General features: G+C 68.4%; 93 protein-coding genes and 1 tRNA gene (1 of these 94 running past the window's edge). 67 read left to right on the top strand and 27 right to left on the bottom strand.

The features are described 5' to 3' along the window. Positions 1–181 precede the first annotated feature (181 nt). The 9 genes from yrfG (at position 182) to rsd (ending at position 10,256) form a co-directional block, all read left to right on the top strand. Positions 182–871: a GMP/IMP nucleotidase gene (gene yrfG, locus CR157_RS03725; RefSeq protein WP_110282174.1), complete on the top strand. Its 690-nt coding sequence runs from the start codon at positions 182–184 to the stop codon at positions 869–871. After that, positions 864–1,253 (top strand): ribosome-associated heat shock protein Hsp15, encoded by a 390-nt coding sequence (hslR, locus tag CR157_RS03720; protein ID WP_110282173.1) that lies wholly within the window; start codon positions 864–866, stop codon positions 1,251–1,253. Before yrfG ends, hslR begins: the two co-directional genes overlap by 8 nt. A 12-nt stretch (positions 1,254–1,265) precedes the next feature. Continuing rightward, positions 1,266–2,141 carry an Hsp33 family molecular chaperone HslO gene (hslO, locus tag CR157_RS03715; protein ID WP_110282172.1) on the top strand — a complete coding sequence of 292 codons (876 nt, stop codon included), beginning with the start codon at positions 1,266–1,268 and terminating at the stop codon, positions 2,139–2,141. A gap of 286 nt (positions 2,142–2,427) precedes the next feature. Then, the gene (locus CR157_RS03710) at positions 2,428–4,017 is read left to right on the top strand and encodes a phosphoenolpyruvate carboxykinase (protein WP_110282171.1); all 1,590 of its coding nucleotides are present in this window, start codon (positions 2,428–2,430) and stop codon (positions 4,015–4,017) included. A 155-nt stretch (positions 4,018–4,172) separates the two neighbouring features. After that, entirely contained in the window at positions 4,173–4,670 is a 498-nt protein-coding gene (gene msrB, locus CR157_RS03705; RefSeq protein WP_110282170.1) for a peptide-methionine (R)-S-oxide reductase MsrB, read from the top strand. Positions 4,671–4,769: 99 nt separating this feature from the next. Further along, on the top strand, positions 4,770–7,118 hold the full coding sequence (locus tag CR157_RS03700; RefSeq protein WP_110282169.1) for a Tex family protein: 2,349 nt from the start codon (positions 4,770–4,772) through the stop codon (positions 7,116–7,118). A gap of 232 nt (positions 7,119–7,350) precedes the next feature. After that, positions 7,351–8,976 carry a glutamate--cysteine ligase gene (gshA, locus tag CR157_RS03695; RefSeq protein ID WP_110282812.1) on the top strand — a complete coding sequence of 542 codons (1,626 nt, stop codon included), beginning with the start codon at positions 7,351–7,353 and terminating at the stop codon, positions 8,974–8,976. After that, complete coding sequence (locus tag CR157_RS03690) at positions 8,973–9,518, top strand: disulfide bond formation protein B (protein ID WP_258364054.1); 546 nt, start codon at positions 8,973–8,975, stop codon at positions 9,516–9,518. Before gshA ends, CR157_RS03690 begins: the two co-directional genes overlap by 4 nt. A 231-nt stretch (positions 9,519–9,749) precedes the next feature. Continuing rightward, the gene (rsd, locus tag CR157_RS03685; RefSeq protein WP_110282168.1) at positions 9,750–10,256 is read left to right on the top strand and encodes a sigma D regulator; all 507 of its coding nucleotides are present in this window, start codon (positions 9,750–9,752) and stop codon (positions 10,254–10,256) included. A 205-nt stretch (positions 10,257–10,461) separates the two neighbouring features. On the opposite strand, the gene CR157_RS03680 is transcribed toward rsd, so the two are convergent. Both CR157_RS03680 and CR157_RS03675 read right to left on the bottom strand, forming a co-directional pair. Then, entirely contained in the window at positions 10,462–13,527 is a 3,066-nt protein-coding gene (locus tag CR157_RS03680) for an efflux RND transporter permease subunit (RefSeq protein WP_110282167.1), read from the bottom strand. A 1-nt stretch (position 13,528) separates the two neighbouring features. After that, positions 13,529–14,647 (bottom strand): efflux RND transporter periplasmic adaptor subunit, encoded by a 1,119-nt coding sequence (locus CR157_RS03675; RefSeq protein WP_110282166.1) that lies wholly within the window; start codon positions 14,645–14,647, stop codon positions 13,529–13,531. A gap of 252 nt (positions 14,648–14,899) precedes the next feature. Here CR157_RS03675 and CR157_RS03670 point away from each other — a divergent pair, with 252 nt between their 5' ends. Further along, on the top strand, positions 14,900–15,874 hold the full coding sequence (locus CR157_RS03670) for a malate dehydrogenase (RefSeq protein WP_110282165.1): 975 nt from the start codon (positions 14,900–14,902) through the stop codon (positions 15,872–15,874). A 164-nt stretch (positions 15,875–16,038) separates the two neighbouring features. On the opposite strand, the gene CR157_RS03665 is transcribed toward CR157_RS03670, so the two are convergent. Beyond that, a complete protein-coding gene (locus tag CR157_RS03665) occupies positions 16,039–16,695 on the bottom strand; it encodes an HAD family hydrolase (protein WP_110282164.1) in 657 nt (218 codons plus the stop codon). Positions 16,696–16,869: 174 nt separating this feature from the next. On the opposite strand from CR157_RS03665, the gene CR157_RS03660 reads away from it, so the two are divergent. After that, positions 16,870–17,361 carry an RNA pyrophosphohydrolase gene (locus CR157_RS03660; RefSeq protein ID WP_110282810.1) on the top strand — a complete coding sequence of 164 codons (492 nt, stop codon included), beginning with the start codon at positions 16,870–16,872 and terminating at the stop codon, positions 17,359–17,361. An 86-nt stretch (positions 17,362–17,447) separates the two neighbouring features. Continuing rightward, positions 17,448–19,706, top strand: coding sequence for a phosphoenolpyruvate--protein phosphotransferase (gene ptsP, locus CR157_RS03655; RefSeq protein ID WP_110282163.1), 2,259 nt, complete (start codon positions 17,448–17,450; stop codon positions 19,704–19,706). A gap of 146 nt (positions 19,707–19,852) precedes the next feature. Here the strand turns inward: ptsP and CR157_RS03650 are convergent, their stop codons facing one another. Further along, positions 19,853–20,632, bottom strand: a complete 780-nt coding sequence (locus tag CR157_RS03650) for an NRDE family protein (protein ID WP_110282162.1) — start codon at positions 20,630–20,632, stop codon at positions 19,853–19,855. A gap of 123 nt (positions 20,633–20,755) precedes the next feature. On the opposite strand from CR157_RS03650, the gene CR157_RS03645 reads away from it, so the two are divergent. The 7 genes from CR157_RS03645 to CR157_RS03615 all read left to right on the top strand — a co-directional run bounded on the left by CR157_RS03645 (position 20,756) and on the right by CR157_RS03615 (position 29,638). After that, complete coding sequence (locus CR157_RS03645; RefSeq protein ID WP_110282161.1) at positions 20,756–22,141, top strand: response regulator; 1,386 nt, start codon at positions 20,756–20,758, stop codon at positions 22,139–22,141. 249 nt (positions 22,142–22,390) lie between these two features. Next, a complete protein-coding gene (gene lgt, locus CR157_RS03640; RefSeq protein WP_110282160.1) occupies positions 22,391–23,170 on the top strand; it encodes a prolipoprotein diacylglyceryl transferase in 780 nt (259 codons plus the stop codon). A 149-nt stretch (positions 23,171–23,319) separates the two neighbouring features. After that, positions 23,320–24,150 (top strand): thymidylate synthase, encoded by an 831-nt coding sequence (locus CR157_RS03635; RefSeq protein WP_110282159.1) that lies wholly within the window; start codon positions 23,320–23,322, stop codon positions 24,148–24,150. Then, positions 24,147–24,665, top strand: a complete 519-nt coding sequence (locus CR157_RS03630) for a dihydrofolate reductase (RefSeq protein ID WP_110282158.1) — start codon at positions 24,147–24,149, stop codon at positions 24,663–24,665. Before CR157_RS03635 ends, CR157_RS03630 begins: the two co-directional genes overlap by 4 nt. 133 nt (positions 24,666–24,798) lie before the next feature. After that, positions 24,799–25,845 (top strand): ProQ/FINO family protein, encoded by a 1,047-nt coding sequence (locus CR157_RS22935; RefSeq protein ID WP_258364053.1) that lies wholly within the window; start codon positions 24,799–24,801, stop codon positions 25,843–25,845. A gap of 514 nt (positions 25,846–26,359) precedes the next feature. Continuing rightward, positions 26,360–27,424: a porin gene (locus CR157_RS03620; RefSeq protein ID WP_110282157.1), complete on the top strand. Its 1,065-nt coding sequence runs from the start codon at positions 26,360–26,362 to the stop codon at positions 27,422–27,424. A 276-nt stretch (positions 27,425–27,700) separates the two neighbouring features. Next, a complete protein-coding gene (locus CR157_RS03615) occupies positions 27,701–29,638 on the top strand; it encodes a sensor domain-containing diguanylate cyclase (protein ID WP_110282156.1) in 1,938 nt (645 codons plus the stop codon). A 50-nt stretch (positions 29,639–29,688) separates the two neighbouring features. On the opposite strand, the gene CR157_RS03610 is transcribed toward CR157_RS03615, so the two are convergent. Next, on the bottom strand, positions 29,689–30,783 hold the full coding sequence (locus CR157_RS03610; RefSeq protein ID WP_110282155.1) for a hypothetical protein: 1,095 nt from the start codon (positions 30,781–30,783) through the stop codon (positions 29,689–29,691). Positions 30,784–30,967: 184 nt separating this feature from the next. Beyond that, positions 30,968–31,044, bottom strand: a tRNA-Arg gene (locus CR157_RS03605). 106 nt (positions 31,045–31,150) lie between these two features. On the opposite strand from CR157_RS03605, the gene CR157_RS03600 reads away from it, so the two are divergent. Genes CR157_RS03600 through CR157_RS03590 form a run of 3 tightly spaced genes read left to right on the top strand, consistent with a single transcriptional unit; the run spans position 31,151 to position 34,520 of the window. After that, complete coding sequence (locus tag CR157_RS03600) at positions 31,151–32,677, top strand: amidase (RefSeq protein ID WP_110282154.1); 1,527 nt, start codon at positions 31,151–31,153, stop codon at positions 32,675–32,677. A 32-nt stretch (positions 32,678–32,709) separates the two neighbouring features. Continuing rightward, entirely contained in the window at positions 32,710–33,519 is an 810-nt protein-coding gene (locus tag CR157_RS03595) for a methyltransferase domain-containing protein (protein WP_110282153.1), read from the top strand. Beyond that, a complete protein-coding gene (locus CR157_RS03590) occupies positions 33,516–34,520 on the top strand; it encodes a class I SAM-dependent methyltransferase (RefSeq protein ID WP_110282152.1) in 1,005 nt (334 codons plus the stop codon). Before CR157_RS03595 ends, CR157_RS03590 begins: the two co-directional genes overlap by 4 nt. Before the next feature lie 133 nt (positions 34,521–34,653). Here CR157_RS03590 and CR157_RS03585 read toward each other — a convergent pair whose 3' ends face one another. Both CR157_RS03585 and greB read right to left on the bottom strand, forming a co-directional pair. After that, entirely contained in the window at positions 34,654–34,878 is a 225-nt protein-coding gene (locus CR157_RS03585; protein WP_110282151.1) for a calmodulin, read from the bottom strand. A gap of 264 nt (positions 34,879–35,142) precedes the next feature. Next, positions 35,143–35,685: a transcription elongation factor GreB gene (gene greB, locus CR157_RS03580; protein ID WP_110282150.1), complete on the bottom strand. Its 543-nt coding sequence runs from the start codon at positions 35,683–35,685 to the stop codon at positions 35,143–35,145. A gap of 138 nt (positions 35,686–35,823) precedes the next feature. On the opposite strand from greB, the gene CR157_RS03575 reads away from it, so the two are divergent. The 6 genes from CR157_RS03575 (at position 35,824) to CR157_RS03550 (ending at position 41,200) form a co-directional block, all read left to right on the top strand. Next, positions 35,824–36,471: an NUDIX domain-containing protein gene (locus tag CR157_RS03575; RefSeq protein WP_110282149.1), complete on the top strand. Its 648-nt coding sequence runs from the start codon at positions 35,824–35,826 to the stop codon at positions 36,469–36,471. Between the two features lies 1 nt (position 36,472). Continuing rightward, the gene (locus CR157_RS03570; protein ID WP_110282148.1) at positions 36,473–36,919 is read left to right on the top strand and encodes a DUF1249 domain-containing protein; all 447 of its coding nucleotides are present in this window, start codon (positions 36,473–36,475) and stop codon (positions 36,917–36,919) included. A gap of 32 nt (positions 36,920–36,951) precedes the next feature. Further along, positions 36,952–37,686: a phosphodiesterase gene (locus CR157_RS03565; protein ID WP_110282147.1), complete on the top strand. Its 735-nt coding sequence runs from the start codon at positions 36,952–36,954 to the stop codon at positions 37,684–37,686. 119 nt (positions 37,687–37,805) lie between these two features. Next, complete coding sequence (gene cysD / locus CR157_RS03560; RefSeq protein ID WP_110282146.1) at positions 37,806–38,798, top strand: sulfate adenylyltransferase subunit CysD; 993 nt, start codon at positions 37,806–37,808, stop codon at positions 38,796–38,798. Continuing rightward, positions 38,798–40,222, top strand: a complete 1,425-nt coding sequence (gene cysN, locus CR157_RS03555) for a sulfate adenylyltransferase subunit CysN (RefSeq protein WP_110282145.1) — start codon at positions 38,798–38,800, stop codon at positions 40,220–40,222. Before cysD ends, cysN begins: the two co-directional genes overlap by 1 nt. Before the next feature lie 303 nt (positions 40,223–40,525). Next, positions 40,526–41,200 (top strand): zinc metallopeptidase, encoded by a 675-nt coding sequence (locus CR157_RS03550; RefSeq protein ID WP_110282144.1) that lies wholly within the window; start codon positions 40,526–40,528, stop codon positions 41,198–41,200. Between the two features lie 193 nt (positions 41,201–41,393). On the opposite strand, the gene cmoB is transcribed toward CR157_RS03550, so the two are convergent. Next, complete coding sequence (cmoB, locus tag CR157_RS03545; RefSeq protein ID WP_110282143.1) at positions 41,394–42,389, bottom strand: tRNA 5-methoxyuridine(34)/uridine 5-oxyacetic acid(34) synthase CmoB; 996 nt, start codon at positions 42,387–42,389, stop codon at positions 41,394–41,396. Between the two features lies 1 nt (position 42,390). Beyond that, positions 42,391–43,149, bottom strand: a complete 759-nt coding sequence (gene cmoA, locus CR157_RS03540; protein WP_110282142.1) for a carboxy-S-adenosyl-L-methionine synthase CmoA — start codon at positions 43,147–43,149, stop codon at positions 42,391–42,393. Positions 43,150–43,235: 86 nt separating this feature from the next. Between cmoA and pgi the strand changes: the two genes are divergently transcribed. The 7 genes from pgi to leuA all read left to right on the top strand — a co-directional run bounded on the left by pgi (position 43,236) and on the right by leuA (position 54,481). After that, complete coding sequence (gene pgi / locus CR157_RS03535; RefSeq protein WP_110282141.1) at positions 43,236–44,921, top strand: glucose-6-phosphate isomerase; 1,686 nt, start codon at positions 43,236–43,238, stop codon at positions 44,919–44,921. Positions 44,922–44,949: 28 nt separating this feature from the next. Continuing rightward, positions 44,950–45,588 (top strand): YqiA/YcfP family alpha/beta fold hydrolase, encoded by a 639-nt coding sequence (locus tag CR157_RS03530; RefSeq protein WP_110282140.1) that lies wholly within the window; start codon positions 44,950–44,952, stop codon positions 45,586–45,588. After that, a complete protein-coding gene (gene parE, locus CR157_RS03525) occupies positions 45,585–47,465 on the top strand; it encodes a DNA topoisomerase IV subunit B (protein WP_110282139.1) in 1,881 nt (626 codons plus the stop codon). Before CR157_RS03530 ends, parE begins: the two co-directional genes overlap by 4 nt. Positions 47,466–47,747: 282 nt before the next feature. Beyond that, complete coding sequence (parC, locus tag CR157_RS03520) at positions 47,748–50,009, top strand: DNA topoisomerase IV subunit A (RefSeq protein ID WP_110282138.1); 2,262 nt, start codon at positions 47,748–47,750, stop codon at positions 50,007–50,009. A 172-nt stretch (positions 50,010–50,181) separates the two neighbouring features. Continuing rightward, positions 50,182–51,402: a phosphoserine phosphatase SerB gene (gene serB / locus CR157_RS03515; protein WP_110282137.1), complete on the top strand. Its 1,221-nt coding sequence runs from the start codon at positions 50,182–50,184 to the stop codon at positions 51,400–51,402. Positions 51,403–51,406: 4 nt separating this feature from the next. Then, positions 51,407–52,240 (top strand): ion transporter, encoded by an 834-nt coding sequence (locus CR157_RS03510; protein ID WP_110282136.1) that lies wholly within the window; start codon positions 51,407–51,409, stop codon positions 52,238–52,240. A gap of 534 nt (positions 52,241–52,774) precedes the next feature. Next, entirely contained in the window at positions 52,775–54,481 is a 1,707-nt protein-coding gene (gene leuA / locus CR157_RS03500; RefSeq protein ID WP_110282134.1) for a 2-isopropylmalate synthase, read from the top strand. A 110-nt stretch (positions 54,482–54,591) separates the two neighbouring features. On the opposite strand, the gene epmB is transcribed toward leuA, so the two are convergent. Beyond that, complete coding sequence (epmB, locus tag CR157_RS03495) at positions 54,592–55,629, bottom strand: EF-P beta-lysylation protein EpmB (protein WP_110282133.1); 1,038 nt, start codon at positions 55,627–55,629, stop codon at positions 54,592–54,594. Positions 55,630–55,737: 108 nt separating this feature from the next. Here epmB and efp point away from each other — a divergent pair, with 108 nt between their 5' ends. Both efp and epmA read left to right on the top strand, forming a co-directional pair. Next, positions 55,738–56,304 carry an elongation factor P gene (gene efp, locus CR157_RS03490; protein ID WP_110282132.1) on the top strand — a complete coding sequence of 189 codons (567 nt, stop codon included), beginning with the start codon at positions 55,738–55,740 and terminating at the stop codon, positions 56,302–56,304. 194 nt (positions 56,305–56,498) lie between these two features. Next, positions 56,499–57,473, top strand: a complete 975-nt coding sequence (gene epmA / locus CR157_RS03485) for an EF-P lysine aminoacylase EpmA (RefSeq protein ID WP_110282131.1) — start codon at positions 56,499–56,501, stop codon at positions 57,471–57,473. On the opposite strand, the gene asd is transcribed toward epmA, so the two are convergent. The 3 genes from asd to rsgA form a co-directional block, all read right to left on the bottom strand. Continuing rightward, positions 57,470–58,315, bottom strand: a complete 846-nt coding sequence (gene asd / locus CR157_RS03480; RefSeq protein WP_110282130.1) for an archaetidylserine decarboxylase — start codon at positions 58,313–58,315, stop codon at positions 57,470–57,472. The genes epmA and asd overlap by 4 nt on opposite strands. 206 nt (positions 58,316–58,521) lie before the next feature. Beyond that, positions 58,522–59,352, bottom strand: coding sequence for a sulfurtransferase (locus CR157_RS03475; RefSeq protein ID WP_110282129.1), 831 nt, complete (start codon positions 59,350–59,352; stop codon positions 58,522–58,524). Between the two features lie 57 nt (positions 59,353–59,409). Then, positions 59,410–60,429 (bottom strand): small ribosomal subunit biogenesis GTPase RsgA, encoded by a 1,020-nt coding sequence (gene rsgA, locus CR157_RS03470; RefSeq protein ID WP_110282128.1) that lies wholly within the window; start codon positions 60,427–60,429, stop codon positions 59,410–59,412. 98 nt (positions 60,430–60,527) lie between these two features. Here rsgA and orn point away from each other — a divergent pair, with 98 nt between their 5' ends. Continuing rightward, positions 60,528–61,121, top strand: a complete 594-nt coding sequence (gene orn / locus CR157_RS03465) for an oligoribonuclease (protein ID WP_110282127.1) — start codon at positions 60,528–60,530, stop codon at positions 61,119–61,121. Between the two features lie 190 nt (positions 61,122–61,311). On the opposite strand, the gene queG is transcribed toward orn, so the two are convergent. Beyond that, positions 61,312–62,418: a tRNA epoxyqueuosine(34) reductase QueG gene (gene queG, locus CR157_RS03460; protein WP_110282808.1), complete on the bottom strand. Its 1,107-nt coding sequence runs from the start codon at positions 62,416–62,418 to the stop codon at positions 61,312–61,314. A 135-nt stretch (positions 62,419–62,553) separates the two neighbouring features. Between queG and CR157_RS03455 the strand changes: the two genes are divergently transcribed. The 11 genes from CR157_RS03455 to CR157_RS03405 all read left to right on the top strand — a co-directional run bounded on the left by CR157_RS03455 (position 62,554) and on the right by CR157_RS03405 (position 76,106). Next, positions 62,554–64,092, top strand: coding sequence for an NAD(P)H-hydrate dehydratase (locus CR157_RS03455; RefSeq protein ID WP_110282126.1), 1,539 nt, complete (start codon positions 62,554–62,556; stop codon positions 64,090–64,092). After that, the gene (gene tsaE, locus CR157_RS03450; RefSeq protein WP_110282807.1) at positions 64,073–64,582 is read left to right on the top strand and encodes a tRNA (adenosine(37)-N6)-threonylcarbamoyltransferase complex ATPase subunit type 1 TsaE; all 510 of its coding nucleotides are present in this window, start codon (positions 64,073–64,075) and stop codon (positions 64,580–64,582) included. Before CR157_RS03455 ends, tsaE begins: the two co-directional genes overlap by 20 nt. Next, positions 64,579–66,030 (top strand): N-acetylmuramoyl-L-alanine amidase, encoded by a 1,452-nt coding sequence (locus tag CR157_RS03445; RefSeq protein ID WP_110282125.1) that lies wholly within the window; start codon positions 64,579–64,581, stop codon positions 66,028–66,030. The genes tsaE and CR157_RS03445 overlap by 4 nt, the downstream gene beginning before the upstream one ends. Before the next feature lie 85 nt (positions 66,031–66,115). Further along, positions 66,116–68,095, top strand: a complete 1,980-nt coding sequence (mutL, locus tag CR157_RS03440; RefSeq protein ID WP_110282124.1) for a DNA mismatch repair endonuclease MutL — start codon at positions 66,116–66,118, stop codon at positions 68,093–68,095. 261 nt (positions 68,096–68,356) lie between these two features. Next, positions 68,357–69,295: a tRNA (adenosine(37)-N6)-dimethylallyltransferase MiaA gene (gene miaA / locus CR157_RS03435; RefSeq protein ID WP_110282123.1), complete on the top strand. Its 939-nt coding sequence runs from the start codon at positions 68,357–68,359 to the stop codon at positions 69,293–69,295. A 124-nt stretch (positions 69,296–69,419) separates the two neighbouring features. Continuing rightward, positions 69,420–69,671 (top strand): RNA chaperone Hfq, encoded by a 252-nt coding sequence (gene hfq / locus CR157_RS03430; protein ID WP_102627626.1) that lies wholly within the window; start codon positions 69,420–69,422, stop codon positions 69,669–69,671. An 8-nt stretch (positions 69,672–69,679) separates the two neighbouring features. After that, complete coding sequence (hflX, locus tag CR157_RS03425) at positions 69,680–70,996, top strand: ribosome rescue GTPase HflX (protein WP_110282122.1); 1,317 nt, start codon at positions 69,680–69,682, stop codon at positions 70,994–70,996. Positions 70,997–71,156: 160 nt separating this feature from the next. After that, on the top strand, positions 71,157–72,383 hold the full coding sequence (gene hflK / locus CR157_RS03420; RefSeq protein ID WP_110282121.1) for an FtsH protease activity modulator HflK: 1,227 nt from the start codon (positions 71,157–71,159) through the stop codon (positions 72,381–72,383). Further along, complete coding sequence (gene hflC, locus CR157_RS03415; protein WP_110282120.1) at positions 72,384–73,295, top strand: protease modulator HflC; 912 nt, start codon at positions 72,384–72,386, stop codon at positions 73,293–73,295. Positions 73,296–73,526: 231 nt separating this feature from the next. Beyond that, a complete protein-coding gene (locus tag CR157_RS03410; protein WP_110282119.1) occupies positions 73,527–74,702 on the top strand; it encodes an ATP phosphoribosyltransferase regulatory subunit in 1,176 nt (391 codons plus the stop codon). Between the two features lie 108 nt (positions 74,703–74,810). Then, positions 74,811–76,106: an adenylosuccinate synthase gene (locus tag CR157_RS03405; RefSeq protein WP_110282118.1), complete on the top strand. Its 1,296-nt coding sequence runs from the start codon at positions 74,811–74,813 to the stop codon at positions 76,104–76,106. A gap of 105 nt (positions 76,107–76,211) precedes the next feature. Here the strand turns inward: CR157_RS03405 and CR157_RS03400 are convergent, their stop codons facing one another. From CR157_RS03400 to CR157_RS03370, 7 genes are all read right to left on the bottom strand, one after another. Further along, a complete protein-coding gene (locus CR157_RS03400; protein WP_110282117.1) occupies positions 76,212–78,896 on the bottom strand; it encodes a tetratricopeptide repeat protein in 2,685 nt (894 codons plus the stop codon). 38 nt (positions 78,897–78,934) lie between these two features. Next, positions 78,935–80,197 carry an alginate lyase family protein gene (locus CR157_RS03395; RefSeq protein ID WP_110282116.1) on the bottom strand — a complete coding sequence of 421 codons (1,263 nt, stop codon included), beginning with the start codon at positions 80,195–80,197 and terminating at the stop codon, positions 78,935–78,937. Between the two features lie 80 nt (positions 80,198–80,277). Beyond that, positions 80,278–81,159 (bottom strand): polysaccharide lyase, encoded by an 882-nt coding sequence (locus CR157_RS03390; RefSeq protein WP_110282115.1) that lies wholly within the window; start codon positions 81,157–81,159, stop codon positions 80,278–80,280. Between the two features lie 69 nt (positions 81,160–81,228). Continuing rightward, entirely contained in the window at positions 81,229–82,779 is a 1,551-nt protein-coding gene (locus CR157_RS03385) for a PilZ domain-containing protein (protein WP_110282114.1), read from the bottom strand. 18 nt (positions 82,780–82,797) lie between these two features. After that, positions 82,798–84,738, bottom strand: a complete 1,941-nt coding sequence (locus CR157_RS03380) for a glycosyltransferase (RefSeq protein WP_110282113.1) — start codon at positions 84,736–84,738, stop codon at positions 82,798–82,800. A gap of 9 nt (positions 84,739–84,747) precedes the next feature. Continuing rightward, complete coding sequence (locus CR157_RS03375; protein WP_110282112.1) at positions 84,748–86,094, bottom strand: UDP-glucose dehydrogenase family protein; 1,347 nt, start codon at positions 86,092–86,094, stop codon at positions 84,748–84,750. Positions 86,095–86,484: 390 nt separating this feature from the next. Then, positions 86,485–87,981, bottom strand: coding sequence for a RimK family protein (locus CR157_RS03370; protein WP_110282111.1), 1,497 nt, complete (start codon positions 87,979–87,981; stop codon positions 86,485–86,487). Positions 87,982–88,157: 176 nt separating this feature from the next. Between CR157_RS03370 and CR157_RS03365 the strand changes: the two genes are divergently transcribed. From CR157_RS03365 to pepN, 5 genes are all read left to right on the top strand, one after another. Further along, positions 88,158–88,655 (top strand): GNAT family N-acetyltransferase, encoded by a 498-nt coding sequence (locus CR157_RS03365; RefSeq protein ID WP_110282806.1) that lies wholly within the window; start codon positions 88,158–88,160, stop codon positions 88,653–88,655. A 42-nt stretch (positions 88,656–88,697) separates the two neighbouring features. After that, positions 88,698–89,183, top strand: coding sequence for a YajQ family cyclic di-GMP-binding protein (locus CR157_RS03360; protein ID WP_110282110.1), 486 nt, complete (start codon positions 88,698–88,700; stop codon positions 89,181–89,183). A gap of 173 nt (positions 89,184–89,356) precedes the next feature. Next, a complete protein-coding gene (locus CR157_RS03355) occupies positions 89,357–89,887 on the top strand; it encodes an Hsp20/alpha crystallin family protein (RefSeq protein WP_110282109.1) in 531 nt (176 codons plus the stop codon). A gap of 177 nt (positions 89,888–90,064) precedes the next feature. Further along, the gene (locus CR157_RS03350) at positions 90,065–90,442 is read left to right on the top strand and encodes a YbaN family protein (protein WP_110282108.1); all 378 of its coding nucleotides are present in this window, start codon (positions 90,065–90,067) and stop codon (positions 90,440–90,442) included. Positions 90,443–90,549: 107 nt separating this feature from the next. Beyond that, positions 90,550–93,183: an aminopeptidase N gene (gene pepN, locus CR157_RS03345; RefSeq protein ID WP_110282107.1), complete on the top strand. Its 2,634-nt coding sequence runs from the start codon at positions 90,550–90,552 to the stop codon at positions 93,181–93,183. A gap of 96 nt (positions 93,184–93,279) precedes the next feature. Here the strand turns inward: pepN and CR157_RS03340 are convergent, their stop codons facing one another. Then, positions 93,280–93,567, bottom strand: coding sequence for a hypothetical protein (locus CR157_RS03340; RefSeq protein WP_110282106.1), 288 nt, complete (start codon positions 93,565–93,567; stop codon positions 93,280–93,282). A 130-nt stretch (positions 93,568–93,697) separates the two neighbouring features. Further along, on the bottom strand, positions 93,698–95,296 hold the full coding sequence (locus tag CR157_RS03335; RefSeq protein WP_181421944.1) for a cation:proton antiporter family protein: 1,599 nt from the start codon (positions 95,294–95,296) through the stop codon (positions 93,698–93,700). Positions 95,297–95,418: 122 nt separating this feature from the next. On the opposite strand from CR157_RS03335, the gene CR157_RS03330 reads away from it, so the two are divergent. From CR157_RS03330 to CR157_RS03320, 3 genes are all read left to right on the top strand, one after another. Continuing rightward, positions 95,419–96,024 (top strand): LemA family protein, encoded by a 606-nt coding sequence (locus CR157_RS03330; protein ID WP_110282105.1) that lies wholly within the window; start codon positions 95,419–95,421, stop codon positions 96,022–96,024. A 115-nt stretch (positions 96,025–96,139) separates the two neighbouring features. Continuing rightward, positions 96,140–96,568, top strand: coding sequence for a VOC family protein (locus tag CR157_RS03325; protein WP_110282104.1), 429 nt, complete (start codon positions 96,140–96,142; stop codon positions 96,566–96,568). Positions 96,569–96,638: 70 nt separating this feature from the next. Continuing rightward, positions 96,639–97,313, top strand: a complete 675-nt coding sequence (locus CR157_RS03320) for a hypothetical protein (RefSeq protein ID WP_110282103.1) — start codon at positions 96,639–96,641, stop codon at positions 97,311–97,313. Positions 97,314–97,446: 133 nt separating this feature from the next. On the opposite strand, the gene CR157_RS03315 is transcribed toward CR157_RS03320, so the two are convergent. Continuing rightward, positions 97,447–97,653: a cold-shock protein gene (locus tag CR157_RS03315; protein WP_010627343.1), complete on the bottom strand. Its 207-nt coding sequence runs from the start codon at positions 97,651–97,653 to the stop codon at positions 97,447–97,449. 304 nt (positions 97,654–97,957) lie between these two features. Here CR157_RS03315 and CR157_RS03310 point away from each other — a divergent pair, with 304 nt between their 5' ends. After that, positions 97,958–98,602, top strand: a complete 645-nt coding sequence (locus tag CR157_RS03310; RefSeq protein WP_110282102.1) for a LysE family translocator — start codon at positions 97,958–97,960, stop codon at positions 98,600–98,602. 112 nt (positions 98,603–98,714) lie between these two features. Here CR157_RS03310 and CR157_RS03305 read toward each other — a convergent pair whose 3' ends face one another. After that, positions 98,715–100,655, bottom strand: coding sequence for a transglycosylase SLT domain-containing protein (locus CR157_RS03305; protein WP_110282101.1), 1,941 nt, complete (start codon positions 100,653–100,655; stop codon positions 98,715–98,717). Between the two features lie 161 nt (positions 100,656–100,816). Between CR157_RS03305 and CR157_RS03300 the strand changes: the two genes are divergently transcribed. The 6 genes from CR157_RS03300 (at position 100,817) to sixA (ending at position 108,183) form a co-directional block, all read left to right on the top strand. After that, the gene (locus tag CR157_RS03300) at positions 100,817–101,185 is read left to right on the top strand and encodes a YkvA family protein (protein WP_110282100.1); all 369 of its coding nucleotides are present in this window, start codon (positions 100,817–100,819) and stop codon (positions 101,183–101,185) included. 160 nt (positions 101,186–101,345) lie between these two features. Next, entirely contained in the window at positions 101,346–103,250 is a 1,905-nt protein-coding gene (gene htpG, locus CR157_RS03295) for a molecular chaperone HtpG (protein WP_110282099.1), read from the top strand. A 251-nt stretch (positions 103,251–103,501) separates the two neighbouring features. Beyond that, the gene (locus CR157_RS03290) at positions 103,502–105,073 is read left to right on the top strand and encodes a Re/Si-specific NAD(P)(+) transhydrogenase subunit alpha (protein WP_110282098.1); all 1,572 of its coding nucleotides are present in this window, start codon (positions 103,502–103,504) and stop codon (positions 105,071–105,073) included. 16 nt (positions 105,074–105,089) lie between these two features. Beyond that, positions 105,090–106,532 (top strand): NAD(P)(+) transhydrogenase (Re/Si-specific) subunit beta, encoded by a 1,443-nt coding sequence (locus tag CR157_RS03285; protein ID WP_110282097.1) that lies wholly within the window; start codon positions 105,090–105,092, stop codon positions 106,530–106,532. Positions 106,533–106,646: 114 nt separating this feature from the next. Continuing rightward, a complete protein-coding gene (locus tag CR157_RS03280) occupies positions 106,647–107,714 on the top strand; it encodes an NAD(P)H-dependent glycerol-3-phosphate dehydrogenase (protein WP_110282096.1) in 1,068 nt (355 codons plus the stop codon). Beyond that, the gene (gene sixA, locus CR157_RS03275) at positions 107,707–108,183 is read left to right on the top strand and encodes a phosphohistidine phosphatase SixA (protein WP_110282095.1); all 477 of its coding nucleotides are present in this window, start codon (positions 107,707–107,709) and stop codon (positions 108,181–108,183) included. The genes CR157_RS03280 and sixA overlap by 8 nt, the downstream gene beginning before the upstream one ends. Here the strand turns inward: sixA and CR157_RS03270 are convergent. After that, the gene (locus CR157_RS03270) at positions 108,180–109,127 is read right to left on the bottom strand and encodes an AEC family transporter (RefSeq protein WP_110282094.1); all 948 of its coding nucleotides are present in this window, start codon (positions 109,125–109,127) and stop codon (positions 108,180–108,182) included. The two genes, sixA and CR157_RS03270, sit on opposite strands and share 4 nt — an antisense overlap. Before the next feature lie 225 nt (positions 109,128–109,352). Here CR157_RS03270 and kdgD point away from each other — a divergent pair, with 225 nt between their 5' ends. The 3 genes in view from kdgD to CR157_RS03255 are tightly spaced (at most 54 nt apart) and all read left to right on the top strand, a layout consistent with a single transcriptional unit that may run on beyond the window. Continuing rightward, positions 109,353–110,270 carry a 5-dehydro-4-deoxyglucarate dehydratase gene (gene kdgD / locus CR157_RS03265; protein WP_110282093.1) on the top strand — a complete coding sequence of 306 codons (918 nt, stop codon included), beginning with the start codon at positions 109,353–109,355 and terminating at the stop codon, positions 110,268–110,270. Between the two features lie 40 nt (positions 110,271–110,310). Next, entirely contained in the window at positions 110,311–111,579 is a 1,269-nt protein-coding gene (locus tag CR157_RS03260; RefSeq protein WP_110282092.1) for a glucarate dehydratase family protein, read from the top strand. Positions 111,580–111,633: 54 nt separating this feature from the next. Further along, positions 111,634–112,226 carry the 5' portion of a TRAP transporter substrate-binding protein gene (locus CR157_RS03255; protein WP_110282091.1) on the top strand. Its footprint extends 490 nt past the window's final position, so the window shows 593 of its 1,083 coding nt (coding positions 1–593); its start codon is at positions 111,634–111,636; its stop codon lies beyond the right edge, outside the window.

Below are 112,226 nucleotides of genomic sequence, written 5' to 3'. Positions count from 1 at the left end.
GGATGTTCTTCTGATTCCGCCTCACCCCTGGAATCGGACCCCCTCTTCGACCTGTCCCCGGCGCCTCTCGCTTTGGGTAACGGCGATTGCCCTGGGTCGTCGAGTGGGTGGAATGCGCCGTCGGCATCGATTGGGTACAATATCATGCCTTTCGCCACCACCGACGCCATCCGGAGCCGCGATGATCGACTGGCGCGCCATCGACACCGTCCTGCTGGACATGGACGGCACACTGCTGGACCTGCACTTCGACAGTCACTTCTGGCTGGAGCACCTGCCTCGGCGCTATGTGGAACTGCACCGCCTGGACGAGGCCACCCAGGAGGAAGTGCGCTCGCGGGTCCTCCACGAGAAGGGCACCCTGAACTGGTACAGCCTGGCCTACTGGAGCCGCGAGCTCGATGTCGACATCGTCGCCCTCAAGCGCGAGATACAGCACTTGATCGGTCTGCGCGGCGATGCCCTGGACTTCCTCAAGTGGCTCAGGCGGGCCCACCCCCGGGTGGTGCTGGCCACCAATGCCGACCGCGAGAGCCTCGAGCTCAAGCTGCCGCTCACCGGACTCGAGGCCTATCTCGACGCCATCGTCTCCTCGGCCGACCTCGGCGTGCCCAAGGAGGAGCAGGGGTTCTGGTTCGCGCTGCAGGAGGTCGAGCCCTTCGATCCGAGCCGCACCCTGTTCATCGACGACAACCCCTCGGTGCTGGAGAGCGCCCGCGAGTTCGGCATTCGCTACCTGCTGGGCATCAAGCGGCCCGACAGCACCCGCCCCGAGAAGGACCTCGAGGAGTTCATCGCCCTGGACCGCTTCGCCGCCATCCTGCCCGGCAACCTCCCGCCGACGGCAGAAGAGGGGAGTGGCCATGGATAGCGTGCGGCTCGACAAGTGGCTGTGGGCGGCCCGCTTCTTCAAGACCCGGGCGCTCGCCAAGAAGGCCATCGAGGGCGGCAAGGTGCACTACAACGGCACCCGCGCCAAGACCAGCAAGAGCGTCGAGATCGGCGCCCTGGTCCGCGTGCCCCAGGGCTGGGACATCCTGGAGGTCGAAGTGGTGGCGCTCTCCGACCAGCGCCGCGGCGCACCCGAGGCCCGCGAGCTCTACCGCGAGACGCCGGAGAGCGTCGCGCGCCGCGAACGCGAGGCCGAGGCCCGCCGCCTGACCAACCAGGCCATGCAGCATCCCCTCAAGCGCCCCGACAAGAAGCAGCGCCGCGAGATCCAGCGCTTCCAGCGTCGGCAGGACGACGACTAGACAGAGAGATTCATGACCGACCAGATCCAGCGTTTCCTCTTCGACAACACCAATGTGCGCGGCGAGATCGTCACCCTCGAGCGGGCCTACGCCGAGGTGCTCGAGCGCCACGACTATCCCCCGGTGGTCAACCGCCTGCTCGGCGAGCTGCTGGCCGCCGTGGCCCTGCTCACCGATATGGTCAAGCTCGACGGCACCCTGAGCATCGAGGTGCGCGGCCAGGGGACCCTCGCGCTGCTGATGGCCGAGTCCAACCCCGGCGGCGAGCTGCGCGCCATCGCCCGCCTGGCCGAGGACCGGCCGATCCCCGGTGACGACACCGGCTTTCGCGAGCTGCTCGGCCAGGGGCAGATCATGATCACCATCGATCCGACGGAAGGGCACCGCTATCAGGGCGTGGTGGCGCTCGACCGGGACAGCCTGGCCAGCTGCCTGGAGGACTACTTCACCCAGTCGGAGCAGTTGCCGACCCGGCTGTGGCTCACCGCCGACGGGGCCCGTGCCGGTGGCCTGCTGCTGCAACGCCTGCCCGACGAGTCGATGAACCGGGACGCCGATGCCTGGGAGCGCACCCAGCAGCTCGCCGCGACCCTGAAAAGCGACGAACTGCTGGGGCTCGAGCCGCTCGAGGTGCTGCGCCGCCTCTATCACGAGGAGACCGTGCGGGTCTTCGACCCCAGGGCGCTGCACTTCGGCTGCACCTGTTCCCGCGAACGCATCGCCTCCACGCTGCTGACCCTGGGCGAGCAGGAGCTGCGCGAGGTGTTGGCCGAGCAGGGCAGCATCGACACCCAGTGCCACTTCTGCCATACCCGCTACCACTTCCCGGCCGCCGAGATCGAGGCGCTGCTCGCCTCGCCGGATGGCTCGCCGCCCACCCTGCATTGACGTGGCGGTTGTCGGCGGCGGTGAGAGCCGGCAGGGCAATGCTGCATGGCACAATCGATTTTGTAGCGAACGGCTTCGATGTAGTAGTAAAACTACATTAAGTTCGGCCAAGAGCGGCGTTTCCCGCCGGCCCTCTTTTTGCCATAATGGCGCCGCTTTTCATCGGCACGATCGCCGCCACAACGAGACGGGAATACCCGCACCCGGCGATCGGTGGCACGACACCCGATGCGTCATCGACGCCCGGCAAACGAGAGAGAACCGGCCGCAAGGCCCAGGAATCGACATGACCACGACCCAAGCCGCTTCCCAGGCTGCCAGTGTGCAGCAGGCCGCCACCGCCCAGGCCCACGTCAACCTCAGCAGCGCCGAGCTGATCGAGCGTGCCGTGACCCGTGGCGAAGGCCGCCTGGCTGCCAACGGTGCCCTGGTGGTGAACACCGGTGTGCGCACCGGCCGCTCGCCCAAGGACCGCTTCATCGTCGACGAGCCGTCCACCAGTGCGCAGATCGACTGGGGCAGCGTCAACCGTCCCTTCGACAGCGGCAAGTTCGACGCCCTCTGGGCGCGCGTCGAGACGCACCTGAACGGCGGCGAGCGTTTCGTTTCCGAACTGCACGTGGGCAGCGACCCGGTTCACTACCTCCCGGTGCGGGTGACCACCGAGACGGCCTGGCACAACCTCTTCGGTCGCACCATGTTCGTGCGCCCCGAGGCGTTCAACCCCTCCGCCAAGGAGGCGTGGACCATCCTCAACGCTCCCTTCTTCGAGTGCGACCCGGCCCGTGACGGCACCAACAGCGACGGCTGCGTGATCCTCAATTTCGCCCAGAAGAAGGTGCTGATCGCCGGCATGCGCTACGCCGGCGAGATGAAGAAGGCGATGTTCTCGGTACAGAACTTCCTGCTGCCGGCCTCCGACGTCCTGCCCATGCACTGCTCCGCCAACGTCGGCGAGGACGGCGAGACCACCCTGTTCTTCGGCCTCTCCGGCACCGGCAAGACCACCCTTTCCGCCGACCCGGCGCGCTTTTTGATCGGCGACGACGAGCACGCCTGGGGGCCGGGCACCGTCTTCAACATCGAGGGCGGCTGCTACGCCAAGTGCATCGACCTCTCCGAGAAGAACGAGCCGGTGATCTGGAAGGCGATCAGGTTCGGTGCCGTGCTCGAGAACGTGGTCCTCGATGATCGCCGCGAGCCCGACTACACCGACGACAGCCTGACCCAGAACTCGCGTGCCGCCTATCCGCTGGAGCACGTCGACAAGCGCGTGCCCGAGAACCGCGCCGGCGAGCCCAACGCCATCATCTTCCTGACCTGCGACATGTCCGGCGTGCTGCCGCCGGTCTCGGTGCTCTCCAAGGAAGCCGCGGCCTACCACTTCCTCTCCGGCTACACCGCCAAGGTCGGCTCCACCGAGATGGGCTCCTCCGCCGGTCTCGAGGCGACCTTCTCCACCTGCTTCGGGGCGCCCTTCTTCCCGCGCCCGGCGCGCGAATACGCCGATCTGCTGGTCAAGCGCGTGGCGGCCAGGGACGCCCAGGTCTACCTGGTCAACACCGGCTGGACCGGCGGTGCCTACGGTGAGGGGGGCGCGCGCTTCTCGATCCCGACCACCCGCGCCATCATCAGCGCCATCCAGTCCGGCGTGTTGCGCGACATCGAGACCCGGCACATCGACGGCCTGAACCTCGAGGTGCCGGTGTCCGTGCCGGGCGTCGACTCCCGCCTGCTCGACCCGCGCGAGACCTGGGCAGACAAGGCCGCCTACGACCGCCAGCTGAACGAGCTGGCCGCCAAGTTCGTCGACAACTTCAAGAAGTTCGACGGCGTCAACGAGGCCATCGTCAAGGCCGGGCCCAGCCTGATCTGAGGTGATGTTCGACAGCGAACCGCCGGTGTCGCCGGCGGTCTGAACGGGGGAAGGGCACGCGCCCTTCCCCCGTTTTCTTCATGCATCCGGATTGCCTTGCCTGTCGAGGCGTAGGGATAGGGAGAAACGGCGATACCCAACGCGGGAGGCTTGTCATGCAACGACGCCATTTCCTGGGAATGCTGGGGGCGGGCGGTCTGGCCGGGCTGGTGCCGGGTCTGGCCGGCGCGCGTCCCAAGCTGGAGCTCAGCGCCGCCCCCGGCGTCGAGCCGCTGGAGCTCAGCGACGCCGAGTGGCGTGAGCGGCTGACCCCCGAACAGTACGAGATCCTGCGAGAGGAGGGCACCGAGCCACCCTTCTCCAGCCCGCTGGACAAGGAGTGGGGGGACGGGGAGTACCGCTGCGCCGGCTGCGACCTGCTGCTGTTCACCAGTGCCATGAAATACGACTCCGGCACCGGCTGGCCGAGCTTCTTCGAGCACGTCGAGGGGCACCTGCTCACCAGCGTCGACTACTTTCTGGTCTTCCCGCGCACCGAGTACCACTGTGCCCGCTGCGGCGGCCATCAGGGCCACGTGTTCGAAGATGGCCCCGAGCCCACCGGCCTGCGCTGGTGCAACAACGGCCTGGCCTTGCGTTTCAGCCCGGCATAGCCGGGCTGAAGCCTTAAGCTTCCAGCTTACGGCTCCCGGCGCAGCCGGGCTTGTGGTACCTTGTCGCGATTCGTTCTCGTGCATCAGCGAAGGGGTTACATGGACGCCACCAACCGCATCATCACGCGCCTCGCCGAGGAGCTCGCCGTTCGCCCGCAGCAGGTCACGGCCACCGTGGAACTGCTCGACGGCGGGGCCACCGTGCCCTTCATCGCCCGCTACCGCAAGGAAGTCACCGGGAGCCTCGACGACACCCAGTTGCGCACCCTCCACGAGCGCCTGGGCTACCTGCGCGAGCTGGAGGAGCGCCGGGTCGCCGTGCTCGCCGCCATCGACGAGCAGGGCAAGCTCACCGACGAGCTCGCCGGCCTGATCCGGGCCGCTGACACCAAGCAGCGCCTCGAAGACCTCTACCTGCCCTACAAGAAGAAGCGGCGCACCAAGGCGCAGATCGCCCGCGAGGCAGGCCTCGAGCCGCTGGCCGATGCCTTGCTGGCCGACCCGACCCTCGACCCCGGGACCGAGGCCGCGAACTACCTGCGCCCGGCGGAGGGCGACACCCCGGCCGTCGAGGACGCCAAGGCGGCACTCGACGGCGCCCGCCAGATCTTGATGGAGCGCTTCGCCGAGGACGCCGAGCTGGTGGGCCGGCTGCGCGAGCGGCTGTGGGACGAGGGCGAGCTCAGCGCTCGGGTCATCGGTGGCAAGGAGCGCGAGGGCGCTAAGTTCTCCGACTACTTCGAGCACGACGAGAAGCTCGCCAAGGCCCCGTCGCACCGGGCGCTGGCGATGTTCCGCGGCCGCAACGAGGGCGTGCTGACCCTGGCCATCCGCCTGCCCGGCGAGGAGGAGGCCCCGATCCATCCGGCCCAGGTGGCCATCGCCAGGCACTTCGATATCCGCGACCAGGGCCGCGCCGCCGACAAGTGGCTCGCCGACGTGGTGCGCTGGACCTGGCGGGTCAAGCTCTACACGCACCTCGAGACCGAGCTGCTGGGTCGGTTGCGCGAGCGCGCCGAGCAGGAGGCGATCGGGGTCTTCGCCGCCAACCTCAAGGACCTGCTGCTGGCCGCCCCGGCCGGGCCCCGGGCGACCCTGGCCATCGACCCCGGCCTGCGCACCGGCTGCAAGGTGGCGGTGGTCGATGCCACCGGCCAGTTCCTCGAGCATGCCACCATCTATCCCCATGCACCCCGCAACGCCTGGGACGCCTCCCTGGCCGAGCTGGCCAGGCTGGTGGAACGGCACGACGTGGCGCTGATCGCAGTGGGCAACGGCACCGCCAGCCGCGAGACCGACCGGCTCGCCGGCGACCTGGTCAAGGCCTTCGCCGGCCGGCGCGCGCTCTCGAAAGTGATGGTCAGCGAGGCCGGCGCCTCGGTCTACTCCGCCTCGGAGTACGCCTCCCGGGAGCTGCCCGACCTCGACGTCACCATCCGTGGAGCGGTCTCCATCGCCCGCCGCCTGCAGGATCCGCTGGCCGAACTGGTCAAGATCGAGCCCAAGTCGATCGGCGTGGGCCAGTACCAGCACGATGTCTCCCAGCTGCAGTTGTCGCGCAGCCTGGAGGCGGTGATCGAGGACTGCGTCAACGCCGTGGGGGTGGATCTCAACATGGCCTCGAGCGCGCTGCTCTCGCGGGTCGCCGGCCTCAACCCGGGCCTGGCCGAGAACATCGTCGCCCGGCGCAACGCCGAGGGCGCCTTCACCAGCCGCAAGCAGCTGCTCGAGGTGAGCCGGCTGGGGCCCCGGACCTTCGAGCAGTGCGCGGGTTTTCTGCGCATCATGAACGGCGACAATCCGCTGGATGCCAGCGCCGTGCACCCCGAGGCCTACCCGCTGGTGGAGCGCATCGCCAAGCACAACGGCCGGGAGCTCGCCGGCCTGATCGGCGACAGCGCCGCCCTCAAGGCGGTCAAGCCCGCCGATTTCGCCGACGAGCGCTTCGGCGTGCCCACCGTCAGCGATATCCTCGCCGAGCTCGACAAGCCGGGCCGCGACCCGCGCCCCGAGTTCAAGGCCGCCGAGTTCCGCGAGGGCGTCGAGACGCTCAAGGACCTCGAGCCGGGCATGATGCTCGAGGGCAGTGTCACCAACGTCACCCACTTCGGCGCCTTCGTCGACATCGGCGTCCACCAGGATGGCCTGGTGCATATCTCGGCGCTCTCCGAGAGGTTCGTCGAGGACCCCCGCTCGGTGGTCAAGGCCGGTGACATCGTCAAGGTCAAGGTGATGAGCGTGGACCTGGAGCGTGCACGCATCGGGCTCTCCATGCGCCTCGACGACCAGCCCGGCGAGCTGGATGGTGGCAAGCCGCGCCGCGGCGATGGCGACGAGCGCCGTCGCGGCCAGGGCAAGGCGTCGCGCAAGGGAGGGCAGCCGGCGGAGCCGGCCGGTCAGGTGGGCGCCCTGGGGGCGGCGCTGCTCAAGGCCAAGCGCAAGCGCTAGCGTGACGAGCCACGAGCCACGAGCCACGAGCCACGAGCAACACTGCTGCCCGATGCCCGAAGCCGCTCTCGATAGTTCGCCGAAGCCCGAAGCCCGAGATTCGAAGCAGGCTAACCTTGAATCGCCGCCTGTCGGCACCATAATCTGACGTTTCATGGGTGCCCGGCAGGCCGTCGGGCACCCGCAACGATTGCGAACCGTGAAGCGCGCCCCTCCGGCCGGCTTCCACGACATGGGGTGTATTCTCTTGTCCGACACACTCGCTACCCTCATCGAGCGTCTCAAGGAACCCGCCCGACGGGGGCTGATCGGTCGCCTGCGCCGCGGCATCGAAAAGGAGGGGTTGCGCGTCGACGAGGCGGGGCGCATCGCGTCCACGCCACACCCGGCCGCCCTGGGGTCCAAGCTCACCCATCCGCACATCACCACCGACTATTCCGAGGCGCTGCTGGAGTACATCACCCCGGTCTTTAGCCGCCCTGGCGACGCCATGGCGTTTCTCGCCGACCTGCATCGTTTCAGCTATCGTCACCTGGGCAGCGAACTGATCTGGCCGGCCAGCATGCCGGCCAGGCTCGACGGCAACGACAGCGTGACCATCGCCGACTATGGCGACTCCAACGTGGGCACCATGAAGCACGTCTACCGCAAGGGACTCGACGTGCGCTATGGACGGATCATGCAGGCGATCGCCGGGGTGCACTACAATGTCTCGCTGCCCGACGACCTCTGGCAGCAGCTGCGCGAGCTCGATGGCGCCGGTGGCACGCCGATGAACGACTACCGCTCGGCGCGCTACTTCGGGCTGATCCGCAACTTCCGTCGCCACAGCTGGCTGCTGCTCTACCTGTTCGGTGCCTCGCCGGCCCTGGACCGCAGCTTCCTGGCCGGCGGCGAGGTGCCCGACAGGTTCGAGGCCCAGGGTGACGAGACCCTGGTCTCGCCTCATGCCACCAGCCTGCGCATGTCCGACCTGGGTTACCAGAACAAGGTCCAGGCCCAGCTGAAGATCTGTTTCAACTCGCTCGCCAACTATGTCAATACCCTGCGCCATGCGATCTCCACCCCCTGGCCGGCCTACCAGGCCCTGGGCGTGCACGAGAACGGCGAGTGGCGCCAGCTCAATGCCAACATCCTGCAGATCGAGAACGAGTACTACAGCGACATCCGCCCCAAGCGGGTGGCACGCCATGACGAGACCCCCAGCCAGGCCCTGGAGGCCCGCGGGGTGGAGTACATCGAGGTGCGCTGCCTCGACCTCAATCCGCTGCTGACCCTGGGCATCGACGAGGCACAGATCCACTTCCTCGATGCCTTCCTGATGTGGTGCCTGCTCTCCGAGAGCCCCTGGATCCCCGACGAGGAGTGCGACCGCCTCGACGATAACCGTCGGCTGGTCGTCGAGCGCGGCCGCGACCCCGAGCTGCGCCTGACCCACCATGGCCGGCAGCGCTCGATCGCCGACTGGGGGGACGAGATCCTCGGCGAGGTCGGCCAGGTCGCCGACCTGCTCGACCTGCTGGAGGAGGGCCGCCCCCATCGCGAGGCGGTGGCCGCCATGCGGCCGCGACTCGACGACCCGTCGCTGACCCCGTCCGGCATGCTGCTCGACCGCCTGCGCGAGCGCGGCGAGGAGTTCAGCGACGCCATGCTGGCGATCGCCCGGGGGCAGGGCGAGCGGCTGCGCGAGGAGCCCCTGGACCCCGCCCGCCAGGCGCTGTTCGATCAGCTGGTCGAGACCTCTCACCAGCAGCAGAGCGATATCGAGGCCGCCGACGTCGAGGGCTTCGACGACTTCCTGGCCCACTACTTCACCCGTGCCCGTAAGTCCCGGCTGAGCAACGAGGACGCCTCGTGACCCAAGTACTCTCTCATCTCTCCGTTCGCCAGTGGAGCCTGGCGGGGCTCGCCTTCTGTGTGCTGATGATGGCCGTGGCCCTGGGGCTGGAGCACCTCGGCGGGCTCGAGCCCTGCCCCCTGTGCATCTTCCAGCGGGTGGCGGTGTTGTCCGCCGCCACGGTGTTCGGCGTCGCCGCCATCCACAACCCCGGGGGCCGGCTCGGCGCCGGCCTCTACGGGGGGCTGTCGCTGGCCGCGGTGGCCGGCGGCATCACCGTGGCCTGGCGCCATCTCTGGCTGCAGTCGCTGCCCGCCGACGAGGTGCCCAGCTGCGGTCCCGGGCTCGACTACATGATGGATATCCTGCCGCTGCGCGACGTGGTGTCCATGGTGCTCTCGGGCTCCGGCGAGTGTGCCGAGATCGACTTCCTGCTGCTCGGCATCTCGCTGCCCGGCTGGACCCTGATCGGTTTCCTGGTGCTGGCGCTGGCCTCGCTGGGGCTGCTGCTCACCGCCTTTCGGGAACGGCAGCGGGCGGATGCGCCGGTCGAGTCGCCATGACAAGGTTGCTATGACAACGGCATCGGATCGATAAATTCGACTCGAAATCCGTATTTCTCGCGACGATCGGGCATGAGTGACACCCGAACGTGAGCCCTGCGTTAGAGAGAACCGGCCGGCAGGCGGATCTCCTCGAGCAACGGGATTGACAGCGGCCCCGGCAGGGGTGAGTCTGTGGACTCGACGGCCGGGCGGATGACGTCATCGGCATCATCGAGCAAGGGAGGCCCCATGCTGGAAGACTGCAAGACCGCGCTTGAGCGCTGGGGTGGCGTGCACGACCTGATCGACCGCTGGCTCGACGAGCGTCGCGAACTGCTGGTCAACTTCCTCGAACTCAAGGAAGCCTGCGATGCCGAGCTGGAAGCGGTGAGCAAGTCGCGCATCGACGCCTTCAGCGAGCTATTGATGGACTACATCAGTGCCGGCCATTTCGAGATCTACCCCCAGTTGCGTGAAGAGGCCAGGGCCTTCGACGACGACGAGGCACTGGGAATCGCCGACCGGCTGCTGGAGCGCCTGGAGATGTCCACCGAGCTGGTTCTCGCCTTCGATGCCGACTACGAGAGCCCGATGCGCTGCCAGCAGAACCTGGCGCGACTCCCGGCCTGGATCGATCGCCTGGTCAAGGGGCTCACCGAGCGCTTCATGCTGGAGGATCAACTGATCGCCCGCCTGCATGCGGCCCATGCCCCCGATGCCGCCCGTGAAGAGGCCAGGGCGCAGACCCGGGTCTGAAAGTGCGGTGCCCACCGACACCGACCCTGCTGCTGGCGCCCGCCTGACAGATGACCGCCAGCGCCGCAGAGCGTGGCTTCCCACAGGGTGATCGATGCCTGCCCTGTAAGAACTCCTCCAGGGCGAGCAGATGCCTGCCATGCAGGAACTTGGCTCTGCCGATCGGCGCCGGCAGGCGCCCCCGCAGTGGCCGCCATAGCCTCTCCTACACGCTTTCCTTCCTGTGCTTCGCCCCCAGCACCAGCATGCAGGGGGTGAGCAGCAGCGTCAGCCCGGTGGCGAAGGTCAGGCCGCCGGCGATGGCGCTGGAGAGCTGGGTCCACCACTGGGTCGAGGGGGCGCCCAGCCCCAGGCTCGGGGCGAAGAGGTTGACGTTGACCTCGAGCACCATGGGCATCAGCCCCAGCACCGTGGTGACGGCGGTGAGCAGCACCGGGCGCAGGCGCAGCCCCCCGGCCTCCAGCGCCGCTTCTGCGGGAGCGAGCCCCTCGCCACGCAGCTGGTTGTAGGTGTCGATCAGTATGATGTTGTTGTTCACCACGATGCCGGCCAGGGCGATGATGCCCATGCCCACCATGACGATGCCGAAGGGCTGGGCGTTGACCAGCAGGCCCAGCAGCACCCCGGCGGTGGAGAAGACGATGGCCGAGAGCACCAGCGCCGCCTGGTAGAAGCTGTTGAACTGAGTGACCAGGATCAGCGCCATCAGCGCCACGGCCACCAGGAAGGCGGTGATCAGGAAGCGGCTCGCCTCCTCCTGCTCCTCCCGCTCGCCGGCCACGTTGACGATCACTCCCTCGCGGGCCGGGCCGGCGGCCTCGAGCAGGGCATGCAGCCGCTCGTCGGGTCGGTAGCCCTCCTCCACGTCGGCCTCCAGGGTGATCGCCCGGCGCCCGTCGATGCGGTGCAGGGTGCCCACCTTGGGCGCCGGCTCCAGGGTCACGAAGTGGGAGATCGGCACCTGCCCCCGGACGGTGTTCAGGGTCAGCCGCCCGAGCTGGTCCAGCGAACGGTGGCCCTCGGGCAGGCGCACCCGGATGTCCACCTCGTCGTTGATCCCGGCGGGACGATAGCTGGCCACCTGCAGACCGGTGGTGATCAGCTGCACGGCGCTGCCCACCGTGGCCACGTCGGTGCCGAAGCGCGCCGCGGCCTTGCGGTCCACCATCACCCGCCATTCCACCCCGGGCAGGCTACGGTTGTCCTCGATGTCGCGGAAGCCGCCCAGCTCGATCATCCGCCGGCGCAGCTCGTCCACGGTGCGGTCGATCAGGGCATCGTCGTGGCTACTCACCTCCAGCACGATGGGCTTGCCCGCCCCGGGGCCCGCCTCCTGCTCGCGGAACTCCAGCCGGATGCCCGGCAGGTCGGCGGTGCGCCCGGCCATGTCGGCCAGTATCGCGCTGGCCGGGCGACGCTGCTGCCAGTCGATCAGTTGGAACTGCAGCACGCCGATGACGTCGCTGCCGATCTGCTCGTCGGGGGTCGCGAAGGAGCGGGCGTAGATCGCCTCGACCTCGCTCATGCCGGCCAGTCGAGCCTCCACACGGCGCACCACCGCATCCTTCTCGATTGCCGAGAAGTCGCCGCGGGAGCGCACCAGCACCTGGGCGCTGTCGGGCTCGACGCTGGGGAAGAACTCGACACCGTGATTGAAGCGGGCATAGGCGGTGTAGATCAGTCCCATCAGCAGCAGGGCGCCGAGCAGGGTCCAACCGGGCCTGGTCAGCAGCCGGGCCAGCAGGCCGCGGTAGAGGCGCCCGCCCAGGGTGACCATCTCCTCGGCGCTTACCGTCCGCGAGGCGCGGGCGCCGAAGACGCCGCCCAGGGTGGGCAGGAACACCAGGGCCATGGCCAGCGAGGCGAGCAGGGAGAGGATCACCGTGGTCGGCAGGTACTTCATGAACTCGCCCACCACGCCGGGCCAGAACAGCAGCGGCACGAAGACCGCCAGAGTGGTGGCGGTGGAGGCGATCACCGGCCAGCTCATGCGCGCGGCGGCGTTGACCCAGGCCTCGCGCGGTACCTGGCCCTGGCGCAGGTGGCGGTCGGCCAGCTCGCTGACCACGATGGCACCGTCCACCAGCATGCCCGCCACCAGGATCAGCGCGAACAGCACCACGATGTTGAGGGTGTAGCCAATGGCCCAGATAAGCAGGATGCCGGTGAGGAAGGCGCCGGGGATGGTCAGGCCCACCATCAGCGCGTTGCGCACGCCGATGGCGGCCAGGATCACGATCAGTACCAGGACCACCGCGGTCAGCACGTTGTTGAGCAGCTCATCGAGCAACTGCTCGACCAGCGTGGACTGGTCCATGATGGTGGTGATCTCCAGTGCCTCGGGGAGCAGGTCCGGGCCCTGCTCGAGCCGCTCGCGCACCCGGGCGATGGTGGCGATGAGATTGGCCCCGGTGCGCTTGGTAATTTCCAGCACCAGTGCCGGCTGATCGTCGATGCGCGCGAAGCCCTCGGGATCCTTGAAGGTGGGGTGGATCCAGGCCACGTCGCCGAAGGTCACCACCCGGTCGCCGTCGACCTTCACCGGCATGGCCATCACGTCCTCGAGGCGCTCGATCACCCCGGGCACCTTGAGCGCCACGCGGCCGGCACCGGTGTCCAGGCTGCCCGCCGCCACCAGGCGGTTATTGCGGCTGACCTGGTTGAACAGGGTGTCGAAGTCGACGCCGTAGCTGTCGAGCACCAGGGGGGCGACGACGATCTCCAGCAGGTCCTCGCGTTCGCCGCCGATGTCGACCTCGAGCACCTCGGCGATGCCCTCGAGCTCCTCCTCGAGCCGGCGGGCCAGGGCCAGTTGCCGAGTCTGCTCCAGGGGGCCGGAGAGGCCGATCGAGAGCACCGGGAAGAGCGCCACGTTGATCTCCCTCACCCGCGGCTCGTCGGCCTCGCTTGGCAGCTCGCTCCTGGCGATATCGACCTGCTCGCGCACATCGGTGAGGGCCTGGTCGGGGTCGAAGCCGGCATCGAACTCCAGCATCACCGAGGCGTGGCCCTCGCTGGACTGGGAGGTCACCTTGCGTACCCCCTCGATGCCGCGCAGCTCCTGCTCCATGGGCCGTATCAGCAGGCGCTCGCCGTCTTCCGGGCTCACTCCCTCCAGGGTCATGGAGACGTAGATCAGCGGGATGGGGACGTCGGGGTTGGCCTCCTTGGGCACCGCCTGCCAGGCCGCCAGGCCGGCGAGCAGCAGCGCGACCAGCAGCAGCAGGGTGGTGCGCCAGCGATCCAGCGCCGCCTCGATCAGGGAGCGCATGTCAGGGCGGCTCCGGTCCCGAGAGGGCGTTCGCCGGCTCCGGCATGGTCTCGGCGGGAACCGCCGTGACCCGGTCGCCGGGAGCGACGAAGCCGCCGCCCAGGGTGATCAAGCGCACCCGCTCGGGCAGGCCGGCCACCCGGGCCTCACCGGCGTCGGCGTCGATCAGCTCGACACGGTCGCGCCGCACGCGGTCGTCGTCGTCCAGGTGCTTGACCGCTAGCCGGCCCGCCTCGTCGAGCTCGAGCAGGGCCAGCGAGAGGCGGTGGACCCGGCGCACCGGCAGGGTGACGATCAGGCTGGCGCTGGCGCCGGCCAGGCGGCGCCGTGCGGGATTGTCCGCAGCCACCTCGATGCGGAAGCTGCGGGTGCTCTCGTCGGCGCGGCTGGCCACATGGGTCAGTTCCCCGGTGAGTCGCGAGCCGTCGAGCGGGCGCAGCTCGGCGTCCAGGCCCGGCGTGAGGCCCTGGGCCTCACGCTGCGGGACCCGGCCGCTGGCGACCAGGCGACTGTCGTCCACCAGGCGGCCCCAGCTTTCGCCGACCTGCAGCAGGTCGCCGGGCTCCACGTCGAGGCGGTCGAGAACGCCGTCGAAAGGGGCGGCGGGGCGAGTCTCGTCGAGCTGGCGGCGCAGCGCGGCCAGCTCGGCCACGGCTCGGGCGGCGCCGCTGTGCAGGCGCAGGTAGTCGATGTTGGAGATCAGGTCGCGTCGGCGCAGCTCATCGGCCCCGGCCAGCTCCGCCCTGGCCAGGGCGAGCTCCGCCTCGGCCTGCTCGAGCCGCTCGGGCAGCTCGTCCCTGGCGATCTCGAGCAGCACCTCGCCACGCGCCACCCGGCTGCCCAGGGCCACGGGCAGGGTCGACACCCGCCCGGCCTGGCGCGCGCGCAGCTCCAGCTCGCGATGGGCCTCGAGCTGGCCCTGCACCACGAGTCGCGGCGCATGGTCCTCGGCCAGGCGCTCCACCACTTCGACGCGCGGCGGTTCGGAGACCTCGGCCTCGCCGGCGAGGGGCGCGGTGTCGCGGAACCGCTCGAAGTCGCCCAGGGCGAGCCACAGCAGCAGCACCAGCACCAGGCCGATGGCCAGCAGCACGGAAAGCGGGGGGCGAGGGCGAGACATTCGGACCTTCCCTGGTTCGGCACGATGTTCGGGGGCGAGGGCGCGGGCAATCGACACAGGATAGCGCAGTGGCGGCGAGGGTGTCTCGAGTCGGGGACACGCCTTGGCGCAGGGGCCTCCTAGTCGCAGGTCGAATTGAGTTTTAGGTACTGCAGGCATACCATCTTGGCGGTTCGAATCCCGGGCGGGCACCGCTCCGCCCGGCTCATTCGCATGGCGACAACCCGCGCGTTGACAACCCAAGGAGCCACCATGAAAGACCCCGTCCGTATTGCCATCACCGGTGCCGCAGGCAACATCAGCTACTCGCTGGCCTTCCGCATCGCCTCCGGCGACATGCTGGGCAAGGACCAGCCGGTCATCCTGCAACTGCTCGAGATCACCCCGGCACTGGAGGCCCTCAACGGCGTGGTGATGGAGCTCAACGACTGCGCCTTCCCGCTGGTGCAGGACATCGTCGCCACCGACGACGCCAACGTCGCCTTCAAGGATGCCGACTACGCCCTGCTGGTCGGTGCCCGTCCGCGCGGCCCGGGCATGGAGCGCAAGGACCTGCTGGAAGCCAATGCGGCGATCTTCTCCGTCCAGGGCAAGGCGCTCAACGACAACGCCAGCCGCGACGTCAAGGTCCTGGTGGTGGGCAACCCGGCCAACACCAACGCCCTGATCGCCTCCTGCAACGCGCCGGACCTGGACCCGGGCCAGTTCACCGCCATGACCCGCCTGGACCACAATCGCGCCCTGACCCAGCTGGCCCAGAAGACCGGCAAGCACGTCACCGACGTGGAAGGCATGATCATCTGGGGCAACCACAGCGCCACCCAGTATCCCGACATCGCCCACTGCAAGGTGGCCGGTACCCCCGCCGCCGAACTGGTCGAGCGCGACTGGTACGAGAACACCTTCATCCCCGACGTGCAGCAGCGCGGCGCCGCCATCATCAAGGCGCGCGGGGCCTCCTCTGCCGCTTCCGCCGCCTCCTCGGCGATCGACCACATGCGTGACTGGGCGCTGGGCAGCAACGGCATCGTCAGCATGGCGATCCCGGCCGACGGCAGTTACGGCATCGAGCCGGGCATCATCTACTCCTACCCGGTGGTGTGCCAGAACGGTGCCTACGAGATCGTCCAGGGCCTCGAGCTCGACGACTTCAGCAAGCAGAAGATGAAGGCCACCGAAGACGAGCTGCGCCAGGAGCGTGCCGCCGTCGAGCACCTGCTTGGGTAAGCTTTAAGCCTTAAGCTTGAAGCTGGAAGAAAGAAACCCCGCCAGGATTCACCTGAGCGGGGTTTCTTTATGCGTCTTGGTTTATGTTCTGACTTCCAGCTTCCAGCTTCCAGCTTCCAGCTTCCAGCTTCCAGCTTCCAGCTCTGATCCGGGCGAAGCCCGGATCAATCCCGCAGGCTGATGATCTTCCAGCCCTTCCGCTCGGCCACCTCGCGCAGGGTGGGGTCCGGATCCACCGCCACCGGGTGCTCCACCAGCTCGAGTAGCGCCAGGTCGTTGTGGGAGTCGCTGTAGAACCAGGCGTCGTCCAGGGTCAGCTCCTTGTCGGCCAGCCAGGCCTCCAGGCGCTCGACCTTGCCTTCCCGATAGCTGGGGGTGCCGCTCACCTTGCCGGTGTAGCGGCCGTCGACGATCTCCGGCTCCACGGCGATAAGGTTGTCCACTCCCAGGCGTTCGGCGATGGGGCCGGTGATGAAGCGATTGGTGGCGGTGATGATCAACAGGATGTCGCCGCGGGCACGGTGGCGTGCCACCAGCTCCTCGCCCCTGGGCAGGATGTGCGGCTCGATCTTGCTGGCCATGAACTGCTGGTGCCAGGCGGCGAGCTGCTCGGGGCTGTGCTCCGCCAGGGGCTTCAGGGCCACCTCGAGGAAGGCGTGGATGTCCAGGGTCCCGGCCTCGTAGTCGGCCAGGAAGCGATCATTGGCTTCCCGGTAGGCCACCGGATCCACGGCGCCCTGCTCCAGCAGGAACTCGCCCCAGGCATGGTCGCTGTCGATCGACAGCAGCGTATTGTCCAGGTCGAAGATGGCCAGGCTCACGGCAACTCCTCATTGATTATCAACAAGTCGGTATGGGGTCAGATGCGAAGGCTGGCGATTATGGCAGAACCGCTCCTCGGCTGCGAGCCGTCGGCATGCGACGCAGAGTGTATTGATGCGCTTCGTGGCCTTGTGGAAGAATGGTTCCAATTGTGGATTCATAAGGTGAAGCCCGTGATCGACGCTGACGGCTTTCGCCCCAATGTTGGCATCATCATCGCCAACGAACAGGGGCAGCTGCTTTGGGCGCGTCGGGTAGGGCAGAATGCGTGGCAGTTTCCCCAGGGAGGCATCAAGGCGAACGAGACACCGCAACAGGCACTTTTTCGCGAGCTGTACGAGGAAATCGGCCTCACCGCCGATGACGTCGAGGTCCTTGCCTGCACCCGGGGCTGGCTGCGCTACCGCCTGCCGCGACGCATGATTCGCACCAACTCACGGCCGGTCTGCATCGGCCAGAAGCAGAAGTGGTTCCTGCTGCGGATTCGCTGCCAGGAGAACCGGATCTGCATGGATGGCTCCCCCAAGCCGGAATTCGACGGCTGGCGCTGGGTCAGTTACTGGTACCCCCTGGGGCAGGTGGTACCCTTCAAGAGAGAAGTCTACCGGCGTGCCCTGCGGGAGCTATCCCCGCGGGCCCAACGGCTGGCTCTCGGCCACGGTTAGGAACACCGTGGCGGCGGCCGGGTCTGACAGGGTCAGTGAACTCCCGGCGAGGCAAGAGAGAACAACGAATGGACACCAGGACGCCAATGCTCGAGGTTTTGCGCCGCATCATCCAGGAGGTCAACGGGGCTCGCAACCTGGACGTGGCCCTGTCCACCATGGTGCGCCGCATCCGCAAGGCGATGCATACCGATGTCTGTTCCTTCTATCTTCATGATGCCGAACTCGGCCAACTGGTGCTGATGGAGACCATCGGCCTGCGCACCCAGGCGGTGGGACAGGTGACCCTGCCACAGGGCGAGGGGCTGGTGGGCCTGGTGGCGAGCCGCGAGGAGCCGCTCAACCTGGAGGATGCCCAGGCGCATCCGCACTTCCGCTACTTCGAGGCCACCGGTGAGGAGCGCTATTCCAGCTTCCTCGGGGTGCCGATCATCCACCAGCGCCGCACGCTCGGCGTGCTGGTCGTGCAGCAGGCCGAGAAGCGCCGCTACGACGAGGAGGACGAGGCCTTCCTGGTCACCATGGCGGCACAGCTGGCCGGGGTGTTGGCCCACGCCCTGGCCACCGGCAGCTTCACCCGGCCGAGCCTCGATGGCCAGGCCATGTTCACCGGGGTGGCCGCCTCGCCGGGGATGGCCATCGGCGAGGTGGTGGTGATCGCCCCGCCCGCCGACCTGAACAGCGTGCCGGACCTGATACCCGCCGACGTCGACTACGAGATCACCCGGCTCCGGGAGGCCATCGACCGGGTGCGCGAGGAGATCCGCTCCGCCGGGGAGCGCCTGGCCAGCCGCATCTCGGCCCAGGAGCTGGCGCTGTTCGAGGTCTACCAGCAGATGCTGGGCGAGGCGGCGCTCTCCCAGGAGGTGGTGAAGCGTATCCGCGAGGGGCAGTGGGCCCCCGGCGCACTGGCCGACGTGGTGCGACGTCACGTGCAGTACCTCGAGCGGGTCGATGACGACTATCTCCGTGAGCGGGCCGCCGATGTGCGCGATCTCGGGCGCCGGGTGCTGGCCCACCTCCAGGAGGAGACGCCCCAGACCCCCGACGTCTATCCGGACAGTACCATCCTGGTGGGTGACGAGATCAGCGTGGCAATGCTCGGCGAGGTGCCGCGAGACAAGCTGGCCGGGCTGGTCTCGGTGCGCGGCTCGAGCACCTCCCACGTGGCGATCATCGCCCGGGCCATGGGCCTTCCCACGGTGCTCGGCATGGTCGACCTGCCGCTGTCGCGGCTGGGGGGCGCCCGGGTGGTGCTGGATGGCCACCGGGGGCGGCTCTTCGTGCGCCCCTCGGCCGAGCTGGAAAGCCATTACCAGAGCCTGATCGACGAGGAGCGGGCCCTGGCCGAGGTGCTTGAGCACGAGCAGGATCTGCCGAGCCGCACGCCGGACGACTACGACATGCCGCTGATGGTCAATACCGGCCTGGCGGTGGAGGCCGCGGCGTCGCTGAAGAACCGCATCAGCGGGGTGGGGCTCTATCGCACCGAGGTGCCGTTCATGATCACCGAGCGCTTCCCCGGCGAGCAGGAGCAGACCCGGCTCTACCGCAAGCAGCTCGAGAGCTTCGCGCCCTTGCCGGTGGTGATGCGCACCCTGGATATCGGCGGCGACAAGGACCTGCCCTATTTTCCCATCGAGGAGGCCAATCCCTTCCTCGGCTGGCGCGGCATCCGCGTCACCCTGGACCACCCCGAGGTGCTGATGGTGCAGCTGCGTGCCATGCTGCGCGCCTCCGTGGGGCTCGACAACCTTCAGGTGCTGCTGCCGATGGTGACCAATGTCGACGAGGTCGACGACGCCCTGAAGCTGCTCGATCGGGCCATCATCGAGCTGGGCGAGGAGGGGGTCGAGGTCAACCGGCCCAGGGTGGGGGTGATGCTGGAGGTGCCGGCGACGCTCTACCAGCTCGACGCCCTGGCCGAGCGCGTCGACTTCTTCTCGGTGGGCAGCAACGATCTGACCCAGTACCTGCTGGCGGTGGATCGCAACAATCCACGGGTTGCCGAACTCTATGATGCCTGCCATCCCGCCGTGCTGTCGGCCATGGCACGACTGGCCACGGAGTCGGCCGCGCTGCGGATGCCGATCTCGGTGTGCGGCGAGCTGGCCGGCGACCCGGCCGGGGCCCTGCTGCTGATGGGCATGGGCTTCAACTCGCTGTCGATGAACGCCCCGAGCCTGCCCCGGGTGCGGGCCGCCATTCGCCGGGTATCCCTGAAGGCCGCTCGCCAGCTGGTCGAGGAGACCCTGTGCCTGGACACCCCCGCGGCGGTGCGTCGCCACCTGAGCGCGCAACTGGGCGAGTGGCAGCTGGCACACCTGCTGCCGCCGAGGGATTGACCGGGCTTTGCCCGGAGCTTGAAGCCGTAAGCCTGAAGCTGGAAAGAAAGGGCTTGACACCTTGGGCGGGAAATCCAGGCTGCTTCGAGCTTCGAGCTTCGAGCTTCGAGCTTCGAGCTTCGAGCTTCGAGCTTCGAGCTTCGAGCTTACGCCTTCCGGCTCGTCGAGACCCGCAGCTCGTTCTCTCCCAGCGCCACGCCCCCGGGGCCGAAGCGCCGCTCGCCGATTTCTATCCGCCCGTCGGCGTGCCAGGCGAGCCAGCTCATGGCGCGAGTACCGTAGTCCTGCCCGACGATGAAGGGGGAGGAGAGGCGGCGCTCCAGCTCGAGCCCCACGCCGGTCTCCGGCAACTGGTCGTCATCGGCGGGGTGCGGGTCGCCCAGGGCCGCCAGGGCGTCGTCCGGCCAGTGGCCGTGGCGCACGCTGGCGGCGACCCCCTGGCGAGCGGCAATCAGCTTGGGCCAGGGGGTATCGAGGCTGGCGTTGGAGAGCCCGTGCAGGCCAGGCGGCACCGCCTGCAGCGTGAGGCCGTCGAGGCCGCGGTGCAGATGCCAGAGCCGCTCGCCGTCGCCGGCCAGCAGGTTGAAGCCCGCATAATGGTGGCCCTCGCCCGAGGCAAGCCGGTCGAGCCAGGCCGGCAGGTCGTCGCATTCCAGGGCCGCGCGGACCAAGGCCCCGCGGCTGGGGGCGCCGGATGGCACCTTGAGGCGCGGGTCGCGCACATTGGTGACGGCGGCGAAGCGGCCGCGGCGATGCACGGCCAGCCAGGTGCCCCCGGCCTCCAGGTCGCGTCCCCCGATGATGTGGGGGGCATCGCTCCAGGTGGCCAGCGGCGCGGCGGGGCGGGCGTGAAACTCGTCACGGTTGGCCACCAGGCGCAGCGGGCAGGCGCTGCCGGGGCGATGGTCGAAGGCAATCAGGCACATGGCGGCAGCTTAGCGTCCCGGTGCGCCGAGGGGAAGCCTGTCGAGCAAGATCGCCGGCGTCATGACAGGGGCAAGCCGGCGGCGTACACTCGTGGCATCATCGCACCTGTTCCCGGGAAGACAATGCGAGTCGAATCAAGCAAGGAACGCCTCTGGTCACGACTGATCCGACCCATCCTCTGGCCCGTGCTGCTGGCCCAGGGTGTCCTGGTGGCACTCTGTCTGATCGTCGGCGTGCTGCTGTGGTGGATGATGCCGTCCCATGCCTCCTGGAGTACCACCTTCTGGCTGATGCTGGCCTTGCTGCTGGGCAGCAGCATGAACGTGCTCGTCTTCCTGACCCTGCTGCGTCAGCGCCTGGCAACCTGCGAGACGGCCCTCGACGAGCAGCTGGCCACCGGCGAGCGGCACCTGACGGCGTCCCGCCCGGACCTGCTGGCCCCGGAAGCCTTGCCGGAAGGCGCCTCGACGGAGCGCGATCCGGCACGGCGCCTGTCGCGACTGCTCGATGGCATGGCCGCGCTGCTCGATGAGCAGGCCAGGGCCCCGCACCTCGAGAGGATGCTGGCGGCCAGCAGCCGGCCGGCGTTGCTGGCCACCCGAGGCCGGGTGCTGGTCGCCAATGCGGCCATGGAGGAGTTGCTGGAGCAGGGCGGGTTGCGCGGGCTGGTGGTGAGCCAGCTGCTGCCCGTCGACGAGTCGCAGAGCGATGGCGAACGGCTCGTGGTGCGTCCCCAGGGGGCCAGGAGCCCGTCATCCCGCTGGTTGCAGGTCCGCCTGGAGGACGACCGCGGGCATGCACTGGTGCTGCTCGACGACCTCGAGCACCGGGAGCGGCGCCTCGACCAACTGCTGGTCGGGCGGCAACGGGCCCGGGAGGAGTCGCGGCTCAAGTCCGGCTACCTGAGCCACCTGCGACGGGAGATGAAACCGCTGATGGCCTCCCTGGGCGAGGTGCTGGACCAGGATGCCGCTTCGGCCCGGCGCGACGGCGCCGGCCGTTCGGCCGTGCTGGAGCTGCGCGAGCGGCTGGCCGACATTTCGTTGCTGCTGGCCAATCTGGCCGGCGAGCCCCCGGCGCAGGACGCGAGGGCACAGCGTAGCCGGACCGTTCGGGTGCTGATCGTCGATGACGGGCCGGTCAACCTGATGCTGGCCCAGCAGGTGCTGGAGGGGCAGGGGCTGGCGGTGGAGACCGCCACCTCCGGGGCGCAGGCACTGGAGTGGCTCGCTCGCGCGTCCTTCGACCTGGTGCTGATGGATATCTTCATGCCCGAGATCGATGGGGTGGAGACCAGCCTGCGCTGGCGCGAGCAGGAGGCCGCCCGGGCCGATGGCCGGCGCAGCGTCCTGGTGGCACTGACCGCCAATGCCAGCGACGCCGACCGGCGCCGCTTCCGCGAGGCAGGCATGGACGACTATCTGGCCAAGCCCTATCGCCCCCAGGCGTTGATCGATATGGTGCGGCGGTGGCTGCCTGATACCCGGGAGGAGCGCGAGCCGTCGTGAGTGTGCTCGTGACCCGACCCATGCCCCGCGTCCTGCCTTCGTCGCCCCACTGGCACTGGTGGGCTGAGATTTCTTTTATAGCTGTAAGTCATAAGCTTTAAGCTATAAGAAAAACCATTGCCTATGGCACTCCGGGTGGTAGTGTCGCGGCTTACGGCTTACGGCTTACGGCTTACGGCTTACGGCTTACGGCTTACGGCTTACGGCTTACGGCTTACGGCTTACGGCTTCCAGCTCCAGAGGACATCCATGCTCAGCTATCCCGACATCGATCCCGTGGCCATCTCCCTGGGACCGCTCCAGGTCCACTGGTACGGCCTGATGTACGTGATCGGCTTCGTCGCCGGCTGGTGGCTGGGCAGGCGGCGGGCCGCCCGCATCGGCCTGACCCATGACGACGTCGGTGACCTGCTGTTCTACGCCGCCCTGGGCGTGGTGCTGGGCGGCCGGCTGGGCTATGCGCTCTTCTACGGCATGGGCCAGTGGCTGGCCGACCCGCTGTGGATCTTCCGGGTCTGGGACGGGGGCATGAGCTTCCACGGCGGCCTGGCCGGGGTGCTGCTGGCGGCGCTCTGGTTCGCCCGGAAGAAGCGGCTGGCCTTCTTCACCCTCACCGACTTCGTGGCGCCGCTGGTGCCGATCGGCCTCGGCGCCGGGCGCATCGGCAACTTCATCAACCGCGAGCTGCCCGGCCGGGTGACCGAGTTGCCCTGGGGCATGCCGTTTCCCGGCATGGGCCCCGAGCCGCGCCACCCCTCGGCGCTGTACGAGGCCTTGCTGGAAGGCGCGGTGCTCTTCGCGGTGCTGTGGTGGGTCTCGGCCCGGCCGCAGCGCCGCGGCCTGGTCTCCGGGCTCTTCCTGCTGCTCTACGGCGTGTTCCGCTTCGCGGTGGAGTTCGTGCGCCTGCCCGATGCCCATATCGGCTTCATCGCCTTCGGCTGGGTGACCATGGGCATGCTGCTCACCCTGCCGATGATCGCCTTCGGCCTCCTGCTGATCCTCTGGTCGCGCCGCCAGCCGATCCCCTGACGGGGAGCGATAAGCCAATAAGCTGGAAGCTGGAAGAAAAACCCGTTCTCCGGGCCTTGGTGGCGAGACGCTGGCTTCCAGCTTCCAGCTTCCAGCTTCCAGCTTCCAGCTTCCAGCCTGTAGAATAACTGACCCACTTATCAGCCCAGATGAACGCCGTGACCGACCAGACGCCGCTCGCCCTCGAACAGCCCTATCTCGACCTGATGCGCGCCGTGCTCGAGCACGGAGTGGAGCGCGACGACCGCACCGGGGTCGGCACGCGCTCGCTGTTCGGCCACCAGATGCGCTTCGACCTCTCGCGGGGCTTCCCGCTGGTGACCACCAAGAAGCTGCACCTGCGCTCGATCATCCATGAGCTGCTGTGGTTCTTGCGCGGCGACACCAACATCGCCTACCTCAGGGAGCACGGGGTGCGCATCTGGGACGAATGGGCCGACGAGAACGGCGATCTCGGCCCGGTGTACGGCTACCAGTGGCGCAGCTGGCCCGACCCGCGCGGCGGCCACGTCGACCAGATCGCCAGGCTGCTGGAGCAGATCCGCGCGAATCCGCGCTCGCGGCGGCTGATCGTCTCGGCCTGGAACCCGGCGCTGGTCGACGAGATGGCGCTGCCGCCGTGCCACTGCCTGTTCCAGTTCTACGTGGCCGAGGGGCGGCTCTCCTGCCAGCTCTACCAGCGCAGTGCCGACATCTTCCTCGGCGTGCCCTTCAACATCGCCAGCTACGCACTGCTGACCGCGATGATCGCTCGGGTCAGCGGGCTCGAGCCCGGCGACTTCGTCCACACCCTGGGCGATGCGCACCTCTACCTGAATCATCTGGAGCAGGCCGAGCTGCAGCTCTCCCGCACGCCCCTGGCGCCGCCGCGGCTCCGGCTCAACCCCGCGGTGCGCGATCTCTTCGCCTTCCGCTTCGAGGATATCGCCATCGAGGACTACGCGGCGCATCCCCATATCAAGGCCGAGGTGGCCGTATGACCGACGAGACCCTGGTTCCCATCGCGATGATCGCCGCCCTGGCCCGCAACCGGGTGATCGGCGTGGACAACCAGCTGCCCTGGTACCTGCCGGAGGACCTCAAGTTCTTCAAGCGCATGACCCAGGCCAAGCCGCTGGTGATGGGGCGCAGGACCTTCGAGTCGATCGGCCGCCCGCTGCCCGGACGCCTGAATATCGTGGTGACCCGCGACCCCGACTTCCACCCCGAGGGCGTGCGGGTCTGCCATGATCTCGCCTCCGCCCTGGCCCTGGCCGACCAGCAGGCCACCATCGATGCCAGTGAGGAGATCATGGTGATGGGCGGTGCCCAGCTCTACGCCCAGGCGCTGCCGCTGGCCTCGCGGCTCTATCTCACCGAGGTCGATATCGAGGTGGAGGGCGACGCCCGCTTTCCCGAGCTGGACATGGCCGATTGGGAAGAGGTGCAGCGGGTGCCCGGCGAGCCCGCCGACGGCCAGCCGGCCTACAGCTTCGTGCACTACCGCCGCCGATAGGCGGTGTCGACGCGGCGACGGCATACCCTATGGTCGCCATTCAACGACATTTGTCATGGCCCGCCATCTGGCACAGACTTACAGCTGAATGCGCCATACCGAGTGACGACGAGTTTGCCTGGAGGGTCAGGGTTTGATCGAGGAACGCTCATACCGTCTGCTGGCGGCACTGGAGAACCGTGCCGAGACCTTGCTGGCTGCCCTGCACGAGGCCCGCGTGCAGCAGTCGGCCATGCAGGCCCGCCTGGCCGAGCTGGAACGCCGCCGCAGCGAGCTCGAGGCGCACAATGCCGAGCTGGTCGCTCGGGCCGAGGAGGCCCTGGCCAGCCAGCGTGGCGTGGTGCAGCGCTGCGACGAACTCGAGCGCCGTCTCGCCGAGCTGGAGGCGAACCGCCAGGAGCTGCTCGAGGAGCGCCGCGAGCTGGTGGAAGAAAACCGCGAGCTCGACGAGCAGAACCGCGAGCTGGAGGAGCACAATCGCCACCTGCACGACAAGCTCGTCGCGGGCGAACCGGGCGGCGGCTTTGCGATGCCGGCGCGCCGCGCCCAGGGGCTGTCGGCGCTGATCGGCCACCGCCCCAGGGGAGCGGCCCGCACGATGCCCGACGCGCCGCACGAGCCGGGCCCCGGCCAGCCGGCCGCGGCCGAAGCGGCGGCGGGCGAGCCGGCACGCAGTCCCCAGAGCGACCTGCCCATCGGCGAGGCGCCGTCGCCCCAGGCGCTGCTCGCCGAGTGGTACCAGCGCTACGCTTCGACCTTCTTCAAGGGGCATACCCGACCGCTCAAGGTCGGTATCCACGAGGAGCTCGCCGCCCGGGAGCCCTGGCCGGAGAAGCTGGTGCGCCGGGCGCTCGCCTGCTACGTCAACCTGCCGCGTTACCTCAAGTCGGTGCGCGAGGACGCCGAGCGCATCGACCTCGACGGCCAGGCCGCCGGCCGTGTCGACGCCGAGGCCGCCGAACACGCCCGCAAGAAGCTCGAGCAGTTGCAGGCCAATCGTCGCAAGCCCCGGGCCAAGCCCCAGCGGCACCCGGCACGGGCCGAGGGGCGGCAGGCCCCCGGCGACGCCTCCCCGCCCAAGAAGCCCGGTCGGGCGGGCCCCGAGGCGTCGGCCGCCCAGGCGCCCGCCACCCTGGAAGAGAAGCTCTCCGCCCTGCTGGCCAAGCACAACGACCGCTGACCCCCGCCGCCCCTCGTCCCCAGGGCTATCGCAGATAGCCGCATGGCTCGGGGCTGATCCCCCGGCGCCCCTCGCGACAGTCAACTGCGATAGCCCTGTCCTCGTCCCGCCTTGACTTGCCACCGTCATATTCGCAGGGCATCATACACCCGCTCATCGCTGCCTGGGCTGTATTCGGTCGACTCGCGTCGGCCAGCCGGCAGCGGCGGCCGGCCAGCCGGGAGGGCTCGCTGGCCGCCAGCGTGGGGGAAAGTTCCGTGGATCCGGTGCGCCTCGAAGGAAAACAGTGTTTTTTTCTTGTTGCGTTCCCGAAAATCCCGGTATAGAGTTCCCCTGCGAGCATTGGACTATAACAAGGCTTCGCTGAGGTGGTGCCGCGCCACCTGCCATCCTCCCGGGAGGGAGTCGCGCAGGAAAGGTGGAAAAAGAGCATGCCCGGCAAGCCGGCTGCATTCACTCCGGTGAATCGTGCAGTAACGATCGAAACAGTAAGCTAGTCAAAGGAACTATCGCGATGAAAAAGACACTGTTAGCGACTGCTATCGCCGGCGCCCTGGGCGCTTCAGCTGCCGCTCAGGCCGCTACCGTCTACGACCAGGATGGCACCCGTCTGGACCTCTACGGCCGTATCGCCCTGGGTGTCCAGGGGGGTGGTGAAGAAGTCAACGAAGACGACGAGAAGATCAACGGCTCCGAGTTTGTCGACGTCTTCTCCCGCTTCGGCCTGCGCGGCAGCCAGCAGCTCAGCTCCGACCTGACGGCCTTCGGTAACTTCGAGCTGCGCCCGCAGCTGGACGAAGTGAACCGCGGTGGCCAGCAGGTGCGCAACAGCTTCCTGGGCCTGCGCAGCAACACCCTCGGTACCCTCCAGGCCGGTAACTTCGACAGCTTCTACCTGAATACCGTCGGCGCGCCCTTCGATGTCTACCTGAATCGCGGCTACGAGTTCACCGGCGGCAGCCACCAGGCCCGCGGCGACTCCGTCGGCTACATCACCCCGAACCTGGAGGGCTTCCAGGTCTTCCTGATGGGCAAGCACTTCAGCGGTAACGGTAACGAGGCTGGCTCCGAGGGCAGCAACTCCTCCAAGATCAACACCGCCGGTGGTGCCGTCTACGAGACCGGCCCGCTGCGCCTGGGCCTGGGTTACGCCGAGGATCGCGAGAGCACCGGCGGCATCGGCGAGAACATCTACGGCGGTACCGCCTCCTTCGAGTTCGTGCCGGGCTTCTCCGGCCGTCTGGGCTACGAGTACCAGGCCGAGTTCGAAGACAAGATCGGTGTCGGCATGACCTATGCCGTCGCCGACTGGGCCTTCAACCTCGACTACTACCGCATCGAGTCTCAGGGCGACTTCAAGGCCGCTCAGGAGGCTGAAGGTCTGAGCACCAGTCGTAACTCCTGGGCTGCCGGCGCCTACTACAAGGTCTCCAGCAACTTCGACGTCTTCGCCGAGGTCCACGAGTCCGACCAGGGCACCATCATCGACAGCGAGACCACCGGCAGCGATTTTGCCGACAACCTGCGTGATGTGCGCGACAATGTCTACTGGCTGACCGGCGTTCGCTACCACTTCTAAGCGGCCCGCCGCTTGATGTAGCGATACCCCTCAGTACACAGAAGCCGGCCCCTCGAGGGCCGGCTTTCTCGTGGGCGGGTGTCGAGAAGATGAAGGGAGAGGCGGGACAGGGGCCATCCGGCCTGGCTATTCGCGCCAAGGCCGTGCTTGACCTGCGCGATCATCTGGTTTCCGATGCCCATACGAATCGGTAATCACTAACGCACCCGGGAGCGGCGTTTGCTATCTCGACTCCGGTTTCTCCTCCGCTCGGCTCTCTCCCTCCAGGGGCGGCTGATGATCGGCCTGGCGGCCACTTGGGTGGTGGTGGCCCTGCTGCTGCTGGGCAGCGGCTGGCTGGCGGGGCAGAAGCTGGTACGCCAGACCAACTTCACGCACCTGAGCTACGAGTCGCACCTGATCGCCGAGGAGATCACGGTCCAGGTCGATAACCGCCTGACCGCGCTGGAGCGGCTGTCCAGCAGGCTCGACGAGGCGGCCCATCCCGGTGACGAGGCGCCGTCCGACGAGGAGGCACTGCGCAGCGAACTACGGCACAACGACGCCCTGCTCGAGTGGTTCGACGGCCTGGTGGTAGCGGATGCCGAGGGCGAGATACTGGCCGACTGGCCCGTGGTCAGGGGGCGCACGGGCCTGTCCACGGCCGAGACCGAGTATTTCCGTTTCGTGAAGAGTGTGCGCCGTCCCTATGTCAGCGAACCCTTCATCGGCCGGGCCAGCGACATGCCGCTGGTGATGTTCGTGGTGCCGCGATCGCAGGACGGCGAGTTCGCCGGCTTCGTCGGGGGCTTCGTCAACATTCACTCCGGGGGCCTGTTCCAGCTGCTGCACCGACGGCGTCTCGGCTCGGGCGGCTTCGCCGCCGTGGCCACGGCCTCGGGGACCATCCTCTATCATCCCGATTCCTCCCTGGTGCTGCGGCCGGTGCCTTCCGCCGACCAGAACCCCAGGCTGCACCAGGCGCTGGACGGCTGGCAGGGCGAGGCCGTGGCCCCGCTGATTCACGGCGGCAAGGCCTACCAGTCCTTCGGCCAGGTCTGGCCCGCCGACTGGGTGGTCGGTGTCTTCCTGCCCGCGGAGCAGGTGCATGCGCCCCTTCAGGGGCTGTTTCGCGAGCTCTGGTGGTTCGGCGTCGGCTTCGCCCTGCTGCTGTTGCCGCTCATGTGGTGGCTGGTGCGTCATGCCCTGACCCCCCTGCACCGGCTCGAGAGGCAGATCGACGAGGTGGGCGAGGGGCGCCGCCGCCGGGTGACGCTCGAGACCCGGATGCACGAGATCAGCCGGCTGGCCGGCACCTTCAACCGGGTCGAGGGCGAGCGCAGTGCGGCCCTGGAACGGCTGCGCGACCGTGAGGCCTTCCTCGATGGCGTGCTGTCGTCGTCGCCGCTGGGTATGTTCGTCACCGACACGGCCGGCAGCATCCGTTACATGAACCCTGCGCTGACGGCCCTGACCGGCCATGGCTTCACCGACCGGGAGGAGTCGGCGTGGGTGAGGCACATCCACTCCGAGGATCATCCCGCCGCCGCCGACCTGTGGCAACACAGCCTCGAGACCGGTGACGACTTCCTCAGGCAGTTCCGCTACCTTCGCGCCGATGGCGACCTGCTGTGGCTCGAGGTGCACGCCAGCCAGGTGGCCGTCGATGGACGGACCATCGGCTTCGTGGGCACGGTCAAGGACATCACCGAGCGCCATCAGCAGGAGGCGCTGCGCCGCTGGGAGGCCGAGCACGATCCCCTCACCGGCCTGCTCAACCGGCGCGGTTTCGAGCGTCGCCTCGAGGAGGCCCTGGCCGAGTGGCACAAGACCGGCACACCCTCGGCGCTGATGCTGTTCGATCTCGACCGCTTCAAGCCGATCAACGACCAGGGGGGCCATGCGCTGGGCGACGAGATGCTGCGGCGCATCGCCCAGGTGGTGGCCTGGGAGGTGCGCCGCAGCGACCACGTGGCCCGCCAGGGGGGTGACGAATTCGGGGTGCTGCTGCCGAGCTGCACGCTCGCACAGGCCCGGCGCATCGCCGAGACGCTGCGCGAGGCCGTCGCCGAGATCCGCGTGCGGTATCAGGGCCACGAGTACCGGGTGACCCTGAGCGTCGGCGTCACCGCCTTCCAGGAGGGCGATCGGGTGGCCGCGACCGTCATCCGGCGTGCCGACGCGGCCAGCTACCGGGCCAAGGCCGCCGGCCGCAACCTGGTCGAGGTCGCCTGACCGCGCAAGCCTCGCTGGGCATCATGGTGCCGTGGCCTGCCGGTCGGGGCTCACCCCTCGAACTCGGTGCCGAAGCGCCTGCCGAGCAGGTCGCGCAGGAAGTCGAGCACCTCCGGCGAGGCGGCGTCCATGGCGGCCTCGAGCTGGCCCAGGTCGTCACCGCGCATTATCTCGTAATCCTCGAGGACCTCGGCGCTGGCCGCCTGGAATGCCGGGTCGTTGGCCATGGCCTCGACGCCGAGGTGCAGGGCCCGCATGGCCTCCTCGGGGATGTCGTCGTGGGTCCAGAGGGTACCCCGGGCGTTCTGCACCAGCGACACGGTGACCTTGAAGGCCTCCCAGACGATGCCGGAGGGCATCTCGCCGTGTATCTGCTCGTAGAGTTCGGGGACGGTGATCAGCCCCGGCAGCGCCGGGTCACGGACCGGGTTGCCGTCCCCGTCGATATAGCCGATCGCGTAGAGCGGCATGGCACGGCCCTGGTCGACCAGTGGCGCCACTTTCTCGAGGTAGAACGAGGTGCTCTGGGTGTTGAGCATCAGCTCGCCGCGCTCGAAGGCGTTGCGGGTGGCGCCGCGGCTGCCATAGCCGGGCACCGCCCGGTAGTCGATGCCGAGCAGCTCCAGGGCCACCAGCGACTCGAGCAGGCCGATCGGATCGGTGATGCCCTTGGTCAGTGGACCCTGGGCCTCGAGCACTTCGCTGGGCTCCTCGATACCCACACGGGTGGAGAGGGCGGTGACATGACCCATGGGGGCGGCGACCACCGGTTCCAGCGCGTCGAGGTCGAGGCGCAGGCCTCGCAGGCCGAGGATGGCGCGCAGGTTGAGGTGGCCGGAGGCGGCCAGCAGGGTGGTGCCGTCGTGGTCGACCCGTTCGGCGAACTCGTTGCTGCCCAGCAGGCCACCGACATCGGTGATGTTCTCGGCCACGATGGTCGGCTCACCCGGGATGTGCCGTCCCAGGTGGCGGCTGATCAGGCGGCCGAAGGTGTCGGTGTTGCCCCCCGGGGAGAAGGGGATGATCATGCGGATGGTCTTGCCGGCGTAGTAGTCGTCGGCGGCTGCCTGGGCGGTACTCGGCAGGCTGGCGGCGAAGAGTACCATTCCCGCCACGAGGGCGGGCAGGAGACGGAACTTGACCATGTGACGGGCTCCGGCGAGGCATGGCGGTCCTGTGCTTGGTTGCCCCGGGTGTCGCTCCAGCCACAGGGGCTGGGAACAGCATAGGCAGCGGACTAGGCGATCACCAGTACGTGGTGCGCGGCAGCCGGCCCGAGGTTGAGGCTGAGGGTGTAGGCTGAAGAAGGAGGCCGCGACCGATCGAGGGTGGCGCCCTCTGCAGGATTCGAACCTGCGACCTGCCGCTTAGGAGGCGGCTGCTCTATCCTGCTGAGCTAAGAGGGCGAAGCGCGGCGCATTATAAGCGTTCGCGCGAATGAGATAAACCCGTCGGCTCGGGGCTCGCGCTCTCGAGGGATCCGAACGAGAGTCAGGCGGGAAGGGAGATGCCATGGAGCCGAGCGAGTATCGCGCCTACGATGGCCTGGGGCTGGCGGCACTGATCCGTCGCGGCGAGGTGAGCCGGGAGGAGGTCTTCGCGGCGGCCTGTGCCACCATCGAGGCGGAGAATCCACGCTTGGGTGCGGTGGTGCGCTGTCGCTTCGAACGGGCCGAGCAGGAGGGGCGCCGGGTCGATCCGGGGTCGCCCTTCGCCGGGGTGCCGACCCTGACCAAGGACCTGCTGATGGCCATTGCCGGCGAGCCGCTGGCCTTCGGAAGCGCGGCCCTGGTCGACTGGCGGGCGCCGGAAGACGCCTCCCTGGTGCGTCGCCTGCGCGAGGCGGGACTGGTGATCCTCGGCCAGACCGCGACCCCGGAGCTGGGGCTGATGGGCATCACCGAGCCGCGGGCCTTTGCCCATCCGCTGAACCCCTGGAAGCCCGGGCACTCGCCGGGGGGCTCCAGCGGCGGTGCGGCTGCGGCGGTGGCCGGCGGGCTGGTGCCCCTGGCCATGGCCGGCGACGGTGGCGGTTCGATTCGCATCCCGGCGAGCCACTGTGGGCTGTTCGGCTTCAAGCCTTCCCGCGGGCGGGTGCCCCTCGGCCCGCAGTACGCCGAGGTGTGGCAGGGGGCGGTGGTGGAACACGCCCTGACCCGCAGCGTGCGGGACAGCGCGGCGCTGCTCGACCAGATCAACGGCATGGACGAGGGGGCGCCACAGCCGTTGCCCCGCGAGGAGGGCTTCCTGGCCGCCATCGCCAGGCCTCCCGCGCGGCTGCGGGTCGCCGTCTCCCTGGGCGAGCCACTGGGGGCGCCGCTGGGCACCCGGCTCGCCCCCGAGGTGCGACACGCCGTGGAGCAGGCCGCCTACCGCCTGGAGGCGATGGGCCACGGGGTGGAGTGGTGCGATCCCCCCGCCGAGGGCGAGCGGCTGGCCGACAGTTACCTGACCCTCTACCTGGGTCACCTGGCCGCCGACCTGGCCTGGATCAGCGAGCAGACCGGCGTGCCGGTGGGACGGCTCGACATCGAGCCGTCGACCCGGGCCATCGGCCGGCTGGGGCGCTGGCTGTCGGCGCGGGACTATGAGCTCGCCAAGCGTTACTGGAACCGGGTGGCGCGAGCCATGGGCGAGTTCCACCGCCGCTTCGATGTGCTGCTGTTGCCGGTGGCGGCGACCCCGGCGCCGCGCCTGGGGGAGCTCTATCCCGATGCCGGCAAGGAGCGGCTGATGGCGCTGCTGACCTTGCCGGGCGCCGCTCCCCTGGCGCTGAAGGCGGGCATGCTGCACCGCCTGGCCAGGGAGGCGCTGTGCCGTACTCCCTTCACCCAACTGGCCAACCTCACCGGTCAGCCGGCCATGTCGCTGCCGCTGCATGTCACCCGGGACGGCCTGCCGGTGGGGGTGCAGATGATCGGCCCCATGGGCGACGAGCGTCGTCTGCTGGCGCTGGCCGCCGAGCTCGAGGCCGACAGCGGCTGGGGGCATCGGCTGCCCCGCGCGGCGAGCGGTGAGTCGCGGGCCGATCCCGGGTAGAATGGCCGACGAACCCGCCCGATGAGGCCGGCATGTCCGATACCCCTTCGCCCCTTTCCCCGGCCGGCGACCGCCACTTCGATGGCCTGGCCGACAAGTTTGCCGACAGCCTCTACGGCGCGGCCCGTGGCGAGCTGCGCCTGGCGCTGCTCGACCGGCTGCTGCCGGAGATGCTCGCCCTCGACGCTCAGCCGGTGCTCGACGTGGGCGGTGGCCTCGGCCAGCTGGCCGCCTGGTTCGCCGGGCGCGGCCATGCGGTGACCCTGGCCGAGCCCTCCGGCGAGATGCTCGAGCGGGCCAGGGCGCACCTGGCCGGACAGCCGGTGAGCCTGCTCCAGGTCCCGCTGCAGGCCCTGCCCGAGTGCGCCCCCGGCCCCTGGCGGCTGATCGCCTGCCATGCGGTGCTGGAGTGGCTGGCCGACCCGCGCGCGGCGCTCGCCACCCTGGCGGGGTTGCTGGCGCCGGGCGGCCAGCTCTCGCTGATGGTCTTCAACCGCGACGCGCTGCGGATGTCCAACGTGGTCAAGGGCAACCTGGAGAAGGCCCTGGCCGACCGCCTCGAGGGCACCGGCCGGCGCCGTCGCTTGACGCCGATCTCGCCGCTGACCCATGGCCAGATCGAGACCTGGGCGGCCGAGAACGGGCTGGCGATCTCGGCGGTCGCGGGCATCCGCGTCTTCCACGACTACCTGCGCCAGCCGCCACCGTCCGATGCCGACCGGGCACGCCTGCTCGCCCTCGAGCAGCGCTACTGCCGCGTCGACCCCCACTGGCGGCTGGGTCGCTACCTGCTCTACACCCTCGAGCCTTCCTCGATCCGACCCCAGGAGCCCCCTGCATGAGCGCCGAGACCCCTGTCTGCCAGTTGCTGGAACGCCAGGCCCTCGACTACCGCGGCTGGTGGTGGGTGGGACCGCCACGGGACGGCTGGCTGGAGGCGGGCGAGGGCGCGGCGGTCAGCGTCGACGCGGCGGTGCTCGAGGCCTGGCGCGCCCGGGGCCGGCCGGCCTTCTCGCCCTTCGATGACGGCCTGCCGGCCAGGGTCGGTGCCGGCGTGCCCGGCGTCGTGCTGTTCTGGCCCAAGAGCCATGCGCTGGGCGAGTGGTGGCTGCTGTGGCTCTGTGCGGTGCTGCCACCGGGCACGCCGCTGCAACTCGCCGGCGAGAACCAGGGGGGCATCAAGCGGGTGCTCAAGGTGTTGGCCGCGCTGGGGCTGGGCTGTCGCAAGCGCGACACCGCCCGGCGCTGCTCGCTGTTCGAGACGCGCCTCGGCCGGGTCGGCCTCGACCCCGAGGCGGCCTGGTCGTCGTTCGAGGCCGAGGGGCTGACCCTGGTCAGTCACCCGGGCGTGTTCGGTCACGGCAAGCTCGACGACGGCACCCGACTGCTGCTGGAGCGGTTGCCGGCGGTGCTGCCGGAAGGGCAGGCCGAGGTGTTGGACATGGGCTGCGGCGACGGCATCCTGGCCGCCTGGCTGGCCCGGCGCGGGGCCCGGGTCACGGCGGTGGACGTCAACGCCTGTGCCGTGGAGGCGACCCGCCGCACGCTCGCCGCCAATGGCCTGGCCGGCGAGGCGCGGGTCGGCGACGTCTATGCCGCACTCGGCGAAAGGCGCTTCGCGGCCATCGTCAGCAACCCGCCCTTCCACCAGGAACGGGCCATCGACTATGGCCCGGCGGCGCGGCTGATCCTCGAGGCGCCTGACCACCTGCTGCCCGGTGGCCAGCTGGTGATCGTGGCCAACGCCTTCCTGCCCTACCCGGATCTGCTCGAGCGTGCCTTCGGCGGCTTCGAGATCCTCGCCGACGACCGCCGCTTCCGGGTCTATCGGGCCTCGACCTGAGGGGCCAGTCGGTGGGATCCGCCTCCTCGGCCCGGAGGAGCTGATCGCTGGGCGTCACCCTGCCCGCACGTGGCAGCCGGCTTGGCCGGCTGCCACGTGCGGGTCAAGGGCAGTAGGGGGCGTCGGATAACGGCTAGCCTTCCGTGTCCTCTGTCGCGGCCTTGAACTCCTCCTCGCTCAGGGAGCCGTTTCCATCCGCATCCGCGGTTGCGAAATCCAGGCCTTCAGCGGTTGCGACCTCCTCCTCGCTCAAGGCGCCATCTTGATCGGCATCGAGATCCGCGAACTTGTCCGCGCCCGCGAAAGCCACGCTGGCACCGAAGAGAAGGGCCGCAGGTAACATGAGTAGCTTCTTCATGGTGTGCCTCCAATGCTATGACGCTTGTCCAGGTGGCGAGCGGCATCGCTCGCCTGCTGTGTCATTGCAATATCGGCGCCATTAGTATGCTTTTTACATAAAAACAATGGGATGCATTGGGGGGGCTCGGGGCCGTGGGGCGCGTCAGGGTGGCCGGAGGCGACTGTCTCCGGCCGGCAACAAGTTGAGGTGTTTCACTGCAAGTTGGTGATAGTCAATGGGTGCTGTTGTCGTCGAAACGCGTCGACCGCCGCGGCAAGGCGCCTATCTGCCTGCGGGGTCACGATAGGCGATCCCGGTGATGATATAGCTCGTTTCGCCACCGGGGGCGGCGACGGTCACCTCGTCGTCCAGCGACTTGCCGAGCAGGGCCTTGGCCAGGGGGGCGTCGACGCTGATCCAGCGTTTCGCCGTGTCGGTCTCGTCGTGGCCGACGATGCGGATGTGCGTCTCCTCGCCGTCGTCGTCCTCGAGGGTGACGAAGGCGCCGAAGTAGACCCTGTCGGTGTCCTCCGGGAGCCGATCCACCACCTGCACTTCGTCGAGGCGCTTGGTCAGGTAGCGGATCCGGGCGATGACCCGATTGAGCTCCTTCTTGTTGTAGGTGTAGTCGGCGTTCTCGCTGCGGTCGCCGAGTGCCGCCGCCTCGCCGACCTTGGCCGAGAGCGCGGGGCGCTTGACCCGCGACAGGTGGTCGAGAATGCCGCGCAGGCGGTCGGCGCCTTCGGCGGTGATCAGGTTGCTCTTCGGCTCCTGGCGCGGATCCTTGGCCGGGTCGCGCCAGCGCGTCATGTTGCGGCCTTTCATCCGGCTGGTCCCTCCTGCTGGTGAGAGTTGAAACATACGCCATCGGTGAAGGGGCGCCAAGGCATCGATGACCGCGGCGGTTGGCATCCCCCCTCCGGGTCATGATAATGGTCGCCACCCTGCGACCCGGAGATCGGCATGAGCGACCCCCGTCACCCGCACGACCAGGATCTCACCGCGCTGGCGTCCTTCACGGCCGCCGACGTCGAGTTGCTGGAGCGGCGCTGCCTGCACCAGGGCTTCTTCCGCCTGGAGGAACTGCGCCTGCGCCATCGCCTGTTCGAGGGCGGCTGGAGCGGCGAGGTGGTGCGCGAGGTACATCATCGCCACGACGCCGTGGGCGTGCTGCTCTATGATGTGGAGCGAGACGCCGTGGTACTGATCGAGCAGTTCCGTGCCGGTGCGTTCGATGACCCCGCGTCACCCTGGAAGCTGGAGGTGGTGGCGGGGCTGGTGGAGCGGGGCGAGAGCGTCGCCGAGGTCGCTCGCCGCGAGGCGCGGGAAGAGGCCGGCTGCGAGGTGGGCGAACTGATCGAGCTGCATGTCTACTACCCCAGTCCCGGGGCCTGTGACGAGCGCGTCACCCTGTTCTGTGGTCTGGTCGACAGCCGTGGCCTCGGCGGGGTGCACGGGCTCGACGAGGAGCACGAGGACATCCGCGTGCATGTGTTGCCGTTTACCCGAGCGTGGGAACTCCTCCAGGCCGGGCGACTCGACAATGCCATGTGTCTGATCGCCTTCCATTGGCTGGCAGGCGAACGCGCATCACTGCGAGCAAGGAGGTAGCGTGTCGAGAACAGCCTATGTCACCGACCTGAAGAGTCTGCAGGGCGAGTGCACCGTCAACTACCTGCGCCTGACCCGGCTGCTGGGGGCGCTGGACGCCGGCGAGATCCGCGAGGTCGAGCTGCTCCGTGGCGGTCGACGGCTCGGGGCACTGTGCATCGAGGTGCTCGAGCAGGCCCCCTACACCACCATCGCTCGGGTCTCCCAGCAGGGCGTGCTCGACGAACTGATCGAGACCCCGCGCATGCGCGTGCATCTCTACCACGACGTGCGCATGGCCGAGGTCACCGACTTCCAGCGCCAACGCCATTTCCATGGCCGCTACCGCTACCCCAATGCGCGCATGCATCAACCCGACGAGAAGCTGCAACTCAACCGCTTCCTCGGCGAGTGGCTGGAGCATGGACTGGCCCACGGCCACTCCCTCGACCTGCCAGAACTACCTTGATGAATAGGCTGCCCTGAGGAGATGCTGCTCTGATGCGACTGGTCCAGATCAGCGACTGCCATCTGCAGGCCGACCCCCGGGCCCGTTCCCGGGCCGGCTTTCCGCTGCGCCAGCTCGAGGCGGTGATCGAGGCGGTCAACCGGGAGCGGCCGGACATGGTGCTGGTGACCGGTGACGTCAGCCAGGACGAGACCGCGGCTTCCTACCGGCTGGCGGTCCGTACCCTCGGAGCGCTCGACGCCCCCTGGTTCTGGCTGGCGGGCAACCACGACGAGCCGGCGCTGATGGCCGAGGCCCGCGAGCTGCCCGACGAGCTGGAACTCGACAGTTGGCGGGTGCTGTTGCTGGATACCCGGGTCAGTGGCCAGCCCCACGGCGAGCTGGGACCCGAGCGACTCGGCTGGCTGGCCGACCGGCTCGAGGAGGACGACCGGCCGACCCTGCTGGTGATGCATCACCCGCCCCTGGCCGTCGGCTCGGCCTGGCTCGACGAGCTCGGCCTGCTGGACCGGGAGGCCTTCTGGCAGACCCTGGCGGCCTATCGTCAGGTGAAGGCGGTCCTCTGCGGCCATATCCACCAGGCCTTCGCCAGCCAGCGGCGGCTGGAAGCGGGGGCGGTGGCGGTCTACGGCTGCCCTTCCACCACCGACCAGTTCCTGCCCGGCGCCGAGACCTTCGCCGTCGACGAGGCATCGCGCCCCGGCTATCGGGTCGTCGACCTCGAGGCCGGCGACCTGACGACCTGGGTGGAGCGCGTCGAGCCGTGAATCTGGGCATCTTTTTTCGTTCTAAAAAGATAGTTATTAATTCTTTTGGGTTATTATCAATCCGGCGTTAATCTGTGGCGCATGATCTCACGCCCAACGTCTTGCGAGGTAGCCGGGCCATGACCACTCATGTTGCACCGACACGTCAGGCACCGAACCGCGAATCGGCCGCCCAGGCCAGTGGCGCGACGTCGGTTGGCGCCGTCACGCCGCGTCGGCTGACCCATCTCGAGCAGCTCGAGGCCGAGTCGATCCACATCATCCGCGAGGTGGCGGCCGAGTTCCGCAACCCGGTGATGCTCTACTCCATCGGCAAGGACTCCTCGGTGATGCTGCACCTGGCGCGCAAGGCCTTCTATCCGGGGCCGCCGCCGTTTCCGTTGATGCACATCAACACCACCTGGAAGTTCCGCGAGATGATCGCCTTCCGCGATCGCATGGCGGCAGAATCCGGGATGGAGCTGATCGAGTACATCAACGAGGAGGGGCGGGCCGCCGGTATCAACCCCTTCGATCACGGCAGCAGCGGTTACACCGACGTGATGAAGACCCAGGCCCTCAAGCAGGCGCTGGACAAGTACGGCTTCGATGCCGCCTTCGGCGGTGCCCGTCGCGACGAGGAGGCCAGCCGTGCCAAGGAGCGGGTGTTCTCCTTCCGCGACAAGTTCCATCGCTGGGACCCGAAGAACCAGCGGCCCGAGTTGTGGAACCTCTACAACGCCCGGGTCAACAAGGGCGAGTCGATCCGCGCCTTCCCGCTCTCCAACTGGACCGAGCTGGACATCTGGCAGTACATCCACCTCGAGCAGATTCCCATCGTGCCGCTCTACTACGCCGCGCCGCGCCCGGTGGTGGAGCGCGACGGCATGCTGATCATGGTCGACGACGAGCGCATGCCGCTCGAGCCCGGCGAGAAGCCCGAGGAGAAGTGGGTGCGCTTCCGCACGCTCGGCTGCTACCCGCTGACCGGCGCCGTGGAGTCGAAGGCCGCCACCCTGCCCGAGATCATCCAGGAGATGCTGCTGACCCGCACCAGCGAACGCAGCGGCCGCGCCATCGACCACGACCAGGCGGGCTCCATGGAGAAGAAGAAGCGCGAGGGCTATTTCTGATGGCACACCAATCGACACTCATTGCCGATAACATCGAGCAGTACCTGCACGAGCACGAGAACAAGGACCTGCTGCGCTTCATCACCTGCGGCAGCGTCGACGACGGCAAGTCGACCCTGATCGGCCGGCTGCTGCACGACTCCAAGATGATCTTCGACGACCAGCTCGCGGCGATCACTCAGGCGTCGAAGAAGAGCGGTACCACCGGCGAGGAGGTCGACCTGGCGCTGCTGGTCGATGGCCTGCAGTCGGAGCGCGAGCAGGGCATCACCATCGATGTCGCCTACCGCTTCTTCTCCACCGACAAGCGCAAGTTCATCATCGCCGACACCCCGGGGCACGAGCAGTACACCCGCAACATGGCCACCGGGGCCTCCACCGCCAGCCTGGCGATCATCCTGATCGATGCCCGCTACGGGGTGCAGACCCAGACCCGTCGGCACAGCTTCATCGCCGATCTGCTGGGCATCCGGCATCTGGTGATCGCGGTCAACAAGATGGACCTGGTCGACTTCGACCAGGCGCGCTTCGACGAGATCGTCGCCGACTATCGCCTCTTCGCCGAGCAGCTCTCGGCCGAGGACATCCACTTCGTGCCCATGTCGGCCCTGAAGGGCGATAACGTGGTCAACAAGAGCGCCGCCATGGCGTGGTATGAGGGCCCGGCGCTGCTGGAACTGCTCGAGGGGGTGGAGGTCAGCCGCGACCGCAACCTCACCGACCTGCGCCTGCCGGTGCAGTACGTCAATCGCCCGAACCTCGACTTCCGTGGCTACGCCGGTACCCTGGAGGCGGGCGTGCTGCGCCCCGGCCAGGCGGTCAAGGCGCTGCCCTCGGGCAAGGCCTCGACGGTCGAGCGCATCGTCACCTTCGACGGTGACCTGGACGCGGCCTACCCCGGCCAGGCGATCACCGTGACCCTGAACGACGAGATCGACATCTCCCGCGGTGACTGGCTCGTTGCCGCGGACGCCGAGGTGGCCATGGCGAGTGCCTTCGATGCCGACATCGTCTGGATGCACGAGGAGGCGTTGACCCCGGGGCGGTCGTACGACATCCGCCTGGCCGGACGCTCCGTTGCCGGCCAGGTGGGAGCGATCCACCACCAGGTCGACGTCAACACCCTGGAGCGCCATGCCACCGAGCGTCTCGAGCTCAACGCCATCGCCCGCTGCCGGGTCGAACTGACCGCCGAGGTGCCGCTGGATGACTACGCCACCAGTCCGGGTACCGGGAGCTTCATCGTCATCGACCGCCTGACCAACGTGACGGTCGGCGCCGGGATGATCCGCGGTACGGCCGAGGGGGCCGCCGAGGCCCACGGCGAGGTCGACTGGGCCGGCTTCGAGCTGGAGCTCAATGCGCTGGTGCGCAAGTACTTCCCGCACTGGGAGGCGAGGGACATCCGCGAGCTGATTCGGTAAACCCCTGCCGGAATTGCGTGACGAGGGGCGCCGGGGACAGGCCGAAGAGGGGGTCCGATTCCATGGGTGAGGCGGAATCAGAAGAACATCCAGTGAATGTTCTTCCCGCCGAACGGGTTGGCCATGGATGGCCAACCCCGGCCCTGCAAGCGAAGCAGGATGCGAAAGCGCAGCAGGGAATCGGTAGCGCCCAGGGAGGGGTTCACAGCGCCCCTTGCAGGCCTGTCGCCGGATCAGCCCCGAGGAAACTGGTGCTGCCAGGCTGGGTCCAACCTTGCACACTGGAAGCCGGAGCCCTTGCCGATGATCCTGCTGGTGATCGCCCTGCTGCTGGCCATCTTCCTGCTGCCCAACCTCTGGGCCAAGTGGGTGCTCAAGCGGCATGCCCGGCCGCGGGACGACTACCCGGGCACCGGCGGCGAGCTCGCCGAGCACCTGCTCAAGCGGCTCGGCATCGACGGGGTGGAGGTGGAACTCACCGAGCAGGGCGATCATTACGACCCCCAGGCGCGGCGGGTGCGGCTCTCCCGGGAGCATTACGCGGGGCGCTCGCTCACCGCAGTGACGGTGGCGGCCCACGAGGTGGGCCACGCCATCCAGCACCACCACGGCTATGCGCCGCTGCTGGCGCGCACCCGGCTGGTGGCGGTGGCCCAGCAGGCCGAGAAGCTCGGGGCGCTGCTGATGATGGCCGCCCCCTTCCTGTTCGTCCTTACTCGCATGCCGGGCGGCATGCTGATCGTGCTGCTGGCCGCGGTGATCAGCTTCGGCACCGCGGCGATGGTGCACCTGGTGACCCTGCCGGTGGAGTTCGACGCCAGCTTCCAGCGGGCCCTGCCGCTACTCAAGGAGTACATCCCGCCCTACGACATGCCCGGCGCCCGCCATGTGCTCACCGCCTGCGCCTTCACCTATGTGGCGGCCTCGCTGGCCAGCCTGCTCAACCTGGGGCGGTGGCTGGTGATCCTCAGGCGCTAAGCGCCCAGCTTCGAGCTGATCTGAGAGGGTGAAGGGCCAGTTCAATGCATCAAGGCCGAAGGCTCTGCATGAGCGGCGCCGGGGACAGGGCGAAGCGGAGGTCAGTCTTCAGGGATGAAGAATGTAGCGCCCAGGGACGGGTCCACAGCGCCTCCGCGTAGGCCGGTCGCCGGAAAAGCCGCGGGCCCCAGCATCAAGGGCGTGGCCGGTTGGCCATGACCACCGCCCGCCGCGGGGCGGGGTAGCCCTCGCGGGTCTTGCTCGGGTCGTTCGGATCGAGGAAATCGGCCAGCGACTGGAAGGTCATCCAGTCGGTGGCGCGCTGCTCGTCGGTCGTGGTCACCGCTTCGTCCACCACGCGCACGTTGTCGAATCCGCAGCGTTCGAGCCAGTGGCAGAGGGCGGCGGAGGAGGGCAGGAAGTAGACGTTGGGCATGGCGGCGTAGCGCTCGCCGGGCAGCAGCACGCTGGTGGCGTCGCCTTCGACCACCAGGGTCTCGAGCACCAGCTCGCCGCCCGGGCGCAGGGCGTCCCTGAGCTGCAGCAGGTGCTCGAGCGGCGAGGGGCGGTGGTAGAGCACGCCCATGGAGAACACCGTGTCGAAGAAGGCGAGCCGTTCGGGCACCTCCTCGATGCCCACCGGCAGGAAGTGGGTGCGCCAGCCGTCGGCATCGCCGATGAAGTGGCGTACGGCCCGGAACTGCCAGAAGAAGCGCGGCGAGGGGTCGATCACCAGCACGAAGGCGGCACCGGCGCCACTCATGCGCCAGGCGTGGTAGCCGCTGCCGCCGCCCACGTCGAGCACCCGCCGGCCGGCGAGGTTCGCCAGGTGCGGCGCCACGCGCCGCCACTTCCAGTCGGAGCGCCACTCGGTCTCGATGTGGATGCCCCCCAGGCGGTAGGGCCCCTTGCGCCAGGGCGCGAGCTTGCGCAGCAGGTTCTCGCACCGGCGGCGCTGGCTGTCGGTCAGCGCCAGGTCGACGCTGACGGTATCGCCGTCCAGGGACACCTCGCGGGCCTCGGGGAGGGCGGGCAGCTTGGCCACCGCCTTCTCCCAGGCCGGCAGGTCGCCGTAGCGGCTTCGGTCCAGCCCGCGGGCGAGCTGGTCGGGCAGCCGGGCCAGCCAGGTGTCGAGCCCCTGGTCGAGGAAGGCCTGGTAGAGCTCGCGGTGCTCGGCGGGAATGGGCACGTCAGGTCTCCCCGTACCGGGCGTCCTTGAAGGCGATCAAGGAGGCGAAGTTCAGGAACTGGAACCAGGTCTGCGAGCGGGGGAAACCGGCCCGCGCCAGGCGCTCGTGGTGGGCGGCCAGGGTGTCGGGCACCAGGACGTTCTCGAGCGCCGTGCGCTTCTGGCTGATCTCCAGCTCGCTGTAGCCGTTGGCGCGCTTGAAGTCGTGGTAGCGCTCCACCAGCCAGGCATTGTCCTGTTCATCTTCGGCCACGATCTTCTCCGAGAGCACCAGCACGCCGCCGGGCTCCAGGGCGGCGAAGAGCTTGTCGATCACCGCATCGCGATCCTCGGGGGCGAGGAACTGCAGGGTGAAGTCGAGCACGATCATCCCCGAGGGGCGGTAGTCGAGCTCGCGGATGTCGCCCTCGACGATCTCGACGGCGTGCTCCGGGCACTCCGCGGCCAGGGTCTCCCGGGCCCGGGCCACCATGGCCGGCGAGAGGTCCACGCCGGTATAGCGGAAGGCGGCCGGCGGCAGCGTCCCGGCCAGTGCCAGGCCGGCGGCCCCCAGCGAGCAGCCCAGGTCGTAGACGTGGGCGCCGTGGCGCAGGTGGCGCCGGGCGATCAGCCCCAGCATGCCGAGTATCTGGCCGTAGCCCGGGACCGAGCGGCGGATCATGTCGGGAAAGCAGGCGACGACCTGCTCGTCGAAGGAGAAGCGCGCCATCCGATCGAGGGGTGTCGAAAAGATCGCGTCACGGTAAGATGCGTCACTCATGGGCCGAGCCGGAAATCGTGCGGAAATGGACGCCCATTCTACGTCTCCCTCGCCCCGGCTGCACGACAGGATGTCAGGAGGAAACCATGACCCAACTCCCGATCGACCAGCGCGGGGCCTGGCGCGCCCTGGCCACCCACGCCGAGACCATGCGCGGCGTGCACCTGCGTGACCTCTTCGCCGCTGCGACCGGCCGCCATGCGGCCTACACCCGCCACGCGGCGGGGCTGACCCTGGACCTCTCCAAGCAGCGCTGGTCCGACGAGACCTTCGCCCTGCTGCTGGACCTGGCCCGGGAGGCCGGCCTGCCCGAGGCGAGCCGCGCCCTGCTCGACGGCGAGCGGGTCAATGTGAGCGAGGATCGCCCGGCGCTGCATACCGCCCTGCGCCTGCCGGCGGATGCCTTGCTGGTGGTGGAGGGCGAGGACCTGGTACCCGGCGTGCACGCGACGCTGGATCGCATGGCCACCATGGTCGAGCGTTTCCATGCCGGCCAGTGGCGCGGTGCCACCGGCAAGGCGATTCGCAATGTGGTCAACCTGGGGGTCGGCGGCTCCGACCTCGGCCCCCTGATGGTGACCCACGCCCTGGCCGACTACCGCCCGGAGGGCGTGCACCGCATCGAGGTGCACTTCGCCTCGACCATGGACGGCTCCCAGCTGGCCGACTACCTCTCGCGACTCAACCCCGAGACCACGCTGTTCGTGCTCTCGTCCAAGTCGTTCACCACCATCGATACCCTCTCCAATGCCCGTACCGCCCGGGACTGGCTGATGTCGCGGCTGGGCCAGGAGGAAGGCGTCGACGATGGCCTGGTGATGCGCCAGCACTTCATCGGCGTCTCGGCGAGCCCCGAGAAGATGAACGACTGGGGCATCGCGCCGGATCACCAGCTGGAGTTCTGGGAGTGGGTCGGCGGGCGCTACTCGCTGTGGGGCGGCATCGGCCTGCCCATCGCCCTGGTGGTCGGCATGGGCAACTTCCGCGAGCTGCTCGCCGGGGCCCACGCCATGGACCGCCACTTCCGCGAGGCGGAGCTTGCCGACAACCTGCCGGTGCTGCTGGCCCTGGCGGGGATCTGGAACGTCAACTTCCTGGACATCCGCGCCCACTCGATCCTGCCCTATGACGGCCGCCTGGAGTACTTCGCCGCCTATCTCGAGCAGCTCGAGATGGAGTCCAATGGCAAGTCGGTGACCCACGACGGTCGTGAGGTGGGTTACTCTACCTGCCCGGTGCTGTGGGGCCAGCTCGGGCCCAACGCCCAGCACGCCTTCTACCAGTTGCTGCACCAGGGCACCCAGGCGGTGGAGTGCGACTTCATCGCGCCCCTGGTGCGCTATGACGACGTGACCGACGAGGCGACCCGCGATCACCTGATGAGCCAGCACCGCCTGACCCTGGCCAACTGCTTCGCCCAGTCGCGGGTGCTGATGCTCGGCGACGACGCCGTCGAGGACGACGGCCCGCGTCCCGGCCACAAGCGCTACCGTGGCAACCAGCCGTCCACCACGGTGCTGCTCGAGCGGCTGACGCCGGCGACGCTGGGGGCGCTGATCGCCCTCTACGAGCACAAGGTGTTCGTCCAGGCCACCATCTGGGAGATCAACCCCTTCGACCAGTGGGGGGTGGAGCTGGGCAAGAAGATCGCCGGCGAGACCCAGCGCATCCTGGAGAGCCATCAGGGCCTCGAGGCCATGGATGACTCCACCCGCGCGCTGATCGAGGCCGTGTGGCAGGCCGAGCGGGCGGCGGAGACCGGTTTGCGATGAGGCTGGCTGTTTGTACAGGGGTTGGGGTATGCTGAGTGCGGCCCTGGGCGTGCCGCCGGCCAGCGGGGTGCTCTATCTGCATGGTTTCAACAGCGGCAGCGGTTCGCCGAAGGCGGCGCTGATGCGCGCCGCCTGCGCCGCCCTGGGGCTGCCCTGCGCGACACCGCAGCTGCCCCACCGGCCGCGTGCGGCCCTGCGGCTGGCCGAGTCGCTGCTCGAGGGGTTGGGGCCGCACCCGCTGGTCGCGGGTAGCTCCCTGGGGGGCTTCCTGGCAACGCTGGTCGCCGAGCGTCACGACCTCCCGGCGGCGCTGATCAATCCCGCGGTGGAGCCGGCCCGGCTGGTGGTGGGCTGGGTCGGCGAGGCCTTCGTCAACGAGTATACCGGCGAGCGCTTCTTCGTCGAGGCCGCGCATCTCGAGGAGCTCGAGGCGCTCACCCCGCGGGGCGTCACGCCGGCGCGCTACCTGCTGCTGCTGGGCAGCGCCGACGAGACCCTGGACCCGGCCGATGCCTTCGCCTTCTATCGCGGCGCCCGGACCATCCTTCACCCCGGGGGCGACCACGGCTTCACGGCGCTGGCCGACTACCTGCCGGCGATCTTCGCCCACGGTGGCCATCGACTGGCCCCCGGGCGCATCACCCATCAGGATGTGGATGACGCATGACGCAATACAGTGCCAGCTCCATCGAGGTGCTTTCCGGCCTCGAGCCGGTGCGCAAGCGCCCCGGCATGTACACCGACACCAGTCGCCCCAACCACCTGGTCCAGGAGGTCATCGACAACAGCGTCGACGAGGCGCTGGCCGGCCATGCCCAGGAGATCACGGTGCGCCTGTTCGAGGACGGCGGCATCGAGGTCACCGACGACGGCCGCGGCATGCCCATCGACATCCACCCGGAACACGGCGTGTCCGGGATCGAGCTGATCCTCACCCGGCTGCATGCCGGCGGCAAGTTCTCCCAGTCGAGCTACCGCTTCGCCGGCGGCCTGCACGGCGTGGGGGTGTCGGTGGTCAATGCCCTGTCGAAGCGGCTCGAGGTGGAGGTGCTGCGCGACGGCAGCCGCCACGGGATGGCCTTCGAGCACGGCGAGCTGGCGTCCCCGCTGGCGGTGATCGGCAGCTGCGCCAGGCGGGCCCGGGGCACCGTGGTGCGCTTCTGGCCCGAGGAGAGCTACTTTGACAGCCCGAAGCTGTCGTTGGCGAGGCTGAAGCATCTGTTGCGGGCCAAGGCGGTGCTCTGCCCGGGGCTCAGGGTGGTGCTGGTCGAGGCCGACGGTGGCGAGAGCGTCTGGCAGTACGAGGATGGCCTGCGCGACTACCTGGCCCAGGCCACCGACGGCTATGAGGTGCTGCCGGCCTCGCCCTTCGTCGGTCACTTCGCCGACGACGAGCAGGGGGTGGACTGGGCGATCCAGTGGCTGCCGGAGGGCGGCGAGCCGTTGCTGGAGAGCTACGTCAACCTGATCCCCACGCCCCAGGGCGGGACCCATGTCAACGGCCTGCGCGCCGGCCTGCTCGAGGCCCTGCGCGAATTCTGCGAGTACCGCAGCCTGCTGCCCCGGGGCGTCAAGCTCACCGCCGAGGACCTCTGGGAGCGGGTCTCCTATGTGCTCTCGGTGAAGATGCTCGACCCCCAGTTCGCCGGCCAGACCAAGGAGCGGCTGTCGTCGCGCACCGTGGCCGGGTTCGTCTCCGGGGTGGTCAAGGACGCCTTCTCGCTGTGGCTGAACCACCACGTCGACCAGGCCGAGGCGCTGGCCGAGCTGGTGATCAGCGCCGCCCAGCGCCGCCAGAAGAGCGCCAAGAAGGTGGCGCGCAAGAAGGTCACCTCGGGGCCGGCGCTGCCCGGCAAGCTGGCCGACTGCTCGGGCCAGGACCCGGCCGGCAGCGAGCTGTTCCTGGTGGAGGGTGACTCGGCCGGTGGCAGCGCCAAGCAGGCACGCAACCGCGAGACCCAGGCGATCCTGCCGCTGCGCGGCAAGATCCTCAACACCTGGGAGGTGGAGGCCCACGACATCTACGGCTCCCAGGAGGTCCACGACATCGCCGTGGCGATCGGCATGGACCCGGGCAGCGACGACCTCTCCAAGCTGCGCTACCACCGCATCTGCATCCTCGCCGACGCCGACTCCGACGGGCTGCACATCGCCACCCTGCTGTGCGCGCTCTTCGTGCGCCACTTTCCGGCGCTGGTGGACGCGGGCCATGTCTACGTCGCCATGCCGCCGCTCTACCGCATCGATCTCGGCAAGGAGGTGCACTACGCCCTGGACGAGAGCGAGAAGGCAGCGACCCTGCGCAAGCTCGAGGGCAAGCGCGGCACCCCCAATGTCCAGCGCTTCAAGGGCCTGGGCGAGATGAGCCCGCTGCAGCTGCGCGAGACCACCATGGCCCCCGAGACGCGGCGCCTGGTGCAGCTGACCCGCGAGGTCGGCGACGGCACCATGGAGATGATGGACATGCTGCTGGCGAAGAAGCGCTCCGCCGACCGCAAGAGCTGGCTGGAGGACTACGGCAACCTGGCGGACATAGAGGTATAGCGCCGAGCGGTTGGTCGCCAGCGCTGGCGTTCCCTTTGGGGTCAGACCCCGGCGGAGGGATATTCCGCTAGCAACGTGCACCATGACGGGCTGGATGGTCTTGGCCGGGGTCTGACCCCAAAGGGGCCATGCCGCCGACATGGGAAGGCCAGTACCGCAGCAGCACCAAGCGGATTCGCCCCCTGCCGGGGTCTGACCCCAAGGGCGCGGCCTCGGCGGCTGGATCGAATGGGCTCTGGTGCTGCACGGCAACGGCCATGAAATCATGAAAGGGGTCAATCGATGACCATGGATATCCAGGTGGCGGAGGGCGATGTCGAGCGCCTCTCGCTGCGCGAGTACACCGAGAAGGCGTACCTCGACTACTCGATGTACGTCATCCTCGACCGGGCGCTGCCGCACATCGGCGACGGCATGAAGCCGGTGCAACGGCGCATCGTCTACGCCATGCGCGAACTGGCACTCTCCGCCAGCGCCAAGTACAAGAAGTCGGCGCGTACCGTCGGCGACGTGCTCGGCAAGTTCCACCCCCACGGCGACAGCGCCTGCTACGAGGCCATGGTGCTGATGGCCCAGCCGTTCAGCTACCGCTACCCGCTGGTCGACGGCCAGGGCAACTGGGGCAGCCCCGACGATCCCAAGTCGTTCGCCGCCATGCGCTACACCGAGGCACGGCTGTCGAAGTTCGCCGAGGTGCTGCTCTCGGAACTCGGCCAGGGCACCGTCGACTGGACCCCCAACTTCGACGGCACCATGAACGAGCCGGTGGTGCTGCCGGCACGGCTGCCCCATGTGCTGCTCAACGGCGGCACCGGCATCGCCGTGGGCATGGCCACCGATATCCCGCCGCATAACGTGAACGAGGTGGTCGAGGCCACCTGTCACTTGCTGCGCCACCCCGAGGCGACCACGGCGGATCTCGGCCAGTACCTGCCGGCGCCGGACTTTCCCACCGAAGCCGAGATCATCACCCCGCGGGCCGACCTGCGAAAGCTCTACGAGAGCGGCCGCGGCTCGGTGAAGCTGCGCGCCCGCTACATGCGCGAGGAGGGTAGCGTGGTGATCACCGCGCTGCCCTACCAGGTCAGCGGCGCCAAGGTGCTCGAGCAGATCGCCGCCCAGATGCAGGCCAAGAAGCTGCCCATGGTGGCCGACCTGCGCGACGAGTCGACCCACGAGGAGCCGACCCGGCTGGTGATCGAGCCGCGTTCTAACCGGGTCGATATCGAGGCGCTGATGGCGCACCTGTTCGCCACCACCGATCTCGAGAAGAACATCCGCGTCAACATGAACGTGATCGCCCTCGACGGCCGCCCGCGGGTGCTGTCGCTGCCCGACCTGCTCGGCGAATGGCTGCGCTTCCGCCGCACCACCGTGCGCCGGCGCCTCGAACATCGCCTGGGCAAGGTGCAGGACCGCCTGCATATCCTCGAGGGCCTGCTGATCGCCTACCTCAACATCGACGAGGTGATCCGCATCATCCGCGAGGAGGACGAGCCCAAGCCCGCGCTGATGGCGGCCTTCGGGCTCAGCGACCGCCAGGCCGAGGCGATCCTCGAGTTGCGCCTGCGCCACCTGGCCAAGCTCGAGGAGATGAAGATTCGCGGCGAGCAGGACGAGCTCGAGGCCGAACGCCAGCACCTCGAGGCGCTGCTCGGCAGCGAGGCCAGGCTCACCGACCTGATCGAGGAGGAGCTGCGCACCGCCGGCAAGGAGTACGGCGACGCCCGCCGTTCGCCCCTCGTCGAGCGCGAGGAGGCCCGGGCGCTCTCCGAGGTCGAGCTGGTCGGCGCCGACCCCGTCACCGTGGTGCTCTCCGAGAAGGGCTGGATCCGCAGTGCCAAGGGTCACGAGATCGACCCCGTCGGGCTCTCCTACAAGGCCGGCGACCGCTTCGCCCTGGCGGCCCGGGGCAAGACCAACCAGCCGCTGGTGCTGCTCGACGACACCGGCCGTGCCTATACCCTGGCCGCCCACAACCTGCCCAGCGCCCGCGGCCAGGGCGAGCCGGTCACCAGCCGGGTCAACGTGGTGGCCGGGGCGCACATGGCGGGGCTGATGCTGGCGCCGCCCACGGCGCGCTTCCTGCTCGCCTCCGACGGCGGCTACGGCTTCGTGGCCCGCCTCGAGGAGCTGGTCGGCAAGAACAAGTCGGGCAAGGGGGTGCTCAGCGTGCCCAAGGGCTGCAACGTGCTGCCCCCCTGCGCGGTGCCCGACGAGGAGGGCGCCAGCGTGGCCGCGGTCTCCAACGAGGGGCGGCTGCTGGTCTTCCCCCTCGAGCAGCTGCCCGAGATGGCCAAGGGCAAGGGCAACAAGATGATCGACATCCCGGGCGCGCGAGCCGCCCGGCGCGAGGAGTTCGTGCGCGACCTGGTGGTGCTGCCCGCCGGGAGCGCGCTGGTGGTGCATGCCGGCAAGCGTCACCTGACCCTCAAGGCCGCCGATCTGGATTACTATCGTGGCGAGCGCGGCCGGCGCGGCAGCAAGCTGCCCCGTGGCCTGCAGAAGGTCGACCGGCTGGAAAGCTTGATGCCGGAAGTTTGAAGAATGGCAGCAGCCATGTAGGCGGCGCCGGGGACAGGTCGAAGCGGAGGTCCTTTTCCAGGGAAGGAAAAGGTAGCGCCCAGGGAGGGGTTCACAGCGCCTCCGCGCAGGCCTGTCCCCGGAAAAGCCGCCTCAATCAGCGTATTGGGTACGCTCGGATTTTGAGGCAACCATGACACGACGAGTACTGATTCGCGCCACCGGCACGGCGCGTCCCGGCCAGCTGGCCGGCCTGGGCAAGGCCCTTGCCACCAGCGGCGCCCGCCTGCTGGACATCAACCAGAGCGTGACCTTCGACATGCTCTCCCTGGAGGCCCTGGTGGGGCTCGGCCAGGACAACGACCTGGAGGGCGCCCTGACCGCCGCCGGCGACGCCCTGGGTCTCGACGTCCAGGCGATCCAGGTCAGCGCCGAGGACTATCAGCGCTGGAGTGCCCACGCCAGCCAGCCGCGGTTGATCCTGACGCTGCTGGCGCCGCACCTGCCGGCGGGGATCCTCGCCGAGGTGGGGGCGCTGACCGCCGAGCATGGCCTGACCGTGGAACTGATCCATCGCCTCTCCGGCCGCGAGCCGCTGGACGGCGGCGTGCCCCACGAACACGCGAGCATCAGCGGTGCCTGCGTGGAATGCTGGCTGCGCGGCGAGGAGATCGACCTCGATGCCCTGCGCGAGAAGGCCCTGGCGCTGGGCGCCATGCATGGCGTCGACATCGCCATCCAGGAGGACTCCATCTGGCGTCGCCACCGTCGCCTGGTCTGCTTCGACATGGACTCCACCCTGATCAAGACCGAGGTGATCGACGAGCTCGCGCGGCGTCACGGCGTCGGCGACGAGGTCGCCGCGGTCACCGAGCGGGCCATGCGCGGCGAGCTGGATTTCCAGCAGAGCTTCCGCGAGCGCATGAGCAAGCTGAAGGGACTCGATGAGTCGGTGCTCGCCGAGATCGCCGAGGAGCTGCCGCTGATGGATGGCGTCGAGCGGCTGATGACGCAGCTCAAGCGGCTGGGCTATCGCACCGCGATCCTCTCCGGGGGCTTCACCTACTTCGCCCGCCACCTGCAGGAGCGGCTCGGTTTCGACGAGATCCATGCCAACGAGCTGGTAATCGAGAACGGCAAGGTCACCGGCGAGGTGCGCGAGCCGATCCTCGACGCCGACCGCAAGGCGGCGCTGCTGCGCGAGATCGCCGCGCGCGAGGGGTTCGCCATGGAGCAGACCATCGCCGTGGGCGACGGTGCCAACGACCTCAAGATGCTGGCCGCCGCCGGGCTCGGCATCGCCTTCCGTGCCAAGCCGCTGGTGCGCAGCCAGGCCCGCCACTCCATTTCGACCCTGGGCCTCGATGCGGTGCTCTACCTGATCGGCTATCGCCAGGTGGATCTGGAGGAGTAGGGCCGTGAGCACGACCTTCGAGACCTGGCGCGGCCGCTTCGAGCGGCTGCGCGCCCACAAGGCCTTCGAGCTGACGGTGATCACCATCATCGTCGTCTCGGCGCTGCTGATCGGCGCCAAGACCTACGAGGAGGAGGTCAGCCCCTTCCAGGAGTGGCTGCTGCTGCTCGACACGGCGGTGACGGTGTTCTTCCTGGTGGAGATCCTGATCCGCATGGCGGCGGAGAAGCGCCTGCGCGACTTCTTCAAGCGGGGCTGGAACGTCTTCGACTTCCTGATCGTCACCGCCAGCCTGGTTCCCCTGGACGACTCGGAGATGGTATTGCTGGCGCGCCTGCTGCGGATCTTCCGGGTGCTGCGCCTGGTATCGATGATCCCCGAGCTGCGCATGCTGATCGCGGCGCTGTTCAAGTCGATCCCGCGCATGGGCTACGTGGCGCTGCTGATGTTCATCATCTTCTACATCTACGGCGCCATCGGCAGTTTCCTGTTCGCCAGCGTCGACGAGCAGCTGTGGGGCAACATCTCGCTGGCCATGCTGACGCTGTTCCAGGTCGCCACCTTCGAGAGCTGGGCCACCGCGGTGCTCTACCCCATCATGGAGCACTACCCCTACGCCTGGATCTACTTCCTGACCTTCATCTTCCTCAACGCCTTCATCTTCCTCAACATGATGATCGGCATCGTGCTCGACGTGATGCAGAAGGAGAGCGCGCAGATCGAGCTCGAGAGCGGCACGGGGGAGGCCGCCGAGCTGCACGGCCTGCGCAGCGACGTGCGCCAGATGCGCGACCAGCTCTCGCGGATGGAGGCGCTGCTCGAGCGGCGGGGCGAATAGGGGACCATTCCCGCGCCGCCTGTGCCTGACAAGGAGTCATCCGGCCTCGATGCCCGCGACAGCGACTTCGCGGCCTTCGCCGAGCTGGCCCTGGACAACGCCGGCCGTCGTTTCGGGGCCGCGAGCCGGAGGCCCTGTTCCACTGGTGGCGCCATGCCGAAGCCGAGGCGCCATGAGGACAGAAATGGCGGCCCGGCTTGACAAGGGCGTCGCATGCTGATTCTCTAGGGAGCATGAACACTGAATTTCGTCACCCCAGCCTGGACCTACGACTACTAACCGGCCTTTGATCGTGCCGGGTGATGCGCTGCGCATCGCATTTTTGAGTCCAGGTCAGTCGAGGTGTCGAAATGTCTTCCGTCCGAATTCTTGTCCGCAGTAGTCGCGGTTCTCGCATGGTCGTTGTCGGCCGCGCGAATCGTTTTGCTGCGTGCCCCGGCGCCCCGGTATGCTCGATGCATCCGGGGCGTTGCCGTTTCTGAATGCCGCCCGACTTCCGAACACCAGCGTCGCCAGCCCAGGGAGAATGCCACCATGATGCTCGACAACCCCGCCACCAAGTATCGCCCCTTCGTCGCCGTCGATCTGCCGGACCGCCAGTGGCCGAACCGCCGCATCGAGACTCCCCCGCTGTGGTGTAGCGTCGACCTGCGCGATGGCAACCAGTCGCTGATCGACCCCATGGACCATGAGCGCAAGCAGCGCTTCTTCGACCTGCTGGTGAAGGTCGGCTTCAAGCAGATCGAGGTGGGCTTCCCCTCGGCCTCCCAGACCGATTTCGACTTCGTGCGTGCGCTGATCGAGCAGGACAAGGTGCCCGATGACGTCACCATCCAGGTGCTGACCCAGGCCCGCCCCCACCTGATCGACCGCACCTTCGAGGCGCTGCAGGGGGCGAAGAACGCCATCGTCCACGTCTACAACGCCACCGACCCGGTGTTCCGCCGCGTGGTGTTCAACGTCAGCAAGCCCGAGTGCATCCAGATCGCCGTGGACGCAACCGCGCAGATTCGAAGCCGCATGGAGGCGGCCCCGGAGACGAACTGGACCTTCCAGTACTCGCCGGAGCTGTTCACCACCACCGAGATGGACTTCGCCAGGGAGATCGTCGAGGCCGTCATGGAGGCCTACGGCGCCACACCCGACAAGCGCATGATCGTCAACCTGCCGGCCACCGTGGAAGTGGCCACCCCCAACAACTACGCCGACCAGGTCGAATGGTTCTGCCGCAACGTCAAGGGCCGCGACGGCCTGATCGTCAGCGTGCATCCGCACAACGACCGCGGTTCCGGCGTGGCCGCAGCCGAGCTCACCGTGATGGCCGGCGCCGACCGCGTCGAGGGTACCCTGTTCGGCAACGGCGAGCGCACCGGCAACGTTGACATCGTCACCCTCGCCATGAACCTCTACACCCAGGGCGTGCACCCGGGGCTCGACTTCTCCAACATCACGCCGATCATGCGCGAGGTGGAGTACTGCAACCAGTTGCCGGTGCACCCGCGCCACCCCTATGTGGGCGACCTGGTCTTCACCGCCTTCTCCGGCTCCCACCAGGATGCCATCAAGAAGGGCATGACCGAGCGGCGCGCCAACCCCGATGCGGTCTGGGAGGTGCCCTACCTGCCCATCGATCCGCTCGACGTGGGGCGCAGCTACGAGGCGGTGATCCGGGTCAACAGCCAGTCGGGCAAGGGCGGGGTCTCCTACCTGCTCGAGCAGGAGCACGGCATCGAGCTGCCGCGTCGGCTCTCCATCGAGTTCAGCCAGGTGGTGCAGGAGGTCGCCGACCGCACGGGCAAGGAGATCACCTCGCAGATGATCTACCAGGCCTTCGCCGACGAATACCTGGAGCGGCGCGCGCCCTTCGCGCTGATCAACCATCGGCTCTCCTCCGAGCCCGACAGCCCCCGGGTGAGCCTGGAGGCGAGCATCGAGGCGAACGGCGAGCGCCAGGCGATACGCGGCGAGGGCAACGGCCCGCTGGCGGCCTTCATCAAGGCCCTGGCGGCGGCCGGCCATGACGTCGAGATCATCGACTACCACGAGCACTCCCGCGGCCAGGGCGCGGACGCCGAGGCGATCGCCTACGTGGAGGTGCGCATCGACGGCAAGGCGGTGTTCGGCGTGGGCACCGACGAGAGCATCACCAGCGCCTCCATGAAGGCGGTGATGAGCGCCATCAACCGCCACGTTTCCACCGCGGAACCGGCGGCCAATGTGACCGCGGCCACGCTGGCCTGACTGGCTTCGCCGGTCGGCAGCCATAAGCTGAAAGCTTTAAGCCATAAGAAACCCCCAAGGTGTCATGCCTTGGGGGGTTAACTTATAGCTTACGGCTTAAGGCTTACAGCTTATAAGGGCGTCTTGCTGGCCTCACCGGGGATCTCCCGCACCAGCCGCGGCATCAGGAAACCCGGCAGCATCTCTCTCAGGCCCGCGACCAGCTCGCGGGCCTCGTTATCCGGCACGTCGAAATGGGCGGCACCGGCCACCGGGTCGAGCACATGCAGGTAGTAGGGCAGCACCCCCGCCTCGAACAGCCGCTCGGAGAGCGCGGCCAGGGTGCCGACGTCGTCGTTGACGCCGCGCAGCAGCACGCTCTGGTTGAGCAGAGTCACGCCGATCTGCTTCAGTCGTTCACAGGCAGCGACCACGGCGTCGTCGATCTCGCCGGGGTGATTGATATGCAGCACCATCACCCTCTGCAATCGGGTGGCCGCGAGCCAGTCGAGCAGGGCGCCGTCGATGCGGTCGGGGATCACCACCGGCAGCCGGGTGTGAATGCGCAACCGCTTCAGGTGGGGGATGGCCTCGAGCCGCTCCACCAGCCAGGCGAGCCGGCGGTCGCTGGCGGCCAGGGGGTCGCCGCCGGAAAGGATCGCTTCCCGTATCGAGGCGTCCTCGCGCAGATAGCCCAGCGACTGCTGCCACTGGGCCCGGGAGGGCGAATTGTCCTCATAGGGGAAGTGACGGCGGAAGCAGTAGCGGCAGTTCACCGCACAGGCGGGGCTGGCGATCAGCAGCACGCGTCCCCGGTACTTGTGGATCAGCCCCGGCGCCGGCGCGTGGTCGGCTTCGGCCAGCGGATCGTCGACGAAGCCGCTGGCCGAGGCAGCCTCGGCAGCCAGCGGCAGCACCTGGCGCAGCAGCGGGTCGTGGGGATCGCCGGGGCGGATGCGTGCGAGATAGGCCTCCGGCACCCGCACCTCGAAGAGGCCGTGCCCGGCCTCGGCGCCCGGCAGCCAGGCGTCATCCAGGCCGAGGCGCCGGCACAGCTCGTGCGGGTCGCGGATCGCCCGGGACAGCTGGGTCTGCCAGGGGGCGGCGAGGGCCAGCGGCCGGGCCTCCCGGTCGGGACGCTGCAAAAGGGCGGGGCTTCGGGTTATCATGCGGCACACCAGTCAATGCGGGCGAGGGGCGAGCCCTCGTCGAACTTCGTTTGCTTGGGTGCGCCACCGGCACTGGCCGGCGGCGCGCCCGAATATGGGTGAGAGATCATGGCGAACTATTCTACCAACGAATTCAAGGGCGGTCTGAAGGTGATGCTGGACGGCGATCCCTGCACCATCGTCGAGAACGAATTCGTCAAGCCCGGCAAGGGACAGGCGTTCAATCGCGTCAAGCTGCGCAACCTGATCACCGGCCGCGTTTGGGAGCGGACCTTCAAGTCCGGCGAATCCCTCGAAGGCGCCGATGTCCTCGAGCTGGAGATGGAGTACCTCTATACCGACGGCGACATGTGGCACTTCATGAAGACCGACGGCTCCTTCGAGCAGTACGCCGTGGAGAAGAAGGCCCTGGGCGACACCGAGAAGTGGCTCAAGGAGCAGGTGCCCTACACCGTGACCCTGTGGAACGATAACGCCATCGCCGTCAGCCCGCCCAATTTCATCGAGCTGGAGGTGGTCGAGACCGACCCGGGCCTCAAGGGCGACACCGCCCAGGGCGGCTCCAAGCCGGCGACCCTCTCCTCCGGTGCCGTGGTCCGCGTGCCGCTGTTCATCAACCAGGGCGAGGTGCTGAAGGTCGATACGCGCTCCGGCGAGTACGTCTCTCGCGCCTGATTGTATTGAGCTAAGAGCTAGGAGCTACGAGCGGCGCCGGGGACAGGGCGAAGCGGAGGTCATTTGTCAGGAATGACAAAGGTAGCGCCCAGGCAAGGGTTCACAGCGCCTCCGCGACGGCCTGTCGCCGGGCAAGGCGCGGCTCCTGAAGGCCACGCTTCGGCGTGGCCTTCGCGTAGGTAGAGGATGGTGCTATGGCAAGCGACTGGCAGCCCACTGCCACCCTCGAGACCCTGCGCGAGCGGGCGCGGTTGCTCGCCGAGGTGCGGGCCTTCTTCGCCGGCCGCGGGGTGCTCGAGGTGGAGACCCCGGTGCTGGGGCACGGCGGCAGCACCGACGTGCACCTGGCCTCGCTGTGCACCGAGGCCACGACGCCGGCCGGCCGTGAGCGGCTCTGGCTGCAGACCTCGCCGGAGTTCCACATGAAGCGGCTGCTGGCCGCCGGCAGCGGCCCCATCTTCCAGCTGGCGCGCAGTTTCCGCGACGGCGAGGTGGGGCGGCGCCACAACGTCGAATTCACCATGCTGGAGTGGTATCGGCCGGGGTTCGCCCTCGATGAGCTGATCGAGGAGACCGCCGAGCTGATCCGTGCCGTGCTGGGGCGAGATCCGGGCCCGTTGCGGCGGCGCCGCTACCGCGAGCTGTTCCGCGAGGCGCTGGGGCGCGACCCGTTCACGGCTCCGCTTGCCGAACTGCAGCGGCTGGCCGGCGACGCGGGCGGACTCGAGATGAGCGATGCCTCCCGCGACGACTGCCTGGACCTGCTGATGAGCCTGACGATCGAGCCGACCCTCGGCCGGGGCGGGCTGGACGTGGTGGTGGACTACCCGGCAAGCCAGGCGGCCTTGGCCCGGCGCCATCGCGACCCCGAGGATGGCGCCTGGGTGGCGTCGCGCTTCGAGGTCTACCTGGCGGGGCTGGAACTCGCCAACGGTTACGACGAGCTCACCGATGCCGGGGAGCAGCGCGCCCGCTTCGCCGAGGACAACGCCGCCCGCCGTCGGCTGGGCCTGCCCGAGGTGGATGTCGACGAGCGGCTGCTGACGGCGCTTGCGCACGGCATGCCGGCCGGCAGCGGGGTGGCCCTGGGCATCGACCGGCTGGTCCAGCTGGCCCTGGGCAGGGCAGACGTGGCGGAAGTTATGGCCTTCGCCACGCCGCGTTGCTAGCCCTCGCAGGGGGGAAGACTACCGAGCGACTGACCCATCCGCACCTTGGCGCCGGGGTCGAGATCGGCGAAGCTTGCCGATTCGGCGAAGCCCATCACCACGGTGGAGCCGAGCTTGAAGCGGCCCATCTCCTCGCCCCTCGCGAGCCGTACCGGGGTGTCGAAGCGGATGCGCCGCACCTCGCCGGAGAGCGGTGTGATCTGGCCGGCCCATACCGTCTCGATGGCGGCGACGATCATCGCGCCGACCAATACCACCGCCATGGGCCCATACTCGGTGTCGAAGTGGCACACCAGGCGCTCGTTGCGGGCGAAGAGGTTGGGCACGTGCTCGGTGGTGGCGGCGTTCACCGAGAACAGCCGGCCCGGCACATAGACCATCTCGGTCAGGGAGCCGGCCAGTGGCATGTGCACCCGGTGGTAGTCGCTCGGCGAGAGATAGACGGTGGCGAAGCTGCCGCCCAGGTAGCGCCTGGCCGCTTCGCCGTCGCCGCCGAAGAGCTCCATGGCCGAGAAGCGGTGCCCCTTGGCCTGGAACAGCTGGCCGGCCTCGATGGCGCCGAACTGCGAGAGGGTGCCGTCGGCGGGGCTGACCACGCCCTCGCCGAGGGGGCGGGCCTCCGGCTTGAGCTCGCGGGTGAAGAAGTCGTTGAAGGTGGCATAGGCGGTCGGGTCGGGCTCGGCGGCCTCGGTCATGTCGACCTTGAACTGCTTGATGAAGGCGCGGACCAGGACGTTCTTCAGCCACGGCAGGCGGCATTCGGCGAACCGGCCCACCAGCCGCGAGAGCAGGTGGTGGGGCAGGGGGTACTGGATCAGGGCGAAGAGCTTGGCAAGTGACAAGACGGGGATTCTCTTGAACTGAATTCGGACCGGGGTGAGCTTGCAGGTTCACCCCATGGTTGGTTGATGGCCAGACAGCGGCGCAGGGACGAGGCCGCTTCCGTAGGCACCGATGGCCGGCTTGATCCCGGCGCCGAGGGCTACACCGGCGCTGGTGAATACGCCTCCCCATCGGCAGGCCGCATGGTGCCTCCTCTTCTTCGGGCCTATTTCTCGATCGGCGTATCGTCGCGGTTGCCCCACTCCTTCCAGGAGCCGGCATAGCCACGGATCTTCTCGAAGCCCAGTGCCTTGCCCACCAGCCAGGTGAAGCCGCTGCGGTGGTGACTCTGGCAGTGGGTGACCACCTCCATGTCCGGGGTCAGGCCCAGGGCCTCGAGCTCGGTGATCAGCTCGGCATAGTCGCGGATGCGCAGGGCGCGCTCACGGTCCATGGCCTCGGTCCACTCCATGTTGACCGCGCCGGGGATATGGCCGAGGTGCTTGTTGTTGCCCTTCTCGCCGTCGTACTCGGCCCGTGAGCGGGCGTCCCAGACGGCGAAGCCCTTCTCGCCCAGGCGCTCCATGATCTCGAGGCGATCGATGGCCACCTCGGGATGCAGGATCTCGGCCTCGTAGTCGCTGGGCGCGGGGGCGTGGGGCTCGGTGGAGACCGGCAGCCCGGCCTCCCGCCAGGCGTGGATGCCGCCATTGAGGTAGGAGTAGCGGGTGTGGCCGATCAGCTCCAGGGTCCAGAGCAGGCGACCGGCCCAGCCGCCGCCCTCGTCGTCGTAGGCGACCACATGGGTGTCGCGGGTCAGGCCGAGCGAGGAGAACAGCCGCGAGAGCGCCTCGGTGGAGGGCACCTTGCAGGGCACCTCCCCCTCGCCGCTCAGCAGCAGGCGATGATCCAGGAAGACGGCGCCGGGCACATGGCCCTGGCCATAGCTCTCGGCCTTGAGCGGCACGTCGATGATCAGCAGCGACGGCTCGTCCAGGTGCTCGGCGAGCCGCTCGGGCTCGACGATCAGCGGCAACAGGTTGTCTTCTGAACTCATGGCACTCTCTCCTAACCTCAGGCCCGAATCGGGGGCGTCGACGTTGACGTTCTTGTCTCAGCTCTCGTCGAGAGTGTCGACGATGCGTCGATAGCTGGCAAAGCGTTCGGGGTGGATCTCGCCGCGCTCCACGGCCGCCAGCAGGGCACAACCCGGCTCATGGCGGTGGCGGCAATCGCGGAAACGGCAGCGACCCAGATGGTCGTGGAACTCGATGAAGCCCTCGGCGACCTGCTGTTCGTCCAGGTGGACCAGGCCGAACTCGCGGATCCCCGGCGAGTCGATCAGTTCGCCACCAGCGGAGGCGGGCAGCCGGTAGAGGCGCGCCGTGGTGGTGGTGTGGGTGCCCTTGCGCGAGTCCTTCGACAGTGTGCCGATGCGAAGTTCCTCATCCGGCAGCAGACGATCGATCAGCGAGGACTTGCCCACCCCGCTCTGGCCGACGAACACCGAGGTGCGACCGGCCAGCCGGGCGAGCAGGGCCGCCAGGCCACCCTCGCGCGCCGTGGTGGTGGTCACCACCGGGTAGCCCAGCGCCTCGTAACGGCCGAGCAGCTCGCGCAGCTCGCCACCGTCCTCCGGCAGCAGGTCGATCTTGTTGAGCACCAGCACCGGGGCGATGCCGGTGGCCTCGCCGGCCACCAGGTAGCGGTCGATCAGGTTGGCATGGGGCGCCGGTTCCACGGCGAAGACGATCAGGATCTGGTCGATGTTGGCCGCCACCGGCTTGAGCTGGCCGCGGGCGTCGGGGCGTTCGAGCACGTTGTCGCGTTCGGCCCTCGCCACCACCACACCGCTGCCGTCCCGGGCGGCGCGCCAGATCACCCGGTCGCCGGTGACCAGCCCCTCGAGGTTGGCGCGCAGATGGCAGCGCACGGCATCGCCACCACCTTCGGGAGCGACGTCCAGGGTGCGGCCGAAGTGGGCGATCACCCGGCCCCGCTGCTCGGGGCCATATTCACCGGCGGCCAGCCTGTCGACGTCCCGGGCGTCGAGCTGCTCGGCGCGCCGGGCGCGCTCGGCCTGGATCTTCTCGATGCGCCAGCGCTGCTGGCGGCTCAACTTGCGTTTGCTCATGGGGGCCCGAAGCTCGGTACAATGACGGTATTGTACTCACCCAGGGTGCCCGCTGTCGTCAACCATGCCGCAGCGCCGCCCAGCAAGGAACCCCCCGCATGTCCGAGACGAGCGAAAAGCGTGACCCGCGCAAGCAGCGCCTGGTGTGGATCGACCTGGAGATGACCGGCCTCGACCCGAACCGCGAGCGCATCATCGAGATCGCCACCCTGGTCACCGACAACGACCTCAACCTGGTGGCCGAGGGGCCGGTGATCGCCGTGCACCAGCCCGCTGGCCTGCTCGATGCCATGGACGACTGGAACCAGAAGACCCATGGCGAGTCGGGCCTGGCCGAGCGGGTCAAGGAGAGCACGACCGACACCGCCGAGGCCGAGCGCCGCACCCTCGAGTTCCTGCGCGAGCACGTCGAGCCAGGCACCTCGCCGATGTGCGGCAACAGCGTGCACCAGGATCGTCGCTTCCTGGAGCGCGAGATGCCCGAACTGCTGGCGTTCTTCCACTACCGCAACCTGGACGTCTCGACGCTGAAGGAACTGGCCAAGCGCTGGAACCCGGGTGCCCTGGCGGGCTTCAGCAAGCGCAACGCGCACCTGGCGCTGGACGACATCCGCGAGTCGATCGCCGAGCTGGCGCACTACCGCACTACTTTCCTGCGTCTGCCGGGCACGGAGCGCGACGAGGAGGAGTAGGCCCTTCGGGCCAGCACCAAGCGGCGAGCTACAAGCGCCTGGCAGGCAACGGGCAGCGTGTGAGCGGCGCCGGGGACAGGTCGGAGAGGAGGTCATTTGCCATGGATGGCAAATGTAGCGCCCATGGAGGGGTCTACAGCGCCTCCTCGGAGACCTGTCGCCGGTAAAGCCGCGTTTCCAGGCGCTATGCTCAGGTGCTGGCGATCAACGCCCGGCGCTTCTGCCGCTGGCGGGCCAGCGCCCAGCGCACGTGCTCGCGCACCAGGTCGGAGGGGTAGGGCAGGCGGGCCATCAGGGCGGCTTCCACCGCCTCGCTCCAGGGCGCGTTGCCGAGCCCCACCGCCAGGTTGCGCAGCCAGCGCTCGTAGCCGATGCGGCGGATGGGGCTGCCGGCGGTCTTGTCGAGGAACTCCTCCTCGCCCCAGGCGAACAGTGACACCAGGCTGGCTCGGTCGAGGTCATGGCGGGGGGCGAAGTCGGCCTCGCGGGTCACGCGGGTGAAGCGGGTGAAGGGGCAGACCAGCTGGCAGTCGTCGCAGCCGAACACCCGGTTGCCCATGGCCTCGCGGTAGCGCTCGGGAATGGCGCCGAACAGCTCGATGGTGAGATACGAGATGCAGGCCCGGGAGTCGACCACGCGATCCTCGACGATGGCCCCGGTGGGGCAGGCGGTGCGACAGGCGCTGCAGCTGCCGCAGTGGTCGCCCTCGAAGGGCTCGTCCACCGGCAGCGGCAGGTCGGTGTAGAGCTCGCCGAGGAAGAACAGCGAACCGGCCCTGGGGTTGAGCAGCATGGCGTTCTTGCCGAACCAGCCGAGCCCCGCCTTGCGCGCCAGCGCCCGTTCCATCACCGGGGCGGAGTCGACGAAGGCGCGGTAGCCGAAGGGGCCCACCTCGGCCTCGATCCGCTGCGCCAGGCTGGCCAGGCGCTTGCGCATCAGCTTGTGATAGTCGCGCCCCGTGGCGTAGCGGGAGACATAGGCGATCTCCGGCCGGCCGAGCACCTTGGCGGTCTCCACCTCGGCGGGCAGGTAGTCCAGGCGCACGCTGATCACGCGGAGGGTGCCGGGCACCAGCTCGGCGGGGCGGGTGCGCTTGCTGCCGTGCTTTTCCATGAAGCCCATCTCGCCGTGGTGGCCGGCGGCCAGCCAGCGCTGCAGGCGCTGTTCGTCCTCGGCCAGGTCGGTGTCGGTGATGCCCACCTGCTGGAAGCCGAGCTCACGCCCCCAGGTCCTGATCCGGTCGGCCAGGGCCTGGAGGTCGGGCGGGGTGTCGGGAATCGGCGCCAGGGCACTCATGATCGGGAAACCGTGATTGGTGAAAAGAATGAGCAAGAACGGGCCCCGGCGCTTATTCTGCTGCCGGGGGACTTGGCGCGAGGCGTGAAGCACTTACACTCCATGGTAAAGCATCACGTTCAGGGGAGACACCGGATGTCCATCGAGTCGTTCGATCATCGGGAGCGTCGCGGTCGCCCGCTCTACCGCGCCGACCAGGTGCGTGAGCTCGACCGGCGCACCATCGCCGCGGGGGTCGACGGCTTCGCCCTGATGCAGCGGGCGGCCATGGCCGCCTGGCAGAGCCTCAAGGCGCGCTGGCCCGGGGCCGGCGCAATCACCGTGCTGTGCGGCGGCGGCAACAACGGTGGCGACGGCCATGTGCTGGCGGCCCTGGCCGCCGCCGAGGGCCTGGTGGTGCAGCGCATCCTGCTCAAGACGGTGGATGACCTGGCCGGCGATGCCCGGCGCGCCGCCGAGATGGCGAGCGCCGCCGGCGTGGGCGTCGAGCCCTGGCGGCCGGGCCTGACCCTGCGCGGCGAACTGGTGGTCGATGCCCTGCTCGGCACCGGCCTGGGCGGGGAGGTGCGCGGTGACATCCGTGACGTCATCGCCGCCGTCAACGAGAGCGGGTTGCCGGTGCTCGCCATCGATATTCCCTCGGGGCTGCATGCCGATACCGGAGCGGTGCTCGGTGCCGCGGTGCGGGCGACCCGGACGGTGACCTTCATCGGCGACAAGCTCGGCCTGCATACCGGGGCGGCGCCGGCCCATGTCGGCGAGCTGGACTTCCGAGCCCTGGGGGTCGATGCCGAGGCCCAGGCGGACCTCCTGCCCGCGGCCCGCCGGCTCGACGCCGGGCTAATCGGCGCCTGGCTCGTGCCGCGGGAGCGCAACGCCCACAAGGGCGATTTCGGCCACGCCCTGATCCTCGGCGGGGCGCCCGGCTTCGGCGGCGCGGCGCTGCTCGCCGCCGAGGCCTGCGTCCGGCTGGGGGCCGGCAAGGTCAGCCTGGCCACGGCCCCGGCGCATGTCACGGCGAGCCTGGTCCGTCGGCCCGAGGTGATGGTGCACGGCGTGCGCGGCGCGGCCGACCTCGGGGACTTGCCCGGGCTGGCTGGCGTGCTGGTGGTCGGCCCCGGGCTGGGGCAGGGCAGCTGGGGACAGGGCATGCTGCAGGCCGCCCTGCAGGCCGGCAAGCCGCTGGTGGTGGATGCCGACGGCCTCAACCTGCTGGCGACGCGCTGGTCGGGCGAGCGCCGCGATGACTGGATCCTGACCCCGCACCCCGGCGAGGCGGCGCGCCTGCTGGGCATCAGCGCAGCAGCGGTCGAGGCCGACCGGCCGGCGGCGGCTTTCGAGCTACAGCGCCGCCGCGGCGGGGTGGTGGTGCTCAAGGGCGCCGGCACCCTGGTGGCCGGGCCGGCGGGGCTCGCCGTCTGTCCCTTCGGCAACCCGGGGATGGCCAGTGGCGGCATGGGCGATGCGCTCTCGGGAATTCTCGGCGGCCTGCTCGCCCAGGGCCTGCCCCTGGAGACGGTCGCCCGGTTGGGGGTGCTGGTGCACGCCCTGGCCGCCGACATGGCGGCCGACGACAGCGGCGAGCGTGGTCTGCTGGCCGGTGATCTGGCATCCTATGCGCAATTGTTGATCAACCCCGGGACTGGCGATGACCATGCAGCTGCGACTCGATGACGAAGACCGCCAGGTCGCCTTCGGCGAGTGCCTGGGGCGGGCACTGCGGGGGCACGGCCGGGTGCATCTGGAGGGCGAGCTGGGCGCCGGCAAGACCACCCTGGCCCGCGGCATCCTGCGGGCCCATGGACACCGGGGCGCAGTGAAGAGCCCCACCTATACCCTGGTGGAGCCCTATGAGCTCAGCGGGGCGCGCATCCACCACTTCGACCTCTACCGCCTCGGCGACCCCGAGGAGTTGGAGTTCATCGGTGGTCGCGACCTGCTGGCCGAGGAGGCGCTCTGCCTCATCGAATGGCCCGAGCGTGGCGAGGGCTGGCTGCCGACGCCCGACCTGGTGGTGACCCTGGTGCTGGCCGGCACGGGCCGCGAGGCGCGGCTCGAGGCCTTCAGCGACCATGGCCGCCGGGTGCTGGAACGGCTGGCCGCCGCCCCGGAGTGGCAGGGTGACAGGAGCTTCGTCGACATGGAGGGTGGGGCGGCGCCATGAGGAAGGTTTCGTTCGGTCGCCGTCTGCTGTCGGTGGCGCTATTGATGCTGTCCTGGCTGGCGGCCGGTGTCGCCGGTGCCGGCCAGGTCGAGAACATTCGCCTGTGGGCCGCCCCGGACCATGCCCGGCTGGTCTTCGATCTCTCCGCCGCCTCCCGGGCCAATGTCTTCTCCCTGGACAATCCCCGACGCCTGGTGATCGACCTGGATGACAGCCGCCTCGAGGCCGACGTCGACCGGCTCGAGCTCTCCGGCAGCGCCATCAGCCGGGTGCGTACCGGCGTTCGCGACGGCCAGGGCCTGCGGGTGGTGCTCGAGCTCGAGCGCGAGGTGGAGCCGCGCCACTTCACCCTGGAGCCCAACGACCAGTATGGGCACCGCCTGGTGGTGGACCTGGAGTATCCGGGCGAAAGCGCCGTGGAGGACCCCATCGACCCCATCGAAGCGATGATCCGTGAGCAGGAGATCGTCGCCAACCGCGCCCGGGTCGGCGCCGGTGGCACCGAGGTGGCGTCGGAACCGGCGGTGACCCTGCAGCAGGCCCAGCCCCATCCCCGGCGCGACATCATCATCGCCATCGACCCCGGACACGGCGGCGAGGACCCGGGGGCCATCGGCCCCAGCGGCGTTCGCGAGAAGGACGTGGTGATGGAGATCGCCCGTCGGCTGCAGACGCTGGTCAACGAGGCCGAGGGCTTCCGCGCGGTGATGATCCGCGACGGCGACTACTATGTCGGCCTGCGCCAGCGCACCCGCATCGCCCGCGAGCAGAAGGCCGACTTCTTCGTCTCGATCCACGCCGACGCCTTCAACAGCCCGCGGCCCAACGGCAGCTCCGTCTACGCCCTGTCACAGCGCGGCGCCACCTCGGAGACCGCCCAGTGGCTGGCGGCCAGCGAGAACCGGGCCGACCTGATCGGCGGGGTGGACGGCAACCTGTCCCTGGAGGACAAGGACGAGGTGCTGCGCGGCGTGCTGCTCGACCTGACCATGACCGCGACCCTCAACGACTCCCTGACCATCGGCGGGCAGGTGCTCGACCAGCTGGGGCGGATCAACCGGCTGCACAAGTCGCGGGTGGAGCAGGCCGGCTTCATGGTGCTGAAGTCGCCGGACATTCCCTCGCTGCTGGTCGAGACCGGGTTCATCTCCAACCCGGACGAGGAGCGCCGCCTGCGCGACGCCTCCCACCAGCAGGGCCTGGCCCGGGCGATCTTCGGTGGCCTGCGTGACCACTTCCAGCGCAATCCGCCCCCGGCCAGCCTGCTGGCCTGGCAGCGCGACCAGAATCGCAGCACCGACGGCAACGAGTACCGGATCCGGCCCGGTGATACCCTCTCCGAGATCGCCGCCCGGCACGGCGTACCGGTGGCCCAGCTGAAGCAGGCCAACGAACTCAACGGTGACGTGATCCGGGTCGGACAGCTGATCCGGATCCCCCGTTCTTGAGCTCCGAGCCTCGAGCTTCGGGCTTCGAGCAGGGGTTGGCTCGTGGCTCGCGGCTCGTAGCCCGCAGCTCGTCTTGAGGAGCGATATGACAGAGCAGCGACGCATCAGGGTCCTCGACCCGCGGCTGGCTAACCAGATCGCCGCCGGCGAGGTGGTCGAACGTCCCGCCTCGGTGGTCAAGGAGCTGGTGGAGAACGCCATCGACGCCGGCAGCCGCCGCATCGAGGTCGAGTTGGAGAATGGCGGCACGCGCTCGATCCGCGTGCGCGACGACGGCAGCGGCATTGGCGAGGAGGACCTGCCGCTCTCCCTGTCGCGCCATGCCACCAGCAAGATCGCCTCCCTCGAGGAACTCGAGGGCGTGGCGAGCCTGGGCTTTCGCGGCGAGGCGCTGGCCTCGATCAGCTCGGTATCGCGGCTCGAGCTGATCTCCAATATCGATGACGACCCCCGTGAGGGCTGGCGGGTGGTGGCCGAGGGGCGCCAGATGGAGCCCCGGGTCTCCCCGGCACCCCATCCCCGTGGCACCTCGGTGACGGTGCGCGATCTCTTCTTCAATACCCCGGCACGCCGCAAGTTCCTGCGCACCGAGAAGACCGAGTTCGGCCACGTGGAGGAGGCCTTCCGTCGCCAGGCCCTGTCGCGCTTCGACATCGGCTGGGTGCTGCGCCACAACCAGAAGACCCTCCACCAGTTGCGTCCCGGTGATGACATGGTCGCCCGCGAGCGGCGCATCGCCGCCCTGCTCGGCCGCGCCTTCCTCGACAATGCCCTGCACCTGGACCTCGAGACCGGCGGCCTGCGCCTGTGGGGCTGGGTGGGGCTGCCCACCCACTCCCGGGCCCAGGCCGACCAGCAGTACTTCTTCGTCAACGGCCGGGTGGTGCGCGACCGCCTGGTGGCCCACGCCATTCGCCAGGCCTATCGCGACGTGCTCTTCCACGGTCGCCATCCGGTCTTCGTGCTCTACCTCGAGGTCGACCCCCTGGTGGTGGATGTCAACGTGCACCCCACCAAGCACGAGGTGCGCTTCCGCGACGGTCGCATGGTCCACGACTTCCTCTTCTCCAGCCTGCACCGTGCCCTGGGCGAGGCCCGCGCCGGCGGCCCTGAGGTGGCGGAGGACGAGGCGCGGGCCGAGCCCGCCGCCGCGTCGGCCGGCGTCGGCGAGGGGGTCGGCGAGAGCCCCGGGCGCTGGCAGCAGCAGCCCATGGCACTGCACGGGCGTGACGACGTGGGCGAGGGGGCCGGTGATGGTGCCCGTGATAGAGTGACGCCCGACCGGGTCCGCGCCTTCATGGACGGCTATCGGGCACTGCACCCCGGCCACGAGGAGCAGCTGCTGACACCGCAGCCGGCCGCCCCCGGGGCGGGCGGCACCGCCGCCGGCGTGGCCCTGCGCGAGCGCCAGGTTCCCACCGGGGTGGCGGCGAGGGCGGAGGTCTCGCGCCCGGCGCTGCCCGAAGAGGACGCCACCCGGGCGCCCCCCCTCGGCTACGCCATCGCCCAACTTCACGGGATCTACATCCTGTCCCAGACCGAGCGCGGCCTGATCGTGGTGGACATGCATGCCGCCCACGAGCGCATCGTCTACGAGCGCATGAAGACCCAGGTGCACGGCGGCGAGCTGGAGGTCCAGCCGCTGCTGGTGCCGGTGTCCCTGGCGGCGAGCGCCGCCGAGGTGGCCACCGCCGAGGCCGAGCGCGAGGCCTTCGTCCGGCTCGGCGTCGAGCTCGACGTGGCCGGCCCCGAGACCCTGCTGGTGCGCCAGCTGCCGGTGCTGCTGGCGGATGCCGATGTGGAGCCACTGATCCGCGGGATGCTGGCGGATCTCGAGCGCTACGGTCGTTCCGACCGCCTCGAGGCACACATCAACGAGCTGCTCGCCACCATGGCCTGTCACGGCAGCGTGCGCGCCAACCGTCGCCTGACGCTGGAGGAGATGAACGCCCTGCTGCGCGACATGGAACGCACCGAGCGCAGCGGCCAGTGCAACCATGGCCGCCCGACCTGGGCCGAGATGAGCCTCAAGGAACTGGACCGCCTCTTCCTGAGGGGGCAGTGAGCGAACGGCAAAGCGTGGGCGGCTTCATACCGAGCCTGGCCTCGAGTTGCCGGTGTTGACGACCTTTTCTTGGCATATGTCGGCGGCATGGCCCCTTTGGGGTCAGACCCCGGCCGGGCCAGCAGGCCCATCTTCGTGCAGGTTGCGAGCGGATTCGACACCGCCGGGGTCTGACCCCAAAGGGAGCGTCAGCGCTGGAGAGTTGCCGCCAATCGCAGGCCTACTGCGCAGGTGGCAAACGTACCAGTATCAGGAGATCACGTGAGCGATTCCCGCCCCCCCGCCATCCTGCTGATGGGGCCCACCGCCGCCGGGAAGACCGACCTGGCCATCGAACTCCACGAGCGCCTCGGCCTGGAGCTGATCAGCGTCGACTCGGCCATGGTCTATCGTGGCATGGACATTGGCAGCGCCAAGCCCAGTGCCTCCGAGCTCGCGCGGGCGCCACACCGGCTGATCGATATCCGCGACCCGGCCGATCCCTATTCGGCGGCCGACTTCCGCGAGGACGCCCTGCGCGAGATGCGACGGATCAGCGCAGCCGGCGGGGTGCCGCTGCTGGTGGGGGGCACCATGATGTACCTCCGGCAACTGCTCTTCGGGGTGGCCAACCTGCCCTCGTCGGACCCGGCGGTGCGCGCCGAGCTGGAGCGTGACGTCGAGCGGGGCGGACTCGCCGCGCTGCACGCGGAACTCGCCCGGGTCGATCCGGCCTCCGCGGCGCGCATCCATCCCAACGACCCGCAGCGGCTGATGCGCGCGCTGGAGGTCTACCGCCTGAGTGGGCGGACCCTCTCCGAGCTGTGGCAGGCCCAGCGCCCGGAAACCTTCCCCTGGCGTGTGCTGTCGATAGGGCTGACACCCTTCGACCGTCGGGAGCTGCACGCGCGCATCGCAACCCGCTTCGAGGCGATGCTCGAGGGCGGCCTGATCGAGGAGGTGGCGGCGCTGCGGGCCCGTGGCGACCTGCACGCCGAGCTGCCGTCGATGAAGAGCGTGGGCTATCGTCAGACCTGGTCATTTCTCGATGGCGAATACGATCGGGAGGCGCTGCGCCACCGCGGCATCGTCGCCACCCGCCAGCTGGCCAAGCGCCAGTTGACCTGGATGCGCGGCTGGGCCGGGCTGCACTGGGTGGACAGCCTGGGCCCCGACCCCAGGGGCGAAGTGCTGAAACTCGTGCGCGAATTCGGCAGTTAGCGTAAGATAATCCTTTCGAGTGGCCGGGTGACCAGGCCCCTTCGGGTAACAGTCAAGGCGCCGACTGGCTTGCGGCGTGACCGAGCATAACATCAACCCCCAGAGACAATTCAGGGAGAGCAACATGTCCAAAGGGCAGTCCCTTCAAGACCCGTACCTGAACATCCTCCGCAAGGAGCGCATTCCGGTATCGATTTTCCTGGTCAACGGCATCAAGCTTCAGGGACAGATCGAATCCTTCGACCAGTTCGTCATCCTGCTGCGCAACACCGTCAGTCAGATGGTCTACAAGCACGCCATCTCCACCGTGGTGCCGTCGCGCAATGTGCGCCTGCCGGTCCAGGACCCTGCCGCGCAGCCGGAAAACAATGCGTGAGGTATTGATTGTTTTTTGAACGTCCCGACGCCGGTGAAACGGCGGTACTCGTCCATGTGGATTTCCAGGACGAACAGGAGCGCGAGGACCCTGGCGAGTTCCTCGAGCTGGTGCGCTCCGCCGGCGCGGAGCCGGCCACGCTACTCACCGGCAGCCGACACCGGCCCGATTCGCGAACCTTCGTGGGATCGGGCAAGGTGGAGGAGCTGCGCGAGGCGATGGTCGTCCACGACGCCGAGCTGGTGATCTTCAACCATGCCCTGAGCCCCTCCCAGGAGCGCAACCTCGAGCGTGAGCTCAAGTGTCGCGTGCTCGACCGTACCGGGCTGATCCTCGACATCTTCGCCCAGCGGGCCCGGACCCATGAGGGCAAGCTGCAGGTGGAGCTGGCCCAGCTCGAGTACATGTCGACGCGCCTGGTGCGGGGCTGGACCCACCTGGAGCGCCAGAAGGGCGGTATCGGCCTGCGCGGTCCGGGGGAGACCCAGCTCGAGACCGACCGTCGCCTGCTGCGTGCGCGCATCAAGTCGATCCACAAGCGGCTCGACAGGGTGCGCAGCCAGCGCAGCCAGAATCGCCGTGCGCGGTCCCGGGCCGAGATTCCCAGCGTCTCGCTGGTCGGCTACACCAACGCCGGCAAGTCAACGCTGTTCAACGCCCTCACCGAGGCGGAGGTCTATGCGGCCGACCAGCTCTTCGCTACCCTCGATCCGACCCTGCGTCGTCTCGAGGTCGTGGACGTGGGGCCGGTGGTGCTGGCCGATACCGTGGGTTTCATCCGGCATCTGCCACACAAGCTGGTCGAGGCGTTCCGTGCCACCCTGCAGGAGGCCGCCGAGGCGTCCCTGCTGGTGCACGTGATCGATGCCGCCGATCCCGATCGTGACCTCAACGTGACCCAGGTCGAGACGGTGCTCGACGAGATCGGCGCCCTGGACGTGCCGATGCTCAAGGTGATGAACAAGATCGACCTGCTCGACAGTGCCCCGCGCATCGAACGCGACGGCGAGGGGTGCCCCGAGGTGGTCTGGCTCTCGGCCCGCGAGGGGCGTGGCCTGGAGCTGCTGGGCCAGGCGCTTTCCGAGTGCCTGGCCGAGGATGTGATCGACGTGCAGCTGACCCTGACGCCCGAGCAGGGCCGGTTGCGTGCCGGCCTGCACGAGCTGGGGGCGGTGCGCGAGGAGGCCTTCGACGATCGGGGGCATATCCTGCTCGAAGTGCGGCTGCCGCGGCGCGACTTCCTGCAGTTGATGGCGCGCCTCGGCGAGCGCCCCGACGATTACCTGCCAAGGGAGTTGCAGGAGCGGCCCGTCTGGGAGGGTTGAACCAACGACGAACCGTGCCCCTGTCACGGCCATGACGGGGACCCGCACGATAACGACAAGGTCGACAGGCGTCGCTCGAACGGCGCACACAGGATCGCAACCGATGCCCGCCACGGAGCCGCTCTGGTGGCGGGAAGCAACGCATAGTGGGAGAGGACGTATGGCCTGGAATGAGCCTGGTGGTGGCAACCAGCACGACCCCTGGAGTGGTGGTGGCCGACGCGGTGGCGGCAGCAATGGTGGGGGCGGTAATCGCGGTGGCAATCAGGGCCCCCCCGATCTCGACGAGGCCCTGAAGAAGTTTCAGGACAAGCTCAACAGCATGCTCGGGGGGCGTGGCAGCAGGCGCGGCGGCAGTGGTGGCAAGGGGGGCGGAGGCAAGCCGCGCAACGCCTTCACCCTGCCGGGCCTGCTGATCATCGTGGCTCTGGCGATCTGGGCGGCCACCGGCTTCTATCTGGTCGACCAGTCCGAGCGCGGCGTAGTGCTGCGTTTCGGCAAGTTTCAGGAAGTGGTCAACCCCGGGCTGCACTGGAACCCGCCGCTGATCGACGACGTGCGCATGGTCAACGTGACCCGGGTGCGCTCGCTGACCCAGACCCAGTCGATGCTGACCCGCGACGAGAACATCGTCGAGGTCGAGATCTCGGCCCAGTACCAGGTCAACAACCCCCGTGACTTCGTGCTCAACGTGCGCAACCCGCAGCTCTCCATCGAGAACGCCCTGGACTCCGCGCTGCGCCACGTGGTCGGCGGCACCGACATGATCGATATCCTGACCTCGGGGCGCGAGATCCTCGGCAGTTCCGTGGCCAGCCGCCTGCAGTCCTACCAGGACAGCTACGGCACCGGTATCCTGTTGCAGACCATCAACATCGAGTCCACCTCGGCGCCCGCCCAGGTGATCGATGCCTTCGACGACGTGATCCGGGCCCGCGAGGACCGCCAGCGGACCATCAACCAGGGCATGGCCTACGCCAACGCCATCATCCCCGAGGCCCAGGGTCAGGCCCAGCGCCTGGTCGAGCAGGGGCAGGGCTATCGTGAGTCGGTGGTGGCCGAGGCCCGCGGCCAGGCCAACCGTTTCACGGCGCTGCTCGCCCAGTACCAGAACTCGCCGGCCATCATGCGCGAGCGTCTCTACCTGGACGCCATCGCCGAGATCTTCGGCAGCACGCCGAAGGTATTGGTCGACGTGGCCGACGACAGCCCCCTGATGTACCTGCCGCTGGACCAGATGGGCAACGGCGGCGGCGAGCGGACTGCCGATGCCGAGCGCCGCGGCGAGGAGGGCGAGCTCGATCCGAGAGTGCTCGAGCGCCTGCGCGGCAGCCAATCATCGACCGGGAGCACCAACAGCAGTGGAATCCGCAGGGAGGGCCGCTAAATGATCAACAATCGTTCCCTGATCATCGTCGGCGGCCTGGCGGCCGCCGCCTGGCTGGCCAGCAACAGCCTCTACGTGGTCGACGAGACCGAGCGTGCGGTGAAGCTGCGCTTCGGTGAGGTCGTCGAGGAGAACATCCAGCCGGGGCTGCACTTCAAGGTGCCGGTCACCCAGACGGTGCGCAAGTTCGACACCCGGGTGCTGACTCTGGATACCGACCCCAGCCGCTACCTGACCCTGGAGCAGAAGGCGGTGATCGTCGACTCCTACGTCAAGTGGCAGGTGGTCAACCCGACCCGCTACTACGAGGCCACCGCCGGCGACGAGATGATGGCCACGCGCCTGATCCAGCCGCGGGTCGACGAGAGCCTGCGTAACGAGTTCGGTCGCCTCGACCTGCAGCAGATCATCGCCGAGCGTCGGGACGACCTGATGACCGGCCCGGCCAACGACCTCGACGCCCTGATGCGCGAGGAACTGGGCGTGGCGATCGTCGACATCCGGGTCAAGCGTATCGACCTGCCCGAGGACGTCTCCTCGGCGGTCTATGATCGCATGCGCTCCGAGCGTGAGCGGGAGGCCCGCGAGTGGCGCGCCCAGGGCCAGGAGGAGGCCGAGCGCATCCGCGCCAACGCCGACCGTCGGCGCCAGGTGCTGCTGGCCCAGGCCACGGAGCGTTCCGAGACCCTGCGCGGTGAGGGGGACGCCGAGGCCGCGGCGATCTTCTCCGAGGCCTACTCCCAGGATGAGGAGTTCTTCGCCTTCTGGCGCAGCCTGAACGCCTATCGCAACAGCTTCTCGGGAGACGGCAACATGCTGGTGCTGGACCCCTCCAGCGACTTCTTCCGCTACCTCAAGAGCCCGACGAACCGGGGGCTCAAGGCTGATGCGCTGTTGCCGCCGGAGGAGTAGGGCGCCGGGAGAGGCCGGTTAGGCCCGCGCCCGGTGCTCGGACCGCCGCCATCACACGATGGCGGCAGTCCGCCCGGCAGGGTTCAACCGGGGCGCAAACGTGGTAGACTCCTCCAACCGGGCGTGGCCCGGTTTTTTTGTGGCCCCGTCCCCCTCCGCGCGAGCACCGCACGTGGCCGCTCGCCGGAGCATGTTTCCCTGGCCATTCATCGTGTTGCAGGACGAAAAGACATGACCATCGCTGACCGCTGGCTGCTGCCCGACGGCATGGACGAGGTACTGCCACCCCAGGCGAGCCGCATGGAGGAGCTGCGCAGGGCGCTGCTCGATCTCTATCATCGCTGGGGCTACGACCAGGTGATGCCGCCACCGGTGGAGTTCCTCGACTCGCTGCTGACCGGTACCGGTACCGACCTGGACCTGCAGACCTTCAAGCTCACCGACCAGCTGACCGGCCGCATGATGGGGGTCAGCGCCGACGTCACCCCCCAGGTGGCACGCATGGATGCCCACTCCATGCAGCGCCAGGGGCCGGTGCGCCTGTGCTACTGCACCAACGTGCTGCGGGCCAAGGCCGACCAGCACCAGGGGGGGCGCAGTCCGGTGCAGGTCGGAGTCGAGCTGTTCGGCCATGCCGGTCTCGAGGCCGACGTGGAGATCCTGCACCTGGCGCTGGCCAGCCTGGTCGCCGCCGGTGCCGACGAGATCCACCTGGCGCTCGGCCACATCGGCATCTACCGTAGCCTGGTACAGGCCGCCGAACTGGCGACCGAACAGGAGCGGGCGCTGTTCGAGGCGCTGGAGCTCAAGTCGCCGGGCGAGCTGGCGGCCCGGGTCGCCGAGTCCGTCCGCGACCCGGCCCTGGCCGGGATGTTCATGGCCCTGGGGCGCCTGCATGGCGGCCCCGAGGTGCTCGACGAGGCCCGCGAGGCCTTCGCCGAGGCGCCGGCGGCGGTGGGGGCGGCGCTGGACCAGCTGCGCGCCCTGCACCAGGGGGTCCAGGCCCAGCATCCCGAGGTCGAGCCCTACTTCGACCTGGCCGAGCTGCGCGGCTACCAGTACCACACCGGCATGATGTTCGCCGCCTACGTGCCCGGCTACGGCCAGGCCCTGGCCAAGGGCGGCCGTTATGACGATACCGGCCGCGCCTTCGGTCGCGCCCGGCCGGCCACCGGCTGCTCCATGGACCTCAAGCTGCTGGCCACCCTGGCGCTCGGCGAGCCGGCCCATGACGGCGTCTGGGCCCCGGCCGAGGGCGAGGGGCTGCGGGAGGCCATCGCCGCCCTGCGCGAGCGGGGCGAACGGGTCGTCCAGGCGCTGCCCGGCCAGCGCACCGGCCCCGGGGAGCACCGCTGCAACCGGCGGCTGGAGCGGATCGACGGCCGCTGGGAGCCGCGCTCCCTGTAGGTTTCACAACGGCGGGCCCGACCGGTACGCCGGTCATCGAGGACGGCCCTGGGCCTGACATGGGCGCGGCGCGGGCAGCGCGGCGCCGCAACGAGAGACGAGAGCACAATGGGCAAGAACGTAGTCGTACTGGGCACCCAGTGGGGTGACGAAGGCAAGGGCAAGGTGGTCGACCTGCTCACCGAATCCGCCTCCGCGGTGGTGCGCTTCCAGGGCGGGCACAATGCCGGTCACACCCTGGTCATCGACGGCGAGAAGACCGTCCTGCACCTGATCCCCTCCGGCATCCTGCGGCCCGACAAGACCTGCGTGATCGGCAACGGGGTGGTGCTGTCGCCGGAGGCGCTGATCAAGGAGATCCGCGAGCTGGAGGCCAAGGGCGTGCCGGTGCGCGAGCGCCTGCGCCTGTCGCCGGCCTGCCCGCTGATCCTGCCGTACCACGTGCGCCTGGACCAGGCCCGCGAGAAGGCCCGCGGCGTGGCCAAGATCGGCACCACCGGTCGTGGCATCGGTCCGGCCTACGAGGACAAGGTGGCCCGTCGCGGGCTGCGCCTGGGCGACATGCTGCACCGCGAGCGCTTCGCCTCCAAGCTCGGCGAGGTGCTCGACTACCACAACTTCGTGCTGGTCAACTACCACGGCGAGGCACCGGTGGACTTCCAGCAGGTGCTCGACGAGGCGATGGAAATGGCCGAGGAGCTGCGTCCCATGGTGTGCGACACCGTGGGCCTGGTCCACGACCTGCGACGGGCCGGCGAGAACATCCTCTTCGAGGGCGCCCAGGGCTCGCTGCTCGACATCGACCACGGCACCTATCCCTTCGTCACCAGCTCCAACACCACCGCCGGCGGTACCGCCACCGGCTCCGGCGTCGGGCCGCTCTACCTCGACTACGTGCTGGGCATCACCAAGGCCTACACCACCCGTGTCGGCTCCGGCCCCTTCCCCACGGAACTGTTCGACGAGCACGGCCGTCACCTGGCCGAGCGTGGCCACGAGTTCGGCGCCACCACCGGACGGCCGCGTCGCTGCGGCTGGTTCGACGCCGTGGCCCTGCGCCATGCGGTGCAGATCAACTCGGTCTCCGGCATCTGCCTGACCAAGCTCGATGTGCTCGACGGGCTGGAGAACATCCGCGTCTGCGTCGGCTATCGCAGCAAGGACGGCGAGGTCCTCGACACCCCGGTGGACTCCGAAGGCTACGAGGCCCTCGAGCCGCTCTACGAGGACCTGCCGGGGTGGAGCGAGTCGACCCTGGGGGCCAAGCGCGTCGAGGACCTGCCGGCCAACGCCCGCGCCTACATCAGCTTCCTCGAGGAGAAGGTGGGCACGTCCATCGACATCATCTCCACCGGCCCGGACCGCAACGAGACGATCGTGCTGCGCAACCCCTTCGAGGGCTGAACGCGCCCCGGGGCCTGGCCCCGTGACGTGATCACCCTTCAGCGCAAGGCCGGCATCCAGTGCCGGCCTTGCGCGTTTGCGGTGGGCGTGTGCCGCGAGGCAGGGTCACTCGGCCGCGGCGATATCGTCCGAGAGCAGGTCGTGGAGGGTCTCCAGGGCGATGTCGCTGTCGCCCTCCATGACCTCGTCGAGCCACAGCAGCGCCTGCTCGCGGTTGGCGTTCTCCAGGCCGTGGGCCGACAGGTAGGCCTCGGCCAGGGCCAGCCGGGCGCTGGCGTGGCCCTGGTGGGCGGCCTGCAGCAGGTAGTCGGCCCCGCGACGGGAATCGCGCTCGAGCAGTTCGCCGCGCAGGTACTCGCGGCCCAGGGTCGCCTGGGCGCCAGCATGGCCCGCCTCGGCGGCTTCCTGCAGCAGGGTCAGGCCCCGGTCGACATCCTGCGGCATGCCGTCTTCGCCGCGCAGCAGCACGCGACCCAGGTTGGCGCGGGAGGAGAGATCGCCGCTCTCCACCGCCCGGGTCAGCCACTCCTCGGCCTGGTCCGGGTCGGCCTCGACACCCTTGCCCTCCAGATAGGCCTGGCCGAGCAGCTGAGCGGCGTGGGGATTGCCCGCCTCGGCGGCGGGACGCAGGTAGGCGAGGCCCTGTTCGGCGTCGACCTCGCCGTGTTCGCCGGTGAGGTAAGCGCGTCCCAGGGCGAGGCGGGCGCCCTGGTGGCCGGCATCGGCCGCGCCCCGCAGCAGCTGCATGCCGCGCTGGGGGTCGCTGTCGAGCAGCATCTCGCCGAAGTCGGCCCTGGCGCCGGCATGGCCGGCGTTGGCGGCGCGCTCGAGCCAGGCCCGGGCATACTCGCGGTTCTGCTCGACCCCTTCGCCGTGGAGAAAGGCGCGCCCCAGGTCGGCCATGGCGCCGGGGTGACCGTCCTCGGCGGCCTCGACCAGGGCGCGGATATCCCCCTGGGCACCGCGATCCCGGTTGAGCCGGGTCAGGGCCTCGTCGGCGGAGGCATGCCCGGCATCCCGGGCCCGGGTCAGCCAGCGGGAGGCGGCGTCGAGGTCCTGCGGCAGCCCCTGGCCTTCACGGTAGGCGCGCCCCAGCACCACCATGGCATAGGCGTCGCCCTGGTGGGCCGCTTGCTCGAGCAGCTCCAGCCCGCGGCCGGGGTGCTCCTCGAGCGGCCCGGCGAGGTAGGCCTCGCCGAGCGTGGTCATGGCGCTGGCATCGCCGGCCTCCACCGCCGCCTGGAGCAGCTCCTCGCCACGGCTGGGGTGGAAGGGCACCACCTCGCCCTCGAGATGGGCCTCGCCGAGCAGGCGCAGGGCGCCGCTCTGGCCTCGTTCGGCGGCCTCCCTCAGCAGTTCCTCGGCCCGACGGCCGTCGGCGGGCACGCCCCGCCCCTCGAGATAGGCGGCACCGAGCTGCTCGGTGGCCCAGGGGTGGCCCAGTTCGTGGCCACGTTCCAGGTACTCCATGGCCAGGTAGGGCTGGCTCGGTACGAGCTCATCGCCGAGGTAGATGTCCCCGAGATACGCCAGGGCCAGCGGGTCATCCTGCTCGGCGCCCCGTTCGAGCAGCTCGATGCCACGCCTGACGTCGGGAGAGGGGCGCATCGCCGTGTCGGCAAGGGAACCGGTCGCGTCGTTGCCGGTGTCGCCATCCAGACGGTCCGGCCCCATGAGATTGCTCCGTTCGCCGGCTTCATCGATCAGTGCCGCCCCGAGGACCACCATGGCATCCACCGAGCCGGCCTCGATGGCATGGGTCAGCCAGCGCTCGGCCTCGACTCGCTGGGTCGGTCCCACTTCCGGGTCGAGCAGCAGCCGGCCCAGCTGCGTCATGGCGTCCACATCACCACGGTTGGCCGCCTCCTCGAGCAGCTCCCTGCCGCGCTGAGGGTCGCTCTCCATCATGGCTCTGCCGGCCTGGCCCAGGGCGTCCTCATCCCCGGCCTCGGCGGCGCGCACCAGCCACTGTCGGCGCCGCTCCGGCTGGTCGCCGAGCAGTCCGTCCGGCGCGTGAAGCCCGGCGAGCTGTCGCATGGCGTTGGTATCGCCGGCAGCCGCCTCTTCCTCGAGCATGGCGGCGTAGCGTTGGGCATAATCCATGGCGCGTTCCGGTTCTTCCGGCAGCCAGCCGCCGGGGCCATGGGCCTCGGCCAGGGCCTGCAAGGCCTGGGCGTCTCCCCGCTCGGCGGCGCGGGCATAGAGCTCCCGGGCCCGCTCGGGGTCGGCTCCGACCCCCTCGCCGCCCTCGGCGAGCAGTGCCGCCAGCATCGGCTCGGCGCGCTCCACGCCCTCGTTCACGGCCTGGTCCAGCAGGTAGTAGGCCAGCACGTCGTGGCGTTCGACGCCGTCCCCTTCCCGGTAGAGTTTGGCGAGGTTGAGCGAGGCGTTGCCGAGAACCGGCGAGGGCAACTCGATCGCCTTGCCGTAGAGCCTGGCGGCCTCGGCGGGATCCCGCTCGACCCCTTCGCCGGCGTCATACAGCTTGGCCATCTCGTAGTAGGCGGGGGGAAGGTGGCGGGCCACCAGCGGTTCGAGGCGTTCGATGGCCTCGTCGTACTGCCCGACCTCGACTAGTTCCTGGATGCGGCCGATCCTGCTCCAGTCATCTCCCTCGATGTCGGCCTGGGGGCCGCCATCGAACCAGTCGGTGTAGCCGGCCGGTACGCCACGGGTGCTGTCGTTCGGCTGTCCCGGGGCGACGCACCCGGCGAGCAAGGCCAGCAGGGCGGCCGAGGCTGTGAGCCGCAAGGAGGCGTAAGGGCGGAAGGTAGTGGCGGTCTTCTTCATGGAGGGTTCCTCGTTGAGCGGGGGGACGACCGCGGGCGTCACTGCTGGCCCAGGCCGCGGAAGGCCTCGGTCTGGCGCTGTTCCTCGTCCCGGAAGACGTGGGTCTGGGCATCGGGTGGCATGAAGTAAAGTGTGGCGTAGCCCCCGGCGCTGCGGTTGTAGAGGGGGCGCACCCGGGTCACGAAATCCTCGATGCGTGGGTCGTCGTAGCGGGTCTGGTAGATCTCCATCCAGGTGAAGTACTGGGGATCCTTGAGAAAACCGGTGTACTGCTCGAGGGGGGCATAGTCGCCGAGCGCCGCCGGATCCTCGAGGATCTCGAACAGGAAATCGACGCCGTCGCGGAGGGTCTTGCCCTCGATCTCGAGGTCGAAGATCTCCTCGTAGCCCTGGCGGGAGATGACCTGCATGTTGGTCACCAGGTAGAGCAGGGCATAGTTCTGGTAGTGGGTGGCGCGTCGGCCACGGTTCACCTCCAGCGGGAAGGCGCCGTCGTCGGTCATGTCGTGCAGGGCGGAATAGATGGCGCTGACCCCGAAGCGGAACAGCTCGTCGTCCTCGGTGAGCACGCCGATCACGCTGCCGTAGAGGGCACGCCGATAGAAGTGGTTGTTGCAGCAGCTGTTCTCGGCGTCGCCGGGGATGTCGGCGTGGAGGTGGGCGAGCTCGTTGAGCCAGGCTTCCAGGCGCTCGCGCTCCTCTTCCAGGCCCTCGACGTAGGGGCGCACCACGGCGTAGGCCATGCCGGCGGCGAACAGCATCGACTCGGTGGCGAACCAGGCCTGGGGTTGCATGGAGTCGTAGTGGAAGTCGGTGAGCGCCTCGGACTCGGCCCAGTGGTCCAGGAAGCGGATCAGGCACTCGGCATAGTAGGGATCGCCACTGGCGACGAAGGAGCCTGCCAGCATCGAGACGTTGTCCTCGAAGCGGAACAGCGGCTCCGAGGCGAGTTCCCACTCCTCCGGATTGGGGTAGTAGCCCGGGATTCGCACCCGGGTGGTGATGGGCTCGTACTCCAGCAATTGCTGGCAGCTCGGCCCCTGGGAGAGCTCATCGAGCTCCTGCAGCAGGATGGAGTTGTCGGTCTGCTCGAGCTCGGCCATGCGGGCGGCGACGTCGAAGTAGCCGGCGTCCGGTTCGTTGACCCGGTATGCCGAGAGGTCCAGGGCTTCCCGCTCCTCCCGGCTGAGAAGCTCGTTCTCGTCGGCACTGGCCACGCCAGCGAACCCGGCGAACAGCAGCGCCAGGATCGCGGGGCTCGGGCAGCGCGACAGGAGGGCTCGGCGTCGGACATGGGGCATGGTGGGGGTCGCTCCCTGCTGGATCTGGACGGTGGAACTGGACGGTGGCACTGGACCGTCGATGGCGAGACCGGGTGACGTCAGGTCGTCGGCACATAGAGCCGGAAGGCGGCGAAATCCGCGTACTGGTCCCGAGGCGTGCGCCACTCGTTCCCGCTGCCGCCGAAGAAGGTCGAGAACATCAGGCCGTCGATGGTCAGGTCCGGCGTGGTGCGATAGACGATGTCGCGTTGCTCGAGCACCGGTTGGCCGTCGATCCACAGCCGAGCCAGACCATTGCTCTCCCCCGGGTCGTTGAGCACGATCTCCTGCTCGATGGTCACCCACTGGCCGCTGGGGAAGGTCCAGGTGCCTCGGCCCACCGAGGTGCCTGTCTGGTCGACCACATACTCGTAGAGCTCACCCTGGCCCTGCTCGCGCCACATCAGGCGCATGGAGAAGCCGTTCTCGCCGTCGGCGGTCTCGCCGCCGCTGGGGGCCTCACCGCCGTAGAGGCCAGGCAGCTTGCCCCCCTTGACGAAGTCGAAGCCGGGCTCGAAGCGCACCCGGTAGGTCAGGCAGGCGCGTTCGGCGCCGGCCAGGGCCGCCGGTTCGGTGTAGAAACCGGCGCCGCCCTTCTCTCCGTCACCCGGCGAGGAAGTGTCCGCGGGATAGTGGACCCGCAGGCCGGGTTCGCCGAGGCCGGTCTGGTCGGCTCCCAGGCGGTCCACGTTCTGCTTGGTGCCCCAGTGGCGTCGTGTGTCGAAGCCCTCGCGGATGGCGTCATGGCCGTTGCCGGCCGCGCTGGGGCGCGGGGCATCGATTTCGGTGTAGCGCGCCGAGCACGCCTCGACCCCGGGAATCCCCAGCGAGGCCTCGTCGATATCGTCGGCCTGCGCCGTCCAGGGCGTGACGGCCATCAGCAGCAAGGCCAGCGGCAGGCCGGTGAGGGGGCGGGCGAATGGTGCAGCGTCCAAGGTCATGGTGTCTCCTGGCTGGATAGGGTCGCCCGCGACGCCTGGCGTCGCGGGGTCTGATCGAGTGGCGACGCCTCAGCCGGTGTCGCCGTCGTCTTCCTCCATGGCGGCGCGATAGATGCGATCACCCAGCTGGATCACGGCGCGGGCTCCCTGCCAGACCCATTCGGCGGTGGCACCCAGCAGCGGGGCCTCGGTGAAGCGCACGTCCACCGGCTGACCGACGCTCTCCGCCGGGAGGTCGCGCTCGGGCACCAGCAGCACGCTGGCCACGTTCTGCTGTTGGCGGACCCAACTGGGGAAGCCGGCACGGGGCTGGCGTTCCACGTCGAGGGCGACGTTGCGTACCCGGGCACGGATCGGTTCCGTGGCATTGGGCAGGGCGATATAGGCCAGCTGGTTGGGTTCGATGCGATCGATGTCGCTCATGTGCACCAGCGCCTCGACCAGGACGTCGTCCTCACCGGTACGGATCAGCGTCATGATCCGCTCGCTCTCGTTGATGTAGGTGCCGTCGGCGCTGCTCAGTGCCCAGGCCACCAGACAGTCGCAGGGACTGTAGATGTCGTTGTTGGCCTTGCGCGCCTCCAGGGCGGTGATGCGTGAGCTCTCGTAGTCACGGGCGGTCTCGAACTGCTCGATGCGGGCCCGGGCGATCTCCGGCGAGACCGACTCGAAGGTGAGGGTGTCGCCACTGGCCGGCTGGGCGGAGTTGGCCAGGCTGACCTCCTGGCCGCCGGCATCGAGGTGCTCCTGGAGGTTCTCGATCAGCCGGTTGTTGTAGCGCTGGGCGGCATCGGCCAGGATCAGGTCCGACTCCAGGTCGCTGTTCTCGACGTTGGTGAGCAACTGGTCACGCTCGACCCGGTCGCCGGCCTGGAGGTCATGGGCCGCCAGGATGCCGGGACCGGGGGCGCGGATATCGATGCGTGGCGCGGTCACCGCGGCGAAGCTCGGCTCGATCATCATGAAGTTGCGATAGGCGGTGGCGGCGGCCACCAGCGCCAGCACCCCGATGGCCCCGAACAGGATCACGTAGCGGCGCATGGGGCGCGGTGGTCGTGACGAGGGCAAGGGCTTGGCGACCCCGGCCTGGCGCTTGCGCGGTGTCTGGGGATCCTCGCCGGCCATCAGGGCCTCGACACTGGCGGTGCGTCCGCTCAGGCAACTGCGGATCACCTGGCGCAGCAGCTCCCGGTGCGGTGGCTCCATGTCGACGATCTCGAACCCCGCCTTGTAGCCGCGACCGTTCGGCTCGGGCACGGCACGGCGACACTCGGCGCGCAGCGGGATGATCAGCTCGGTGGGGCCGGCCATCATCAGCAGCGACGCCGAGACCGTCTCGCCGGGCTGGAAGGCGCGGTCGCTGTAGAGGGCGAAGCCGCCCAGCGACACGTCGGCCCCGGTCAGGGTGGTGCCGTCATCCAGCCTGACCCGGAAGGGCGGCGAGACACGAATATGACGCCGCTCGTCACGGCGTTCATGCTGGATCCGGTCGCCGTTCGCCTGGCGGGCACGGTCATGGGGAACCCCGCCCCATGCCGGGTAGCGGTCGTCGTCGGGGGCGCCCCCCAGGGTGGGTTCGTGTCGGTCCTGATCGCGGGGATCGGAATAATGGTCAGCCATCCGTTGTTGTCTCCTTGCTCAAGGGCCGGCCGTCGCCACGGCCTCCATGATGGGGTCGGCCTCGACCCTCAGGCGTACGTTGACGAGGGGCAGGCGCCGTTGCTCCAGGGTCAGGGCGCAGTTCGTCTCGGGCGTGCAGGACGCCGTGTCTTCGATTGCCTCGCCATCCGGCCCCTCGATATGGGCGGCCACCGCCGGACTGAGGGCCAGGGTGGTGGACGGCGTGCCGTCGGCACCGTCGATGCGCTCGGCCCGTATCGTCTCGCCATTCTCCAGGGCATCGAGCAGGGCCTCGTTCACCCGGAAGCTGCCGGCAGGCAGCTGCACGGTGCCGCCGTCGGGCAGGGTGGTGATGACCTGCGACAGCCAGCGGTTGACGTTCTCGGGAGTCTCGGAACCCGTGACGCCCGTGTCCCTGGCGATCGAGAGCGACATGCGGTCGGGCGGGGCGAGGACGCCGGTGGTGAGGATCAGCACGAACAGCAGCACGCCGTAGGCGAAGCCGTGCAGCAGATGCCCCATGTGGCGCTGGCGGCGCGCCGCCACCGGGTCGCCGGGCTCGCCGGCGGAGATCCCCTGGCGCGACCACTTCTGGCGGTTGAAGCGGAAGCTGACATAGGTCTTGAGGATCGCGCCCCACACCTGGTTGTAGTAGATCAGCGGAATCCACAGCAGGCTGTAGCGCCCGCGCTGCCAGGCCAGGATCAGGGTGGCGATGCCACGGGTGAAGAGGATCCACAGCAGGTAGGCGAAGATGAACGAGGGGCGCACGAAGAGCGTGACCAGGAGCGCCACCGTCGGCCCGATCAGGGTGGTCCACATGGAGAGCCGCTGGTCGACCAGGCTCCACCAGGCGAACATCCCCATGGGACGGGGCCCCAGGGCGATGGCCCGGTCGCTGGTACGCAGCATGTTGCCGTACCAGCGCCGCATCAGGTCGGTGGTCGAGGCGAAGAAGCGCCGCCGGTCGGGTAGCTCCTCGAACCCCGAGACGTAGACGTCGGGGATGTAGCGCATCCGCCAGCCGTTCTTCAGCAGCCAGAACCAGGTCGACTTGTCGTCGCCGGAGAGGAACTTGAAGCGGCCGAAGCGCCAGTGCTCGACCTGGTCGTTCTCGACCAGGTCGATGAAGTCCGGCTGCACCGCCAGGTCGGCGCGGAAGGCGCTGTAGCGGCCGGTGAGCACCAGCAAGCGGTTGGAGACCGACAGCGAACTCATCACCAGGTGGCGCTGGGCATAGCGCAGGTCGTACCACTCGCGGGTGGCGTCGCCACCGGTGACGATGGCGCTGTTGTTGGTGGTCAGGGCCCCCAGGTCCGGGTCGGCCTGGAAGAAGGACAGCGAACGCTCCAGGGTACCGGGTTCCAGGCGGATGTCGCCGTCCATGGAGACCAGCAGCGCCCCGGGTGCCGGCAGCCGACGCGAGATCGCCCGCAGCACCTCGGCCATGGCCGAGCGCTTGCCGTCCCCCTTCTGGAACATGTAGCGCACCTCGACGTTGCCGGGCCAGCCGTGGTCGTCCATGACGTGGGTGATGACATCGACATCGGTGCGGTCCGAGATCGAGGCGAAGAGGGTGGTGGGCACGCCATAGTCGACGAGCTCGCGCACCAGGGCATCGTAGACCCGGAAGTTCACTTCCGGGTCGATGCGGAAGGAGGTGCAGAGCACGTAGAGCTCCGGCGGCCGCGACACCTCCGCGGCCGCATCGGCCTCGGCCCGCAGCCGCGGAAAGAGGCGGCGGTTGTACCACGCCGAACGCAGGGCCTGGACCAGCCACCAGGAGTAGCGCCAGGCGCCCACGGCACCGATGGCGAAGAAGAAGCTCTTCGATTCGGCATCGAAGACCTCCCGCGGCAGCTCGACGATCACCACCACCAGCATGGCCAGGATCAGCACCAGGACGGTGAGCTCCGTCACCCGGCTGGCGACGGCGCGATCAAGGGGCGGTTTCGACATCTCGACTCCTCAGGCCAGGACGGGCCGCACGGAGTCGCCCCGGCCGATGGCGTAGTAACCGAGCCCGGCGGCCTTGACGCTGTCGGGATGGAAGAGGTTGCGGCCGTCGACCACCACCGGCTCGAGCAGGGTCTCGCGCAGCAGGTCGAAGTCGACGGTGCGGAAGGCCTTCCACTCGGTACAGATGACCAGAGCATGGGCACCCTCCAGGGCCTCGTCGCGGCGCTCGGCGAGGACCAGGTCGTCACGCTCGCCATACAACCGGCGACACTCCTCGGCTGCCTCGGGGTCGAAGGCCTGTACCCGGGCGCCAGCCTCCCACAACGCCTCCATCAGCGCCCGGCTCGGCGCCTCGCGCATGTCATCGGTGTTGGGCTTGAAGGCCAGCCCCCAGAGGGCGATGGTCTTGCCGGCCAGCTGGCCGTCGAAGGCCGCGCAGAGCTTCTCGAACAGCTTGCCCTTCTGACGGCCGTTGACGCGCTCCACGGCATTGATCATCTCGGCCGGATAGCCGGCCGCCTCGGCGGTGTGGGCCAGCGCCTTGACGTCCTTGGGAAAGCAGGAGCCGCCGTAGCCGCAGCCGGGATAGATGAAGCTGTAGCCGATGCGCGGGTCGCTGCCGATACCGTGGCGCACCTCCTCGACGTCGGCGCCGAGGCGCTCGGCCAGGTTGGCGATCTCGTTGATGAAGCTGATCTTGGTGGCGAGCATGGCGTTGGCGGCATACTTGGTGAGTTCGGCGCTGCGCACCGCCATGAACATCAGCTTTTCCTGCTGGCGGTTATAGGGGCCGTAGCACTCGCGCATGGCGCGCCTGACGCGTTCCGACTCGGTCCCGACCACGATCCGGGAGCCACGGGAGAAGTCCTCGATGGCGGCCCCCTCCTTGAGGAACTCGGGGTTCGAGCAGACATCGAACTCCAGCTCGACGCCGCGACCGTCGAGTTCGGCGGCGATGACGCGCTCCACCTTGCTGGCCGTCCCCACCGGTACCGTCGACTTGTCGACGATGATGCGATAGTCGGTCATGTGCCGGCCGATGGTCTCGGCGACCTTGAGCACATGACGCAGATCGGCGCTGCCGTCCTCGTCGGAGGGAGTGCCCACGGCGATGAACTGGAGCAGGCCGAACGCCACACCCTTGGCGGCATCGGTGGTGAAGCGTAGCCGTCCGGCGGCCTGGTTCTGGCGGATCAGGCTCTCCAGGCCGGGCTCGAAGATCGGCACCTCGCCGGCCTCGAGTCGGGCCACCTTGGCCACGTCCACGTCGACGCAGATGACGTCATGGCCGACATCGGCCAGGCAGGCTCCCGTCACGAGCCCCACATAACCGGAACCGAAGATGGTAATCCTCATGGTCGTCGTTGCTCCTTGCTGTTGGGCCGCTCCATGTGCACCACGCCAGCCTGCCGCCGGGGTTGCCGGCAAGCGGTGACGCGAAAGGGCCGAAAACGTGAGTCGTCGACCTTACCCTCAGGCAACAATCAGGCCAGGTTTCAAGGAGGCTTCTAAATCAGTGGGTTGGGGGCTAGGCTCGGATGGCGTCGCCGCGCGGGAACGCCCGATCCGTCACCGTGAGGCAACAGATCGGGCGCGAGATCGAAGGAGCCTTGCAGATCAGGGAGTTGGCTGTTGCCGATCGGCAACAGGGGGCGGTGAAGGCGACACAAGGTACTGATGTGGCATGACTTTCCAGGGGGCGAGGCTACGCCCGACGCGCGGGACCGTCCGCCGTGGTGACGCTGCTCAGGCGCCCTCGCGAATCCGGGCCTCCATCCGGGCGAGAAAGACGCCCATGATCTGCTCATAGAGCGTGCGGCCGAGCACCGCATCCTCGACCCCGGCGTCCACGTTGGGGTTGTCGTTGACCTCGATCACCACCACGCGCCCACCGGCCTGCTTGAGGTCGACCCCATAGAAGCCGTCGCCGATGAGGCGAGTGGCCTTGAGCGCGGCCTTGAGGACGTCCGCCGGCACCTCGGTCGGGTCATGGGTGGTGAAGCCTCCGCTCTTCACCTTCGGGCCCGAGTGGTCATAGATCTGCCAGTGCCCGCGGGCCATGTAGTAGCGGCTGGCGAACAGCACCCGGCCGTCGAGCACGCCGATGCGCCAGTCGTAGTCGGTGGGCAGCCACTCCTGCAGCAGCAGCAGGGCCGAGGCATCGAACAGCCGGGCGGCCTCGCGCTCGAGTTGCGCGGGCGACTCGACCTTGACCACCCCCCGGGAGAAGGAGCCATCCGGTACCTTGAGCACCAGCGGGAACGACAGGCCGGCGATCCGCTCGGCCAGCGGCCGGCGGTCACGACGCTGGAGCAGGGCGCCCTCCGGGGCCGGCACGCCGCGGGCACGCAGCAGGGCATGCAGATAGACCTTGTTGGTGCAGCGCAGGATGTCGCGGGGGGCGTCGATCACCACCAGTCCCTCGTGCTCCGCCTGCCGGGCCAGGCGGTAGGTGTGGTGGTCCAGGGCCGTGGTCTCACGGATGAACAGGCCGTCGAACTCGGCCAGGCGGCCGGCATCGCGGCGGGTGATCAGCGAGACGTCGATGCCGAGCCGGCGACCGGCCCGGATGAACGCCTTGAGGGCACTGCGGTTGCTCGGCGGCAGGGCCTCGTTCGGGTCGACCAGGATCGCCAGGTCGAAGCGGTAGCGGCGGCGTGCCTTGGGCGTCCGCCACACCTTGCGCGAGTGGCGGTTGAGCGCCTTGGCGAAGAGGTCCTGCTCCTCGGCGGCGAGGTCGCGCAGCCGGATCGGCCTGAGCCGCGCCAGCCGCCAGAGGTCATGGCGGCGCACCAGGCGCGCCTCGAGCAGCGGGCAGGGCAGGCGTTCGAACAGCTTGCGGGCGAGCCGGGCCAGCGCCGGCTCGCGGCATTCGCCGAACAGTACCCGCAGGGTCAGGTTGTCGCCGGCCAGGGACCCCTGCCGGGCCAGGTCGCCGAGCAGCGGGGCCAGGGTGTCGAGCCGCAGGTCGATCAGTGCCTTGCGCGACAGTTCGTTGAGCGTCTCCACCGTCGGCAGCACCCGCTGGCCACGGGCCTGGGCCAGCAGCGAAACATAGTAGCCGCTGCCCAGGTAGTCGAGGTCGCTGCTCAGGTTGATCACGTGGGTGGTACGGTCCCGATCGTCGGCATCGCGATGACGGTGATCCTGGGCAAGGAAGTCCTCGGCACCGATCAGGTCCTCGGAAGGGTAGTAGGGTTGCCAGTCATCCAGACGGTCGACGACGATGCGCAGGGGGCACATGGGGGCTCCAGCCGGGCGAGGAGGGGCGGCAGGGGGGCCGCCGGAACGCAGTCAGCATGCCCTTGAGCCCGGTCCTCGACAAGCGGCGGGGTTGGTGAAAAGATTTCATGATCACGGGCGCTGACAAGCGTATCGAGCATGATCACAATCACGGCCGTGACCTCTGGAGGCATGAGATGACCGTGACCCTGCGCCAGGCCCGTCCCGGGGACCTGGACGACCTCCATCGCCTTGAGCAGATGGCCTTCACCGGTGACCGTTTCAGTCGTCGCCAGCTCTGGCATCTGCTCAACCGCGCCCACGCCGTGACCCTGGTGGCCGAGAGCCCGGGGACCGAGGGCGAGGAGGGCCGGCTGCTGGGCTATGGCACCCTGCTGTTTCGCCGCGGCAGCCGGCGCGCGAGACTCTACTCCTTCTGCGTGCACCCCGCGGCTCGGGGCGAGGGCCTGGGCCGGCGTCTCGTCGAGGCGCTCGAGCAGGTAGCGCTGGCGAGGGGCGCCGAGCGGCTGGGCCTCGAGGTGCGTGCCGACAACCGGGTGGCGCTGGGGCTCTATCGGCGCCTGGGCTTTCGTCTGGAGTGCTGGCTCGAGTGCTACTACGCGGATGGCTGTGCCGGCTGGCAGATGGTCAAGACCCTGGCGCCGACGGTCGAGGCCGTCGAGCGCGTGGGCTGATAGACTCACCCTTCCATTTCCATCGGCTACCAGGACCGCATCATGCCCTCCTTCGATATCGTTTCCGAGTTCGACAAGCACGAAGCCAGCAACGCCGTCGACCAGGCCAACCGGGAGATCCAGACGCGCTTCGACTTCAAGGGCGTCACCGCGAGCTTCGAGCTCAATGGCGAGACCGTATCGCTCGAGGCGGAGGTCGACTTCCAGCTCAAGCAGATGCTCGAGGTGCTGCGCAACAAGCTGATCGCGCGCGGCATCGACGCCCGCTGCATGGACGTCAAGGATCCCGTGCTCTCCGGGGTGCGCGCCCGCCAGGAGGTAGTCCTCAAGCAGGGCCTCGAGCAGAAGGAGGCCAAGGAGATCGTCAAGCGCATCAAGGATTCCAAGCTCAAGGTCCAGGCCCAGATCCAGGGCGAGAAGGTGCGCGTGACCGGCAAGAAGCGCGACGACCTGCAGGCGGTCATGGCCCTGCTCAAGGGCGAGGGAGGCCCCGACCTGCCGCTGCAGTACGACAACTTCCGCGATTGATCCGCGGTGTCCCGGCGTCTCTGCCCGGGCCGGTCCCGGGCTTTCTTGACCCAGGTCACGCCGCCCGTTCATGCCTCTTGAAAAGCGCCCTGCCGCCACCAATTCTGAAGATGCCGAATGGCAGAGTTCTTGCCGTGGAGCATCTTCGACAGACGAGAAAGGAGGTGTGGCAGATGAACCTGCAGAAATTCTCTCCCTGGAACTGGTTCAAGAGCGAGAGTGCCGATGCACCGACCGGGACCGTGGAACCTCGGCGTGGCGAGCTGACCCCGCTGACGAGCATGCACCAGGAACTCGATCGCTGGATGGACGGCATGATGCGCCAGTTCGGCATGCCATCGCTCGAGAGTCGCTTCGGTGACATGCCCGCGCTGCTGCGCCCGAGCCTCGATATTGCCGAGCACGACGACCGTTACGAGATCAGCGTCGAGGTGCCCGGCGTCGAGGAGAAGGACGTCAAGCTGAGCCTGGACGACCGCCGCCTGGTGATCGAGGGCGAGAAGCGCCAGGAGAGCACTACCCGGGAGGAGCGCTACCAGCGCGTCGAGCGCTCCTATGGCAGCTTCCGGCGGGTGCTCGACCTGCCGGGGGACGCCCGGGTCGAGGAGATCACGGCCTCCTTCGCCAAGGGCGTGCTGAGGATCAGCGTACCGCGCTCCCCGGAGGCGAAGGCGTCACGCCGCGAGATTCCCATCCAGGGCTGAGCGTTCGCCCACCGTCACGGGCCCGCCGCTACGCGGGCCCGCGCTTTCCGAATGCCGCGGGTCTCTCTTCGTGGCCGGACCATAGGTTGCCTCTCCTCGTCCCATAGGGCATCGCGATTGGCCATGCCGGGCGCCTTGGGCTTCAATGAATGATCAGGGAGAGGGAGGGAGCACTCGATGCCGACGCTGCAACGTGCCGTCTTTATCGCCATCGCCTGGATCAGTTTCGCGCTCGGCCTGATCGGGGTCTTCGTGCCGCTGATGCCCACCACCTGCTTCATGCTGCTGGCGGTGTGGGCCGCGTCGCGGGGCTCGCCGCGCTTCGCCCTGTGGATCCGCGAGCATCCACGCTTCGGCCCCGCCGTGGTGGCCTGGGAGGGCGAGCGCGCCATTCCCCGGCATGCCAAGTGGCTGGCCACCGGCATGCTGGCCTTCTCGATGCTGGTCTTGACCCTCACGGTCAGCGTGGCGTGGCTGAAATTCGCCCTGATCGCCGGGCTCTTCCTGGTGGGGGTATGGATCGTCACTCGCCCGGAACCCGTCGTCGCTTCCTGAGGCACCGGTTGCCTCGTCTCGACCGAAATCCCTCGAGACGAGGCGCTTTGAGATAGGGGGCGGGGGGGCCGTACAATGGCCGGCAATTCTCGACAGGAGCCACCTCGATGTCCGAACCGCAGCCGATCCACCTCAGCGACTACCGCCCTCCCGCCTACCGCGTGACCCGCACCGAGCTGACGTTCGCTCTCGATCCCGCCGCCACCCGGGTCAAGGCGCGGCTGCACCTGGAACGCCACCCCGAGCGCGAGCCCGGGCTATCGCTGGAACTCGACGGTGAGCAACTTGCGCTCAAGGCCATCGCCATCGATGGCCAGCCGCTCGGCGCGGACGAGTACACCCTCACCGAGAGCGGCCTGACCGTGCACCGGGTGCCGGAGACCTTCCTGCTCGATACCGAGGTGGAGATCGCGCCGAAGGAGAACACCGCCCTCGAAGGGCTCTACCAGTCGAACGGCATGTACTGCACCCAGTGCGAGGCCGAGGGCTTCCGGCGCATCACCTTCTACCCCGACCGCCCGGACGTGATGGCGACCTTTTCGACCACGTTGATCGGCGACGCCGCGAGCCTGCCGGTGCTGCTCTCCAACGGCAACCCGGTGGAGCGCGGAGAGCTGCCGGGCGATCGCCACTTCGTCACCTGGGAGGATCCCCACCCCAAGCCCTGCTACCTGTTCGCTCTGGTGGCCGGCGACCTGCAGAAGGTCGAGGACAGCTTCACCACCATGAGCGGGCGCGAGGTGGCCCTGCAGATCTGGGTCGAGGAGGAGAACCTCGGCAAGACCGATCACGCCATGGCCTCGCTCAAGCGCGCCATGGCCTGGGACGAGCGGACCTACGGCCGCGAGTACGACCTCGACCTGTTCATGATCGTGGCGGTCAACGACTTCAACATGGGCGCCATGGAGAACAAGGGGCTCAACATCTTCAACTCCGCGGCGGTGCTGACCCATCCGCACACCGCCACCGACGCCGCCTTCCAGCGGGTCGAGGGCATCGTCGCCCACGAGTACTTCCACAACTGGTCGGGCAACCGGGTGACCTGCCGCGACTGGTTCCAGCTCTCCCTCAAGGAGGGCTTCACGGTCTTCCGCGACCAGTGCTTCAGCGCCGACACCAACTCGGCACCGGTCAAGCGCATCGAGGACGTCTCCTTCTTCCGCACCGCCCAGTTCGCCGAGGACGCCGGCCCCACCGCCCACCCGGTGCGTCCCGATCACTACATCGAGATCGGCAACTTCTACACCCTGACCATCTACGAGAAGGGCGCCGAGATCGTGCGCATGCTCTGCAACCTGGTGGGCTGGGAGACCTTCCGTCGTGGCAGCGACCTCTACTTCGAGCGCTTCGACGGCCGGGCGGTGACCATCGAGGACTTCGTCGGCTGCATGAGCGAGGTCTCGGGCCAGGACCTCTCCCGCTTCATGCTCTGGTACTCCCAGGCCGGCACCCCGGAGATCGACGCCCACGGCGAATACGACTACGCCAGCTGCGAATACCGGCTGGTCCTGCGGCAGCGCACCCCGGCCACCCCCGGCCAGGCGGAGAAGCAGGCCCTGCACATCCCGATCCGCCTGGGGCTGGTGGGCACCAAGTCCGGGCGCGACCTGTCCCTGACCCTCGGCGGCGAGGCGCTGGGCAGTGACGCCGTCATCCACCTGCGCGAGACGGAGCAGGAGTTCGTCTTCACCGATGTCGCCGAAGCCCCGGTGCCCTCTCTGTTGCGCGGCTTCTCGGCGCCGGTCAAGCTACGCTTCCCCTATGGACGCGAGGACCTGGCCTTCCTGCTGCAGCACGACGCCGACGGCTTCAATCGCTGGGACGCCGGCCAGCGCCTGGCCCTGCTGGCGCTGGACGACCTGATCGCCGCCCACCGCAACGGGGTCGAGAAGGTGATGGACCCCCGGGTGGTGGAAGCCTTCCGCGGACTGCTGGCCTCCGACCCCGAGGACAAGGCGGTGCTCGCCGAGATGCTGACCCTGCCCTCCGAGGCCTATATCGCCGAACAGCAGCCGCTGGTGGACGTGGATGCCATCCATGCCGCCCGTGACTTCGTCGAGCAGTCGCTGGCCGTGGCCCTGCGCGACGACTTCCTGCGCCTCTACGAGGCGAATCGCTCCGACGTCCCCTATGCCCCGGAACCCGAGCAGATCGCCGCGCGCAGCCTGAAGAACGTGGCGCTCTCCTACCTGATGGCGCTGGAGGACGAACAGGCGATCGAACTCTCCCGCGAGCAGTTCGCGGCCGACCACAACATGACCGACGTGCGTCATGCCCTGACCCTGCTGGTACACAGCAGCCGGGACGACATCGCCGATCCGGCGCTCAAGGCCTTCGGCGAGAAGTGGGCCCACGACCCCCTGGTCATGGACCAGTGGTTCAGCATCCAGGTCACCCGCCCCCAGCCGGACGTGCTCGAGCGGGTGAAGTTCCTGATGGGACACCCGGCCTTCTCGCTGAAGAACCCCAACAAGGTGCGCGCCCTGATCGGTGCCTTCGCCGGCCAGAACCGGGTCAACTTCCATCGCCTCGACGGCGAGGGCTACCGGCTGCTGGCCGACGTGGTGATCGAGCTCAACCGGCTCAACCCGGAGATCGCCGCACGCCTCATCACGCCGTTGACCCGCTGGCAGCGCTTCGACGAGGCCCGCCAGGCGCTGATGAAGGGCGAGCTCGAGCGGATTCGCGCCGAGGAGCTCTCGCCGAATGTGTATGAGGTGGTCGAAAAGGCTCTCGCCTGAGCCAACGCACGATCGGTAACGACAGCGCCGCCCATCGGGCGGCGCTTCTTGTCCTGCACAACGGCCGTCGAGCGCAGCGGCAAAGTACCCGCCCAATCAGTTGATCAGCCAGCTGAGCACGGTCACGCCAAGTACGAGCCAGATCAGGGCGACGACGAAGGCGCGGCGCAGGATGGCGGCCAGCCCCTTCCACAGCAGCCACAGGCCGACGATCAGCACCAGCAGGCTGATCAGCGAGGGGGCGATGCCGAGCGACTCGGAGAGGCCGCGCAGAAAGCTCCGGGCCGAATCGCCGAGATTGGCGAAGAAGCCGCGCAACAGGTCGACGATGAAGCGGATCAGGTCGCCGAGCGCGCCGCCCAGCCAGGTGAAGACGTCTTCCATGCTCAAGGGGTTCCAGGACAGCCATGTTCGACGCAAGCGTCACTCATCGGGATGGTCCGGCAGGATATTGCCCGGGGTTCCCCTAGCCATCAAGCCGCAAACGCCTCTGGCTGGCAAGCGGCACGGGCTGTCAGCCGAGCTGCCGAGACAGGGGCGAGATCCCGGCTTCCTCGGCGGCGCTGTCAGCCAGAGCGCGTCCGGCTTCATCGTAGACGTGGAAGACGGCATTGGCGCCCAGCTCGCGGATCGGCTCGATCTCCTCGGGAAACTCCACGACGGCCGTGATGCGCCCCGGAAATTCCCGCGAGCGCAGTTGCTTCAGGGCGACGAGGTTGCCGGCGTGGTGCGGCATGGCCAGCACCACCATCTGCACGTCGCGGGACATCAGCAGCTTGTCCCAGAAATCGGAATCCACGGCATCCCCCTCCAGCACATTGAAACCGCGTTCGCGGAGTAGCTTCACGCTATTGGGGTTGCTGTCGATGCCCAGCACACGCAGACCATACACTTTCTGCAGGCGCCGGTAGACGCTGCGGCCGATGCGCCCCATGCCCAGCACCACGGCCTCGGCATCCCCCACCTCGATGGGGCGGTCGTTGGCGGCCAACTGGCTGGGGGCACGCTGCGGCAGTCGAGGCTCGAGCCAGCGGTAAATGCTCTCGCTGGCGCCATTGATCATTGCCGAGCTAGCGAAGCTGATGGCCACGGCCAGCGACAGGACCACCAGCCACTCCTCGCTCAGCCAGCCGGTGGACACGGCAATGGCCCCGACGATCAGCCCGAACTCCGAGTAGTTGGAGAGGCTCAGCGTCGCGAGCACCGAGGTGCGCGGGCGCATGGGAAAGCCCATGAAGATCCGTTGGTAGAGAAGGCTCTTCAGGGGCAGCACGGCCACCAGGGCCAGGGCCATGCCGAGGTGGCTCGCATCGGGCATGGCAGTGAGCCCGATCCCCAGGAAGAAGCCCACCAGCAGCAGCTCCTTGATGTTGAACATGGAGCGAGCCAGGTTCTGGGCTGCGGGGTGGGGGGCCAGGAGCAGGCCGATGACCAGGGCACCGAGGTCGCCCTTGACGCCCACGGACTCGAAGAAGGCGTAGCCCAGCACCAGGGCCAGCAGGATGCCGAACAGTAGCTGCATCTCGCCATGGCCGAGCTGGTCCAGGAGGCGGCGCAGTCCAGGGGCGGCCGGGATCAGCAGCAGCAGCCCCAGGGCCCAGGGGCTCGGCAGCTCGCCGGTGGAGGCGGTGATGAAGAGCACCGCGAAGATGTCCTGCATGATCAGCACGCCGATGGCCAGGCGGCCATAGGCCGTCTGGGTCTCGCTGCGCTTCTCCAGTACCTTGACCACGAAGACGGTGCTGGAGAAGGAGAGGGTAAAACCCAGCAGCGCCAGCGTCGGCCAGCCAGCCTCGGCCAGCAGCCCGAGCCCCAGCCACTTGAACAGTGACAGCAGGGACATCAGCAGCAGCGTCGAGCCCAGCATGTGCAGGGAAGCGCTGCCCCAGACGTCATGGCGCAGCAGGGTGCGCACATCCAGCTTCAGTCCGATGGTGAACAGCAGCAGGGTGACACCGGTGTTGGACAGCAGCTCGAGCAGTGGGGTCTTGTCGTAGCCCAGCGCGTTCAGGGCGAAGCCGGCAACGAGAAACCCCACCAGTGGAGGCAGCCGCACGGCCATGGCCGCCAGCCCGCCGATGAAGGCGGCAAGTAGGAAGGCTGCATCGATCATCGACGGTCCCTGTTCGACAAAAATGGCACGGGGTAGAGTGTAAAGAGGTTGGTCCGGGAATGGCACCGGCCAATGGCATGGTTGGCTCGCCGCTCGTGCCGCGTCGTAACGAGGAGACGTGCATGGAAATCTCGACGATCGTGGTGCTGGTGCTGCTGGTGGCCGTGGGCGTGTTGCTGGCCTATGGCGTTGCCATCTACAACCGCCTGGTGACGCTGCAGAACCGCTACGGCCACGCTTTCGCCCAGATCGAGGTGCAGCTCAAGCGCCGCTATGACCTGATTCCCAACCTGGTGGAGACGGCGAAGGCCTACATGAGTCACGAGCGGGAGGCCCTGCAGGCGGTGACCGAGGCGCGCAACGGGGCCCTGGCCAGCCTCCGGGCCGCCGCCGCCCGGCCCGGCGAACCCGGTGCCATGGCCGAGCTGGCCGGTGCCGAGGGCGCCCTGGGGGCCGCACTGGGGCGGCTCAACGTGGTGATGGAGGCATATCCCGACCTCAAGGCCTCGGAGAACATGCGCCAGCTCAGCGAGACCCTCACCAGCACCGAGAACCGGGTCGCCTTCGCCCGCCAGGCCTTCAACGATGCCGTGATGCAGTACAACAGCTACAGGCAGAGCTTTCCACCGGTGCTGCTGGCCGGCCCCTTGGGCCATCGCGAGGACGCCGCCCTGCTGGAGCTCGCGGACAGCGCCGAGATCCAGGCCGCTCCCCGCGTGAGCTTCTGAGGCGGGCGGCTCCATGGGGTTCTTCGAGGCCCGGCGGCTCACCGGCCACCTGGCCAGCCGGTCCCTGCCGCGGCATGATGGAGGGCACCGGCAATGACAACCTGGAGGCACCGCGATGCTCACTCCCTTTCATCTCGCCGTGCAGGTTCGCGATCTGGCCGAGGCCCGTCGCTTCTATGGCGAGCTGCTGGGCTGCCCGGAAGGTCGCTCCAGCGATACCTGGATCGACTTCAACCTCTACGGCCACCAGTTCGTTTGTCACCTGAACCCGGCCCTCGGCGACCGGGGAAGCGACGATCACCGCAATCCCGTGGACGGTCACGGCGTGCCGGTGCCACACTTCGGGGTAGTGCTGGAAATGGGTGACTGGGAGGCGCTGGTCGACCGCCTCACCGAGGCCGGGGTGCGTTTCGAGATCGAGCCCCACATCCGTTTCCGGGGTGAGCCCGGCGAGCAGGCCACCATGTTCTTCCGCGACCCCAGCGGCAATGCCATCGAGTTCAAGGCCTTCCGTGACATTGCCGGACAGCTGTTCGCCACCTGAATCCCGGCCTCGCCTTGCGGGGGCGGTGTCGCTCTGGTGCAATGTCATGCTTTTCGTCAGGAGAAAGAGGATGGCAATGAAACCCTGGATGCCTCTGGTGGCGGCCATGGTGCTCGCCCTGGGGCTGGCCGGCTGCGGCAACGGCGACGATGACGAGTCGACCCCTGCCGAGACCGAGGAAGCGCAGGAGATGGAACAGGAGGCGGAGGAGCCGGCCGCCACGATGGACGATGACGAGCCCGCGGCCGCCGAGGCACCGCCGCCCGCCGATGGCGAGGCGGAGGTGGAGGGGGGCGCCGGGGTCGATGCCGATGCCGAGACCCTCGGCGAGTCGCCCGACACCAGCCTGGAAGGCGACGAGGCGCTTCCCGGCGAGACGACCCGTGATGATGTCGACGCCATCATCGAGGAGCAGGAGCGACGCTTCGAGGAGGCCAGCCGCCGCATCGACGAGCAATTCGAGGAGGCCGAGCAGGAGCAAAGCCCCGAGTTCGAGCCCATGGAGGATCCGACCGACCTCGAGCCGTCCAGTGACCCCCTCGAGGAGCGCGACGAGTTCGGGCTGGATGAAGAGGCCGCCCAGGCCGGGGAGCCCACCAGCAGCGACATCGATGCCATCATCGAGGAGCAGGAGCGCCGTTTCGATGAGGCCCAGCGCCGCCTGGAAGAGCAGTTCGAGGAGGTGGAACAGGAGCAGGAGGAAAGCCCCGAGTTCGAGCCCATGGAGGTCGAGGAGGAGGAGTGAGGCGCCCGGCCGCCCATGAAAAAGGCCCACCGCGAGGTGGGCCTTCCTGTTTCACGGGCCGCAACGCACCGATTGGCGATGTCGTCGTCAGACGGGGTCGGCAACCGGCGCCGGGTTGCCAGGGATGGCTCCCTTAGTTGGCGATCCGGATGTTGGAGGCCTGAAGGCCCTTCTTGCCCTGGGTGACCTCGAAGGTGACCTTCTGGCCGTCCTGCAGGGTCTTGAAGCCTTCAGCCTGGATTTCGGAGAAGTGCGCGAACAGGTCATCACCGCCGTCGTCGGGAGAGATGAAGCCGTAGCCCTTGGTGTCGTTGAACCACTTGACAGTGCCAGTTGCCATTGTCGATTTCCTTAACATACTGTAATGATCGTGCCGGGCACACGATGTCGGATCGAGCGCCCCAAGTGCGTGGGCAAGGCAAGGAAGAAGTGCGCACTGGGTGTATCGAAGGAATCGAAGTACAACTGACGACTTTTTACTTGCTGACCAACGCCGCGGATGGTGCACCGGCACCCCGATTGCGTCAACCGGGCTGCCGCAGGGGGAACCGTTGCAACCGCCCGCAAGCTCACTGTAGATGGAAACCCCCCAGGCGTCCAGCACCCGCCGGCCGCCTTTCCCGATCACCCTCGCGAGTCCTGCCATGTTCATCGACGCACACTTCTGGCCCTTCCTGGTGGCCATCACCCTGCTGACCATGAGTCCCGGTGTCGATACCCTGCTGGTGATCCGCAACACCGCCCGGGGAGGGATGCGCGACGGCATTCTCACCAGCCTGGCGATCTGCTGCGGGCTCTTCGTGCATGCCGCCGTCTCGGCGCTGGGCATCTCGCTGATCCTGCTGCAGTCGGCCTGGGCCTTCGGGCTGCTCAAGCTGGCCGGTGCCGCCTACCTGGTCTGGCTGGGGGGGAACAGCCTGCTTGCCGCCCGGCGCGGCCAGGGGCTGCCGGTGGCCGGCGTCGGCGGCGAGCGACGCGCGGTGCCGGTATGGCTGCCGCTGCGCGAGGGGTTCCTGTCCAACGTGCTCAATCCCAAGACGGTGGTCTTCTACATGGCCTTCCTGCCCCAGTTCATCGCCCCGGGTGACCCGGCGCTGGTCAAGTCGCTGTGGCTCGCCGGGGTGCACTTCGTGATCGCCAACCTGTGGCAGATCGCCATCGTGGCGATGGTAGGCAGCGCCGGGCGCTGGCTGACCAGCCGCGCCTTCGCCAGGTGGCTCAACGCGGTGACCGGTGGCGTGCTCATCGCCTTCGGGGTCAAGCTGGCGCTGGCACGTCAGCCAGGCTGACATCGCTACGGGCTACGGGCTATGGGCTACGGGCTATGTGGTCGTAACATGTTGCTCGAAGCTCGAAGCTCGAAGCTCGAAGCTCGAAGCTCGAAGCTCGCGGCGTTGAGGCCTAGTTGCGGGCCAGCAGCGAGCGGTCGTAGCGCACGGAGGTCTCCGCGGGGCTCAGCACCGCCACGCCCTCGCTGTTGCCGCCGTTGGCCAGGCTCTCGAAGATCGCCCGGTAGGCGAGCACCGCCTGGACATAGGCGCGGGTCTCGCGGAAGGGGATGCTCTCGACGAAGAGGTCGAACTCCTCCGGGGCGTCGCGCAGCCAGCGGTCGACCCGGCCGGGGCCGGCGTTGTAGGCGGCGGTGGCGGCCAGGCGATTGCCGCGATAGCGGTCGAGCATGTCGCGAATGTAGGTGCTGCCGAGCCGGATGTTGAGCGCCGGGTCGAGCACGCCATGGGGGCCGGGATCGCTGATGCCGAGCTGGCGGCTGAGCTGGGTGGCGGTACCCGGCATGATCTGCATCAGGCCGCGGGCGCCGGCCGGCGAGAGCGCCTCGGGATTGTAGGCGCTCTCGCGACGGGCGATGCCCATCAGCAGGTAGGGGTCGACCCCGGTGGCACGCCCCCAGTGCAGGAAATGCTCGCGGTAGGCCTCGGGGAAGCGCCAGTCCAGGGCGTCCCACATCTGCCCGGTGATGGTGGTCTGCACCAGCTTGGCGTGCCAGCCCCGGCGTTGGGCATAGTCGGCCAGGGCGCGCGCCTCCCGGGGCGTGGCCCGGGCCACGGCGGCGTGCCACTCGCTGTTGGCCAGGCCCTGCTCGCCGATGCGGATCAGCGCCTCGGTGCGCTGCACCGCCGGCCAGCGGGCGACCTGCTCACGGAAGCCGTCGTCGAAGCCGTTGCGCTCCAGGTTCAGGGCATAGGGCCGGCCCAGGCGATCGGCGGCGGCGAAGCCGAAGAAGCTGCGCTCGTCGGCGGCGGCGGCATAGGCCGTCTCCGCGGTGGCGGTGTCGCCGAGCTGTTCCAGGGCACGGCCCAGCCAGTACTGCCAGCGGGCCTCCTGTCGCGGTGCGTCGGGCATGCGGTGGACCCAGTCGATGACCCCCCGCCAGTCGCGCTCGGCCAGGGCGGTGCGTACTCGCAGCTCGAGCAACTCGGCATCGGGCATGCCGACCAGGGCCTCGTCGACCCAGGCGCGGTTCTGGCGGATGTCCCGTACCAGTGAGTAGAACACCAGGTCGCGCTCGATGGCGAGGCGGCTGGGCTCGTCGAGTTCCAGGTGCGGGGCGATCTTGCGCCAGGCCTCATGGGCGGCCTCGGTATCGGCGCGGTTGAAGCCGTGCATGGCGGCGGCGAACAGCGCGCTGCTGCCCTGGCAGTCGGGGCCGATGCAGGTGGGTACCCGGGTGACCGCGGCGTAGTCCTTCTGCAGTCGCTCCACGGTGTCACGCGCCTCCTGCCAGCGGCTGCCTAGCATCCTGCCCAGGTAGCTCATCAGCCCGGTCTCGCCGGCCTGCCAGGCGAGCATCTTGCGCTCCCAGATCTCCCGCTCGCCGATCTCGCCCCGGCTGCGCAGGGCAAGGAACAGGGTGTCGCAGGCATCCGGCTGCGAGCGGCCGACGCGCCACAGCTCCCGCCCCCCCTCGGCGGCGGCCCTGGGGTCGCGGCCGAGCAGGGCCGTGTAGTAGTAGCACTGACGGGCGGTGCCCTCGGGCACGCCGTCGGCCACCGCCAGCAGGCTGCCGAAGCGGCCGGCGTGACCGTAGCGGGCGATGGCCTGGCCGCGCATCCACTCGCCCAGCGGTGAGTCGCCGTGGCGCTCGATGAAATCGAGCACTCGGGCCGGCTCCGCCTGGGGCAGGCGGTGGCGCAGTCGGTGGTACTCCACGTAGCCGGCCAGCAGGTGGTCGTCGATGGCCGCCTGGTCGATCTTCTGCCACTCCTGGTTGCGGGCCGCCTCCAGGGCGTCGCGCATGGCGCGATCATCAGCCTGGACGAGCAGCGGCAGGCAGCACAGGGTGGCGGCGATCAGGGCCTTGCAGTGACCGAATGACAGGGGCATATCGTGACCTCTTGGGGTTCGCGGTCGGCAGTGCCGCCATGGTGGCCGATGGCAGGGCGCTTGAGTAGTGTCGCCGTTACCCGACAGACACCGGCTGTCCGTCGCAGGGGGGGATACCCTATCGTGTAGCGGTGTTCCCGCATGCCGGCAAGGAGGTCGAGATGGCCAGATTCGGTGGCTGGTTCCTGATGGAGCGGCTGCGCCGCCGCTCCCGTGTGCTGGGAGAGATGGGCCGCGCCCTGCGGCTGTTCCTGCCCATGACCCGTGATGTGCTGCTGCGCCGCTACCGGCCGGTGCCCTGGGCGGCCTTCCTGTGGATGCTGGCGGCCCTGGCGTACCTGGTCTCGCCGCTGGACCTGATTCCCGACATGCTCCTGATGCTGGGGTTGGTGGACGATGTGGTGATCGTCGGCTGGCTGCTGACCCGGGTCGATCGCCGCCTGAAGGGGTATCGTATCTGGCGGGCACGCCGGGAGGGTGGCGACCCGCCCTCCGGCGAGGGTCGATGCGACGGGGAGCGTCCGCCTTGATACGATCGTTTGAAGTTCTCCTTCCCTGCTGCTGCACTTCGTGCTCGGCGACCCGGGGGCAGCCGGCGCTTGAAAAACCGGTACCGGGCCCCATATCGACGTCAGTTCCAAACCGGTGGAATCGCCACCATCGTCATGTCGAAAGAGGGGTCCGAGACACATGACCACAGCCACCCATGAAGAGACCCTCGGCTTCCAGACCGAGGTCAAGCAGCTCCTGCACCTGATGATCCACTCCCTGTACTCCAACCGGGAGATATTCCTGCGCGAGATGATCTCCAACGCCGCCGACGCCTGCGACAAGCTGCGCTACGCGGCGCTGGACAACGATGCCCTGTACGAGGACGACAGCGAACTGCGCATCGAGATCGAGCATGACCCGGCGGCGGGCACCGTCACCGTGCGCGATAACGGCATCGGCATGAACCGTGCCGAGGTGATCGAGAACCTCGGTACCATCGCACGCTCCGGCACCGCCGAGTTCCTCAAGCAGCTCTCCGGCGAGCAGCAGAAGGATGCGAAGCTGATCGGCCAGTTCGGCGTCGGCTTCTACTCCGGCTTCATCGTCGCCGACGACATCACCGTGCGTACGCGCAAGGCCGGCACCCCGGTCGGCGAGGGGGTGGAGTGGCACTCGAAGGGCGAGGGCGAGTTCACCGTCGCCGACGTCGAGCGCCCGGCCCACGGCACCGAGATCGTCCTCCACCTCAAGGAGAACGCCAGGGAGTTCGCCGACGACTTCCGTCTGCAGAGCCTGGTGCGCAAGTACTCCGACCATATCGATGTGCCGGTGCGCATGCCGCGTGTCGAGACCGACAAGGACGAGGACGGCAAGCCGGTCGAGGGCAGCGAGAAGACCGTCTGGGAGACGGTCAACGAGGCCACCGCGCTCTGGGTGCGGCCCAAGAGCGAGATCTCCGACGACGAGTACAAGGCCTTCTACAAGCACGTGGCCCACGACTTCGCGGATCCCTTGACCTGGAGCCACAACAAGGTCGAGGGCAAGCTCGAGTACGTGAGCCTGCTCTATGTGCCGGGCCGCGCGCCCTTCGACCTCTATGAGCGCGACGGCGCCCGTGGCGTGAAGCTCTATGTGCAGCGCGTCTTCATCATGGACGACGCCGAGCAGTTCCTGCCGCTCTACCTGCGCTTCATCAAGGGCGTGCTCGACACCCGCGAGCTGTCGCTGAACGTCTCCCGCGAGCTGCTGCAGCAGGATCCCAAGGTCGAGAAGATCAAGAGCGCCCTGACCAAGCGCGCCCTGGACATGCTCGGCAAGCTGGCCAAGGACAAGGAGGCCTACCAGGGCTTCTGGAACGCCTTCGGCAGCGTGCTCAAGGAGGGCCCGGCGGAGGACTTCGCCAACCGCGACAAGATCGCCGGCCTGCTGCGTTTCTCCACCACCCATACCGACAGTGCCACCCAGGACCAGTCCCTGGCCGACTATGTCGGGCGCATGAAGGAGGGGCAGGGCAAGATCTACTACATCGTCGCCGACAGCTTCAATGCGGCCAAGAGCAGCCCGCATCTCGAGATCTTCCGCAAGAAGGGCATCGAGGTACTGCTGCTCCACGACCGCATCGACGAGTGGCTGATGAGCCATCTGACCGAATTCGATGGCAAGGGCTTCGTCGACGTGGCCAAGGGCGACCTGGACCTCGGCGAGGTCGAGGGAGAAGAGGAGAAGAAGGCTCAGGAGGAGACCGCCAAGGCGAAGGAGGCCCTGGTCAAGCGGGTCAAGGAAGCACTCGGCGAGCAGACCCAGGAGGTGCGGGTCACCCATCGCCTGATCGATTCGCCGGCCTGCGTGGTGCTCCCGGAGCATGAGATGGGCTACCAGATGCGCCGCATCATGGAGGCCGCCGGCCAGCCGTTGCCCGAGGTCAAGCCGATCCTCGAGCTCAATCCGGCCCACCCCCTGGTCGAGCGGCTGGAGTCGGCGGACGGCGATGCCTTCACCGATCTGGCCCATGTGCTGCTCGACCAGGCGATCATCGCCGAAGGCGGTCATCTCGATGACCCGGCCGCCTACGTCAAGCGCCTCAACGCCCTGTTGAGCGCCTGATCACCATTTCATCGAGCGATACTTGACCTCCACGCAGGCCGCGTTCGGGCGGCCTGCGTGCGTCAGGGGGTTGGTCCTTCTCTCCTTTACGTCAACGTCATTTCGTGGATTTTCCCTGACTCGTCAGTCATATAGTGCTACATTCGAGGGCTGCCCTTCATTCTCCTGACGGTTGTGCAATGCGGCATCGTCAGGTATGAATACACGGTCTGACGCATGCAAAATGTCAATAACCAACCGGGAGATCCAACGTGAAGATTGGTGCACCCAGGGAGCTCGCCAAGGGTGAGGCGCGCGTCGCGCTGACCCCCGAGAGCGCTCAGCAGATCCAGAAACTGGGACACGAGTGTCTCGTCGAGGCCGGAGCCGGGACTGCCGCGGGCTTCGATGACAACGCCTACCGGGCGGCCGGGGTCACCGTCGTCGACGGTGCCGAGGCACTCTGGCGCGAGGCCGAGGTGGTCATCAAGGTGCGCGAGCCCTCCGAGGAGGAGGCCGGTCGCCTGCGCCAGGGTCAGACGCTGATCGCCTTCATCTGGCCGGCCCAGAACGAGGCCCTGCTCGAGACATGCCGCGCCCAGGGGGCGACGGTCATCGCCATGGACATGGTGCCGCGGATCTCGCGGGCGCAGAAGATGGATGCGTTGTCGTCCATGGCCAACATCGCCGGCTACCGGGCGGTGATCGAGGCCGGCAACAACTTCGGGCGCTTCTTCACCGGCCAGGTGACCGCCGCCGGCAAGGTGCCGCCGGCCAAGGTGCTGGTGATCGGTGCCGGGGTGGCGGGGCTTTCCGCCATCGGCACCGCCACCAGCCTGGGGGCCGTGGTGCGCGCCTTCGACGTGCGCCCCGAAGTGGCCGAGCAGATCGAGTCGATGGGCGCCGAGTTCCTGTTCCTCGATTTCGACGAGAGCCAGGACGGGTCGGAGAGCGGCGGCTATGCCGCGCCCTCGAGCCCCGAGTTCCGCGAGAAGCAGCTCGAGTGTTTCCGCGAGCAGGCGCCGGATGTCGACATCGTCATCACCACGGCGCTGATTCCGGGCCGTCCCGCGCCCAAGCTGTGGCTGGCGGACATGGTCGAGGCGATGAAGCCCGGCTCGGTGATCGTCGACCTGGCCGCCGAGAAGGGGGGCAACTGCGACCTGACCCGCGCCGACGAGAAGGTGGTCTCCGACAACGGCGTGACCATCGTCGGCTACACCGATTTCCCCTCGCGCATGGCCACTCAGGCGTCGCTGCTCTATGCCACCAACGTCCGCCATATGCTCACCGATCTCACCCCCGCGAAGGATGGGAAGATCGTGCATGACATGGAGGACGACGTCATCCGTGGCTCCACGGTGACCCACGAGGGCGAGATCACCTTCCCGCCGCCGCCGCCCAAGGTCAAGGCCATCGCCGCGGCCAAGCCCAAGCCCAAGGAACCCGAGCCCACACCGGAGGAGAAGAAGGCCGCCGAGCATGCCGCCTTCCTGGCCCAGACCAAGCGCCAGGTCACGATGCTCGGTGTAGGGGGAGCGCTGATGCTCCTGCTCGGCCAGGTGGCGCCGGTGTCCTTCATGCAGCACTTCATCGTCTTCGTGCTGGCCTGTTTCGTGGGCTTCCAGGTGATCTGGGGCGTCAGCCACTCCCTGCATACGCCGCTGATGGCGGTGACCAACGCCATCTCCAGCATCATCATCCTCGGGGCGATCCTGCAGATCGGCTCGAGTAGCTTCCTGGTGGTGCTGATGTCCGCGATCGCGGTACTGATCGCGTCCATCAACATCGTGGGGGGCTTCCAGGTCACGCGCCGGATGCTCGCCATGTTCCAGAAATCCTGAGCGGCGGAGAGACGAGATGTTGAGTCAGGGATTTGTATCTGCCGCGGCGATCGCGGCGAGTGTATTGTTCATCCTCTCCCTGGGGGGGCTGAGCAACCAGGAGAAGGCCAAGCGGGCGGTGTGGTACGGCATCGTCGGCATGGCCGTGGCGGTGGTCTTCACCGCCTTCGGACCGGGCATCGGCGGCTACTGGTGGATGGTGCCGATGATGATCGTCGGCGCGGTGATCGGTGTGCAGGTGGCCAAGAAGGTCGAGATGACCGAGATGCCGCAGCTGGTGGCGGCGCTGCACAGCTTCGTGGGGCTGGCGGCGGTGTTCGTGGGCTGGAACGCCGACCTGGAGCGGCGCCGTGTACTGGCTACCCAGCTCGCGGAGTCTTCGACCGAGGGCTTCTCCGCCTTCGCCGCCCTGGTGGCCACCAAGACGCCGGCGGAGCTCACCTTCCTGCAGATCGAGGTGGTACTGGGCGTGTTCATCGGCGCGGTGACCTTCACCGGTTCGGTGATCGCCTTCGGCAAGCTGGCCGGCAAGGTGGACAGCAAGCCGCGCAAGCTGCCCGGCGGCCATATGCTCAATGCCGGGGCAGCGGCACTGTCGCTGTTGCTGGCGATTCTCTACCTGAGCGGCGCGGGCTTCTGGACGTTGCTGTTGATGTCGCTGCTGGCCTTCTTCATCGGCTACCACCTGATCATGGGCATCGGCGGCGCCGACATGCCGGTGGTGGTGTCGATGCTCAACAGCTACTCCGGCTGGGCGGCGGCGGCCATCGGCTTCACGCTGTCCAACGATCTGCTGATCGTCACCGGCGCCCTGGTGGGCTCCTCCGGTGCCATCCTGTCGTACATCATGTGCAAGGCGATGAACCGCAACTTCGTCAGCGTGATCCTGGGCGGCTTCGGCGGCAGCCAGGGGCCGGCGGCGGAGATCGAGGGCGAGCAGGTGGCCATCGACGCCGCCGGCGTGGCCAGCGCCCTCAACGATGCCGACAGCGTGATCATCGTGCCGGGCTATGGCATGGCCGTGGCCCAGGCCCAGAATGCGGTGAGCGAGCTGGTACGCAAGCTGCGCGCCGCCGGCAAGGAGGTGCGTTTCGGCATCCACCCGGTGGCGGGTCGCCTGCCGGGGCACATGAACGTGCTGCTGGCCGAGGCCAAGGTGCCCTACGACATCGTGCTGGAGATGGACGAGATCAATGGCGACTTCCCCAATACGGACGTGGCGATCGTCATTGGCTCCAACGACATCGTCAACCCGGCCGCCCAGGAGGATCCCAACAGCCCCATCGCCGGCATGCCGGTGCTGGAGGTGTGGAAGGCCAAGCACGTCTTCGTCTCCAAGCGCGGCCAGGGTACCGGCTATTCGGGCATCGAGAACCCGCTGTTCTACAAGGAGAACACCCGGATGTTCTATGGCGATGCCAGGGCGAGCATCGACTCGCTGCTGCACCTGATCGACTGAGGCGTTCCACCCGGGTCGAATCGTCGGCCCGGGTTCCCGCTTCACCACGGCACGCCCCTCGATGGGGCGTTTTTCGTTACACTTCAACCTCAACCTCAACCTCCAGGGGCGACCATGTCAGACGAACCCATGCGAGTGGCGGTGCTCGGCGGCGGCAGTTTCGGCACCGCCCTGGCCAGCATCGCCGCCGATAACGGGGCCAGGGTGCGGCAGTGGCTGCGCGACCCCGACCTGGCGGCACAGATCAACCGCGAGCACCGCAACGGCCGCTACCTCCCCGACTACGCCATCAACCCGGCCGTGGTCGCCTCCACGGTGATGGCGGAAGTACTCGAGGGGGCCGACCTGGTGCTGGTGGCGATTCCCTCCAAGGCCTTCCGCGATGTGGTGCGCCAGGCACGGCCCTGGCTCCATGCCGGCCAGATCCTGGTCAGTACCACCAAGGGGATCCAGGAAGAGGGCTTCAAGCTGATGAGCCGGATCCTCGAGGAGGAGACCGGCTTTCCGCATATCGGCGTGATCTCGGGGCCCAACCTGGCCACGGAGATTGCCCAGAAGCAGCTCACCGCCACGGTGATCGCCAGCGACGACCCCGAGACCCGCACCCGGGTGCAGACCGCCCTGGGCTGCGACTACTTCCGGGTCTATGCCAGCAACGACCGCTATGGCGTCGAGCTGGGCGGGGCGCTCAAGAACATCTACGCCATCGCCGCCGGCATGGCGGCGGCGCTGGGCATGGGCGAGAACACCCGCAGCATGCTGATGACCCGGGCGCTGGCCGAGATGAGCCGTTTCGCCGTGGACCAGGGCGCCAACCCCATGACCTTCCTCGGGCTCGCCGGGGTCGGCGACCTGATCGTCACCTGCTCCTCGAGCCTGTCGCGCAACTACCGGGTGGGCCAGGCCCTGGGCGAGGGCAGCACCCTGGACGAGGCCGTCGAGGCGCTGGGCCAGGTGGCGGAAGGGGTCAACACCGTGCGCCTGGTCCGCGACAAGGCCCGCGAGGACGGTGTCTACATGCCGCTCGCCGAGGGCCTCTACCAGGTGCTGTTCGAGGGCGTGCCGGCCCAGGAGATGGCACGGATGCTGATGCTCGGCGAGCAGAGCAGCGACGTGGAGTTCATCCTCTCCCGGGAGGACGTGCGCCAGGCCCATCGCGACGACGGAGGCCCCCATGGCTGAGCGACTGCTGATCATGCGCCACGGCGAGGCGAGCCCGGGCAGCCCCGACATCTATCGCCCCCTGACCGAACGGGGCCTGGACGAGACCCGACGGGTGGGGGCCTGGCTGGCGGGCCGTGACGACCTGGCCGGCCTGCGCCTGCTGGCCAGCCCCTACCGGCGGGCGCGGCAGACCGCGGATGCCATCGCCGAGGCCCTCGGCCACGAGGTCGAGTCGCTGTCGATCCTCACCCCCGACGATCCGCCCCAGGCGGTGGTCGACTGGCTGCTCGAGCAGGCAGGGCAGGGCCCGCTAATGCTGGTGAGCCATATGCCGTTGGTCGGCGCCCTGGCGGGCCTGCTGGTGGAAGGGCGGGACGATCGCGGCCCGGGCTTCCCCACCGCCGCCGTGGCGGAGCTCACGGCCGAGGTGTGGGCGGCGGGCTGTGCACGGCTGGTGCGCTTTACCGCGCCGGCGGACCTCGCCTAGATCACCCCGGCGGCCTTCAGGCTGAAGGCCCCCAGGGTGATGGTCACGCTGGCCATCAGGGTGGTCAGGGCGATGATGTTGGCGGTGAGCACGGCGTTGCCGCCCATCGCCTTGGCCATCACGAAGGCCGCGGCGGCGGTGGGGCTGGCGAAGAACAGGAACATCACCCCCAGCTCGCGCCCCTCGAAGCCGGCGAGCCGGGCGGCCCCGGTGGCCAGGGCCGGCAGCACCACCATCTTCATCAGGCCGGTCTCCACCGTGATCCAGCCCGAGCGACGGAGGGCCCGTAGGGAGAGGGTGGCGCCCACGCACAGCAGCGCCAGGGGCAGGGTCATGGAGGCGAAGTAGTCGCCGGAGGTCGCCAGCCAGCCCGGCAGCTTCAGGTCCAGTGCTGCCACCGGCAGGGCGGTGAATACCGCCAGGATCAGTGGATTGCGCAGGATATGCCCCAGGATGCTGCGCCAGTCGGCGTGCCTGCCGGGCCGGTAATGCGCCAGGGCGATCACCGAGAAGGCGTTGTAGGTCAGGATCACCACCCCCAGCAGCAGCCCACCCGTCGACAGGCCCGCCTCGCCGTACATGCCGGCCGCCAGGGCCAGACCGACGATCCCGCAGTTGCCGCGAAAGGCGCCCTGGATACAGGCGCCGCGATCGGCGATGTCCGTCCGGTGGTGGGCCCACCACCAGCTCAGCAGGAAGCCGCCCAGGGTGGCGGCGGCGAAGAAGCCCAGCATTCGCGGGTTCAGGGTGGTGTCGAGGTCGGCGGCGATGATGCTGAGGAAGATCATCACCGGCATGGAGCCGCGGAAGACCAGGCGCGAGGCCGTGGTCACGAAGTCGTGTCCGAGCATGCCGAACCGCCTGAGCAGGTAGCCCACGAAGACCATGACGAAGACGGGCAGGGTGATGTCGAGGCTGTCGAGCAGCAGGTCGCCGAGGTCCATCCAGGGGCTCCGTGGTGGGGTCGCGATGGCCGCCTATGGTACCGCCGACAGCTGGCGACGTCTCAGTCCGAGCCTCTCTCCAACTTTAGTCGCAATTTGGCCAATCGAGCTTGCCGAGGCTGGAAGTGACGATTAGTTTGTATGATGTATGACAACGAGGCGTTGTCAGTCACCCGTAGAGGCGGTCGGGGAGTCCCTGGCCCCGATAAGCAAGAGGACGGTTGCGTGAAGTTTTCCAGACAAGCAGTGGTGCAAGCCATCGGTGACGGCCTGCTGTCGTTTCCCATCACCGACTTCGACCAGGAGGGCCGTTTCGACGCCGAGAGCTATCGCCGGCGGCTGGAGTGGTTCATCAGCCACGACATCTCCGCGGTCTTCGTGGCCGGCGGCACTGGCGAGTTCTTCAGCCTGTCGCTCGACGAGTTCCGCGAGATCGTGCGCGTCGCCGTGGAGACGGTGGACGGCAAGCTGCCGGTGATCGCCAGCGCCGGGTTGAGCGTCGAGAGCGGCAAGGCCTTCGCCGAGGCGGCCGAGGAGGCCGGCGCCGACGGTATCCTGCTGATGCCGCCCTACCTGACCGAGTGCCCGCAGGACGGCCTGGTCGACTACGCCCGGCAGATCTGCGACGCGACCCGGCTCAACGTCATCTACTACAACCGCGGCAACGGCATCCTCGAGGCCGAGTCCGTTCAGGCGCTGGCCGAGGCCTGCCCCAATCTGGTCGGCCTCAAGGACGGCAAGGGCGACATCCAGGCGCTGAACAAGATCGTCAAGACCGTGGGCGATCGCCTGGTCTACGTGGGTGGCGTGCCCACCGCCGAGATCTTCGCCGAGGCCTATCTGTCCATCGGCGTCAACACCTACTCCTCGGCGGTGTTCAACTTCGTGCCCGACATGGCCGTGACCTTCTACAAGGAACTGCGCAAGGGCAATAGTGAAGCCGTCAAGCAGATCACCAACGACTTCTTCATTCCCTTCGTGGACCTCAGGGATCGCAAGAAGGGCTATGCCGTCAGCCTGATCAAGGCCGGTGCCGAGCTTATCGGCCGTCCGGCGGGCAGTGTGCGCGTGCCCCTGACCATGCCGACTTCCGAGGAGCGCCAGCAGCTCGCGTCACTGATCAAGTTCGCTGACGGCCTGTAACGCAGCGTTTGCCATTTCTCGTCGAACCTGGAGTAAGGTTATGTCCCGTATCGTATCCGTCGTCGTCACCCCGATCGCCTTCCGCGATCCACCTCTGCTCAACGTGAGCGGTATTCACGAACCCTGGGCGCTTCGTTCGATCATCGAGGTGGTCACCGAGGACGGACGCTACGGCCTCTCCGAGTCCTATGGCGACGAGCAGACCCTATCGCAGCTGCAGAAGGTGGCATTCCGACTGGAAGGCGTCGATGTCTTCCACCTCAATGAGCTGAAGGCCATCATCGAACAGTGCGCCGATAGTGAGCCACAACAGGGCGGCATCGAACTGGCGCCAGGAACCAATCAGGCAACCACGCTGCCACGCATCTTCGCCGCCTTCGAAGTCGCTTTCCTGGATCTGATGGGCAAGATCACCGGGCGTAGCGTCTGTGACCTGTTGGGTGGCAAGGTGCGCGATGCCGTCCCCTACAGCGCCTACCTGTTCTACAAGTACGGGCGGCACCAGTTTAGCCAGGACGGCTGGGTCGATGCCTGGGGAGAGGTACTGACCCCCGAAGACGTCGTGCGCTCGGCCAGACAGATGATCGATCGGTACGGCTTCCAGTCGATCAAGCTCAAGGGCGGCGTGTTCGAGCCCGAGCGGGAACTGGCGGCGATCCGCGCCCTGCGCGAGGCCTTCCCCGAGCACCCGCTGCGCATTGATCCCAATGGAGGCTGGACGCCCGAGACCACCAAGCGCCTGATGCCGCAGATAGAAGGCTTGCTGCAGTACCTCGAGGATCCCGCCCCCGGCAAGGACGGCATGGCCGAGGTCCATCGGTCGGCCACCATGCCATTGGCCACCAACATGTGCGTGATCGGCTTCTTCGACTTCCCCGAGGCGATTACCAAGCAGTCCGTGGATGTGATCCTCTCCGATCACCACTATTGGGGCGGGTTGCAGGCGACCCGGGATCTGGCCCGAATCTGTGAGACCTGGGGGCTGGGACTGTCCATGCACTCCAACTCCCACCTCGGCATCAGCCTGATGGCCATGACCCATGCCGCCGCGGCGATCGGCAATCTCTCCTATGCCTGCGATACCCATTATCCCTGGCAGGAGGAAGAGGTCATCGTGGGCGGAAAGATCGCCTTCGAGGATGGCAGCGTGCGCGTCCCCGATGTGCCTGGGCTGGGCGTCGAGCTGGATCGCGACGCTCTTAAGCAACTGGCACATAACTATCAGGAGTGTGGCATTCGTTCGCGTCACGATGTGAAGGAAATGCAGAAGTACGACTCTACTTGGACAGGGAAGGTACCTCGCTTCTGACGCCTCGTGGAGGCATTTCGTTGTTTAACCGACAATAGCTACAAGGATACCGACATGAAAATTCGCACCTTAGCTCATTCCATCACCCTGGCGACGGCTACTCTGGCTGTCGCTGGTACCGTTCAGGCCGCAGAGGATCTGAAGGTCCAAACCTCCTTCAACTCCGGCGATTTCGCCTATCAGTATCTCCAGGAAAATTGGGCACCTAAGCTCGAGGAGATGACCGGCGGCGATGTCACCATCAACCTGATGCCCATCGGAAGCGTGGTTCCATACAAGGAGACCATCGAAGCCGTAGCCATGGGTCTGCTGGATGGTGATATGACCGCTCCAGCCTATTTTACCGGTAAGGACCCGGCTTTTGCTCTAATGGGTGACCTGATTGCCGGCTACGATAAACCCTCACAGTTCCTCGATTTCTGTCAGAACGGTGGTGGGGAAGAGGCACTACAGAATGCTATCGATGCCCAAGTAGATGGCAAAGTCCAGGTAGTCGGCTGCGGTCCCTACAAGCGAGAGGCTTTGGTTGCAGCGGTACCCATTCGTAGCGTCGAGGACCTCCAGGGAGTGAAGATCCGTTCGCCGGAAGGCCTGGCGGCAGCCGTCTTCGAGCGGGCTGGGGCGACGCCGGTCAATATTCCCTTCTC

Origin of the sequence: Halomonas sp. LBP4, assembly GCF_003202205.1 — a bacterium.
Lineage (GTDB): Bacteria > Pseudomonadota > Gammaproteobacteria > Pseudomonadales > Halomonadaceae > Halomonas > Halomonas flagellata.
Note: the sequence above shows the minus strand (reverse complement) of the source record. Positions and strands in the feature narration are given on the sequence as shown.

Bases quoted from the DNA above. Each gene is read 5' to 3' on its own strand.
- hflK (WP_110282121.1), top strand. From the start codon at position 71,157: ATGGCCTGGAATGAGCCTGGTGGTGGCAACCAGCACGACCCCTGGAGT.
- CR157_RS03565 (WP_110282147.1), top strand. From the start codon at position 36,952: ATGCGACTGGTCCAGATCAGCGACTGCCATCTGCAGGCCGACCCCCGG.
- cmoA (WP_110282142.1), bottom strand. From the start codon at position 43,149: ATGAGTGACGCATCTTACCGTGACGCGATCTTTTCGACACCCCTCGAT.
- parC (WP_110282138.1), top strand. From the start codon at position 47,748: ATGACCATGGATATCCAGGTGGCGGAGGGCGATGTCGAGCGCCTCTCG.
- epmB (WP_110282133.1), bottom strand. From the start codon at position 55,629: ATGATAACCCGAAGCCCCGCCCTTTTGCAGCGTCCCGACCGGGAGGCC.
- CR157_RS03650 (WP_110282162.1), bottom strand. From the start codon at position 20,632: ATGTGCCTGATTGCCTTCGACCATCGCCCCGGCAGCGCCTGCCCGCTG.
- pgi (WP_110282141.1), top strand. From the start codon at position 43,236: ATGACCCAACTCCCGATCGACCAGCGCGGGGCCTGGCGCGCCCTGGCC.
- parE (WP_110282139.1), top strand. From the start codon at position 45,585: ATGACGCAATACAGTGCCAGCTCCATCGAGGTGCTTTCCGGCCTCGAG.
- epmA (WP_110282131.1), top strand. From the start codon at position 56,499: ATGGCAAGCGACTGGCAGCCCACTGCCACCCTCGAGACCCTGCGCGAG.
- hslR (WP_110282173.1), top strand. From the start codon at position 864: ATGGATAGCGTGCGGCTCGACAAGTGGCTGTGGGCGGCCCGCTTCTTC.
- serB (WP_110282137.1), top strand. From the start codon at position 50,182: ATGACACGACGAGTACTGATTCGCGCCACCGGCACGGCGCGTCCCGGC.
- CR157_RS03585 (WP_110282151.1), bottom strand. From the start codon at position 34,878: ATGAAGAAGCTACTCATGTTACCTGCGGCCCTTCTCTTCGGTGCCAGC.
- CR157_RS03680 (WP_110282167.1), bottom strand. From the start codon at position 13,527: ATGCGCTCCCTGATCGAGGCGGCGCTGGATCGCTGGCGCACCACCCTG.
- hslO (WP_110282172.1), top strand. From the start codon at position 1,266: ATGACCGACCAGATCCAGCGTTTCCTCTTCGACAACACCAATGTGCGC.
- htpG (WP_110282099.1), top strand. From the start codon at position 101,346: ATGACCACAGCCACCCATGAAGAGACCCTCGGCTTCCAGACCGAGGTC.
- rsd (WP_110282168.1), top strand. From the start codon at position 9,750: ATGCTGGAAGACTGCAAGACCGCGCTTGAGCGCTGGGGTGGCGTGCAC.
- CR157_RS03340 (WP_110282106.1), bottom strand. From the start codon at position 93,567: ATGGAAGACGTCTTCACCTGGCTGGGCGGCGCGCTCGGCGACCTGATC.
- msrB (WP_110282170.1), top strand. From the start codon at position 4,173: ATGCAACGACGCCATTTCCTGGGAATGCTGGGGGCGGGCGGTCTGGCC.
- CR157_RS03400 (WP_110282117.1), bottom strand. From the start codon at position 78,896: ATGAAGAAGACCGCCACTACCTTCCGCCCTTACGCCTCCTTGCGGCTC.
- CR157_RS03615 (WP_110282156.1), top strand. From the start codon at position 27,701: ATGATCGGCCTGGCGGCCACTTGGGTGGTGGTGGCCCTGCTGCTGCTG.
- CR157_RS03310 (WP_110282102.1), top strand. From the start codon at position 97,958: ATGTTCATCGACGCACACTTCTGGCCCTTCCTGGTGGCCATCACCCTG.
- CR157_RS03360 (WP_110282110.1), top strand. From the start codon at position 88,698: ATGCCCTCCTTCGATATCGTTTCCGAGTTCGACAAGCACGAAGCCAGC.
- greB (WP_110282150.1), bottom strand. From the start codon at position 35,685: ATGAAAGGCCGCAACATGACGCGCTGGCGCGACCCGGCCAAGGATCCG.
- efp (WP_110282132.1), top strand. From the start codon at position 55,738: ATGGCGAACTATTCTACCAACGAATTCAAGGGCGGTCTGAAGGTGATG.
- CR157_RS03325 (WP_110282104.1), top strand. From the start codon at position 96,140: ATGCTCACTCCCTTTCATCTCGCCGTGCAGGTTCGCGATCTGGCCGAG.
- CR157_RS03600 (WP_110282154.1), top strand. From the start codon at position 31,151: ATGGAGCCGAGCGAGTATCGCGCCTACGATGGCCTGGGGCTGGCGGCA.
- CR157_RS03385 (WP_110282114.1), bottom strand. From the start codon at position 82,779: ATGGCTGACCATTATTCCGATCCCCGCGATCAGGACCGACACGAACCC.
- CR157_RS03270 (WP_110282094.1), bottom strand. From the start codon at position 109,127: ATGGACCTCGGCGACCTGCTGCTCGACAGCCTCGACATCACCCTGCCC.
- CR157_RS03530 (WP_110282140.1), top strand. From the start codon at position 44,950: ATGCTGAGTGCGGCCCTGGGCGTGCCGCCGGCCAGCGGGGTGCTCTAT.
- CR157_RS03315 (WP_010627343.1), bottom strand. From the start codon at position 97,653: ATGGCAACTGGCACTGTCAAGTGGTTCAACGACACCAAGGGCTACGGC.
- CR157_RS03370 (WP_110282111.1), bottom strand. From the start codon at position 87,981: ATGTGCCCCCTGCGCATCGTCGTCGACCGTCTGGATGACTGGCAACCC.
- ptsP (WP_110282163.1), top strand. From the start codon at position 17,448: ATGCTCGAGGTTTTGCGCCGCATCATCCAGGAGGTCAACGGGGCTCGC.
- CR157_RS03395 (WP_110282116.1), bottom strand. From the start codon at position 80,197: ATGCCCCATGTCCGACGCCGAGCCCTCCTGTCGCGCTGCCCGAGCCCC.
- CR157_RS03380 (WP_110282113.1), bottom strand. From the start codon at position 84,738: ATGTCGAAACCGCCCCTTGATCGCGCCGTCGCCAGCCGGGTGACGGAG.
- leuA (WP_110282134.1), top strand. From the start codon at position 52,775: ATGATGCTCGACAACCCCGCCACCAAGTATCGCCCCTTCGTCGCCGTC.
- lgt (WP_110282160.1), top strand. From the start codon at position 22,391: ATGCTCAGCTATCCCGACATCGATCCCGTGGCCATCTCCCTGGGACCG.
- CR157_RS03365 (WP_110282806.1), top strand. From the start codon at position 88,158: ATGACCGTGACCCTGCGCCAGGCCCGTCCCGGGGACCTGGACGACCTC.
- CR157_RS03710 (WP_110282171.1), top strand. From the start codon at position 2,428: ATGACCACGACCCAAGCCGCTTCCCAGGCTGCCAGTGTGCAGCAGGCC.
- CR157_RS03645 (WP_110282161.1), top strand. From the start codon at position 20,756: ATGCGAGTCGAATCAAGCAAGGAACGCCTCTGGTCACGACTGATCCGA.
- CR157_RS03455 (WP_110282126.1), top strand. From the start codon at position 62,554: ATGTCCATCGAGTCGTTCGATCATCGGGAGCGTCGCGGTCGCCCGCTC.
- CR157_RS03595 (WP_110282153.1), top strand. From the start codon at position 32,710: ATGTCCGATACCCCTTCGCCCCTTTCCCCGGCCGGCGACCGCCACTTC.
- CR157_RS03355 (WP_110282109.1), top strand. From the start codon at position 89,357: ATGAACCTGCAGAAATTCTCTCCCTGGAACTGGTTCAAGAGCGAGAGT.
- CR157_RS03335 (WP_181421944.1), bottom strand. From the start codon at position 95,296: ATGATCGATGCAGCCTTCCTACTTGCCGCCTTCATCGGCGGGCTGGCG.
- cysD (WP_110282146.1), top strand. From the start codon at position 37,806: ATGACCACTCATGTTGCACCGACACGTCAGGCACCGAACCGCGAATCG.
- CR157_RS03390 (WP_110282115.1), bottom strand. From the start codon at position 81,159: ATGACCTTGGACGCTGCACCATTCGCCCGCCCCCTCACCGGCCTGCCG.
- CR157_RS03700 (WP_110282169.1), top strand. From the start codon at position 4,770: ATGGACGCCACCAACCGCATCATCACGCGCCTCGCCGAGGAGCTCGCC.
- CR157_RS03610 (WP_110282155.1), bottom strand. From the start codon at position 30,783: ATGGTCAAGTTCCGTCTCCTGCCCGCCCTCGTGGCGGGAATGGTACTC.
- CR157_RS03675 (WP_110282166.1), bottom strand. From the start codon at position 14,647: ATGTCTCGCCCTCGCCCCCCGCTTTCCGTGCTGCTGGCCATCGGCCTG.
- CR157_RS03550 (WP_110282144.1), top strand. From the start codon at position 40,526: ATGATCCTGCTGGTGATCGCCCTGCTGCTGGCCATCTTCCTGCTGCCC.
- CR157_RS03475 (WP_110282129.1), bottom strand. From the start codon at position 59,352: ATGAGTTCAGAAGACAACCTGTTGCCGCTGATCGTCGAGCCCGAGCGG.
- mutL (WP_110282124.1), top strand. From the start codon at position 66,116: ATGACAGAGCAGCGACGCATCAGGGTCCTCGACCCGCGGCTGGCTAAC.
- rsgA (WP_110282128.1), bottom strand. From the start codon at position 60,429: ATGAGCAAACGCAAGTTGAGCCGCCAGCAGCGCTGGCGCATCGAGAAG.
- yrfG (WP_110282174.1), top strand. From the start codon at position 182: ATGATCGACTGGCGCGCCATCGACACCGTCCTGCTGGACATGGACGGC.
- CR157_RS03300 (WP_110282100.1), top strand. From the start codon at position 100,817: ATGGCCAGATTCGGTGGCTGGTTCCTGATGGAGCGGCTGCGCCGCCGC.
- CR157_RS03635 (WP_110282159.1), top strand. From the start codon at position 23,320: ATGAACGCCGTGACCGACCAGACGCCGCTCGCCCTCGAACAGCCCTAT.
- CR157_RS03670 (WP_110282165.1), top strand. From the start codon at position 14,900: ATGAAAGACCCCGTCCGTATTGCCATCACCGGTGCCGCAGGCAACATC.
- cysN (WP_110282145.1), top strand. From the start codon at position 38,798: ATGGCACACCAATCGACACTCATTGCCGATAACATCGAGCAGTACCTG.
- CR157_RS03630 (WP_110282158.1), top strand. From the start codon at position 24,147: ATGACCGACGAGACCCTGGTTCCCATCGCGATGATCGCCGCCCTGGCC.
- CR157_RS03320 (WP_110282103.1), top strand. From the start codon at position 96,639: ATGGCAATGAAACCCTGGATGCCTCTGGTGGCGGCCATGGTGCTCGCC.
- CR157_RS03305 (WP_110282101.1), bottom strand. From the start codon at position 100,655: ATGCCCCTGTCATTCGGTCACTGCAAGGCCCTGATCGCCGCCACCCTG.
- sixA (WP_110282095.1), top strand. From the start codon at position 107,707: ATGGCTGAGCGACTGCTGATCATGCGCCACGGCGAGGCGAGCCCGGGC.
- pepN (WP_110282107.1), top strand. From the start codon at position 90,550: ATGTCCGAACCGCAGCCGATCCACCTCAGCGACTACCGCCCTCCCGCC.
- queG (WP_110282808.1), bottom strand. From the start codon at position 62,418: ATGAGTGCCCTGGCGCCGATTCCCGACACCCCGCCCGACCTCCAGGCC.
- CR157_RS03405 (WP_110282118.1), top strand. From the start codon at position 74,811: ATGGGCAAGAACGTAGTCGTACTGGGCACCCAGTGGGGTGACGAAGGC.
- CR157_RS03410 (WP_110282119.1), top strand. From the start codon at position 73,527: ATGACCATCGCTGACCGCTGGCTGCTGCCCGACGGCATGGACGAGGTA.
- CR157_RS03445 (WP_110282125.1), top strand. From the start codon at position 64,579: ATGAGGAAGGTTTCGTTCGGTCGCCGTCTGCTGTCGGTGGCGCTATTG.
- CR157_RS03375 (WP_110282112.1), bottom strand. From the start codon at position 86,094: ATGAGGATTACCATCTTCGGTTCCGGTTATGTGGGGCTCGTGACGGGA.
- CR157_RS03620 (WP_110282157.1), top strand. From the start codon at position 26,360: ATGAAAAAGACACTGTTAGCGACTGCTATCGCCGGCGCCCTGGGCGCT.
- tsaE (WP_110282807.1), top strand. From the start codon at position 64,073: ATGCAGCTGCGACTCGATGACGAAGACCGCCAGGTCGCCTTCGGCGAG.
- CR157_RS03280 (WP_110282096.1), top strand. From the start codon at position 106,647: ATGTCAGACGAACCCATGCGAGTGGCGGTGCTCGGCGGCGGCAGTTTC.
- hfq (WP_102627626.1), top strand. From the start codon at position 69,420: ATGTCCAAAGGGCAGTCCCTTCAAGACCCGTACCTGAACATCCTCCGC.
- CR157_RS03575 (WP_110282149.1), top strand. From the start codon at position 35,824: ATGAGCGACCCCCGTCACCCGCACGACCAGGATCTCACCGCGCTGGCG.
- orn (WP_110282127.1), top strand. From the start codon at position 60,528: ATGTCCGAGACGAGCGAAAAGCGTGACCCGCGCAAGCAGCGCCTGGTG.
- hflC (WP_110282120.1), top strand. From the start codon at position 72,384: ATGATCAACAATCGTTCCCTGATCATCGTCGGCGGCCTGGCGGCCGCC.
- gshA (WP_110282812.1), top strand. From the start codon at position 7,351: ATGGGGTGTATTCTCTTGTCCGACACACTCGCTACCCTCATCGAGCGT.
- CR157_RS03330 (WP_110282105.1), top strand. From the start codon at position 95,419: ATGGAAATCTCGACGATCGTGGTGCTGGTGCTGCTGGTGGCCGTGGGC.
- CR157_RS03285 (WP_110282097.1), top strand. From the start codon at position 105,090: ATGTTGAGTCAGGGATTTGTATCTGCCGCGGCGATCGCGGCGAGTGTA.
- CR157_RS03590 (WP_110282152.1), top strand. From the start codon at position 33,516: ATGAGCGCCGAGACCCCTGTCTGCCAGTTGCTGGAACGCCAGGCCCTC.
- CR157_RS03260 (WP_110282092.1), top strand. From the start codon at position 110,311: ATGTCCCGTATCGTATCCGTCGTCGTCACCCCGATCGCCTTCCGCGAT.
- CR157_RS03350 (WP_110282108.1), top strand. From the start codon at position 90,065: ATGCCGACGCTGCAACGTGCCGTCTTTATCGCCATCGCCTGGATCAGT.